Origin of the sequence: Roseivirga echinicomitans, from assembly GCF_001592935.1 — a bacterium.
GTDB lineage: Bacteria > Bacteroidota > Bacteroidia > Cytophagales > Cyclobacteriaceae > Roseivirga > Roseivirga echinicomitans.
Map to the genome: position 1 here is coordinate 1 of NZ_LRDB01000008.1, position 112893 is coordinate 112893.

105 protein-coding genes, 1 tRNA gene and 1 other RNA gene are annotated in these 112893 nt (G+C 39.3%); 51 read left to right on the forward strand and 56 right to left on the reverse strand.

The genetic code is table 11. The features are described from left to right. The 4 genes from AWN68_RS07865 to AWN68_RS07880 all read right to left on the reverse strand — a co-directional run. Nucleotides 1-1449: Ig-like domain-containing protein (locus AWN68_RS07865; protein WP_157716128.1), on the reverse strand; the 1449-nt coding region annotated here is incomplete at its 3' end. A 350-nt stretch (nucleotides 1450-1799) separates the two neighbouring features. Then, nucleotides 1800-2669 (reverse strand): hypothetical protein, encoded by an 870-nt coding sequence (locus tag AWN68_RS07870; protein WP_157716129.1) that lies wholly within the window; start codon nucleotides 2667-2669, stop codon nucleotides 1800-1802. Nucleotides 2670-2780: 111 nt separating this feature from the next. Then, the gene (locus AWN68_RS07875; protein WP_068413746.1) at nucleotides 2781-3509 is read right to left on the reverse strand and encodes a LytR/AlgR family response regulator transcription factor; all 729 of its coding nucleotides are present in this window, start codon (nucleotides 3507-3509) and stop codon (nucleotides 2781-2783) included. 128 nt (nucleotides 3510-3637) lie between these two features. After that, complete coding sequence (locus AWN68_RS07880; protein WP_068413750.1) at nucleotides 3638-5539, reverse strand: sensor histidine kinase; 1902 nt, start codon at nucleotides 5537-5539, stop codon at nucleotides 3638-3640. A gap of 262 nt (nucleotides 5540-5801) precedes the next feature. Here AWN68_RS07880 and AWN68_RS07885 point away from each other — a divergent pair, with 262 nt between their 5' ends. From AWN68_RS07885 to ppgK, 4 genes are all read left to right on the forward strand, one after another. Then, entirely contained in the window at nucleotides 5802-6380 is a 579-nt protein-coding gene (locus AWN68_RS07885; protein ID WP_068413752.1) for a MarC family protein, read from the forward strand. Beyond that, the gene (rnhA, locus tag AWN68_RS07890) at nucleotides 6377-6838 is read left to right on the forward strand and encodes a ribonuclease HI (RefSeq protein ID WP_068413755.1); all 462 of its coding nucleotides are present in this window, start codon (nucleotides 6377-6379) and stop codon (nucleotides 6836-6838) included. The genes AWN68_RS07885 and rnhA overlap by 4 nt, the downstream gene beginning before the upstream one ends. A gap of 83 nt (nucleotides 6839-6921) precedes the next feature. Continuing rightward, the gene (locus AWN68_RS07895; RefSeq protein WP_068413758.1) at nucleotides 6922-7641 is read left to right on the forward strand and encodes a tRNA1(Val) (adenine(37)-N6)-methyltransferase; all 720 of its coding nucleotides are present in this window, start codon (nucleotides 6922-6924) and stop codon (nucleotides 7639-7641) included. Nucleotides 7642-7722: 81 nt separating this feature from the next. Continuing rightward, nucleotides 7723-8466: a polyphosphate--glucose phosphotransferase gene (gene ppgK, locus AWN68_RS07900; protein ID WP_068413761.1), complete on the forward strand. Its 744-nt coding sequence runs from the start codon at nucleotides 7723-7725 to the stop codon at nucleotides 8464-8466. A gap of 88 nt (nucleotides 8467-8554) precedes the next feature. Here the strand turns inward: ppgK and rplI are convergent, their stop codons facing one another. From rplI to cdd, 5 genes are all read right to left on the reverse strand, one after another. Beyond that, nucleotides 8555-9001: a 50S ribosomal protein L9 gene (rplI, locus tag AWN68_RS07905; RefSeq protein WP_068413764.1), complete on the reverse strand. Its 447-nt coding sequence runs from the start codon at nucleotides 8999-9001 to the stop codon at nucleotides 8555-8557. Nucleotides 9002-9026: 25 nt separating this feature from the next. Next, complete coding sequence (rpsR, locus tag AWN68_RS07910; protein WP_053224657.1) at nucleotides 9027-9278, reverse strand: 30S ribosomal protein S18; 252 nt, start codon at nucleotides 9276-9278, stop codon at nucleotides 9027-9029. Then, nucleotides 9275-9634: a 30S ribosomal protein S6 gene (rpsF, locus tag AWN68_RS07915; protein WP_068413767.1), complete on the reverse strand. Its 360-nt coding sequence runs from the start codon at nucleotides 9632-9634 to the stop codon at nucleotides 9275-9277. The genes rpsR and rpsF overlap by 4 nt, the downstream gene beginning before the upstream one ends. 158 nt (nucleotides 9635-9792) lie before the next feature. After that, on the reverse strand, nucleotides 9793-10440 hold the full coding sequence (locus tag AWN68_RS07920; RefSeq protein WP_068413770.1) for an alpha/beta hydrolase: 648 nt from the start codon (nucleotides 10438-10440) through the stop codon (nucleotides 9793-9795). Then, a complete protein-coding gene (gene cdd, locus AWN68_RS07925; protein ID WP_084362803.1) occupies nucleotides 10441-10929 on the reverse strand; it encodes a cytidine deaminase in 489 nt (162 codons plus the stop codon). Nucleotides 10930-11072: 143 nt separating this feature from the next. Here cdd and AWN68_RS07930 point away from each other — a divergent pair, with 143 nt between their 5' ends. Further along, nucleotides 11073-12413 carry a saccharopine dehydrogenase family protein gene (locus AWN68_RS07930; protein WP_068413986.1) on the forward strand — a complete coding sequence of 447 codons (1341 nt, stop codon included), beginning with the start codon at nucleotides 11073-11075 and terminating at the stop codon, nucleotides 12411-12413. A 63-nt stretch (nucleotides 12414-12476) separates the two neighbouring features. Here AWN68_RS07930 and AWN68_RS07935 read toward each other — a convergent pair whose 3' ends face one another. Continuing rightward, nucleotides 12477-14819, reverse strand: coding sequence for a penicillin-binding protein 1A (locus AWN68_RS07935; RefSeq protein ID WP_068413773.1), 2343 nt, complete (start codon nucleotides 14817-14819; stop codon nucleotides 12477-12479). A 204-nt stretch (nucleotides 14820-15023) separates the two neighbouring features. Between AWN68_RS07935 and AWN68_RS07940 the strand changes: the two genes are divergently transcribed. From AWN68_RS07940 to AWN68_RS07955, 4 genes are all read left to right on the forward strand, one after another. Beyond that, on the forward strand, nucleotides 15024-15698 hold the full coding sequence (locus tag AWN68_RS07940) for a hypothetical protein (RefSeq protein ID WP_068413778.1): 675 nt from the start codon (nucleotides 15024-15026) through the stop codon (nucleotides 15696-15698). 114 nt (nucleotides 15699-15812) lie between these two features. Next, on the forward strand, nucleotides 15813-16151 hold the full coding sequence (locus AWN68_RS07945) for a PadR family transcriptional regulator (protein WP_068413780.1): 339 nt from the start codon (nucleotides 15813-15815) through the stop codon (nucleotides 16149-16151). Further along, on the forward strand, nucleotides 16148-18739 hold the full coding sequence (locus tag AWN68_RS07950; protein WP_068413781.1) for an ABC transporter permease: 2592 nt from the start codon (nucleotides 16148-16150) through the stop codon (nucleotides 18737-18739). Before AWN68_RS07945 ends, AWN68_RS07950 begins: the two co-directional genes overlap by 4 nt. 14 nt (nucleotides 18740-18753) lie before the next feature. Next, nucleotides 18754-19509: a DsbA family protein gene (locus AWN68_RS07955; protein ID WP_172796049.1), complete on the forward strand. Its 756-nt coding sequence runs from the start codon at nucleotides 18754-18756 to the stop codon at nucleotides 19507-19509. Between the two features lie 80 nt (nucleotides 19510-19589). On the opposite strand, the gene AWN68_RS07960 is transcribed toward AWN68_RS07955, so the two are convergent. From AWN68_RS07960 to AWN68_RS07985, 6 genes are all read right to left on the reverse strand, one after another. Next, nucleotides 19590-21077: a RagB/SusD family nutrient uptake outer membrane protein gene (locus AWN68_RS07960; protein ID WP_068413783.1), complete on the reverse strand. Its 1488-nt coding sequence runs from the start codon at nucleotides 21075-21077 to the stop codon at nucleotides 19590-19592. Nucleotides 21078-21089: 12 nt separating this feature from the next. Then, on the reverse strand, nucleotides 21090-24167 hold the full coding sequence (locus tag AWN68_RS07965) for a SusC/RagA family TonB-linked outer membrane protein (RefSeq protein WP_068413786.1): 3078 nt from the start codon (nucleotides 24165-24167) through the stop codon (nucleotides 21090-21092). Nucleotides 24168-24786: 619 nt separating this feature from the next. After that, nucleotides 24787-25350, reverse strand: coding sequence for a fibrobacter succinogenes major paralogous domain-containing protein (locus AWN68_RS07970; protein WP_068413788.1), 564 nt, complete (start codon nucleotides 25348-25350; stop codon nucleotides 24787-24789). Between the two features lie 108 nt (nucleotides 25351-25458). Further along, nucleotides 25459-25917, reverse strand: coding sequence for a hypothetical protein (locus tag AWN68_RS07975; RefSeq protein ID WP_068413790.1), 459 nt, complete (start codon nucleotides 25915-25917; stop codon nucleotides 25459-25461). Nucleotides 25918-26509: 592 nt separating this feature from the next. After that, nucleotides 26510-27133: a hypothetical protein gene (locus AWN68_RS07980; protein ID WP_068413795.1), complete on the reverse strand. Its 624-nt coding sequence runs from the start codon at nucleotides 27131-27133 to the stop codon at nucleotides 26510-26512. 310 nt (nucleotides 27134-27443) lie between these two features. Further along, nucleotides 27444-27896 (reverse strand): hypothetical protein, encoded by a 453-nt coding sequence (locus AWN68_RS07985; protein WP_068413796.1) that lies wholly within the window; start codon nucleotides 27894-27896, stop codon nucleotides 27444-27446. Nucleotides 27897-28223: 327 nt separating this feature from the next. Here AWN68_RS07985 and AWN68_RS07990 point away from each other — a divergent pair, with 327 nt between their 5' ends. After that, on the forward strand, nucleotides 28224-29195 hold the full coding sequence (locus tag AWN68_RS07990; RefSeq protein ID WP_068413799.1) for a vWA domain-containing protein: 972 nt from the start codon (nucleotides 28224-28226) through the stop codon (nucleotides 29193-29195). Beyond that, the gene (locus AWN68_RS07995) at nucleotides 29192-30139 is read left to right on the forward strand and encodes a hypothetical protein (RefSeq protein ID WP_068413801.1); all 948 of its coding nucleotides are present in this window, start codon (nucleotides 29192-29194) and stop codon (nucleotides 30137-30139) included. The genes AWN68_RS07990 and AWN68_RS07995 overlap by 4 nt, the downstream gene beginning before the upstream one ends. Nucleotides 30140-30235: 96 nt before the next feature. Here the strand turns inward: AWN68_RS07995 and AWN68_RS08000 are convergent, their stop codons facing one another. Together AWN68_RS08000 and AWN68_RS08005 are read right to left on the reverse strand one after the other, a co-directional pair. Then, a complete protein-coding gene (locus AWN68_RS08000) occupies nucleotides 30236-30898 on the reverse strand; it encodes a response regulator transcription factor (RefSeq protein WP_068413811.1) in 663 nt (220 codons plus the stop codon). Continuing rightward, nucleotides 30885-35054 (reverse strand): PAS domain-containing protein, encoded by a 4170-nt coding sequence (locus tag AWN68_RS08005; RefSeq protein ID WP_068413813.1) that lies wholly within the window; start codon nucleotides 35052-35054, stop codon nucleotides 30885-30887. The genes AWN68_RS08000 and AWN68_RS08005 overlap by 14 nt, the downstream gene beginning before the upstream one ends. Before the next feature lie 330 nt (nucleotides 35055-35384). Between AWN68_RS08005 and AWN68_RS08010 the strand changes: the two genes are divergently transcribed. From AWN68_RS08010 to AWN68_RS08035, 6 genes are read left to right on the forward strand one after another with little or no spacing between them, the layout of a single operon-like run. Further along, nucleotides 35385-36563, forward strand: coding sequence for an acetyl-CoA C-acyltransferase (locus tag AWN68_RS08010; RefSeq protein WP_068413815.1), 1179 nt, complete (start codon nucleotides 35385-35387; stop codon nucleotides 36561-36563). Nucleotides 36564-36617: 54 nt separating this feature from the next. Further along, entirely contained in the window at nucleotides 36618-37934 is a 1317-nt protein-coding gene (locus AWN68_RS08015) for a toxin-antitoxin system YwqK family antitoxin (RefSeq protein ID WP_068413817.1), read from the forward strand. Nucleotides 37935-37976: 42 nt separating this feature from the next. Continuing rightward, complete coding sequence (locus AWN68_RS08020) at nucleotides 37977-38921, forward strand: phosphoribosylaminoimidazolesuccinocarboxamide synthase (RefSeq protein ID WP_068413820.1); 945 nt, start codon at nucleotides 37977-37979, stop codon at nucleotides 38919-38921. 4 nt (nucleotides 38922-38925) lie between these two features. Then, entirely contained in the window at nucleotides 38926-39309 is a 384-nt protein-coding gene (locus AWN68_RS08025) for an STAS domain-containing protein (RefSeq protein ID WP_068413824.1), read from the forward strand. Nucleotides 39310-39318: 9 nt separating this feature from the next. Next, nucleotides 39319-40242: a ribonuclease Z gene (locus tag AWN68_RS08030; protein ID WP_068413827.1), complete on the forward strand. Its 924-nt coding sequence runs from the start codon at nucleotides 39319-39321 to the stop codon at nucleotides 40240-40242. 10 nt (nucleotides 40243-40252) lie between these two features. Beyond that, nucleotides 40253-41053, forward strand: a complete 801-nt coding sequence (locus tag AWN68_RS08035) for a queuosine precursor transporter (protein WP_068413830.1) — start codon at nucleotides 40253-40255, stop codon at nucleotides 41051-41053. Here the strand turns inward: AWN68_RS08035 and AWN68_RS08040 are convergent. Next, nucleotides 41050-41787: an RNA methyltransferase gene (locus tag AWN68_RS08040; protein WP_068413831.1), complete on the reverse strand. Its 738-nt coding sequence runs from the start codon at nucleotides 41785-41787 to the stop codon at nucleotides 41050-41052. The genes AWN68_RS08035 and AWN68_RS08040 overlap by 4 nt on opposite strands. Here AWN68_RS08040 and tamL point away from each other — a divergent pair. Then, nucleotides 41778-44261: a translocation and assembly module lipoprotein TamL gene (tamL, locus tag AWN68_RS08045; RefSeq protein WP_068413832.1), complete on the forward strand. Its 2484-nt coding sequence runs from the start codon at nucleotides 41778-41780 to the stop codon at nucleotides 44259-44261. The genes AWN68_RS08040 and tamL overlap by 10 nt on opposite strands. Before the next feature lie 65 nt (nucleotides 44262-44326). Here the strand turns inward: tamL and AWN68_RS08050 are convergent, their stop codons facing one another. Continuing rightward, nucleotides 44327-46426, reverse strand: a complete 2100-nt coding sequence (locus AWN68_RS08050) for an alpha-ketoacid dehydrogenase subunit alpha/beta (RefSeq protein WP_068413833.1) — start codon at nucleotides 46424-46426, stop codon at nucleotides 44327-44329. A 128-nt stretch (nucleotides 46427-46554) separates the two neighbouring features. Between AWN68_RS08050 and hemF the strand changes: the two genes are divergently transcribed. From hemF to AWN68_RS08070, 4 genes are read left to right on the forward strand one after another with little or no spacing between them, the layout of a single operon-like run. Continuing rightward, nucleotides 46555-47460, forward strand: a complete 906-nt coding sequence (gene hemF, locus AWN68_RS08055) for an oxygen-dependent coproporphyrinogen oxidase (protein ID WP_068413836.1) — start codon at nucleotides 46555-46557, stop codon at nucleotides 47458-47460. Then, nucleotides 47461-48021: a phosphatase PAP2 family protein gene (locus AWN68_RS08060; RefSeq protein WP_068413839.1), complete on the forward strand. Its 561-nt coding sequence runs from the start codon at nucleotides 47461-47463 to the stop codon at nucleotides 48019-48021. Next, nucleotides 48018-48530: a hypothetical protein gene (locus AWN68_RS08065; protein ID WP_068413841.1), complete on the forward strand. Its 513-nt coding sequence runs from the start codon at nucleotides 48018-48020 to the stop codon at nucleotides 48528-48530. Before AWN68_RS08060 ends, AWN68_RS08065 begins: the two co-directional genes overlap by 4 nt. Next, entirely contained in the window at nucleotides 48527-48781 is a 255-nt protein-coding gene (locus AWN68_RS08070) for a hypothetical protein (RefSeq protein ID WP_068413843.1), read from the forward strand. The genes AWN68_RS08065 and AWN68_RS08070 overlap by 4 nt, the downstream gene beginning before the upstream one ends. Here AWN68_RS08070 and AWN68_RS08075 read toward each other — a convergent pair. Genes AWN68_RS08075 through AWN68_RS18980 form a run of 3 tightly spaced genes read right to left on the reverse strand, consistent with a single transcriptional unit; the run spans nucleotide 48778 to nucleotide 51261 of the window. Further along, nucleotides 48778-49407 (reverse strand): response regulator, encoded by a 630-nt coding sequence (locus AWN68_RS08075; protein ID WP_068413848.1) that lies wholly within the window; start codon nucleotides 49405-49407, stop codon nucleotides 48778-48780. The genes AWN68_RS08070 and AWN68_RS08075 overlap by 4 nt on opposite strands. After that, on the reverse strand, nucleotides 49400-51082 hold the full coding sequence (locus tag AWN68_RS08080; RefSeq protein WP_068413851.1) for a sensor histidine kinase: 1683 nt from the start codon (nucleotides 51080-51082) through the stop codon (nucleotides 49400-49402). The genes AWN68_RS08075 and AWN68_RS08080 overlap by 8 nt, the downstream gene beginning before the upstream one ends. 2 nt (nucleotides 51083-51084) lie before the next feature. Then, nucleotides 51085-51261 (reverse strand): hypothetical protein, encoded by a 177-nt coding sequence (locus AWN68_RS18980; protein ID WP_157716131.1) that lies wholly within the window; start codon nucleotides 51259-51261, stop codon nucleotides 51085-51087. Between the two features lie 194 nt (nucleotides 51262-51455). Between AWN68_RS18980 and ffs the strand changes: the two genes are divergently transcribed. The 3 genes from ffs to AWN68_RS19225 all read left to right on the forward strand — a co-directional run bounded on the left by ffs (nucleotide 51456) and on the right by AWN68_RS19225 (nucleotide 52775). Next, an RNA gene (ffs, locus tag AWN68_RS08085) (signal recognition particle sRNA small type) lies at nucleotides 51456-51553 on the forward strand. Nucleotides 51554-51598: 45 nt separating this feature from the next. Then, nucleotides 51599-52393: an MIP/aquaporin family protein gene (locus tag AWN68_RS08090; RefSeq protein WP_068413854.1), complete on the forward strand. Its 795-nt coding sequence runs from the start codon at nucleotides 51599-51601 to the stop codon at nucleotides 52391-52393. 253 nt (nucleotides 52394-52646) lie between these two features. Next, complete coding sequence (locus AWN68_RS19225; protein WP_262501375.1) at nucleotides 52647-52775, forward strand: hypothetical protein; 129 nt, start codon at nucleotides 52647-52649, stop codon at nucleotides 52773-52775. A gap of 462 nt (nucleotides 52776-53237) precedes the next feature. Here AWN68_RS19225 and AWN68_RS08100 read toward each other — a convergent pair whose 3' ends face one another. Beyond that, on the reverse strand, nucleotides 53238-53576 hold the full coding sequence (locus AWN68_RS08100; protein ID WP_068413856.1) for a single-stranded DNA-binding protein: 339 nt from the start codon (nucleotides 53574-53576) through the stop codon (nucleotides 53238-53240). Nucleotides 53577-53797: 221 nt separating this feature from the next. Between AWN68_RS08100 and AWN68_RS08105 the strand changes: the two genes are divergently transcribed. From AWN68_RS08105 to AWN68_RS08120, 4 genes are all read left to right on the forward strand, one after another. Beyond that, nucleotides 53798-54160 (forward strand): hypothetical protein, encoded by a 363-nt coding sequence (locus tag AWN68_RS08105; RefSeq protein ID WP_068413858.1) that lies wholly within the window; start codon nucleotides 53798-53800, stop codon nucleotides 54158-54160. A 116-nt stretch (nucleotides 54161-54276) separates the two neighbouring features. Beyond that, nucleotides 54277-54933, forward strand: coding sequence for a fructose-6-phosphate aldolase (fsa, locus tag AWN68_RS08110; RefSeq protein WP_068413860.1), 657 nt, complete (start codon nucleotides 54277-54279; stop codon nucleotides 54931-54933). 52 nt (nucleotides 54934-54985) lie between these two features. Continuing rightward, nucleotides 54986-55189, forward strand: a complete 204-nt coding sequence (locus AWN68_RS08115) for a fructose-6-phosphate aldolase (protein ID WP_068413988.1) — start codon at nucleotides 54986-54988, stop codon at nucleotides 55187-55189. 3 nt (nucleotides 55190-55192) lie between these two features. Next, nucleotides 55193-55903: a cell division ATP-binding protein FtsE gene (locus AWN68_RS08120; RefSeq protein WP_068413863.1), complete on the forward strand. Its 711-nt coding sequence runs from the start codon at nucleotides 55193-55195 to the stop codon at nucleotides 55901-55903. On the opposite strand, the gene AWN68_RS08125 is transcribed toward AWN68_RS08120, so the two are convergent. The 9 genes from AWN68_RS08125 to AWN68_RS08165 form a co-directional block, all read right to left on the reverse strand. Beyond that, nucleotides 55890-56420, reverse strand: coding sequence for a hypothetical protein (locus AWN68_RS08125; protein WP_068413868.1), 531 nt, complete (start codon nucleotides 56418-56420; stop codon nucleotides 55890-55892). The two genes, AWN68_RS08120 and AWN68_RS08125, sit on opposite strands and share 14 nt — an antisense overlap. Continuing rightward, the gene (locus AWN68_RS08130; protein ID WP_089082110.1) at nucleotides 56410-56970 is read right to left on the reverse strand and encodes an RNA polymerase sigma factor; all 561 of its coding nucleotides are present in this window, start codon (nucleotides 56968-56970) and stop codon (nucleotides 56410-56412) included. The genes AWN68_RS08125 and AWN68_RS08130 overlap by 11 nt, the downstream gene beginning before the upstream one ends. A gap of 143 nt (nucleotides 56971-57113) precedes the next feature. Then, on the reverse strand, nucleotides 57114-58085 hold the full coding sequence (gene arsM, locus AWN68_RS08135) for an arsenosugar biosynthesis arsenite methyltransferase ArsM (RefSeq protein ID WP_068413991.1): 972 nt from the start codon (nucleotides 58083-58085) through the stop codon (nucleotides 57114-57116). Between the two features lie 7 nt (nucleotides 58086-58092). Beyond that, nucleotides 58093-59145: an arsenosugar biosynthesis radical SAM (seleno)protein ArsS gene (gene arsS / locus AWN68_RS08140; protein WP_068413874.1), complete on the reverse strand. Its 1053-nt coding sequence runs from the start codon at nucleotides 59143-59145 to the stop codon at nucleotides 58093-58095. A 3-nt stretch (nucleotides 59146-59148) separates the two neighbouring features. Beyond that, a complete protein-coding gene (locus AWN68_RS08145; protein WP_068413995.1) occupies nucleotides 59149-59484 on the reverse strand; it encodes an arsenosugar biosynthesis-associated peroxidase-like protein in 336 nt (111 codons plus the stop codon). Between the two features lie 165 nt (nucleotides 59485-59649). Continuing rightward, on the reverse strand, nucleotides 59650-60336 hold the full coding sequence (locus AWN68_RS08150) for a DUF2064 domain-containing protein (RefSeq protein WP_068413877.1): 687 nt from the start codon (nucleotides 60334-60336) through the stop codon (nucleotides 59650-59652). Nucleotides 60337-60468: 132 nt separating this feature from the next. Next, nucleotides 60469-61011, reverse strand: a complete 543-nt coding sequence (locus AWN68_RS08155; protein WP_068413880.1) for a GNAT family N-acetyltransferase — start codon at nucleotides 61009-61011, stop codon at nucleotides 60469-60471. 59 nt (nucleotides 61012-61070) lie between these two features. Then, nucleotides 61071-61487 (reverse strand): hypothetical protein, encoded by a 417-nt coding sequence (locus tag AWN68_RS08160; RefSeq protein WP_068413882.1) that lies wholly within the window; start codon nucleotides 61485-61487, stop codon nucleotides 61071-61073. A 142-nt stretch (nucleotides 61488-61629) separates the two neighbouring features. Continuing rightward, nucleotides 61630-61703: transfer RNA gene (locus AWN68_RS08165), tRNA-Arg, on the reverse strand. Between the two features lie 129 nt (nucleotides 61704-61832). Between AWN68_RS08165 and AWN68_RS08170 the strand changes: the two genes are divergently transcribed. Then, entirely contained in the window at nucleotides 61833-62540 is a 708-nt protein-coding gene (locus AWN68_RS08170; RefSeq protein WP_068413884.1) for an outer membrane beta-barrel protein, read from the forward strand. Between the two features lie 82 nt (nucleotides 62541-62622). Here AWN68_RS08170 and AWN68_RS08175 read toward each other — a convergent pair whose 3' ends face one another. Genes AWN68_RS08175 through rpoN form a run of 3 tightly spaced genes read right to left on the reverse strand, consistent with a single transcriptional unit; the run spans nucleotide 62623 to nucleotide 65486 of the window. Continuing rightward, complete coding sequence (locus AWN68_RS08175; protein WP_068413886.1) at nucleotides 62623-63402, reverse strand: enoyl-CoA hydratase-related protein; 780 nt, start codon at nucleotides 63400-63402, stop codon at nucleotides 62623-62625. A gap of 3 nt (nucleotides 63403-63405) precedes the next feature. Then, nucleotides 63406-64023 (reverse strand): phosphatase PAP2 family protein, encoded by a 618-nt coding sequence (locus AWN68_RS08180; RefSeq protein ID WP_157716132.1) that lies wholly within the window; start codon nucleotides 64021-64023, stop codon nucleotides 63406-63408. A 2-nt stretch (nucleotides 64024-64025) separates the two neighbouring features. After that, on the reverse strand, nucleotides 64026-65486 hold the full coding sequence (rpoN, locus tag AWN68_RS08185; protein ID WP_068413892.1) for an RNA polymerase factor sigma-54: 1461 nt from the start codon (nucleotides 65484-65486) through the stop codon (nucleotides 64026-64028). Between the two features lie 261 nt (nucleotides 65487-65747). On the opposite strand from rpoN, the gene asnS reads away from it, so the two are divergent. Then, nucleotides 65748-67193 (forward strand): asparagine--tRNA ligase, encoded by a 1446-nt coding sequence (gene asnS, locus AWN68_RS08190; protein WP_068413896.1) that lies wholly within the window; start codon nucleotides 65748-65750, stop codon nucleotides 67191-67193. A 93-nt stretch (nucleotides 67194-67286) separates the two neighbouring features. Here asnS and AWN68_RS08195 read toward each other — a convergent pair whose 3' ends face one another. The 3 genes from AWN68_RS08195 to AWN68_RS08205 all read right to left on the reverse strand — a co-directional run bounded on the left by AWN68_RS08195 (nucleotide 67287) and on the right by AWN68_RS08205 (nucleotide 70174). Beyond that, nucleotides 67287-67622 carry a T9SS type A sorting domain-containing protein gene (locus AWN68_RS08195; RefSeq protein WP_157716133.1) on the reverse strand — a complete coding sequence of 112 codons (336 nt, stop codon included), beginning with the start codon at nucleotides 67620-67622 and terminating at the stop codon, nucleotides 67287-67289. Between the two features lie 96 nt (nucleotides 67623-67718). Beyond that, on the reverse strand, nucleotides 67719-69227 hold the full coding sequence (locus AWN68_RS08200; RefSeq protein ID WP_068413901.1) for a bifunctional ADP-dependent NAD(P)H-hydrate dehydratase/NAD(P)H-hydrate epimerase: 1509 nt from the start codon (nucleotides 69225-69227) through the stop codon (nucleotides 67719-67721). Beyond that, nucleotides 69224-70174, reverse strand: coding sequence for a ComEA family DNA-binding protein (locus tag AWN68_RS08205; protein WP_068413904.1), 951 nt, complete (start codon nucleotides 70172-70174; stop codon nucleotides 69224-69226). Before AWN68_RS08205 ends, AWN68_RS08200 begins: the two co-directional genes overlap by 4 nt. A gap of 217 nt (nucleotides 70175-70391) precedes the next feature. Between AWN68_RS08205 and hemA the strand changes: the two genes are divergently transcribed. Together hemA and AWN68_RS08215 are read left to right on the forward strand one after the other, a co-directional pair. Then, nucleotides 70392-71651 carry a glutamyl-tRNA reductase gene (gene hemA, locus AWN68_RS08210; protein ID WP_068413906.1) on the forward strand — a complete coding sequence of 420 codons (1260 nt, stop codon included), beginning with the start codon at nucleotides 70392-70394 and terminating at the stop codon, nucleotides 71649-71651. 73 nt (nucleotides 71652-71724) lie between these two features. Continuing rightward, the gene (locus AWN68_RS08215; RefSeq protein WP_068413907.1) at nucleotides 71725-73935 is read left to right on the forward strand and encodes a WG repeat-containing protein; all 2211 of its coding nucleotides are present in this window, start codon (nucleotides 71725-71727) and stop codon (nucleotides 73933-73935) included. A gap of 236 nt (nucleotides 73936-74171) precedes the next feature. On the opposite strand, the gene paaN is transcribed toward AWN68_RS08215, so the two are convergent. After that, nucleotides 74172-75833, reverse strand: coding sequence for a phenylacetic acid degradation protein PaaN (paaN, locus tag AWN68_RS08220; RefSeq protein WP_068413909.1), 1662 nt, complete (start codon nucleotides 75831-75833; stop codon nucleotides 74172-74174). Nucleotides 75834-76067: 234 nt separating this feature from the next. Between paaN and AWN68_RS08225 the strand changes: the two genes are divergently transcribed. Next, entirely contained in the window at nucleotides 76068-76424 is a 357-nt protein-coding gene (locus AWN68_RS08225; protein ID WP_068413914.1) for a hypothetical protein, read from the forward strand. Between the two features lie 304 nt (nucleotides 76425-76728). Beyond that, the gene (mscL, locus tag AWN68_RS08230; protein WP_068413915.1) at nucleotides 76729-77148 is read left to right on the forward strand and encodes a large-conductance mechanosensitive channel protein MscL; all 420 of its coding nucleotides are present in this window, start codon (nucleotides 76729-76731) and stop codon (nucleotides 77146-77148) included. Between the two features lie 161 nt (nucleotides 77149-77309). Here mscL and AWN68_RS08235 read toward each other — a convergent pair whose 3' ends face one another. The 3 genes from AWN68_RS08235 to AWN68_RS08245 all read right to left on the reverse strand — a co-directional run bounded on the left by AWN68_RS08235 (nucleotide 77310) and on the right by AWN68_RS08245 (nucleotide 81452). Continuing rightward, nucleotides 77310-78017, reverse strand: coding sequence for a LytR/AlgR family response regulator transcription factor (locus AWN68_RS08235; protein WP_068413916.1), 708 nt, complete (start codon nucleotides 78015-78017; stop codon nucleotides 77310-77312). After that, on the reverse strand, nucleotides 78007-78795 hold the full coding sequence (locus AWN68_RS08240) for a sensor histidine kinase (protein ID WP_157716134.1): 789 nt from the start codon (nucleotides 78793-78795) through the stop codon (nucleotides 78007-78009). Before AWN68_RS08240 ends, AWN68_RS08235 begins: the two co-directional genes overlap by 11 nt. Nucleotides 78796-79028: 233 nt before the next feature. After that, entirely contained in the window at nucleotides 79029-81452 is a 2424-nt protein-coding gene (locus tag AWN68_RS08245) for an ABC transporter permease (protein WP_068413922.1), read from the reverse strand. 518 nt (nucleotides 81453-81970) lie between these two features. Here AWN68_RS08245 and rluF point away from each other — a divergent pair. From rluF to AWN68_RS08260, 3 genes are read left to right on the forward strand one after another with little or no spacing between them, the layout of a single operon-like run. Beyond that, entirely contained in the window at nucleotides 81971-82705 is a 735-nt protein-coding gene (gene rluF, locus AWN68_RS08250) for a 23S rRNA pseudouridine(2604) synthase RluF (RefSeq protein ID WP_068413923.1), read from the forward strand. A gap of 6 nt (nucleotides 82706-82711) precedes the next feature. After that, nucleotides 82712-83584 (forward strand): cation diffusion facilitator family transporter, encoded by an 873-nt coding sequence (locus tag AWN68_RS08255; RefSeq protein ID WP_068413924.1) that lies wholly within the window; start codon nucleotides 82712-82714, stop codon nucleotides 83582-83584. A gap of 40 nt (nucleotides 83585-83624) precedes the next feature. Continuing rightward, a complete protein-coding gene (locus AWN68_RS08260; protein ID WP_068413925.1) occupies nucleotides 83625-85082 on the forward strand; it encodes a M20 family peptidase in 1458 nt (485 codons plus the stop codon). 51 nt (nucleotides 85083-85133) lie between these two features. Here AWN68_RS08260 and AWN68_RS08265 read toward each other — a convergent pair whose 3' ends face one another. After that, complete coding sequence (locus tag AWN68_RS08265) at nucleotides 85134-85571, reverse strand: cytochrome B (protein WP_068413996.1); 438 nt, start codon at nucleotides 85569-85571, stop codon at nucleotides 85134-85136. Nucleotides 85572-85705: 134 nt separating this feature from the next. Here AWN68_RS08265 and AWN68_RS08270 point away from each other — a divergent pair, with 134 nt between their 5' ends. Then, nucleotides 85706-86743 carry a zinc-dependent alcohol dehydrogenase family protein gene (locus AWN68_RS08270; RefSeq protein ID WP_068413926.1) on the forward strand — a complete coding sequence of 346 codons (1038 nt, stop codon included), beginning with the start codon at nucleotides 85706-85708 and terminating at the stop codon, nucleotides 86741-86743. Nucleotides 86744-86747: 4 nt separating this feature from the next. On the opposite strand, the gene AWN68_RS08275 is transcribed toward AWN68_RS08270, so the two are convergent. Both AWN68_RS08275 and AWN68_RS08280 read right to left on the reverse strand, forming a co-directional pair. Beyond that, a complete protein-coding gene (locus AWN68_RS08275) occupies nucleotides 86748-89132 on the reverse strand; it encodes an ABC transporter permease (protein WP_068413928.1) in 2385 nt (794 codons plus the stop codon). A gap of 305 nt (nucleotides 89133-89437) precedes the next feature. Next, nucleotides 89438-89980 carry a DsrE family protein gene (locus AWN68_RS08280; RefSeq protein WP_089082111.1) on the reverse strand — a complete coding sequence of 181 codons (543 nt, stop codon included), beginning with the start codon at nucleotides 89978-89980 and terminating at the stop codon, nucleotides 89438-89440. Nucleotides 89981-90213: 233 nt separating this feature from the next. Between AWN68_RS08280 and AWN68_RS08285 the strand changes: the two genes are divergently transcribed. Together AWN68_RS08285 and AWN68_RS08290 are read left to right on the forward strand one after the other, a co-directional pair. Beyond that, nucleotides 90214-90903: a GDSL-type esterase/lipase family protein gene (locus AWN68_RS08285; protein WP_068413930.1), complete on the forward strand. Its 690-nt coding sequence runs from the start codon at nucleotides 90214-90216 to the stop codon at nucleotides 90901-90903. A 76-nt stretch (nucleotides 90904-90979) separates the two neighbouring features. After that, the gene (locus tag AWN68_RS08290) at nucleotides 90980-93370 is read left to right on the forward strand and encodes a penicillin acylase family protein (protein ID WP_068413934.1); all 2391 of its coding nucleotides are present in this window, start codon (nucleotides 90980-90982) and stop codon (nucleotides 93368-93370) included. Between the two features lie 36 nt (nucleotides 93371-93406). Here the strand turns inward: AWN68_RS08290 and AWN68_RS08295 are convergent, their stop codons facing one another. After that, nucleotides 93407-93955 carry a DsrE family protein gene (locus tag AWN68_RS08295; protein ID WP_068413937.1) on the reverse strand — a complete coding sequence of 183 codons (549 nt, stop codon included), beginning with the start codon at nucleotides 93953-93955 and terminating at the stop codon, nucleotides 93407-93409. A gap of 134 nt (nucleotides 93956-94089) precedes the next feature. On the opposite strand from AWN68_RS08295, the gene AWN68_RS08300 reads away from it, so the two are divergent. Then, the gene (locus tag AWN68_RS08300) at nucleotides 94090-94695 is read left to right on the forward strand and encodes a TetR/AcrR family transcriptional regulator (RefSeq protein WP_068413938.1); all 606 of its coding nucleotides are present in this window, start codon (nucleotides 94090-94092) and stop codon (nucleotides 94693-94695) included. Beyond that, on the forward strand, nucleotides 94692-95936 hold the full coding sequence (gene fabF / locus AWN68_RS08305; protein WP_068413940.1) for a beta-ketoacyl-ACP synthase II: 1245 nt from the start codon (nucleotides 94692-94694) through the stop codon (nucleotides 95934-95936). The genes AWN68_RS08300 and fabF overlap by 4 nt, the downstream gene beginning before the upstream one ends. Nucleotides 95937-96029: 93 nt before the next feature. Here the strand turns inward: fabF and AWN68_RS08310 are convergent, their stop codons facing one another. From AWN68_RS08310 to AWN68_RS08335, 5 genes are all read right to left on the reverse strand, one after another. After that, on the reverse strand, nucleotides 96030-98462 hold the full coding sequence (locus AWN68_RS08310; RefSeq protein ID WP_068413943.1) for a leucine-rich repeat domain-containing protein: 2433 nt from the start codon (nucleotides 98460-98462) through the stop codon (nucleotides 96030-96032). Further along, on the reverse strand, nucleotides 98449-99282 hold the full coding sequence (locus AWN68_RS08315; RefSeq protein WP_068413945.1) for a hypothetical protein: 834 nt from the start codon (nucleotides 99280-99282) through the stop codon (nucleotides 98449-98451). The genes AWN68_RS08310 and AWN68_RS08315 overlap by 14 nt, the downstream gene beginning before the upstream one ends. Then, nucleotides 99279-99818 carry a hypothetical protein gene (locus tag AWN68_RS08320; protein WP_245657986.1) on the reverse strand — a complete coding sequence of 180 codons (540 nt, stop codon included), beginning with the start codon at nucleotides 99816-99818 and terminating at the stop codon, nucleotides 99279-99281. The genes AWN68_RS08315 and AWN68_RS08320 overlap by 4 nt, the downstream gene beginning before the upstream one ends. Nucleotides 99819-99889: 71 nt before the next feature. After that, nucleotides 99890-100363 (reverse strand): hypothetical protein, encoded by a 474-nt coding sequence (locus AWN68_RS08325; RefSeq protein ID WP_084362806.1) that lies wholly within the window; start codon nucleotides 100361-100363, stop codon nucleotides 99890-99892. A gap of 309 nt (nucleotides 100364-100672) precedes the next feature. After that, nucleotides 100673-101452, reverse strand: coding sequence for a DUF6503 family protein (locus tag AWN68_RS08335; protein WP_157716135.1), 780 nt, complete (start codon nucleotides 101450-101452; stop codon nucleotides 100673-100675). A gap of 134 nt (nucleotides 101453-101586) precedes the next feature. Here AWN68_RS08335 and AWN68_RS08340 point away from each other — a divergent pair, with 134 nt between their 5' ends. From AWN68_RS08340 to AWN68_RS08365, 6 genes are all read left to right on the forward strand, one after another. After that, a complete protein-coding gene (locus tag AWN68_RS08340; protein ID WP_068413957.1) occupies nucleotides 101587-101904 on the forward strand; it encodes a hypothetical protein in 318 nt (105 codons plus the stop codon). A 136-nt stretch (nucleotides 101905-102040) separates the two neighbouring features. Then, nucleotides 102041-103222, forward strand: coding sequence for a trans-sulfuration enzyme family protein (locus AWN68_RS08345; protein WP_068413960.1), 1182 nt, complete (start codon nucleotides 102041-102043; stop codon nucleotides 103220-103222). An 8-nt stretch (nucleotides 103223-103230) separates the two neighbouring features. Further along, entirely contained in the window at nucleotides 103231-104478 is a 1248-nt protein-coding gene (locus tag AWN68_RS08350; RefSeq protein WP_068413963.1) for a competence/damage-inducible protein A, read from the forward strand. Nucleotides 104479-104555: 77 nt separating this feature from the next. Then, nucleotides 104556-105854 (forward strand): dihydrolipoamide acetyltransferase family protein, encoded by a 1299-nt coding sequence (locus AWN68_RS08355; protein ID WP_068413966.1) that lies wholly within the window; start codon nucleotides 104556-104558, stop codon nucleotides 105852-105854. A gap of 361 nt (nucleotides 105855-106215) precedes the next feature. Continuing rightward, on the forward strand, nucleotides 106216-106626 hold the full coding sequence (locus AWN68_RS08360) for a response regulator (protein ID WP_068413969.1): 411 nt from the start codon (nucleotides 106216-106218) through the stop codon (nucleotides 106624-106626). A gap of 80 nt (nucleotides 106627-106706) precedes the next feature. Further along, on the forward strand, nucleotides 106707-107024 hold the full coding sequence (locus AWN68_RS08365; protein WP_068413972.1) for a rhodanese-like domain-containing protein: 318 nt from the start codon (nucleotides 106707-106709) through the stop codon (nucleotides 107022-107024). 45 nt (nucleotides 107025-107069) lie between these two features. On the opposite strand, the gene gldG is transcribed toward AWN68_RS08365, so the two are convergent. Genes gldG through AWN68_RS08380 form a run of 3 tightly spaced genes read right to left on the reverse strand, consistent with a single transcriptional unit; the run spans nucleotide 107070 to nucleotide 111110 of the window. Further along, nucleotides 107070-109475 carry a gliding motility-associated ABC transporter substrate-binding protein GldG gene (gene gldG / locus AWN68_RS08370; protein ID WP_068413975.1) on the reverse strand — a complete coding sequence of 802 codons (2406 nt, stop codon included), beginning with the start codon at nucleotides 109473-109475 and terminating at the stop codon, nucleotides 107070-107072. Next, the gene (gldA, locus tag AWN68_RS08375; RefSeq protein ID WP_068413977.1) at nucleotides 109459-110385 is read right to left on the reverse strand and encodes a gliding motility-associated ABC transporter ATP-binding subunit GldA; all 927 of its coding nucleotides are present in this window, start codon (nucleotides 110383-110385) and stop codon (nucleotides 109459-109461) included. The genes gldG and gldA overlap by 17 nt, the downstream gene beginning before the upstream one ends. A 23-nt stretch (nucleotides 110386-110408) precedes the next feature. Further along, nucleotides 110409-111110, reverse strand: coding sequence for an SDR family oxidoreductase (locus AWN68_RS08380; RefSeq protein WP_068413979.1), 702 nt, complete (start codon nucleotides 111108-111110; stop codon nucleotides 110409-110411). 58 nt (nucleotides 111111-111168) lie between these two features. Here AWN68_RS08380 and AWN68_RS08385 point away from each other — a divergent pair, with 58 nt between their 5' ends. Continuing rightward, complete coding sequence (locus AWN68_RS08385) at nucleotides 111169-111516, forward strand: YbjQ family protein (RefSeq protein ID WP_245657985.1); 348 nt, start codon at nucleotides 111169-111171, stop codon at nucleotides 111514-111516. Between the two features lie 139 nt (nucleotides 111517-111655). Here AWN68_RS08385 and AWN68_RS08390 read toward each other — a convergent pair whose 3' ends face one another. Further along, nucleotides 111656-112477, reverse strand: coding sequence for a purine-nucleoside phosphorylase (locus AWN68_RS08390; protein ID WP_068413982.1), 822 nt, complete (start codon nucleotides 112475-112477; stop codon nucleotides 111656-111658). A 158-nt stretch (nucleotides 112478-112635) separates the two neighbouring features. On the opposite strand from AWN68_RS08390, the gene AWN68_RS08395 reads away from it, so the two are divergent. Further along, a partial coding sequence (locus AWN68_RS08395; protein ID WP_172796050.1) for an NADPH-dependent FMN reductase occupies nucleotides 112636-112893 on the forward strand: 258 nt, incomplete at its 3' end.

The window sequence follows — 112893 nt, forward strand, 5'->3', positions numbered from 1 at the left end:
AGTGTATGTTGTTCCACCATCTGCTGAACTTACCGCGGTCATCGTCCCGTTTGGAATGGTAATATCAGCATTGGCAAAGCCGGTCACTACTTCTGAGAAGGTGAAAGTCACCAATGTCGTTTCGCCTGCCTTCAAAGCTGCATCTGCGATTGTGATGGTTACGGTTGGCTTTACATTCTCCAATGTGAAGGTCTCATCTGTACTAGGGGCGGTTGTAGAAAGAGAACCAGATGGTTCACCATTATCAATTGTGGCTCTAAAAAGCAGATCGAAACTACTCAACTCACCTGGTTGATAAAGGACTCCGTTAGCCAAGGGATTACCACTCTTTATGGATAAAACGAGCTCTTGGTCGTGTGCAGGTGAAGCCGTAGTAAATCTCAGCGTATATTGCGAACCTGAAGTTACTGCAGCAGGTGTAGAAAATGTAAAGCTTTGGTCACCTGTCAAGCCAGACACATCAACGACTTCTGTAGCAAGAAGAGCTCCCCCTAAGCCCTCTCCTTGCCTAAGTTCCATCGTCATATTACCGTTATAGCCATATTCTATAAATAAGTCTGCCTTAGTAAGATTCCCTGACGTATTAGCCTGAAAAGATTGCCCCCATTCTGTTCGATCAATGGTATTAGTTGCCCCAGAACTAACGTTTTGGTCGATAACCTCAGGGTTACTTTCAATATCGTTAGTTCCCGATACTCCGCCATTGCCTTTAATGTCTAGGTTAACCGTGCCGTTTGAATTGGTCAATCCAGTGACCGTCACATCATAAATAGCACCACTCACGGCCGCTACAGATGCAACAGTACCATCCCCAGCTGCTGTTCCGCTTAACGTAAAATCGGTCACATCTACATTTTTTACATTCCCAACAAATGTCACTCTGAACACCACCTGGTCAGCATTAGTAATAGCGCCTGTAGGCGTTTTTCTCGTGATTGAGGTAATTGTTGGAGCAGATATGACATTCCCAATGGTCGCAAAATGCTCAGCTCCATCGTCTGTATAAGGTATTGAATTATGCTCGTCAAGCTTCGTCTCTATAGCCCATATCCCCTTTGATACAGCTACATTTTCTCGGCCCTTTACTGTGAAATCTACAATTGCTGATAATGAGCCAAAACCTGGTGTAGAATGTAATGTCAAATCTGAGGCGCTGGCATTTAAAGTCGCGGACATTCCCAATTCCAATTCCTCATCAACCTGAATAGTTGTAGATCCGCTGAGAAATGTGCCTGTGTTCACCTTATGATAAGTAAAGCTGTGATTTAACCAATAACTACTTACATCGACTGTTGATCTACCAATTTTCTTGATCTTGGCGGCTCTGTTAAGCACATCTACTTTGCTGAATCTGGTTTCAGTATGACCGGAGACAGGGTTCAATATTAGCAACAATACAAAAGCTTGCATTCTTACAAATGATCTGAGGCTTTTTGAATACACACGCATATGATTGAGTTTAAATCAATATAAAAGTCATTGATTTAAGCAGGCTGAAATGGGCAATGTGCGTGAACAGCCTTTTTTTGTGCGTGAATGTAGGGAATCACGTACGCTAACTATCTGCTTCAATCATCTACGTCAAGACTTCGATGAGCATTGAGACTTCGATGGTCAATGCAGCCTTGGATCGAAGTTATTTTAGTTAAAATGGGGATCACCTTCGCTAAAGCTTCGGTGATTGAGGAAGGAAATCAGGATATCGGTGATCAGGAAACAGTAATCCGTTTAATATAAGAATGCTTATGGATTCCTCCTGAGCACGAATAACTGGTTCCTGATTTCTGATATACTCTTTACTAAACATGGTGAAAATAGCCAATCAGCTCCACATCAGGCGATTCGGCCAATTGGCGTGGCGTAATTACTGTTTCTTTTACTTCTAGTGGCTGAATAGGTTTTTTGGTGGTAAAGGAGGGGTGAAAAAAATCTTCGCTAAGTTTTAGGTCTGGATGCACCTCAATTTTAGGATCAGCTTCCAGCTCCTTCACTTCTAGCTCATAACCAGCGTTTTTGTAAATCATCGCTACCAATGTTGAGCAAGCCACCATCTCTTTTTGGTGCTCGCTACTGTATTCGTTGATAAGTGATTGAATCATATCTACCATTTTATGAGCACCCCAAACTCCTAAATGCTTTTCGAGCATTTTATATAAGGCGCCATCAGTATAACGCATAGAGCAAATAACCGCCAACAACCAAGCTGTTTCATAAGAATAGGGTATAGAAACATCATCATAAAAAGCCCGTGTAGCGGCATTAATCTTCTGTTGGAAGTCAACAGGCAGTTCTCTTCTTCGGTACACATAAATATTTTTTACGCTCTCCTCTTTAAGCGTAGCTTCAAGTTCGGCTTGTACAATTCCGGCCCGGCCAGCCTGAACAATTCTATCTAAGTTATTGGCTTGCTTATGCTGACCTCGATTCACATCCACATTTCCCCAAATGGCGGCATGATATATATTTCTGTACTCCTTTCCTTCCTTTCCTGGGTCGAACCAAGGGATCATGTAGAGCAACAGGTAGAACGCAGCGTGCATTCGTTTTTTGGGATCTTCTTCAAAATAATCCTTCTTAAGTTCATCTAAAAATTTGACATAACTGAAGTCTTGATTTTCGAAAATGAGAACATCTCCGATTTGAAGGTCTGTTTGATGTAGTGGTTTCATTCTTAACTGCATTAAAATTCAATATACTGAATTCAGAAAACAGCCCATAGATTTGTGCGCCAAGGCATTGCCTAAGGACGTGAACGTATTCTTTTTGGGTGTAAAGGAAAACTAAAGCATCTGGAGGCGTTGGATCAATCCCTCTTTATATGATTTTCCCAAAGGGGTTTCAGTTTCATTGATTCGGATCACATAGAGTTGAAGGTCGATGTCTTGAATTTTAGACGCATTTACAATATATGATCGGTGCGTCTGTACAAATATTGTTGAATCAAGTTTTTCCGCCAAGTCTTTTAGAGATTGACGCAGCGTATATTTTCTGTTTTCTGTGAAGAGATTAATGTACTTGTCTTCAACTTCCACCCAAAGTATCTTATTGATTTCAACCTTCACCAGACGATTCCTTTCCTTTACAAAAAATGCGTTTTTTGCTAACGCTACACTTTCTGCTTTGTCAAATACTTTTGTGTCTTCTGAATGAGCACGCTGAAGGGCCAACTCCATGCTCCTTTCTAAAGTATCCGGATCGAATGGTTTGATCAAATACCCATAAGGCCCAGTAGTTTTTGCTCGCTCAAAAGTCTCTTTGTCATCTAAGGAAGTAATGAATATAATTGGGGTATGTTGAATAGATTGAATCTCTTTTGCTAAGTCAATACCCGTCATCTCTCCATTAAGGTTAATGTCCATAAGCACCATATCTGGCTTACTGGATTTAAATAGATTCAAGGCTATTTTTCCTTCTTGGGCTACTCCTACCACTTGATAGCCGAGTTCATCAATGAACATTTCAAGGGTGTCGGAGTAGTTTGGATCGTCTTCAACAATTAGAACATACATGCTTCTGATTAAGGATAATGAGTGCCCAAAATAGCAATAACACTTTACTATAAGAATCTTTTATTACAAGTCTGTAATAATTCTATTTTAAGTACAAAGCAACTCCGAACATATCTAATTTAAGTGCACTAGGCCTTAGGTAAAGCCACTGTAAATGTGGTGCCAATATTCAGTTTGCTCGTAACGCTAATTTGTCCTCTGTTCATCTGCGTAAACTCTTTACAGAGTTTTAAGCCTAAGCCAAAGCCCTTTTCGCCCCGCTGCCCAAGTTCTCCTTTTACACTCTCCCTAAATAATTGAGATAAAGTCTGCTCATCCATACCCATGCCTTGGTCTTCAATTTCAATTTCAACCATTCCTTCATTCTGTTGAGTTGAAATTCTTATTTCACCCTCATCTCCTGTAAACTTCAAAGCATTGCTCAACAGGTTACGGATGATGGTAGAAGTAGTATTTATATCTGCATAGGCATATTTCACAGATATTTCACAGACCACATTGATATCCTTAGATTCCGCTAAAGATCGATACAACTCAATATTTTCTTTCACTAGCACATCTAAATCTAGTTTAGAAGGATGGTGTGGTACTCCACCCGTTTGGGATGTAGCCCAGTTCAGCAGATTGTTCAACAAATGATTCAATTGGTCAATGGATTGATCAATCTTCGCCCCCATTTCCAACAATTTTTCTTGTTTATCCTTTCGAATAAAGTACTCTAACTTTTGACCGACACCTTGCAAGGCGATCATCGGGCTTCTGAGGTCATGTGCTATAATAGAGAAAAACTTGTCTTTGGTGGCATTTGCGTCTTGAAGCTCTTGAGTTCTTTCCTCCACCTTTTTTTCCAAAACTATTCGCTGTTCGCCTAAAAGTCTGGTTTTGAATTGCTCTTTTTCCAATTCTTTTTCTGCAATTTCTTTGCGCATCCCTTTAATTCTGGCCGCCAAAGCAAAGGATAAAAGTACTGCCTCTAATGAACCTCCCAATTCTATCCCATAAGTAGTAAACCAGTATTCAGGCATAAGTCCGGCTCCTCTCAAAGTAACCACTACTAAGCCAAGAATATATGGAAACCAAGCAATGATGTAGAACTGTGCCGTTTTATACCCTCTTAAGTAAGCTCGGGTGCCAATAGCGATATAAGAAGGAAAGGCTATCAAAACCAGAATGCGCCCATACATAAGGAGTTCGGTGGCATTGTAGAAAACACTCAATATAGACATGAGCAAACTAGCCCCAGCAACAACCCAGAGGTACTTGTCCAGCTTTGGGTCAAACTTTTTCAGATTCAGAAAAGTAGCCGCAAAGCGACTGGAACAGGCCATGCTCAAGCCAGCAAAAGTCAAATAGATATGAGAATCCATTTGAGGATTACTGGGCCAAAAATAGACATACCCATAACCATTAAGTACGATGGAAGTCGCCAGCCCAAAGACCGTGGTGCCTACATACAGCAAATATGCCCTATCTTTTAAAGAAAGGTAAAGCATAAAATTGTAAATAGCCATAACGAACATTAGTCCGAAAAACAGCCCTAGAAGTAGTACCCTAGCTGTTTTATAGTTTCCATATTCAGATAAAGGCTTTATCAGAATTGGGACGGCCATAGTGCCTGAAGTACTGATCTTTATATAGATAGAACTTTGAGCTAAATCTGGACTAATCGCTAAACTGAACTCCGCGCCTCCTACTGTCTTGCTGTATGGTGATAAGGCATGACCCGTCTTTTGTTCGATCCAATTGCCATTTATACCTTGAGTAAAAAAGCTAATGTAATCCAAAGAGGGTTGGCTTACTTCAAGCATCAAAGTTTCTTGGGAAGTCTGGGATATATCTACCCTAAACCAATAAGTACTCTTATCGAAACCAAAGTTTGGGGACTCTAGTTTATTAGCATCAAAAGTTTGCTGAACCTCGTCTTGCAGTATCTGGTCAATTGAAATGTCATTTGTGCTGTCTATAAAGTAGTGAATACTGTATTCGAGCTTAGAGGATTCTGAAGTTTGCGCAAACGCATGAAAGGACATTGCAAAACTTGTAAATAAAACTACAAGACCGATAACGAGCCTATATTTCACAATTGTCTAAAAATTCAGTTGAGTACTTAATAAGCAATCTAGGTTCAATTTATTAAGCTAACAACATGAATTGATAAACGGTGACATATTCTTAAATTGTCAATAAGGAAATACAATTGCCTCATCAAGAATTAACAATTCCTTGACAGTTATTACTCACCATTAACCTCTCAATTCAATTTTCAATTTCCTAGATTTGTAAAAAAAAGTGATGTTCAATTTTAAGGAAATACTTTCAGTCACCCTGATTCTCTTTTCGGTGATCGATATTCTGGGCTCTATTCCGATTGTTATCGACCTCAGAAAAAAAGTAGGTCATGTGCAATCTGGAAAAGCTACATTGGTTGCTGGTATCTTAATGATTCTCTTCCTTTTTGCCGGAGACAACCTGCTTGGTCTATTTGGTATTGATGTTGGCTCTTTTGCAATTGCTGGCGCCATCATCATGTTCATTATTGGTATGGAGATGATATTAGGGAGAAACTTCTTTAAAAACGAACCTATTGAAGGCGCGAAGAACAACTCTTCCATTGTGCCTATCGCTTTTCCATTGATTGCAGGAGCAGGAACTCTAACCACCCTTGTTTCGATCAAAGCCGAGTATAGTGAACTCAATATTTTGGTAGGCATTATTGTCAACTTAGGCTTTGTTTACCTGGTATTGAAATCTACTGATTGGTTAGAGAAGAAGATTGGTGCTGGCGGAATTGGCGTTTTACAAAAAGTATTCGGTATCATTCTATTGTCCATCGCCATCAAACTATTCAAAGACAACATCATTAATTTATGATCATTATCTATACTGACGGTTCTTCTCGCGGAAACCCTGGCCCCGGTGGCTATGGCACTGTGCTCAAATACATGGAACACCGAAAAGAACTCTCAGAAGGCTTTAGAAAAACCACAAACAACCGCATGGAGTTGCTGGCTGTAATCGCAGGTCTCGAAGCCATTACGAAGCCAAATGCTCCCGTCACCGTGTATTCCGATTCAAAGTATGTAATCGATTCCGTTGACAAGGGTTGGCTGTGGGGCTGGATGAAAAAGGGCTTTAGGGGAAAGAAGAACAAAGACCTCTGGCTGCGCTTTGCTGAAGTCTATAAAAAACACAGGGTTACTTTTCAGTGGGTAAAGGGCCATGCTGGAATTCCAGAAAATGAAAGATGCGATGAGTTAGCGGTAGAAGCAGCTTTGGGCAATGATCTGAAAATCGACACCGAGTTTGAAAACGGCATCAACGACTTTTAAATAAAAGAATTGAGCTTTACATGAGTATTCTGAATTGATGATTCCCAACTCGTAAATTGAAATCCTAAAATCTAAATTTCACAATGGCCAATTCCTTCTTCCAGTTTAAGCAGTTTAGAATAGAGCAGGGTAATTGCGGAATGAAAGTAACCACAGAAGGTTGTCTGTTTGGTGCCTTGGATTTAGTGCCAACATCTTTCCACCCTCAGCGAATTCTAGATATAGGAACGGGTACTGGCCTTTTAGCACTTATGAAAGCCCAGCAAACTGAAGCGAAAATAGACGGAATTGAAATTGATGAAACCGCTTTTCAGCAAGCGAAAGTAAACTTCGAGAACTCCCCTTGGCTCAATCGTTTATCCGCAATCCATGTTGACCTTCTTGAATTCAAAGCCAACGGTCTCTACGATCAAATCATCTGTAACCCACCCTTTTTTCAAGATAATCAACTGGGCAACAATCGCCAAAAGAACAAGGCCATTCATAACTCAAGCCTCTCCTTCGATGATTTAGCAACAAGTATCTCCAGATTGCTGAACCCAGAAACAGGAATTGCTTCTGCTCTTTATCCCGAATATGAAATGAGTGTCTTTAGTCAAAAAATGGAAGAGCGAGGGTTTTATACTGTAGCTGATGTCCAAATTCACAATCAGGTAGGCAAACCAATTTTCAGAAGGGTTAAATCCTTTTCAAGAATAAAACCTGAAGTGAATACAACAGAAACAATTATTATTAAAGAAAACAGTGGCGCCTATACCGAAGAGTTCATCCGTTTACTGAAAGACTATTACCTCCACCTTTGATCTGATTTTGAGGAGAAGACATTAATTGTTGCAGAGCCTAATTTATCTAAATATCTTCACTCCCCTTACCTCATAAAGAATATGGAAGTTTTAGGAATTGACATTGGTGGCACTGGAATAAAAGGCGCTATTGTAGATACGCTTACTGGAGAAATGATTTCGAAAAGGTATAGGCTTGACACCCCTCAACCCTCTACCCCAGAAGCCTTGGCCAAAACCGTCAAAAAGCTGAAAGACCATTTTGAATGGAATGGGTTAGTTGGATGCGCATTTCCAACGGTAGTGATTAATGGAAAAGCCATTTACAGTAGCAACTTAGACGATTCTTGGGTGGGAACTCAAATCGATGAAACGTTGAGCGAGTATTGTGATGGATTGAAGTTCACTGTCATCAATGATGCCGATGCCGCAGGGATAGCTGAAATGCGATTTGGCGTAGGGAAAGGCCTAGCAGGTTTAGTAATTACAATCACCATTGGCACTGGCTTGGGCAGCGGTGTTTTCTATAATGGTCAGCTCATTCCTAATTTCGAGCTGGGTCGAATTTACGGCCATGATGGGAATGTGATTGAGCACTACGCTGCTGGATCGGCCAAGACCAGAGATGAATTAAGCTTTAAGGAATATGGTAAACGATTTAATTTTTTCCTGAATCACGTTCAAAGGATTTGCTCACCGGATCACATTATTATTGGTGGTGGCTTGAGCAAAAAAATTCACAAGTTCAAAAAGCATATCAAAATCAACACGCCTTATTCTGTTTCAGCAAAACTTAATAATTCAGGAATTATCGGAGCTGCAATGTATGCGGCAGAAAAGGCATAACGGTTCACGAAGACATTTAGAAGCAAGGCATAAAAAAAGCGGCTGAATCAATGATTCAGCCGCTTTTCAATTATATATCCTTTGGGAATTACTCCGCTACAACGTTGAATTTAACGTCTTTCTTCACCGACTTATGCAAATCAATTTCAGCTTCGTACTCGCCAATATTTTTCACTTCACCTTTGAAAGAAATTTTCTTTCTGTCAACTTCCACACCTTTAGCAGCTTTCAAAGCATCAGAAATTTGTAGGGTAGTAACCGCTCCAAAAATCTTTCCGCTATCACCAGCTTTTGCTTTAATTTCAAGGACAGTATCTCCAATTGCATCAGCAATTGCTTGAGCGTCTCCCATGATCTTTTCAGCTTTGTGCGACATTTGCTTTACTGTCTCTTCAGTGTGTTTCTTGTTAGATACACTAGCGATAACAGCAAATCCTTGTGGAATAAGGTAATTTCTTCCGTATCCAGGCTTTACAGCAACAAGATCATTTTTATAACCTAAGCCCTTGATATCAGTCTTTAATATTACTTCCATTCTGCTTTACTTTAAAGGGTTCAAATTATTTCAAAGAATCAGTTACATAAGGTAAAAGTGCAATGTGTCTTGCTCTTTTAACTGCCTGAGCTACTTTCTTCTGATACTTTAAGCTTGTTCCAGTCAATCTTCTTGGAAGAAGTTTACCTTGTTCGTTTACAAACTTTAAAAGGAAATCAGGGTTTTTGTAATCAACGTACTTAATACCGCTTTTCTTGAATCGGCAATATTTTTTCTTCTGTTGATCTCTGTTTACGGGTTCGTTTACGAGTGTCATTTTGCTGCCTCCTCTTTTTTAGATTTGTTGAATGCGCCTTTTCTTCTTTTTTCGTTGTACTCTATTGCATGCTTATTCAAAGCGATGGTCAAGAATCTCATTACCTTTTCGTCTCTTTTGAACTCTACTTCTAGAGTTTTGATCAGGCTAGTGTCGGCTTTGAATTCAATCAAATTGTAGAAGCCAGTAGACTTGTGTTGAATTGGATAAGCCAATTTCTTCAAGCCCCACTTTTCTACGTTTATCACCTCTGCTCCATTATTCTTAAGCACAGCCTCAAAACTTCCGACAGCATCCTTCATCTGTTCATCAGACAAAACGGGATTTAAAATGAATACTGTTTCGTAATTGTTCATTGTTAATGATTTAATTATTTCGGGCTGCAAAGATATGCATTTCAAATAAAAAAACACACGAAAGTTTAAGATTGTATTTTAAGAAATTCACTAACCACATTGAGCTGGTCATCTTATTCAATACCAGCAGTTTAATTCAAGTCAAAAACACCGATGAATTAGGTAGATTCTTGAGCGATTTCAAGCAGCACTGCATTCGAAAGTTCGTGCTCACCTTTAAAGCTTTTTATGCTTGGTTCAACCTTCAACCTATTGGCCAAAGCTTCCTGTTCTTCCATTACACCAGTAGAAAGGTATTGATCTTCGGTGCCATACACCCAATACACCTTTTTACCTTTCAACTTCTCTGTACTTTCAAGTGGGGGTAAATCTGGAGGGAAAATACCAGCCCAAAGAATAAGTTTATCGAACTGAACATCGGTTTGAGTAGCAAAGCGAGAAATGGTAGCCGCTCCTTGTGAAAAGCCCAAAAGATTCACCTGAACATTTGGCTTCAGTTGGCTTTTAATGGAGTTAAAAACCCGATCCAGATAGGTTAAATAATTCTCAATATCTGCAAGTCGGTCTTCCTTGGTCATCCAAGTAGCCCCCACCCTTCCTGTAAAACCTTCTAAATAGTAACGAGAAAGGCCTTCGGGTGCTACCACTAAAGTCTTTCCATCGTTTAGTGCCTCAAACTTTCGAATAAAGTATTTTGCCAATTGACCATGGCCATGGCACACAAACCAGAGTTGCTCAATATCTTCTGAAACCTGTCCTAAAGTGTGAAACCTAGCGCTGTACTCAAAGCTTATCTTGTGCTCCATTTATGAATTGAGGTCTTTGTTCGAAAACTTAAAAGGAAGGAAGTTGTCAATGGAATCTGATTCGTAAACACTACCGTCAGCATCTGGCAAATATACTTTGATACTTTGTTCTTGATTGTTTTCGTATTCGCTCATTACTTGACGACAACTTCCGCAAGGAGTGGCCATTTTAAATTGCTCTTGATTAGCCGGTTTGGCTACTATAGCTACCTTCATGATCTGACAATCTGGGTATTGAGATTTCGCTGAAAAGAAGGCCACTCGTTCGGCACAAAGGCCAGCAGGGTAACAGGCATTCTCTTGATTATTTCCCGAAATGGTTTTCCCATTGTCCAACAGTAACGCTGCCCCCACTTGAAAATTAGAGTAAGGTGAATAGGCATTGAGTGCTGCTTTTTTTGCCGCTTCGATCAGTTCAAGCGTAACTTGATCTAGTTCATTCGCTTCGTATTGGGTAAGCGATACTTCCTTTACTATTCTTTTCGCCATTCAATTATGCCTTGTTATGAGTTTGGAAGATACGAATCTTTTTATTCGATGGTTTTATACATCAATATGATTCAGGATTTGTGAGAATATGTTTGGGCGGCACAGAAAAATTTGACAGCTTGGCAGCCAAACAAAAAAGATCTATGAATCGCATATTAATTCTTGGGGCTGGACGCTCTGCTACTTCATTAATCAACTACTTATTGTCTGCTGCCGAAGAGAATGATTGGCATGTAACTGTTGGAGATTACGCCCTTCAGTTGGCAGAAGAAAAAGTAAAAAATAGCAAAAGAGGCAGTGCAATTGCCTTCAATGTTAGAGAGGAACAAGAAAGAATTAAAGTAATATCAGAGGCGGATGTTGTGATTTCAATGTTGCCTGCTTCTTTCCACCCTATAGTAGCGGAAACCTGTTTGGAATTGGGTAAACACTTGCTTACCGCCTCTTACGTTTCTGATGATATGCGCGCTTTGAACGATCAGGCCAAAGCAAAAGGATTGCTCTTTTTGAATGAATGTGGCTTAGACCCAGGAATTGACCACATGTCGGCCATGAAGGTAATAGATAAAGTGCGGAGCAAAGGTTTGGAACTGCGTGCTTTTGAATCGTTTACAGGTGGGTTATTGATGCCAAACCCAAATGACGACAATCCTTGGGAGTACGGCTTTACTTGGAACCCTAGAAACGTGGTACTTGCCGGGCAAGGCACTGTGAAATTTATTCAGGAAGGAAAATTCAAGTTCATTCCATACCACAAGCTTTTCAGAAGAAATGAGATGATCCACATCCCTGGACATGGTTATTTTGAAGGCTACGCCAACCGTGATTCATTGATGTACATGGACGTTTATAACCTCCAAAATATTCAGACACTTTTTAGAGGAACGCTAAGAAGACCGGGTTACAGTAAAGGTTGGGATGTTTTTGTACAGTTGGGTGCAACGGACGATACCTATCAAATGGAAGGCGTGAATCAGATGACGCACCGTCAGTTCATTAACTCTTTCCTCTCTTATAACCCAAATGATTCTGTTGAATTAAAATTGGCTCATTATCTAGGCTTGGAACTCGATGGTCCAGAAATGCATAAACTAAAATGGCTCGATCTTTTTGAAGAAATCCCAGTAGGACTTCAAAAAGGAACTCCTGCTCAAATTTTAGAGCATATTCTGAAAAAGAAATGGACGATTGGTCCAGACAAGAAAGACCAAATCGTGATGTGGCATTTGTTTGATTACGTTGAGAACGGAAAGACCAAACGCATTCGCTCGGCTATGGTAGCCAATGGTGAAAACGCTAATGAAACCGCTATGGCCAAAACAGTAGGCTTCCCTTTAGGAGTTGCTACCAAATTACTTTTACAAGGTAAAATTGAAGCCCGTGGTGTGGTCATTCCAATCACTCCAGAATTCTACGAGCCTATTTTGAATGAGCTGCATGACCTAGGCTTCCAATTTATTGAGGAAGAAATAACCTTAGATTAAAAGCCTTTATCAGAAAAAAAGGCAAGTCGATTTAAGTATCAACTGGCCTTTTTTGTTTCGTCTTTAACCACCTCCACTTTTCTTCTTCTCCTTTTTATCTTTTCGCTTAAACAGGTTTCCTATTTTCGAAAAGACACCTTCCTTTTCTTCTTCTTTTTTGGTATCGAATTCCATGGGTTTCGGTTTTTCTTCATTGGTGAAAAGCCTTTTAAGAAAACCATCTTCTTCCACTGCCTGACAGCCCAATTGATTAAGCACCTCTATAGATGGAGGAGGAAATCTTGCCTTTGTGATCGAATTGAAGTTCTTATCGGCATTCATTTTCTGCATCATTAAACCATAAATCGGTAATGCAGAATTAGCCCCTTGCCCCATACTAGTGGTTCTAAAACCAATACGGTGATCGTCAACGCCTACCCAAGTGATCGTTAATAATTTTGGAGTAATGCCCACAAACCAACCATCTTTATTCGACTGAGTGGTACCTGTTTTTCCGGCAATGTCATTGTTCAGCCCATACTTCCAGCGCAAACGCGTAGCGGTTCCTTCATCTACCGTGGCTTTTAACATTTCAATAATGGACTGACGCGTAGTCTCCGAAAAAGATTGGTCTTCGTTCACTTCCGGCTTAAACTCCGCAATTAACTCACCTCGAGAGTCTTCTATGCTCGTTATGAAATAAGGCTTTACCGTTCTAGACGAATTGACATAACTAGAATAGGCTTCTATCATTTCTATTAGGCTGATTTCAGCCGTTCCCAAGGCAATAGAAGGTACTTGTGGCAGACTAGAAGTGATGCCCATTCTCTGCGCCTGATTAATCACACTTTGCAAGCCAGCAGCCTCCAGCACCTTTACAGCTACTGTATTGACTGAATTACTCAAAGCCCCTTTCATAGAGTAATTCAGGTCGTAATTCCCTTCGTCTCCCGAATTGGTGGGCGTCCAATTATCATAATTCGTATAGGTTACTTGTTGTGCTGAAAAATGCGTGCATGGATCTATTCCGACCTCTAATGCCGCTGTGTATACTATTGGCTTAAAAGTGGAGCCAACCTGCCTTTTGGCTTGACTCACATGGTCATATTGAAAGTGTTCAAAATCAATTCCTCCAATCCAGCTTTTGACAGCGCCAGATCTTGGATCAATAGACAGCATTCCGGTGTTCAGAAACTTTAAATAATGTATTGCACTATCGATCGGACTGGCTTTCACCACTTTCTTACCCGACCAATCAAAAAGTTCCATTTCATAAGCCACAGCCAATGAATCCATGATCTTCTTTTTGGTTCTTCCAGAGGCTTTTAGCGCTTTGTATTTGGGGAGTCTCTCTATCGTACTTTCTATCAAAGCCGCATTCTTTAACCAAGGCGCATTCTTTCCATAGCTTTCCTCAAAATCGGTTTGAAGCTGACTCATATGCTCAGTCATAGCCTCTTCAGCCATCCTCTGCATATCATAATCCAAAGTGGTATATATCTTCAGCCCACTGGTATACAGACTGTACTTCTCCCCTTCTTTGTCTTTATTATTCTTAGTCCAATCATCCAACTTCTTTCTGACCTGTTCTCTAAAATAAGGCGCAAGACCATCTTCATGGCTAAAGCCTCTGTATGAAAGTTGAAGCTTTTCACTTTTGGCAATTGAAACCTCTTCGGCAGTTAAATATCCATAACGTGACATTTGATTGAGCACCACATCCCTTCTAGTTTTACTTCTTTCAGGAAAAATTCTTGGGTTATAAAGGTGTGAAGCCTTCAGCATCCCAACCAAAACCGCAGACTCAGCAAGCGTTAAATCACGGGCCTTCTTGCTATAGAACTTAGTGGCTGCACTCTCTATACCAAAAGTATTATCACCAAACGGAACGGTATTTAAATAGAGTGTAATAATTTCTTCTTTGGTGTAGGCCTTTTCTAAGCGAGTGGCAATAATGGCTTCCCTCGTTTTATTCACTGGCATACTAAAAATGCCATGTTTCTTTCTAGGGAAAAGGTTTTTAGCCAATTGCTGGGAAATGGTGCTTCCACCACCTGATGACTCATCTTGCAACAGAAGACTCTTGAAAATAACCCTTAACAAACTGCGGTTATCAATACCTCCGTGATCATAAAACCTGGCATCTTCAGTAGCGATTAAGGCGTCCACTAAATGCTGAGGAATTTCATCATAGTTGATCGGTTGCCGATCAAAAATATAAAATTTACCAATGAGCTTTCCATTAGACGCGTATACTTCAGAGGCTTTACTCTGCCTAATTTCCGTAAGCTGATTCTGGTTTGGGATTGGGCCCCAGACTTGTAAATAAACACTTAAGTAAAAAAATAGAATTGAGGTAATGCCAAGAAAAATAATTCTTAAAGTCCATTTTAAGAATTTACGTTTTGGCTTGCGCGATCTAGTCATTTATGTTCATTGTGGTTCAGCAAAAGAATACACTTGGCGTGCCGAAATTGTCACCCATTTCAATATGCCATCCAACTTATTTTAAGCCTACATTATTGTATTTTGTCACCTCTTTTTGAATTCATCCATTTCTCATTTTGAAAAAATATTTCTCGAATTGAACGAAAGGTTTGACGATAGCATTTCCTTTTTTTAGTATTCGGAATGAAAAGCCTATTCTTTGATCGTGCCGAAGTCCCCTTGATTTTAGAACAGGTTGATCACCTAGGCTTTCAAACGCATTATGACTATGAAAAACACCGTATTGAACTGAGTTTGGAAGGGCAAGATCGTGAAGCCTATCTTCGTTTGCCATTGACTTTGAATTGTAATGAAAACATCGAGCTCAGCTTCGATAAAGAAGTGAAATACCTAATGCTCTTGGTACAGTCTGGTAGTGCGTCTGTTGGAGTGTTTAAAGGAGAAGAATGTTTAGCACACAAAGTGTATGGTGCTTACATGGTTCGTAAGAAGCAAGGGAAAAGCCAAATCAAGCATTTAAAAACTAAGGGGAAATCCAGAGCAGGTTCACGCGTGCGTTTGGCCAGTACTTTAGAGTTCTTCGAAAACATAAACCTCAGGCTTCAGGATCATTTCAAAGAATACGAATTTGACAGGATTGCCTTGAGCTGTTCAAAAATTCTAATCCCCTATTTATTCGGGGCGAAAGAAAGTACTCCCTTCGATAAAAAAGACGATCGTCTGTATAGAATCCCAAAACACTTGCATCAGCCCAATTTCGAGGTCATGCTCGGTATGCAGAAGTATTTGAATAAAGCTGAACTGGTATATGACGAAGCATTTTTCGGTCAGTTTGAGACATTAAAGAAGGAGGATTAGAACAGACTATTCAATACAATTTGAGCCCTAACTATCTTTAGCTCAAAGAAAAATATTCAGGTTTCCATTTGCTTTTCACTGTTGAAATTTATTTTATTTACATTATTGTATTTTATGAAAAAGACAGGAGTAGGTGAATTTGAAGAAATGGTGTTACTCACCATTTGCGTATTAGATAATAGTGCGTATGCTTTTAGCATTAAAACTGAAGTAGAAGCTCGTACCAATAGAAAGCTAAACATCAGCGCTATTCATACCACGCTATACAGAATGGAGGATAAGGGATTGCTCACTTCGGAAATGGGCGAAAGCAATAGTATTCGAGGAGGGAAACGAAAGCGAATGTTCTCTGTAACGCCATTTGGAATTAAATCACTCTCAGAAATCAAAGCTACCCGCTCCAAGCTTTGGGAAGATATACCAGCCATGATTCTTAAAGAGCTGAAGTCATGAGCCAGATGAATAATACTACCCCTCCAAAAGTCTTCAAACGACTTTTATCTTGGATGTTCCCTACCTCCTCCACGGAAGAAATTGAAGGTGATTTAAACGAAGATTTTTACTATAACACGCAGAATCAAGGACATTTTACGGCCAGACTAAAATATGCTTTTGATGTACTCATGCTTGTCCGTCTCTATTTCAGAATGAGAAGCAAAAACAGAAAGCCTACGGCCATGCAAAACCTTTTCTTCTTTCATTTCAAATTTGGATTACGAGCCATTTATCGTCAGCGCCTTCATCAATCCATCAACATTGCTACACTGACACTCGGCTTTAGCTGCTTTGCTCTCATTTTTCTCTTTGTTTACAACCAACAGCAGAAAGATAACTTTCTCACGGAGCCAGAACGAATCGTGCGTTTGGGCAGTATTGCGGAATGGGGAGAAGGAGCCGGATCCCACGTAGGAATTGGGCAAATGCTTGCCAATGAACTGCCTGGAATTGAGGCCTATTCGAATGTTTCTACATCTATAGTAGAGATCAAAACACTCAATGGCAATGAGTCTTTCACAGAAACCATCACCAATGGACTTCCAAGTCTAGTAGATATTTTTCAATTGGAAATCATTCGGGGCGAAAATATCAAGTCTGGCATAAAATCGATTCTTATTTCAGAGAAAATAAGCCAAAAGCTTTTCTCTTCCTTGGATGTCATAGGCAAAGAATTAACACTAATTAGCCGAGGTAATGAAACGAATTATACCATTGCAGGTGTCTTAAAAGACTTACCTGTCAACGCTAGTTTTTCTGTAGACATACTTAAACTGTTTGCAATGAATGAAAGCTACTATGACCTTAATTCGAACATTCAAGTCAGTTACCCAGCCTATTTTAAAGTGGCTACAAACATGGACATAGACCAGATGGCGCGAAAAATACCCGAATTACTTCAAGCACATACTTCAAGTGAGTCGTTACTATCGACACAATATGTGTTCCGAACACTGGATGAAATAAAGTCCAATATTGATGCTTCGGATAATTTTGTAGAAGCGATTGACGGACAAGTGCTATTCATTTTTTCTGTTGTTGGCATTGTCATTTTACTTCTTGCCCTTGCCAATTACATCAACCTCTCTGCAGCTCTTTCATTGCGAAGAGTACAAGAAATGTGTGTCAGAAAAGTGATGGGAGCCTCCAAAAAAACCATTATCATTCAGCAGGTAATTGAGTCCTTCATTGTTTGTTTCATTGCCCTCATTTTAACTTCTTTGGTTATTTTCTACTTTACCAACAGAATAGAAAACTACCTAGACATACCCCTTAGAATTCCTTCCAACATTATTGGATGGGTGATTTTAATAACGTTCCTCGGCTTAATTACACTTACGCTAATTGCCTCTTTATATCCAGCAGTCTTGGTTACAAGTATTAAATTCAGTGATTTCTTAAAAGGAAAAATCACTCAATCACCAAAAGGAAAATTGATACGAAACCTGCTGCTTGTTATCCAGTTCTCAATTTCGGCCTCACTGATTATTGGCACACTTACCTTTTTAAAACAATTGAGTTTTATTGATGAAATGCACCATACAGCTAAAGCCGGTGAAGTGCTTATTTTGAAAGGTAAAATTGGCAAGAACCCTGAAGTTATTAAACAGCAATTGAACACTATACCAAGCATCAATAAAATCTCTATTTCTTCAATGGTGCCAGGCCCTAATGACAATAGCAGAGGCGGGATGGGTACAAAGGACTTTGAAAGTGGCTTTGACTTTTATATCGTAGATGAGAATTTTATTGATGTCCTAGGCTTAGACATTATTCAAGGAAACAATTTCTACAATGACGAAAAGGGGTCAGAAACAGATTTCCTTATAAATGAGAGTTTAGCTACTATGATTAAAGAAAACCCTATCGGCAAAAGTTTCGACTTGGGAAGATCAACACCAAGTAGGGTTTTGGGAATAGTGCGCGATTTTCCCGTTCAAACGATCAAAGAAAAAATAAAACCTACAGCATACTTCCTCAGAAGAAGTAATGGTGATTCAGACAATTCATTAAACAAAGTGGCTATTCGCTTTGAACCAACTGACCTAAAAAAGACAATTGCACAAATCGAGGAGGTTTGGAGATCCGTCTATCCTGATCAACCTTTCGATTTAGAGTTTATGGATGATAGAATCAGACGCACCTATACTGCGGAGCTAAAAATGGGGAAGGTATTTGGCGCATTTACTGCGGTTGCTGTTCTGATTTCTTTCTTAGGCCTCTTTGGGCTTATCACTTACATCGTTCAAGTAAGAATGAAAGAAGTAAGTATAAGAAAGATTCTTGGCGCCAACTTTCTTTCGCTTGCTCAGCTACTCACCAGAAAAATTTGGTATATCCTTATATTAGCTTCAGTCATTTCTTTTCCGCTGGCCTACTACCTCTTGCAATTCTGGTTAGAATCCTTCGCTTACCGTACTGAAATAACGGCTGAAGTTTTCATTACAACACTCATCTTATTCATGGCAATAGTTTCAATGACCATTTTCTGGCAGGTAAAAAGAGTGACGATGCTTAACCCCGCAGAGGTGCTCAGAAACGAATAATCATAATTAACCTTTTGAACTCAAATACTCATTCAACTGTTGGCTTGAGCAATATGATAGAAGAAAGCCAACACTGCGACCCAGAAACAGGAGAATGTTCTCCAGCCGATTTAGGAGAACTTAGGTCTCAACCAGAAAAAGTAACTGATAAAGAAATTATTTATGTAGGTGACCCAATGTGCTCTTGGTGTTGGGGGATCTCAAGCCATTTAAAAAGGCTAAAAAAAGAGTACTCGCAATTCAAATTTTCTATAGTTGTTGGTGGCTTACGTCCAGGAGGCGGAGAAGATTGGGACGATCAAATGAAATCCTTTTTGAGACATCACTGGGAAGAAGTAACAAAAAGAAGTGGACAACCATTCGGTTATTCTCTATTTGAAAAAGATGATTTCAATTATGATACCGAGCCTCCATGCAGGGCCGTTGTAGTTTCTAGAAAATGGATGAAAGAGAACGATCTGGAGTTTTTTGAATCCGTTTCAAGAAAGTTCTATGTAGATAATGAAGATCCTTCCGAAGCAGAATTCTACCATTCTATTTGTGAAGAATTTAATATTCCGGTTAATGAGTTCGTCCAAGATTTCGAAAGTGAGGAAGCAAAATATAACACCCACCAAGAGTTCCAACTTAACCGTCAGTGGGGTGTAAAAGGTTACCCAACAGTGCTTTTCAAAAGTAAAGATCAACTTTATCAAATCAACCACGGTTATACCGAGTTTAAACAAATGCAATCAGTGATTGAGAAAATACTTAGCGAAGAGACCAAATAGCTGACCACTCAAGTCTATTGAGACATAAAAAAAGGCCGCTCAATGAGCGGCCTTTAAAATTTATATCAACGAGTTTTGAATTATCTCCAACCTCCGTTTGATGCATTAATACCATCCGCAGCGTCAGGTCCACCATAAGTGTAGAACGGACGAGCAACACCCATTGTCTCCAAAATCTGAGGAGCAACTGGTAAATGAAGGAAAGTTCCAGACTGCAATAAGTCTCTTTTTCTCATTTCATAAAACTGAATACCAATACTAGTTGCTGCCAATTCTACATGTCTTTCATGATGAATTGCATCCATAATAGCAGCCTTAGTAGGTGCAACTGGAGTCATTTCTCCTCTTGTTACACGAGTACCTGTGTTAATGATAAGTGCAGCACCTGGTAAATCACCAAGATTAGCTCTTGCTTCAGCTCTAATCAAATCATTTTCTGACACATAAAGCTCAGGCATATCACCAAACCATCCAGCAAGAAGGTAATCATACCTGCTAAGTCTATAGTTAGAGAAATGATAATAACCTCTTTCTACACGGAAAGGAACTGAAGATTTGTATTCAAAATCGGTAGTTAACCTTTTATCCTCAGGAGTAGTAGACTCTGGTGGGAAAGGGAAGTTTGGATCATCATCCCAATGCTCAGGCTGATCATTATCCATCATATGAATTACTCTCATATCAGTTTGTCCCCAACCTGGGTAAGCGTAATAAACCCAGTATTGATTTATCCATTGTACCCATCCGTCACCTTGAATAATAAAACTCTCAGTAATTCCATTATCAGCATAAGTCTTAGCTCTTGCCCAGTCAGCAGCAGCATCTTGTGCAGCATTTCTTGGAGCATAAGCTACTAAACGAGCAGCAAATGAGTTGATGAGTTTTTTGAAATCATCATTGCTCAATGGTTCAGCTGTGTTCATCCATTCTGCTGGAATTTCAAATGTGTTACCTGCTAATGCGATAGCTTCATCTAGTTTAGTTAAAGCAGCATCAAGAACATCTGTGTATGGGAAAAACTCGGCTGCAGCAATCTCCTCTACAGTAGTGTTTTCGTCTACAATAAACCCTTTGTCATAGTTCAAGCCAATATATCCTAAACTAATCCCTTGGATAAATTTAGACCAAGATCTAACAAGGTTATTGTCTGCACCGTTCACCCCAATATCTAGACCACCGTCCATTACTTGAAGTACTGTATTAGCAGTAGATGCCCCCTCATACATGTTTCTATACATGTAGTTAGAGTTTGATGCATAGCTATACGCTGGCTGGTTGTCCCAAGCTTTTCTAGGCTCCCATGATTGATCTCTCATACCAAAGTTACCCCAAGAACAAGTCAAGTTATCAGCAGCTGTCCCAAGCAAGTGAGATATACTACCTGTATAATGTGTACCTCCATACCAAGTAAGGAACATACCCGAAGCAAGTGTCTTCACATCTGAGTCAGATGCCAATACCTTTGCCGTATCTGGGTTATTCAAGTTTTCCACTTCCAATTCGTGACAAGCAACGCCACTGACCAAAAGGAAGGCCAATAAGAATCCTTTATATATTATTTTTTTCATATCAGTTTAGTTTTAGAAATTAAGTGATAGAGATAAAGCATAATTTCTGAAGTTAGGATAAGTACCTGTACCATCCACTGGGTTTCTAATAGACCCAACCTCAGGATCATATCCTGAATAGTCTGAGAAAGTAACCAAGTTACGTCCAATAGCTTTCAAAGAAGCTCCTTTAAAGGCATCAAAGCCAAAGAAACTTTGCAATTGAGTAGCTGAGAAAGTATAACCTAAAGCCACCTCTCTAAGTTTCACAAAGCTAGCGTCTTCAACCCAATAAGAGTTGTTAGAGTTTACATCGTAAAAACCTTTATAGTACTCTAGTGCTTTCTTCTCAGAATCAGCTTTACCAAATTGGTCCATGATGCCATTTCTGTCATCTCTAGTTAACCATTGTGATTTTCTGTTATAAACATCACCACCTTGTTTGATATCTAACAACACATAAGCTGTGAAGCCCTTATAACGAACAGTGTTAGAGAAACCAGCGTAGAAATCAGGATTACCATCACCAATTTTAACAAAAGCATCAAGTCCGTTCTCATCTTTCAATTTAACAGGAGCCTCATTAACTGTTCCTTGTGAACCAGCTGGAACTACGTAACCTTCGTTGTTCAATTCATAATCAGAAATGTTATCACCTTCTGGTAACTGCTGAGCCATTTGATCCAAAGATTTAACCCAAGTATTACCATAAATTGAACCATAAGTTTCACCTTCTTTTATATAGAATAATCCATCTGTTCCGAAAGTATATGGAGCAATAGGAAGCTCAGTTACAGTTTGTCTCGTTCTAGAGAAAACTATATTAGCATCCCAAGTTAGGTCCTGATTCTTAATCACATTTACACCTAAATTAAGTTCAAAACTATTTGATTCAATAGTACCAGCATTCTGGTATTGGCTACTAAACCCACCTGCAGTCGGCAATAACCTCACGCTTAAGAATTGATCAGAAGTTACAGAGCTAGCATAAATCGCTTCAAAAGTAAACCTATTCAAGAACTCAGCATTAATAGCTACTTCAGTTTCAGCAGTTCTAGATGGCTTAAGGTTTTTATTACCCAAAGATGAAGCAGAAGCAACACCATTACTTACACTGTAAGTTTCATATTGCCAATCAAAACCAGGTCTAATACCTGCAATACCATAGGCTCCTCTAATCTTCAATTCTTGAACATTAGGGATATCTAAGTCTTCTGTAATTCTATATCCAGCAGAAACTCTGTAATAGTTATTCCATCTTTCGTTCTCACCAAACAAAGAAGATCCATCTATACGGAACATTCCGTCAAACAAAATTTTGTCCTTGTAATCTAAAGAACCAATAAAGAAATAGTTAGAAGCAATTACTTCTTGTTGGTAGTTTGAGGCAGATATGTTAGCTCTAGGAATAGCCGACAATGTAGGCAGATCTCTGATACCAAAATCAAAACCACTAGCATTCACATCCTGTCTTTTACTATTCTCATACAGGTACGAGATTTTACCTTTTGCAGTAATATCACCAAATCTACCATTAAGGTTCATTGTGGTTTGTACTTGCTGAACATTTCTTTCAGAAGTGTTATCACTTATAGATCCTAATGAATAAGTAATTCCAAGTGGATCTGTTCCACCCAACGTCCAGCTATCATATGGTGAATATGAACCTGAGCTAATCTCTCTGAATTCAGTCGAATAACTCGCTTCAAAATTAACCCATGAAGCCAAATCCATATTCAATCGGTAGTTACCAATGATTCTTTTCTCTTCATATTTATTTTCAGTTTTGTATGTACTGTAAAGAGGGTTAGTCTCATTAGACCAGTGATTATGTCTGTAATAGTATGGTTGACCATCTGGGTTAGGTAAGAATAGGTCGTTATCAGGCTCTGCCAATACAATATTGAAGAAGATACCTCCACCACCACCTGGGCTATTCTGTTTAGAGTTTGCTACCAAGTTAGAAGCTGAAAATTTCAACCAATCATTAATTTGATGGTCAATATTCAATCTAATATTCTGACGAGTAAAGCCATCTGTGTTAGGGATAATACCTGTTTGCGCATTGTTCTCAAATGAAATAAATGCATTTGTTGTAGCATTACGAGTGGATACAGCTACATAGTTAGTGTGGTTGGATCCAGTTTTAAAGAATTCCGCTTGTTGATCAATGTTTCTTCCAAAAGGATTGTCCATATAATGATCTGCATCAAAACCTCTATTACCAACAACATCTGGGCTATAACCTCCAACATAACCAGCAGGGTATGTTACACCATCATATTTGGTAAACTTGTCGAAGCTTGCATAATCAGACGCCAAAGTAAATGCATGGTGCGTAGCAAGATCAAGAGTTCTTTCTAGCTGTTGCCACCCAATCTCATTTCTTACCGTAATATTAGTAGTTCCAATATTTTGGTTATTTCCACGCTTAGAGGTGATTACAATTACACCATTACCAGCCCTAGAACCGTATAATGACGCAGCAGAAGCACCTTTAATAACTTCGTAAGACTCAACATCATCTACGTTAATATCAGAAAGTCCACCTTCAATGATAACTCCATCAATCACCACCATTGGGCTAGAGCCAGCGTTCAAGTTGTTATCAGCTCTTAGCTGAAGACTTGCATCGTTACCAGGGCTACCGCCAGCAGAGGATATTCTAACCCCAGCTACTTTACCTGCTAATGCAGAACCGGCAGAAGTTGCAGGAGCTAGACTTAAACGCTCAGCGTCTATCTTAGCTACCGTAACTGTCAGTTTCTTTCTAGGAGTACCAGCGGCCACACCAGAAACCACAATTTCACCCAAATCCGTAGCATCTGGATTTAATTGAATGTCAATTGTAGTCTGTGTTCCGATTTGAACTTCTTGAGTAACATAGCCCAAGAATCTAAAGACAAGAACTCCACTTGCGGGAGCAGACAGCGTATATGTACCATCTGGTTGTGTCGCAGTACCCATAGTGGTACCCTTTATTATAATGTTAACACTAGGAAGCCCTAGGCCAGTTTCATCAGTTACTCTTCCCTTGATTTCGCGATCTTGTGCAGTCGCAAATAGGGAGACAAGCACTGACATCATGAAAGTCAGTAATACTCTCTTCATAGTTAGTAGTTTTAGTAAAAAATTATTTTAGTAAATAATTCGATTGAATTACCAAATGTAAAATAAAATATGGTCAAAGAAAACCTTGACCATATTTTTTAACTCATTAAAAGTATCTAAGAGTATTTTATTTCATCAACACCTTAATCAGATTCAGAATTTGATAGCTTTTAAATTGACACAAAAGGTACTGACTCGATACAGAATTGCATCATTAAAATACACTATTTGATTTTAAATATAAATTATTTATTTCTAGAAACAATACACCTTCTATTTTACCCTAAATTTTTATTATTTAAAGAAATCAACACCTAAATACCTAATAATCAGATAACTTAATAAAAAATGCGTAGCACAATGCCAACAACAACTTATCACCAAACAAAGACAGGAAAGGCACTAAAAGCCTGAATGAATGACTCTTATGACTTAACGGCTCGACATCAGATGGTTGGACAAAATTAAGGGCTGTGAATAACAAAAGATGGATACTACTATAGAAATGATTAAAAAAACAATAGTCTGGCTAAACGCCCCTCAGGGTAAAGGCGAGAGCAACAAAAAAGGGCTTCCCATCTGAAAGCCCTTTAACCAAAACATTTGTGTGTGTACTCAATTAATCTTTCACGTACCGAACAGCCATCTTAGCAGTAGTGGATATTTTACCGTGAGTATATCTTAATTCTCTGTTAGGTACAGAGATATAACTTGCAATTTCATTATCTGAGGATTGAGTCCAATAAAACCCAACTTGATTTCTACCTATCATCCCCATAAGCGGATCCTCATAACCATCTGATTCAAAATTAAATAAATAGTACTCTTCAGGTATTATCTGATTTGGATCAGACGAAAAGCCTGTCCTTTTAAGAAGTTTACTCCATTCCTCGCTTGTGGGTAATCTCCAACCGGTTGGCGCAGAAATTTCAGCTTCTTGATATGACATCTGCTTTGATATCCCTTTAAAGTTAGCGGTCATCCAAACTACATCATCAAACTCTACAGTCGAGTAAGCCATTCCGTTCCTCCAATCCACCCATGTGTCACCAGGTGTCCATTCATCATTAATATCTGGGCTCAGAGCCACAAACTCTTCAGGAGAATTAAGTAACCCATCTATTGGAAGCGCCAATAATGGCGTAATGAATGCTAATGCAAGGAGTGTTTGACGTATTTTCATAACCTTTGTTTACTTACAGTCAAATATGATTGATATGTAATCCTTATATATTGAGGTAATTCGCAATATGAATTTTAGGTAATTTCGTTAGTTCTGTAGGTTTTTTACCTAGTCAAGCTTTAGACTCCACTTAAGACCTAAGTCAAAACTCATAAAACCATCACTCCTACCTAAACCCAAATTAAAAGACAAGCCATCTCTGATAGCATATGCTCCTTCTATAGTAGGTTGAACCGCTAAAAATTTACCGTCAAAAAGCCCTATTTTCAAACTAGGCAATACAGTAAATTTAGCATTGGGGTTAATCGCATACTGAAAATATGTTCCAGCAAATGTCTTCTGCCCTTTCTCCGAGTTATCGAAGCTTTCCAATCTAGTATAACCCAGCTTCAATCGCGACTTGTAATCTACCCCCATCCTGATTCCGTACTTCCATCCGTAAACTGTTCTGTTTGCCGATGGCGATACTTCGAGATTATACTTAGGAGTAACTTCCTGCTTTTTAAGCGATTGAGAAGAAACTTCCAAGCATATGAAACTCAGAATAAAAATGATTATAATCTTCATGTCTTTGGTTGCTATAGGGTAAAGGTAACTAATAGCCAAAGGGATAATATATGACAAAAACGAATTGAGTTAATTAGGTTAAACCACTAACACACTAGGTATTTCTCTTACGCATTAAGAAACCTCCTTGAGTGTGGAGTGAAGTTTTCCATAGTTAACTTCATCCAATGATAATCAAAAAAAATGTAACATTGACAGCCGGTAGGAAGTCATCTGTTTATTTCCTATTCCATTTCTTTCATTTCCATAACTACGCACTCAATTGGGGTGAATGCAAACCTCAAGTAGAGGATGTTTTTTTTTTTTATCTTTTAAAAAAATCGTAAAGCGTTCTATTTAGCTCCTGATAGATCACCATAGACCTTCATCTAACATTAAGTGAAGTGGCCACTTTTTTAAGCTGTTATCTGCTAACTTTATTAGATTCTCTCTCTTCCATAGTTTCTATCGGCACTAAATTAGGAAGTAAGATTTGTCAAAAACCAAGACACACTACAAGGCTCGGTATATAAGTGAATTTAAAAAATAAAAAACCCGAGTTCATCTCAACAATCTGTTTAAAAACATGAGTTATAGATGCTCACCAATATTCCTATTGGGTAAATATCTCTTTGATATAAATCGATATATCATGTGGTGCAGGTTCATCCCCACCAAAGTAAGGGTAGAGTTTATAGTATAATCCAACCTCGCAGTTAGTCCCTCTTTCAACCTCCTGCTTCATTTCTCCGTTTAGCAGCAGATAAAATTTATCGCCTACAATTTGAATTTGATAATGCGCAGTTTCACGAATAGCAATATCTCCCATGTGGTGATACCCCACTACTCCATTTGTGTATGCATATGAAAAAATTTCCACCATATCCTTCACCAGACTATATCTCCAGCCAAACCGTACACTATTCTCATGGTGCAAGCTATTGCAGTCTGAAAAACCAAACAGCTTATTAATATCATCTTGGTTTCTATTACCTAGATCGTAACGTACCGATTCATCAAACCGAGCTGTAAAATCCAACACATCCGACTTTAAAGTCCCTGACTTATCGTTAGGAAAACCACCCAACCTCTTACTCATGTGCTGCCCTTTTGGTAACAGATACTCCACCTCCTTTTGCTCATAAATATCCGAACATGAGCCTATAAGGATTAGTATTCCAAATGCCAAGATGGTACCTACGCTACTATTCCTTTTGTTTCTTCTACCCGATAACATTATATAAAAAACTATTAATTCGACTTTTATTTATAAGGTTTTACGCAGACAGGGTTTCGAAATATTAACCCTTTTAACTTTATATTCAAGAATTCCACTCAGTGAAAATCATTTGTTCTAAAATTACCTGACTTTTTCACAACACCCATTCAAGATAGTAAATCAAACAACAACTTACAGTATTCCCTCTCGTGTGAGGTGTACAAAACTAATTACTTTCTTGAGCATTCTTATATATTAACCTAAAGCTTGGCGAGTTTAAGCCATCCAATTCAAAACATATTTCGTGCAATTGGCCCAACTGCTTCAATTAATTTAAGTTCCAAATGAATTTCAAACCAAATCCCCTTTTCTCTCCTACACCATATTCAAAGCCAAGTTTCCAGGATTCATTCAGGTCAACCCTAGCTTCCGCAGCAATAAATACTTTTTGCGCCTCTGAATTATATTTGGCTAACCTCACTGAAGGACCAATCTGCATATTATCTCCAATTGGCAACATTACACTACTTTGAATTCCAGCAAAGCGATCATCCATGTATCGTTCACCAAAATCATAATCCCTAGTATGAAAATAACTAATATTAAAAACTTCTTTGAAATTGATCCCTATTTGATACCCAAATAAATAACCTCCATAATTAAAGTAGGTAGGCGCCACCTGAAAGGTGAAAGAATTCCCTTCTTTTGCCTGATGGTAAGTTTGAGAAAAGACTGTGTTACTCACTAAGAGCAAAAATGTAATGGCCAATAACTTTTTCATGACTTTCAGATGTATGTTTTGTATTCCAAAGGTCATTAGAAGTCCGTTCGATTTTATGGGTCAGTCTCCTAATATGAAAAATGTCTATTTCGCTTATCTCTATTAGATATAAGAGTAGTGATAGCATGTAGGTGATTTACCTCCATTTGTACTAGATTAATACCTAACACCAATTCTAAATTCACTTAATCCCTCTCGCAGTTCGTCTAAAAATCTTTTCACCCCCCCATTTAACAATCTTTAACAGCCATTTTTTAGAAAGCCCTTGACAAACGGTTAACCTAGACGTCTAAGGATTGCTATATTTGTCGATTAGCTAGAAAACACATGACTTGGTTTAAATCTATAGGAACAACAGAAGCCATATTTATTGGGCTTTTTCTTGCTGCCTATCTCGCATACATTTTCCGTTTAGCAACAATTGCCAAAAGATTGCAAACCAGTTACAGGCCATTATTGCTTAAGGTATTGCTCCGAACTTTAGCCTTTGCTTTGATTATCTTTTCACTTATGGGACCATCATTTGGCGAAACAACTAAAGAAGTGAAGTCAGAAGGCAAAGACATTTACATTGCTGTAGATTTATCACAGTCAATGAATGCACAAGATGTTGAGCCATCTAGGCTTTCAAAAATAAAATTTGAACTTAATAATATTGTTCAAGCATTTAGCTCTGACCGAATAGGCTTGATCATATTTTCATCTGAGGCCTTTATTCAATGCCCTCTCACTTACGATCAAAGTGCTATCAATTTGTTTATCAGTACGCTCAAGACTGAGTTAGTACCCAATGCTGGAACGGACTTTAGTGCTCCTTTAAACATTGCAATGGAAAAGCTTGATTTAGCAGCAGAGGGGCCTATCACTCAACAGAAATCGAAAATTATTTTAATGATTAGCGATGGTGAGGATTTTGGAGATGAAACGGACAAAGCAGCTAAAAAAGTAGTGGACACTGGAGTAAAACTCTTTGCTCTTGGTGTTGGCACTGAAAAAGGTGCTAAAATCCCTGAGGGACGTTCATTTAAAAGAGACAGAAACGGGCAAGAAGTAATAACAAAGCTCAACTCTGAATCGTTAAGAAAGCTGGCAGCCGATACAGGAGGAAATTATTTTGAAATTAATCAAGATCAAAATGATGTAAAGAGACTGATAAGAGCTATCAATGAAGTAGAAGGCGAAGTACGTGATACCCGTCAAATTGATGCTTCTGCCAATAAATTCTATTACTTTCTAGGAGCCGCTATTCTTTTGCTAATCTTAGATGCACTGATAAGAAGAAAGACATTACGCCTATGAAATATTTTATTACGTTAATTCTAGTATTCACCAGTATTACCGACCCGGTAACGAGAATCGCTAAGTCTAATGCGTTAAAGAAAGAGGCTAAGGCATTTTACGATCAAGAAAGCTATGAACTAGCAGTCTCTTCCTATGCGAAGCTACTGGATTCAATGATGGTCATGGATGAAGACGCTCGTCTCAATATGGCTAATGCTGCCTATTTCTTGGCTTATGGGAATAATGAGCTCCTAGGGGTTTTAAATGAAGCAGCAGAAAATCCAGATAACCTTGATGAAAGTGCCGTAGGTATGGCTAGTGAAGGCCTTAAATTCGCCAGTATTGCGAGCAATAATTATGACGAACTATCTGGTAGTGCAAAGAACAATGTCATTGCTTCAAGTGCCTTTAACCAGAAAGGGATTATAGCCTATAAAAGAAGTGAAGCGGCCAAAACAGAAGAAAAGAAATCTCTTACCGATCAGGCTTTAAATGATTTTAAAAACTCCTTGAGAAAAAATCCAACCAACGAATCTGCTAGGTACAATTACGAATTGTTGAAAAAACTGATCAGAGAGCAAGAGGAACAAGATAAAAACAACGAAGATAACAAAGATCAGGAAGAGAAAAAGGACGAAGAGAAAAAAGATCAAGAGCAGAAAGATAAAAAAGACCAACAAGAAAAAAACGATCAGGAAAAGAAGGATCAAGAAAAACAAGAGAATAAAGACCAAGAGAAAAAGGATCAACAAGAGAATAACGAAGAGCAAGACCCCAATCAAGAAAAACCTCAGGAAAAAGACCCTCTTGAAAAGCTAAAAGAGAAGCTGGAAGAAATGAATATGAGCCCAGAAAAAGCTCAAATGATTTTAGAAGCCATGAAAAATAATGAGGTTCAATATGTTCAACAGAACAAAAGGAAGGCTACTAAGAAAAAAGACTCAAGTAAACCAGATTGGTAAAATTTGAGCTAGCTACAGATTCTCATCCCATTACCTCCCATAGATAACGGCATGTCAGTAGCTAAATTCATCTTGTTACCTGATTGTAAACGTCATTTAAACGTCATCAAAAAGTCTTTTCTCCAAAGCGTAGATGGCCAAACCAGCCATGTTTTTAGCACCAGTTTTCTCCAAGAGATTTCGTTTGTGAGCGTCAACCGTACGGACTGAAATAAATAACTCATCCGCAATTTCCTGATTTGAATACTCCTTGACTATAAGGTGGAGTACCTCTCTTTCTCTGTTTGTCAATGGAATATCCATGGCCAGTCTAGACCCTCTAGATTTACTCCCCCTTAGGTTATTCATAATTATAGTGGTCACTTCTTGAGAGTAATAAGTATTTCCCTCAGCCACTTCTGTTATTGCTCTCTTTATTTCTTCTTCCCCACTACTCTTTAAAATATAGCCCTGAATGCCATAATTAAGTATCTTCTTTATGTGTTGCGTTTCACTTAACATAGTAAGTGCCAAAATCTTGAACTCAACAGTCCCTCCTTGCGTCAAGTTCTTTACCAGTTCAATCCCATCCATGGAAGGCATCACAATATCTGTTACTAGTACATCAAAATTGCTGTCTTTATTTATCATAGAAAGCGCTTCTTGCCCATTATTGGCTTCGCCAACAATCTCAAACCTTTCATCCTCGTCAAGATAAAACTTAACACCATCGCGGATCATTTTATGGTCGTCAACAAGAAATATTCTAATCGTTTTCATAAGCTATTTTAGAGTTGTCCAAGGGGACATTTAAAATTAATGAGGTGCCTTTTCCCGGAAAAGAATCTAGGATAAATTCACCTGAAAGAGCGCTAGCTCTGTTCTTCATACTTGCCAATCCAAATCCTGAAGAATTAAAATTAACATTATCCAAATCAAAACCTTTCCCATCGTCTTCAATAATTAATTGAATACTTGTCGAAAGTTTTATCAACTGAATCGAAACACTTTGAGCTTGAGCATGCTTAATAATGTTGGTAATAGATTCCTGAATAATCTTATAAAAGCTAGTCTCTGTACTAACATTAAGCCGTTCTTCCTCTAAGTTAGTAATGAATTCGAAATTCACAGCAGAAGTAGCATTCAATTCGTCCACTAAATCTTTCACAACTTCAGTTAAGCCAAAATCTTCTATCGCTTTAGGCATTAGTCTATGGGCTATCTCTCGTGTTTGATCGAGAGATTTTCTGAGGTGCTCCCAGCCACGTTCGTATCGTTCTAATACCCTTTGACTCAACAGATGTTTCTCTTTTTTAACAAATTCCAAATTAAGCGATGCAATGGTCAAGGTTTGCTGCAAACTATCATGAATTTCACGAGATATCCTGCTACGCTCTTCATCCGCAGCATCTAATACTGCTGCTAAAACCTTTTCTTCAGACCTTATTCTATCCGTAATATCAAAAACGGAAGCTTCAACAGACAAAGGCTCTCCAGCCTCATTAAAAATGCCATGACCAAATTCTGAAAGCCATTTAATTTCTCCCTCTTTATCAAGAATTCGATAGTTTAATCGATAAGTCTGTCTATTACTTATGGCGGCATTGAAACCGGACTCAACAAACCTTTTGTCATCAGGATGAATTAGTTTTTGATATTGTAGACCATTCTCATTTGTCAATTCATCGACTGTATACCCCGTTAATTCATGACAAAATGCATTCACATAGGTAAACTCTTTAGTGGGATATTTTGCACTATAAACTAACCCTGGAATGTCTTCAACTAGAGATTGGTATTGAGTATATGATTTTTCTAAATCCAGAGTAAGATTTCTTTCCTTAGTAATGTCCATCATGGTGCAAACATGCCTTTTAGGCAAACCAGATTTATCAAACTCCACATTCTTACCAAGTACTCGCATCCATCTTATATCTCCAGCCTTAGTAACTAGCCTGATCATTATATCCATTTCGTTTATTACTCCAGACTTTAAGTTTGCAGCAAGTTCCGTAACCAAATCAACATCGTCTGTATATACACTTTTATTAATATGATCTGAGACACTGCTCTCAAAATCATATTTAGCTCTTCCTATAAGTTCATAGTAATTTTCGTTCCACTGGAGTTCGTCATCTTTAATGTTCCAGTCTAGAATTATTTGTTTTGTACCTGAAATCGCAAGATTCAAAACCCTCTGGCTTTCCATAAGTTGTTCTTGGGCAACCCTTGTTGCGGTTACATTCATTGTCAGACCAATTACTCTCACCCTCCCATTGGCATCTAAGAAAGTCTTCCCCTTAGACTTTAACCACCTAAGTTCATTGTTCTGGGTGAGCACTCTATATTCAAGTTCATAATGCCTAAGCTTGCCCACCTTCAGTTTTCCAAAAAGTTTACGCACTTTTTCGCTATCATCGGGATGAAGCACAGAATCCATAAATTGATCTTTTGTTGGGTCGTACTTCCCCTTTTCCTGGCCTATAATTTCTAGATAATTATCACTTACACTGACTGTATTCGTTTCTAAATCCCAATCCATTAAGGCCATATTGGCTCCATCAAATGCCAACTTCAATCTCTCCTCATTCTCAAATAGTTCTTGATCTTTCAGGTGTGAGTCTGTGACATCTAAATTCAGCCCAATCACTTTATCACCCTCTTCTTCACTGATTCTGAAAATTTTAGCCGTTGATCTTACATGCTTTATATCCCCAGATTCAGTCTTTATTTCATACTCAACATCAAACACTCCTTTATTACTTACCAAGGATGCTAAATTTCGAGTCAGTTCGTCTTTAGAGTCTGATTGAACATAACCGAGCCAATCAGAAATATTGATTTGATTATTCTCAGGTAGTTTCCTTTCGTGAATTGATGCCATTCCTTTATCCCATACAAGATTATCAGAAACCATATCCCATTCCCAAACACCTGTTTTGGCAGTAGTCGCGGCCAACTCATATTTAAGATTGGCGTTCAAAATAGCCATCTCTTTCTCTTTGTATTCAGTCAAGTCTATATGAGTTCCATAAATCAAGACGGGCTGTCCATCTTTATCTCTTTCTATTATTTTCCCTCGATCAAGAATCCAACGCCATTTATTATCTTTTCCTTTTATCCGAATTAGAAGTTCAAACCCACCGCTATCTTTAATTTTTTCATCATAAAGTGAGGTATTAATTTTTTCAAGATCGTCTGGGTGAACTCTTTCGTTAAAGAAAGACTGTTCATGGACTATTTCATCAAACTCATAGCCCAACATTTCGGCATAATATTCATTAAACCTAGTATTCCCAGTTTTCAAATTCAATTCCCATGTCCCTATTCTAGCTGACTCAATGGCAAGAGCCATTTTCTGCTTACCGTCCAATAATTCCTTTTCAGCCTTAATTCTTCCAGTAACATCCCTAAAAACCGCAAAGATGAAAACATCTCCATCAATCATTATCCTGCTTAAATTTACTTCGCAATAAATGATCTTTCCATCTACCTTCTGTACATCCCAGAAAAAATTGGCTTGACCATTTTTCAAAGTATTCTCAACTTGATCAGATAAAAATTCTTCTGAAAGCTGTCCTGTTGTTTGATATTCTGGTGTAAAATTCCAAATTTTTTCATTTTTCAGTTGCTCTTCTGCAACTCCAAAAATTGGCTTCACATTAACATTACAATCCAAACAAAATCCATCCTTAAGGATGGTCATCGCATCATTACTTTGCTCAAAAATTGTCCGAAACTTCTCTTCGTTTTCTTTTAAGTTGGCCTGTATTATGTATTGATCGTGAACATCAGTAGAAACACCAATCAGTGATGTTATATCACCAGACTCATCAATCATGGGCGATATAGAAACCATAAACCATCGATAAATCCCCGTAGAATTTTTGATTCTCACCTGAACAGAAAAAGAGGCTTTATCTTTATTGGCTAACTTCCATTTTTTATTCGTTAATGGAAGATCGTCTGGGTGCACAAAATTCAACCATTTTGAACCATGATATGCATCGTCATAAAGCCCTAAGTATGTCCGCCCTTTACTATTTAGATAGGTTAAGTCACCCTGTGCATCCAGCAACCAAAGCATATGCGGCAACGATTCCGATTGAAATCTATATTTTTCTTCACTTTCTTTCAGTGCCAAATTAGAGAGTACTTCACTGGTCACATCTCTTAGCATCCCCATTAAGTCTTCTCCAACTCGTTCTAATTCACAGTATAAAGACTTGATTTTCGTCTTTATATCTATTCTAAAATGGAAATGTGTTCTTTCACCCGGTTCTAAATCAAGTGTTCTCTGAATAACATGCCTGTCTTCTTTTACTATTCTATTGAAAAACCTTAAAGAAGGACCTGCCGAAGCGGGCATTCCTAAGAGGTTATATATATTATCGGACCAGATTATTTCATTCGTTTTGAGGTTCATTTCAAAAGAACCTATACCTCCAATTTTTTCCGTTCTGGACAAAAGTTCTTTGGTATTCAGTAAATCAAGTTTTGGCTGTGTATCTCTTTCTTCTGTAACATTTTTGAACTTCGATAATAGGTATTTGTCATCACCAATATTGATAATCCTTGGTGTTTCACTAATACTTAAAACCGAACCAAGCTTCGTTATGAATTGATACTCTTCATCTTCAACAGACTCTCCTTTAAATATTTTTTTATGATTCTTTTTAAATACCTCTTGAGAATCTGGCCCCACAAAATCAATCAACTTCGTACCTTCAGGCTCAACACTCGAACACTCTACTAGTAGATTAAACTCATTGTTAAACACGAGTACATAGCCCGCTTCGCTTGACAAGGTCATAGCGCAGTCGATATTGTTAAATAACACCTCAATCAAGGCTTTGTTACTTCCAATTAAGTCATGCAACTGTGCCCTATCGTGAAGCCACCCCTTGCCTTCCTTTACCTCTTTTTTATCTGCCATTCTCACAATTCCCTTATTGGCTTGGTTAATTATTGACGCAACTTATTATGGATAAAACTGAACCACATTATTCTGTAGAAAAAACACCTAAAAGTGTAGCTTAGGCGAAGGTGACAAATATGGTTGAATTCGATATCATAAAAATAAGCAATCTACCTAGTCATTAAATTAAGGCTTTAAATCAACGTTTCATTAAAATAGTCAAGCAAATAAAAAAATTAAACACCGCAAAACTCTATACTAGCCCCTTTCACTATGGGTTTCACTTCATATTTGACATAGTATTCATTACATTTGCTAACACTCGTTAGGTAAATTAAATAATTCAATATGAATGAAGTTTATATAGTATCAGCTGCCAGAACCCCTATTGGTAGTTTTGGAGGTAAATTAGCTGGATTCTCGGCTACTCAACTTGGATCAATGGCCATTAAAGGTGCTTTAGAAAAAGCCGGCTTGGACCCAAAACATGTCCAAGAAGTATTTATGGGCAATGTAATTTCTGCAGGTTTAGGTCAAGCCCCAGCAAGACAAGCAGCAATGGGTGCAGGCCTTAGCAATGAAGTACCTTGTACCACAATCAACAAAGTATGCGCTTCTGGAATGAAGGCTGCTATGTTTGCCGCTCAATCCATAATGATTGGTGCACAGGACGTAATTATAGCTGGTGGAATGGAAAGCATGAGTAATGTACCTTACTATATCCCTAAAGCCCGTTATGGCTATAAATATGGAAACGGTGAATTAATAGATGGCCTATTACATGATGGCCTTTGGGAGGTTTACAATCAATTCCCAATGGGGAACTGTGCAGACAACACCGCCAAAGAAATGGGAATTACCAGAGAGCAACAAGATGAATTTGCGATCAATTCTTACAAAAAGGTAGCCGCTTCAACGGCTGCTGGCCACTTCAAAAATGAAATCATCCCTGTCGAAATACCTCAAAGAAAGGGCGATCCAATAATCATGGATGAAGACGAAGAGTTTCATAACGTAATTTTCGAAAAAATACCGGCTTTGCGACCTGTATTTAGTAAAGAAGGTACTGTAACTGCTGCTAATGCGTCTACAATCAATGATGGTGCATCGGTAATGGTATTGATGAGTAAGAAAAAGGCAGACGAACTGGGCATCAAGCCAATCGCTAGAATTATAGGCTTTGCTGATGCTGCGCAAGACCCGTTGTGGTTCACTACAGCTCCGTCAAAGGCAATCCCTAAAGCAATGGCAATGGCTGGTGTAGATAAGTCGCAAGTAGACTATTACGAAATCAACGAGGCCTTCTCAGCAGTGGCGTTAGCCAATAATATTGAGCTTGGGCTAGATCCTGATAAGGTAAATGTATATGGTGGTGCCGTTGCTATGGGCCATCCACTAGGTGCTTCTGGCTGTAGAATTGTAACTACGCTTACCTCTGTATTACATCAAAAAGGTGGTAACATTGGTGTTGCCGGAATATGTAACGGTGGCGGTGGTGCTTCAGCCATGGTAATCGAAAAATTATAACATCAACTATACTAAACCAAAAAGCCTTTCGTAATTTTACGTAAGGCTTTTTTTATGAAACATCTATTTTCTTTCATTCTAATAATCAGCGGTTCCATCACTTTATTGGGCCAACAGAAGGTATTAAAATACTATCCTCCCGAAAATAAAATCGTCAAAGAAGAATATTATATTCTGGACAGTGACTCTACCAAAATACACGGTGATTACATCAAGTATTATGAAGAGGGTGGAATCGCCATGAAGGGTAAATTTGAAAATGGCAAACCCAATGGGGTATTTAATGAATTCTATGAAAACGGAAAGAAATTAAGCACCATTACCTTTGACCACGGAGAAAAAACAGGTCCTTTCCAAATTTTATCTCGTTCTGGAAAACCTATTCAAAATGGTGGATATAAAAATGGTGAGCTCAACGGTCTGGTCACCTCTTATTATGAAGACGGCACAAAAAAGACAGAAACTCAATTTAATGACAGCACCCCAATTGGATGGGCTAAAGAATACTTCCCCTCAGGCAGTCTAAAATCAGAGTTTCAGTACAATAACGGGACCCAAGATGGCCCAGCTAAAACCTATTACCAAACAGGAGAACTGTCTTCTGAATTCAATTACAAGCAAGGCGTTATTGAAGGAGAATACCTTACCTACTACAAAAACGGACAACTTGAATGGGAGTACAAATACGTTGCTGGATATAAAAATGGCCCTTTCAAAAGGTTTGATGGAGACGGAAGCCTTTTAGACGAAGGCCAATATGTGGACGGGATTTATGTGGGTGAAGTAAAAAGCTATTACTTGGATGGCTCCCTCAAAGAAAAATTCACTTTTGACAAAGGAGCAAAAGTGGGCAAAAACTACACCTACTTTGAAAGTGGTAAAGTGAAGAAAATTGAAGACTATACTCGGGTTACTCAAGACGTAAGTATTCAGGAGTTTTATGAAAATGGAAATCCGAAGAAAAACCAATTTTATATAAACGCTTTCCCTAACAAAACCTGGATTGAATTCTTTGAAAACGGACAAAAGAAGACAGAAACTCCGTATAGCAATGGAGTGATAAATGGTTTTTATAAGGAATACAGCAAAGAAGGACATTTAGAAAAGCAATTGCCTTATCAATACGGAAGGAACACAGGCACACAAACCATCTTCTTCCCAAGCGGAAAAGTGAAAAGTGAAACCAGTTATGTTAACGGGTCAAAATCCGGTCCTTTCACAGAGTATTTTGAAGGAAATAAATTAAAAATCAAAGGAAATCACCGTTACGACCTACGAGAAGGTACTTGGCAATACTACAACACAAGTGGAGATGTCACTAAAAAAGAAGTTTACTCAAGAGGCAAATTAATCAGTTCATCAGAAAACTAAACCAATCATTAAGCAAGACTATTTTTTGACTATTTTTGCCAAATGATCCAAGGTATTAAAGAAACCAATTTCAGCTTCCCTAATCAGTCCGATTTCTACAGAGGAAAGGTTAGAGACATCTATTTCTTTAGCGATTTCCTAGCCATGGTGGCTTCAGATAGAATATCCGCTTTTGATGTGGTACTCCCTAGGGCAATACCTTACAAGGGACAGGTATTAAACCAAATCGCTTCCAAGTTTTTAAAAGCCACAGAGGACATTGTTCCGAACTGGATTCAAACCACCCCAGATCCAAATGTCAGTATCGGCTTAAAGTGTAAAACTTACCCCGTGGAAATGGTCATTCGAGGATATTTAGCTGGTCATGCTTGGCGTGAATACCGTTTAGGGAAAAGAAAAATTTGTGGTGTGGAAATGCCCGATGGACTGAAAGAAAATGACAAACTCCCCCACCCTATCATTACACCAACAACCAAAGCTAAAGAAGGGCACGATGAAGATATTTCAAGAGAAGAAATCCTGAAACAAGGCCTTGTGTCGGAGCGAGAATACAAGCAACTTGAAAAGTACACTCAAGCCATTTTCAAAAGAGGAACCGAACTGGCTGCTGATCAAGGCTTAATTTTGGTTGATACCAAATACGAATTCGGTCATAAAGACGGAGAGATAATCCTTATTGATGAAATTCACACGCCCGATTCTTCAAGGTATTTTTACAAAGAAGGCTATGAAGAGAGACAACGAAACAACGAAAAGCAAAAACAACTCTCTAAGGAATTTGTAAGACAATGGCTTATTGAAAATGGTTTTCAAGGCAAAGATGGACAGCAAATCCCTGAGATGACCGATGAGGTTGTTAAATCAATCTCAGACCGGTATATTGAACTTTTCGAAAAAGTTACAGGGGATAAATTTGTAAAACACCCTACTCAAGAAATCGAAAAAAGAATAGAAAATAATATCCTCGGATACCTAAATAAAAAATAAGAAGATGAAATTTACAGTAGATAAACAAGAAAAATATACCCTTATAAAACTTGACGAAGACAAACTAGACGCAACCATTGCTCCAGGTTTAAAATCGGAATTTGTAAACCTAAGCACACAGGGTGTTAGTAATCTAGTGCTTGATCTTTCCGCTACTAAATATTGTGACTCCTCTGGCCTAAGTGCTATCCTTACGGGAAACAGGATCTGTACTGAAAACGAGGGTATTCTTGTATTGAGTGGCTTACAACCAATGGTTCAGAAGTTAATTGAGCTCTCTCAGTTGCATAAAATTCTAGACATTCTTCCTACCCAGCATGAAGCTATCGAATTTATTATGATGACCGAGTTTCAAAAAGAATTGGGAGCTGAAGAAGGTGAAGTTTAGCATAGCGGTTTGAGTATAAAAGTAAAGATATTAGGCTCGAATTCTGCCGCCCCAGCCCATAAGCGTAACCAAACTTCTCAGTTAATCACTATTGAGGGGCATCTTTATCTGATGGACTGTGGAGAGGGCACACAGCTTCAACTAAAAAGGTACAGAATACCCATTCAGCGAATCAATAATATCTTTGTTTCTCATTTACATGGAGATCATTATCTAGGAATTATGGGGCTTTTATCTACCATGCATTTGATGGGTAGAAAAAAGCCTCTTAATCTCTATGGGCCTCCTGGTTTAGCCGAAATCATTACCCTACAGCTCAAATACTCCGAAACAGTATTTAATTATAAGGTAAACTTCCACCCTGTCGATACAACAGCCAATAAGCTAATCCATGAAGATGACTTTATAAGGGTTTATACTATCCCTTTGAATCATAGAATTCCTTGCGCTGGTTATCTTTTCACGGAAAAACCCAAGAAAAGGAGGATTATTAAGGATAAATTACCAGAAGGCTTCTCTGTAAAGAATATCATTAAACTCAAGAATGGAGAAGATATTTATGATGACGATGGTAATATCATTTATCATCACACTCAAATGACACTGCCACCAAAGCGAGTTTATAAATACGCATTCTGCTCCGACACAAAGTATGACGAGTCCATTATCCCCATCATTCAAGATGCGGATATGCTCTACCATGAAACTACTTTTATGGAAGAACATGAAGATCGGGCATCGAAAACTTATCATACAACCACAAAGCAAGCCGCTACAATTGCAAAAAAAGCAAATGTGGGCATGCTTTTAATGGGACATTTCTCCATTAGATACAAAGAATTAGAGCCAATGAAATATGAGGCTCAATCTGTTTTCCCTAACGCTCACCTTGCCATTGAAGGAGAAGACTTTATCTTAGACGACATTTCTTAAACCATAGGTAATGGGCGAGTCGATTCTAAACAATAAAAAGACCAACCTCTTTCTAATCCTGGCTGGAATCTTTATTACAAACGCCCTAGTTGCGGAACTCATTGGTGGTAAAATTTTCTCCTTCGAAAAAACATTAGGATTTTCACCTTTGGACATCTCCTTGATGGGAGATTTTATGCTCCAATTCAACCTAACAGCGGGAGTATTGCTTTGGCCAGTAGTCTTTATTACTACGGATATTATTAATGAATATTTCGGAAAACAAGGAGTAAAAAGAATCACTTACATTACTGTCGGGCTAATTGCCTACGCTTTTTTGGTAATCTATTTAGCCATGAAGCTCATTCCTGCCGACTTTTGGCTAGGAGTATATGCCACAGACGCTAATGGTAATGCTTTTAATATTAATGACGCTTTTGAGAAAGTATTTTCACAAGGTCTCAATATCATTTTCGCTTCGTTGGTGGCCTTTCTGATTGGACAGTTCGTTGATGTTTACGTCTTTCATAAACTAAGAGAAATCACGGGACATAATAAAATCTGGCTTCGTGCTACAGGCTCAACCTTAATCTCTCAGCTTATCGATAGTTTCGTTGTGCTTTTTATAGCCTTCTATTTCCTAGGGTCTTGGCCAATTGAGCAGGTTTTAGCCGTTGGCCTAACCAATTACATTTACAAATTCCTGATCGCCATTCTTCTCACTCCCCTCCTTTACATTGCTCACTACTTTATAGATAGATATTTGGGGAAAGACATTTCCGAACAGCTTCAAGAGGAGGCAAGTAAGGAAAGTAGAGGCAAGCTTTTCTAACGGAAAAAATTATCTAAAATAACAGCAGTGGCAATTGCCACATTTAGTGACTCAGCCCCTCCTCTTCTTGGAATATGGAGCGAATGAGTAATATACTTTTCCAAATCAGAATTAATCCCTTGTGATTCATTCCCCATCAATAGAATTCCATTATTGGTCAATTTAGAGTTATATATATTTTCTCCGGAAAGTAACGCGCCATAAATAGCTAATTCGGTCGATGTAAATACCTCTTTCAAATCTTTATAATGAACATTCACTCTTGCAAACGACCCCATACTGGAATTAATCACTTTCGGATTATAAACATCAGCTGATTCCAAAGAGCATATAATGGTTTCAATCCCATACCAATCTGCAATTCGAATTATGGTCCCCAGATTTCCAGGGTCACGGACATCATCAAGTGCCAAAACCAACTTATTCTCTGGAAAGACTAAATTTATATCATCCTTCATCGAAACAATGGCCAAGGCTGCGCTGTTGCTCTGAAAAGTACCGACAGTTTTCAGTTCATTTTCCGTTACTTCGATTATCTCTTTTATCTTCGACAATTGATCTGTGGGCAACAATTCAGCATATGCCTTAGTCGTTAAAAGAAAGTCGATCATAAAATCAGACGCCAATACCTCAGAAACGCCTTTTGCGCCTTCAACAATAAACTTACGTTCTTGATGTCTATATTTTTTTAATTGAAGAGATTTAAAGTACTTTATCAATCGTTTTGAAAGCATATTGTAAGCTATTTGTGAAGTCGGGAAATCTATTATTCTTAATCCTTTTTTTAACCATCCTAATCAGTGGCTGTACAGGCGTCAGGCATCTGGAAGATGGTGAAAAACTTCTATACAAGCAAAGTATTGTGGGTGTTGAAGAAGCCAACAAAGATGCGCTTTCTGAACAAATAACCCTCACACCCAATACCAGAATTCCACTCATAGGCCCATTGGGTGCTTCGATTTATGAATCAGGCGAAAATAAGTATGATACAGCTGAAATCAACCAAGACAGGCGTGAGTACATTGAGAAAATGGATAAAAAGATTGCTTCACGCGAGGAAGATGGTAAATCTACCTCTAAGCTCGAAATGAACAAAAAAAGGAAACTCGACCGGCTTCAGAACAAACTAAGAAATGGAAACTTCCCTATGCGCACAGGCACTCCTTTGGCTGTATATGACAGTGTGTCCATAGAAAATTCAAAACAAAAGATGCTTACTTACCTAAATTTCAATGGGTTTTTGAAGGCTAAAGTTGATATTGAAACAAAGGAGAGGCAAAGAAAAGTCAATCAAAAATTCATTATATCAGAAGGTCCAAGAAGTTACATAGACAGCTTAACCCTGAGAACTGGTGACTCAACACTCAGTAACCTGATCAATGCCTCCAAAACAAAGTCATTCCTTAAATTAGGAGAAGCCTATAGCAAAGATAAAATCGACCAAGAGCGGCAACGAATAGAGTCATTAATGAAAGACAATGGCTATTTTAATTTCACCAAAGGCTTTATTGAATTCGATGTCTTTTTCAAACCAAATCAACTTGATTTATGGGTTTCTACTGTGATTAACAAACCATCTGATAAACCCCAGCATCAGATGTATCAAATGGATTCAATTATTTTCAATAGTAATGGTAGCGACATACCTAGTGACACCACCGAATATCAGAATGTGACCTATGTCTCTGGTTTGAATTACTATTCGCCCAAAGTGGTAGACACACGCCTTATCTTCAGAAAAGGGGATATCTACAACTACACCAATGTGATTAATACGCAGCGCCAACTATTGGCCATTGACATGTTCCGTTATGTCAATATCAACTTCGACACTACCTTGATCCCAGGTAAAATGGTAACGAATTTCTATACAGCCCCATTAAAAAAATATCAGATTACACAAGAGTTAGGGCTAAACGTAAACAATAATACCGACTCAAACTGGCCAGGGCCGTTCTATAACCTTTCACTAAAAGATAGAAATATTTTTGGAGGCTTAGAGATACTGGAACTCAATGGGTTTGCTGGGATAGAAGGAATTACTAAATCGAATTCAGCAGAATCATCAAATTCAAACCTTCAATATGGTGGAAATCTATCACTCAGTTTCCCAAGGTTTATAACCCCCTTCCCTTCCCGGAAATTAAACCTAGAAACGTTCAACCCGAGAACTACGGTATCCTTGGGTTATTCTTACACCGATAGGCGTGAATACAAGCGTGAAAACATCAATGGGAACTTAGCTTATAACTGGCAGAATCTAAAGGGTAACAAGAACTACACCTTGACTTTATCAGACATCAATTTGATTTATACGCCATTTAGAAGCGATGAGTTTAAAGCCTTGCTAGACCGACTTGAGGCACAAGGAAATACCTTGAACCTAGCCTTTGAACCTTCATTCGTAAGTAGTACTTCATTCAATGCAACGCTTAATAATGATTACTCAAATGCGAATTCTCCCTCATCTTTTTTCCGCTATTTTGTTGAGGCAGGGGGAAGCTTATTAAATGTTACAGGCAAAGGACTTTTGAACCACAATAAGTTAGAGAACTATCAATTTCTCAAATTTCAGGTAGACTATCGAAGGTATTATCCATTAAGTAGAGAACGAGCCCTAGTACTTAGAACTAATATTGGTATTGCAGACCCCTATAACGGCAGAGATTTACCATATGAGAAGCACTTCTTCTCTGGAGGAAGCAACAGCAACAGGGCATGGACACCTAGACGACTTGGACCAGGTTCTGCATTCCCGTATTTACTAGACGATAATGGTGATAATGTTAAAGACGCTGAAGGCAACCTAGTGGCCGACCGTTCGAAAGACAGTTATCGATTTGAACAGCCTGGAGAAATCCTTTTAGAACTTAATGCAGAATACAGGGCCAATATCGCTGGCTTTATTGATTGGGCATTTTTTGTGGATGCAGGAAATGTCTGGAAATTCAACGACACTGCCCCAGAGAAGCCAAATGACGCAATCCCATTGTCGCCCGGTGCCGATTTCAAGTTCAATCGGTTTTATAAAGAAATTGCCGTGGGGGCTGGAATGGGACTTCGTTTTGATTTCTCCTTTTTAGTATTTCGATTTGATGTTGGCCATAAAATTAAAGACCCGCGCTATGCCGAAGGTGAACGCTGGAGAAAGCCTTTCCAAAGTAAAAACCAAACAGTTTGGAATATTGCTGTTGGTTACGCATTCTAAAGTCAACACATAAAAAAGGTGACCGATGTATCATTAGTCGCCCAATTCTATATCATTTCTTACAATTAGTAATTCAATAACTCCGAAAGCACTACCTCCACCTTTTCGGCAGTTGGTAACATTTGCTTTTCTAATTCCACATTCAATGGGATTGCAGGTAAGTTAGCGGCTCCGTAAGTCATTACCGGAGCATCTAAAATCTGAAAACACTCTTTTGAAATACGCCCTGCCAAAGATTCAGCAAAGGAATTCATCAAAGGCTCTTCTGTAAGCACCAAAGCTTTATTGTGCCTTTTCACCGCAGCAATTACACCTTCCCAGTCCAAAGGGTTTAAAGTTCTTAAGTCAAGTATTTCTACCTGCCCTTTGAATGCCTTACTTGCCGCTCTCGTCCAATAAACCCCCATTCCATAAGTGATTACCACGCAACTTTCACCATTGGCAATGGCCTCCTCACTCGCCTCTTGGTCAATTCTAGATTTACCTAATGGAATGATATAATCACTATCTGGTTCAAATGTTTTTGCACCCTCAGTTCCTGGCACTTTAGACCAATACAATCCTTTGTGCTCCAACATCACCACCGGATTAGGATCATGGAAGGCCGCTTTCATCAAACCTTTCATATCGGCCGCATTGGATGGGTAAACTACTTTAATTCCTCTGATATTGAGCAAAGTAGACTCTATACTTCCGGAGTGATAGGGCCCCCCCCCACCATAAGCACCAATCGGTACTCTAATCAGAGATTGGATAGGGAACTGCCCTTGAGATAAGTAACAGCTTTTTGAAAGTTCTTCAACCAATTGATTGATGCCAGGCCAAATGTAATCGGCAAATTGAATCTCTACTATCGCTTTTGCCCCAATGGCCGACATACCTGCAGTAGATCCAACAATATAGGCTTCCTGAATCGGAGTATTAAAAATGCGATTATCTCCGTATTTCTGTGCTAATGTTGCTGCCTCTCTAAATACTCCACCCAACGCTCCACCTACGTCTTGTCCATAAAAAAGCGACTCCGGGTGGTTTTTTAAAATATCGTCAACCGCATGAAGGGCCGCATCTACCATCACTACCTTTTCTGCCCCTCTCGGTTTTCTATGCCCTTTTTCGGTGATGATGGGCGTTGGTGCAAACTCATGATCCATAAACGTGGTAATATCAGGATCATCAGCATTTATTGCTCTGGCGTACTCCGCTTGCACAAAGGTCAAAGCTTCATCTTCTATTTTTACAAGTTGAGCATCTTTCCAACCACGTTTTTTCAGTTCTTTTCTTAACCTTGGAATTGGGTCACTCTTCAGGTGCTCATCAAAATCTCCTCTGTACCATTCTTTTCTTACCCCAGAAGTGTGGTGACCAAGCAAAGGCACTTTGGCATGAACAAGAATTGGAGCTCTATTTTCTCTTACGTAGTTAAACGCTTTCTGTAAGCCCTCATAGGAATCAACAAAGTCACTACCATCCACACGCATACGCTCCATTCCAGTGAATCCAGAAACGAAGTCATAGGCATCCATCGCTCGCATTTCAGCACCAGTGGCCGAAATCCCCCAATCGTTATCTTGAATCAAATAAACAATGGGTAGCTTATGGAGCACTGCCATTTGAAAGGCCTCGGAAACTTCCCCCTCTGTTACAGATCCGTCACCAAGTGAGCAAAGCACTACCGGCTTTTTGTCTCCTTTTAGTAAATTCTGACTCTCCAAATAGTGAATACCATGCGCCATTCCTGTGGCTGGTATGGCCTGCATACCAGTTGCCGAACTCTGATGAGGTATGGTTGGGAAACCCTCTCTTTTCAAAGAGGGATGCCCATAATAGGTTCTTCCTCCAGAAAATGGGTCATCTTTTTTGGCCATGAGCTGAAGCATCAATTCATAAGGCTGCATGCCTATTCCCAATAAAATAGATTCATCTCTATAATAGGGTGCGGCAAAGTCGTGCGCCTCTAAAGAAAAAGCTGCAGCTAACTGAATGGCTTCATGCCCTCTTGATGTGCTATGAACGTATTTGCTGCAAATCGCTTTATTCTCTTCGTAGGTTACCGCCATATTCATGGCGGTATGCATCAGCCTATAGGCTTTCTCGAACAATGCTTTGGATATGGATATTTCTTTATTCTCGTCTTTTGATATCTTCTTCGTCTTGATAACTCCCATAGATGTGGTTATGTCAAATTCAAAAATAGCCAATATTTTTGAACGATGCGCTAAAAAACCTACCGATCGTTAGGCAATCTATTTGTGATACGGAATTGCCTTTCAACGGTTTGTTTTACTTTTGCAGTATGGCAATGACAGACAGAGATTCGATTACTCGGATTTTTAGAAATATTCAAGATCATATCTGCAAAGAAATTACCAAATGTGATGGCTCAGGCAGCTTTATCGAAGATCAATGGGAACGACCAGGCGGTGGGGGTGGCATTAGCCGCGTAATGCGCCATGGTACCATTATAGAAAAAGGTGGGGTTAATTTTTCCGCTGTACACGGCAAAACTCCTGAAAAAATATTGAGTTCATTTGGATTGACTGAAGGAGATTTCTTTGCTACGGGAGTATCTATTGTTCTACACCCGGAAAATCCGATGGTTCCTATTATTCATATGAACATCCGATATTTCGAAATGTCGGACGGAAACTATTGGTTTGGAGGAGGAATTGACTTAACGCCTCACTATTTAGATGAATCCGATGCTCAGTTTTTCCATGAAAAACTTAAGGCGGTTTGTGACAAGCATCATTCTACTTACTATAATGAATTCAAACCTTGGGCAGATGACTATTTCTATGTAAAGCATAGAAAGGAAACCCGAGGGATTGGAGGGATTTTCTTTGATCATTTAGGCGAAGACAAAACGTTTAGCAAATCTGACCGTCTGGAATTTGTCAAAGATGTTGGACTTGCCTTTGCCCCTATCTATACCTACTTAATGCGCAAAAACTCTAAACTCCCTTACGGGGAAAGAGAGAAGGAATGGCAGATGCTTAGACGCGGTCGTTATGTTGAATTTAACCTAGTGCATGACAGAGGAACGCGTTTTGGTTTAGAAACCGATGGACGTATTGAGTCAATTTTAATGAGCTTACCAGCACAAGCGGGATGGGAATATGACTTTCAGCCCCTGAAGGGAAGTAGAGAAGCCAAAACACAAGAAGCACTAAAAAAAGGAATCAACTGGCTAAAACCTTAAATGATCGATCAATTAGAAAAATGGGATAAAGCACTGTTTCGCATCATTAACGAGGCGAACAATGGATTTGGTGATTTTATAATGACCTGGGCCAGTAACAAATTCGTTTGGATTCCTCTTTATATATTCCTGCTTTATTGGTTGTTCAAATACAAAAAAAACTATGGCTGGATGGCCCTATCACTAGGCTTACTCATATTGATCAGCGACCAAACTGCTTCTGGCCTTTTAAAACCTTGGGTAGGCCGACTTCGACCTTGCCATGATCCTGAAATAATGGATTGGGTTCACACTCCCGATGGTTGTGGCGGACGCTATGGCTTCGCTTCATCCCATGCTTCAAACATGTTTGCACTGGCATTTTTCTGCTGGTTTTGCTTGAAAGATAAGCTGAAACACATTTGGCTTTTGCTACCTTGGGCTGCATTAATTGCTTATAGCCGTGTCTATTTAGGGGTTCATTTCCCCGGTGATGTAATGATCGGGGCGATCATTGGTTTTGTGGCTGCCCTTATCTCCTATCGTTTTTTCAAATTGGTCAGTAAGAACTCCAAGGCATGAGAATTATTTATACGGGGTTAATCCTTCTTTTCCTTCTATCTAATACTTATGCCCAACTTTCTGAAAATTGGGAAGGTGAATGGGCTGGAGAACTCAAAATTTACAATGAGAAGGGGTTGCAGCAGACTGTTGATATGGGGCTAAATATTATTTCCAAATCAGATTCATTGTGGAGTTGGCAAATCATTTATGGTTCAGGTGAACAGGAACAATTAAGGGATTATCTTCTTTACAAGAATAAAGCTGACCTAAATCAATATATTTTGGATGAACAAAACTCTATTCAACTTTACTTAAGCCATGTAAACCAAGGGCTTTATAGTTGGTTTACGGTAACACAAAACGAGCTTCTCGTCAGTTATGAACTAATTGATGAGGAAATTCACTTCAAAACCATCGTGACTACGGAATCTCAATCTTTAATCACTGGAGGAGAAAGTAACTCGCCAGAGGTAAAGTCGCAAAAAATCAGAACTATTCAGGAGGCTATATTAATTAGAAAGCAATGAAAAAGGACGCCATCGTTTTTAAATATTTCAAACGTGTTTTTGATGATTATCAAGTACTTGTGTCGGTCAACCCAATCGACTTTACCGGAACGGAATTAATCATTCATCCTGATGGAAAAGTAGAGAAGACAGACATGAATTTTGATGAGGAAATTTATGATGATTTAACAGAAGATGAATTCAAAGAAAGCAGCCCTTTAGAGTTTCAACTTTATATGAAAAAGGACTTCTTCGAAAGAAAAGAAGGCTAAACCAATTGGTTTTCGTAAGCAAACTTAACCAGCCCTGCCAAATTCTTTACCCCCAACTTACTTAAGATATTCTTTCTGTGTGTATCCACCGTATGAGAGCTTATAAATAGCTTCTCCGCTATTTCGTTGGTGTTGAGTTCAGACGCAATAAGCTTAATGATCTCCACCTCCCGTTTTGTCAGTTGCACTTGATCTACAGCCTTCTGAGTCTTTTCTAAGCTATCAAAAAGTGATTCTGTTACATCGTCCCCATAAATCCTTCTGCCTTGTGACACTTCGTTAATAGCGAAAACCAATTCCTTCTTACCAGAATTTTTAAGAATACAACCTTGGACCCCAAGCTCGATCAGTTGCTTAGTAAACTGAGCATTGTTGTGCATGGTCAAAATAAGCACATTCACTTCAATCCCTTTCTTACGCAACTGTCTCACAACCTCAATTCCATCCATTTCAGGCATATTGATATCGAGCAATATAACGTCAACTGCACAGAACTCAAGTTTACGAAGCGCATCTGCTCCAGTTAAAGCACTATCAACGACTTTTATAGAAGAATCATCTTCAAGGATTGAAGATATCCCATCAATTACCACTTGGTGATCGTCAACTAAGAGAACTCTAATCATGATTTATTGGTATATCAATTGAAATTGTTGTGCCTGCCCCTCTTCCCGAATCAATATGGAAATTACCGTTGAGTTTGGCGACTCGTGCTTTTAAGTTACTTAAGCCTATTCCAGATTTTTTATTCACTTCCTTCAAGTCGAAACCCATACCATCATCCTCTACTATGAGGTTAACACTATCTTCTCCTTTAGTAAGTTGAATATTGGCTTCTTTGGCCTGTGAATGTTTTAATATATTACTAATCAACTCTTGAACAATACGGTACAATTGTAACTCTTGTTCGGCAGTCAAAACATTATTTAAGTCGTTTGAATAAAGACTTACCTTGAGTTTACCAGTCTGAGAAATCTTGTCTTTCAAGTCTTCCAAAGCTGGTACGAGCCCAAATTTTGTAAGCACCCCCGACATTAAATTGTGTGAAATACTTCTTACCTCACCCGTAGCCTGATCCAGTAGATCAGATGCTTTCATAAACTTAGTATGGGTTTGATCATCCTTACTCAGGCTTTCGGTAACTACACTAAAGTGCAATTTCACCATCGAGAGAATACCTCCTAGTCTGTCATGAAGGTCAATAGCGATTCTTCTTCTTTCTGTTTCTTGTCCTTCTAAAACCCCTTGCAGCGAAGCAATTTCTTGCTTCTGCAAGAGTTCATCGATTTGGCGTTTATTAATCTCTTCGTTCTTAACCGCCAGCGCCTTGATGTTTTTTCTACGTTGGTCTATCACATAAATGGTAATGAAAGCAGCCACTACAAGTGTAATGGAAACGACTAATATAATAGTCTTATATTTTCGCTGCTGAAGTGCTAAATTCTTCTGCCTTTCAGATTCGAGCGCTAAAGAGGCAGTCATAACCTTCGCCTTAAGCTCTAGAATTTCATTATTTTTACCATCTACATAAATTACTTTTGCCAAGGAGTCTGATGAGTCTGTATGCCTAGCCGCAACTTCAAACTTACCCTCACTTCTTGCTATTTGAGATAAGAGCGTCAATACCTCTCTAGCATCATCTAAGTATTTCAAAGAATCAGCTATTTCATATGCTAGGTTTGCATAGATTTTCGCACTGTCAAGGTTGTCAAGCTTGAAGAAAGACATTCCCATCCTTCTATAATCGAGCCCAACAACTCTGAAATTCTTTAGTTCTTTGTTTTGTTTTGAAGACTCATAACTTTTAGCAATCGCTAGATCATATTCCTCTTTTAAATAATGAAGGGACCCGATATTTGAGAGGAGGGACGCAACCATTACCTTATTCTTTTCCTCATTGAACAACACCTCGGTTTTATTATAGTAATACAAGGCCGAGTCAATATTTTCATCTATTTGGTGTGTCACTCCAATTCCATACCATGCGTTATTCTCTAGACGCTTATTATTAATGCTTTGAGAAAGTTTTATTGCTTTAAGGTAGGATGATCGAGCCAAATCCGACACTCCTAATTCAATGAATACGGCAGCGCCCCCTATTGCCGCGCGAACTTGAAATTCAATATTATCCATCCCTTCTGCCAAATCCGAAACTTGACCAAAAGCAATTAGAGCTGAGTCATACTTTGCCTCAGCCCTATATTTCTCACCCTGCTTCCTTAATTCTTCCAGACGGTTTAAATCCTGACTAAACAGAGGATTGAAGCAAAAAATAAAAATTATTAAAACTAACTCCTTCATTACTAATTACCAGAGACAGGAGGTACTGGAGGTGGTGGGTTATTAGCTCCTCCTTCATCTCCTTCCTCTCCTTCTCCTTCTTCCGGCTCTGGATCAAATTTATTAATCATAAAGGCTTTGGATTGAAACATCAACCCAAAGCTCTTATCAATTGAACTTCTTCTTTCTGATTTTAACATATACACTCTTTTTGATTGAAAAAAAATTACAAACACAATGAATCTCTCACTTTTAAACTAAGGAAGCAAGCCTGATTCATGCCTAAAATAAGCATAATGAGCTTAGGAAGTAAATACCCAGAAATAGTGAGAATAATAATTTAATATTTCTGCCCTCAAGTTTTCCAATTAACAATTTCTTGATACCTTTGCGCCCGGCAGAGGGGTGCGACCAGCTCCCGCTGAACTCCCCCAGGCTGGGAACAGAGCAAGGGTAAGCGGTTGTAGCGGTGCGACATCCTGATGCCTTTTTTTATCCCTTCCTTTATCGTATTATTACTTCCTAGACTTTTTGATTATGTCCGTTTATCTCGCAGAATTTGTGGGCACGGCCATTCTTATCTTTTTCGGGAATGGAACTAACGCTGCCACTACACTTAATTTTTCATACGCTAAAAATTCCGGTTGGATTGTAACTACAATTGGCTGGGGATTGGCTGTTACTTTTGGCATCTACGCTGTCGGCCAAATTAGTGGTGCGCACATTAATCCTGCGGTAACGCTTTCATTAGCCATGACCGGTGATTTTGAATGGACCTTAGTACCAGGCTATATTATCGCCCAAGTACTTGGCGCTATGGTGGGCGCTTCATTTACATGGCTACAGTATTTACCTCATTGGGGTAAAACCGAAGATCAAGGCGCCAAACTCGGGATTTTCTGCACAGGCGGAGCGGTAGATCAGAAAAGCGCAAACCTACTAAGCGAGGTTTTAGGCACCATGGTGTTGGTTTTCGGCCTACTTATGATTGGTGCCAACCAATTTGTAGAAGGTTTGAACCCCTTGGTTGTTGGTGGCTTGATCGTTGTTATTGGCATGGCACAAGGAGGTACAACAGGTTATGCAATCAATCCTGCTAGAGATTTTGGGCCAAGACTCGCTCATTTTCTATTGCCCATAAAAGGAAAAGGAAGTTCGAAATGGAATTATGCTTGGATTCCCATCATAGGACCAATCATCGGAGGTGGACTTGGGGCAGGGCTCTATCAATTGGCTTTTAATGGTGAAACAGGAATACTTACATGGGCATGTATTGCAAGTAGTACTTTGATCATTGCTTACGCCATTGCCGAAGAGGCCAAGAAAAAGTAGTACAACGGCTTCCCCTCTAATATGTGATGCATGCCCAGATTTCAATGGATTCCTTTTTATAAGAAGAGCCGTACTCTTCTCTCCTTCCCTTCAGTTTTCAGTAGATATACCTCCATATCATTCTGCTAGAATTCCCAAGCCCTAGCCTTATTCCCAATTCGGGACTAGCGCAACAATAAAAAGTGGGTTTAAACCTATTGAGGGCACTGGCACTCTATTTGGATACTTACTATTACAAGTAAATACCAACATTATGAAAACTGCAACAACACAAACCACCACTGCTAAAAAATCTAATTCTTTAACAAAATTAGTAGTTGTTGTTTTCGTAACATTCATTGCCTACCAAACGCTTATTTCAGCTACTGGAATTATTGGGTAAGAAAAGAAACTTAAAAGTAGAGTAATCAAAAATGCATAGACAATCACTTGTTCTATGCATTTTTATTTTAAGAAAGGTCGAATCACATTCTCCTCTCCTTCAGTGAACCAAACAAGCCTCCATCTCCTTCAATGATTCCCAAGAGTCATCCTCATTCCCAATTCGGGACTGACGCAGCGATTAAAAGTAGGTTTAAACCCATTCAGGGCACTGGCACTCTATTTGAATACTTACTATTACACTTAAACACGAATATTATGAAAGCTGCAACGACACAAACTTCTACTTCTAAAAAAACTAATTCTTTAACAAAATTAGTAGTTGTTGTTTTCGTAATATTCATCGCATACCAAACACTTATTTCTGTAACTGGAATTATTGGATAAGCCAAAAAGTAGAGTAATTAAAAATGCATAGACAACCCAAGCCGTCTATGCATTTCTGTTTTAAAAGAGTACGGTTTCATTTTTTACCGCCCATCATCAACAATTCGTTTAAGTTAATTTCTGTCACGAATCGTTTTTCACCAGCCGAATTTTCATACGACCTGTGCACCAATTTACCTTCAACACAAACTTCCGCACCTTTCTTTAAATACTCAGCGGCTATCTCGCCTACCTTTCCCCAGGCAATAATATTATGCCATTGCGTATCTTCAATTTTATCCCCGTCTGCATTTTTGTAAGCGTCTGTAGTGGCCAATGAAAACGTAGTGAGCTTTTTGCCCGATGTTAAGTTTTTTACTTCTGGATCTTGACCTAATCTTCCGATCAACTGTACACTGTTTCTTAAATTTCTCATGATATAAATTGTTTAATTTTAACGTTTGCTGTCCGTTCGTTTTGTTTTCCGAATTGACAATGGCAAAGTAACAGTAGCTGGAAAAGCAAAGTCGGTTGGTAAGCATTTGTAGTCGGGTAACATTCGTTTGTAATCGTTTACAATTGGATATATCACTCTTTTACAATAACTTAACATCCATCACGAAATAAAGTGAGTTTTCATTTTTTAGTTTTTTCAGCATGGAAGAAAGGCAATGTTTAGAATGTGGAGATGCGATGTATGGCAGGATCGATAAAAAATTCTGCTCAGACCAATGCCGTAACACCTTCAATAACCGTCAGAATAGTGACTCAAATAACTACGTGCGAAACGTACACAACCTATTACGAAGAAACAGACGCATTTTGGAAGAACTCAACCCCGATGGTAAATCGAAAACTACCAGAAACAAACTTGTAGAAAAGGGTTTCGACTTTAATTATCATACCTCCACTTACACTACAAAAGCAGGTGCTACTTACTATTTCTGTTACGAATATGGTTACCTGCCGCTGGAGAGTGATGCTTTTGCCTTAGTGAAAAAGCTAGAGAACCTAAACTAGGGTATTTGATAGAAAAATTCATACCTCTAATAAAAAGTTGTGTTCTGAAAGCCCTCCTAAGCAAACAAAAAGATTAGCTTTGTAATGCATTGCAAATCAATCTAAAATAGATCAAAATGAAGTTCTTTATCGACACCGCGAATCTTGATGAAATAAGAGAAGCCTACGACTTAGGTGTGTTAGATGGTGTAACCACCAACCCTTCTTTAATGGCTAAAGAAGGCATTTCTGGCCACGATAACGTAATAGCCCATTACAAGGCGATTTGTGATATTGTAGACGACAACGTAAGTGCCGAGGTAATCGCTACCGATTACGAAGGTATGTTGAAAGAAGGTCGTGAATTGGCTCAAATCGATGATAAAATCGTTGTAAAAGTGCCAATGACAAAGGATGGCATTAAGGCCATTAAAACCTTTACCGCTGAAGACATCAGAACCAACTGTACTTTAGTATTCTCTGCTGGCCAAGCTTTATTGGCTGCCAAAGCGGGTGCATCGTACGTTTCTCCATTTATTGGAAGACTTGATGACATTGGTTTTGACGGCTTAGAGTTAATCGGACAAATTTGCCAGATTTATGACAACTACGGGTATACTACCGAAGTACTTGCTGCTTCTGTACGTCATACAATGCACTTATTACAGTGTGCCGAAATTGGCGCAGATGTTGCCACTTGCCCGCTGAAAGTAATCACGAGCTTGTTAAACCATCCGCTAACAGACAAAGGTTTGGCACAATTTCTTGCCGACCACGCTAAAGCAAATGGATAAAACTTTAGTTCCAACTTCGGGTTATGCAAATGACCCGAAGTTATTAAGGAATATGTACATCATTAAAGTAAAGGGGAAAGCGAAAATCCCAGATTACATTCAGTTAAGAGACGAAAATTTCGTACTCATAGCATACTTCCGTGCCGACCGACCGTTAAAGAAGTTAGAAAAGTACGACTTGGAAGGAAAGGAAGAAGAACTGCAAGAAGTAATCAATAGCTTACCTTTCGGTAAACTTCAAAAACTGGATATTTAAATTATGCCTTTTTCAGGAGAACCCATTGTTCGCATCGAAGATGCCACCATTTTTCAGGACGATAAAACCGTATTGAATAACATCAATCTTTCTATTAACAAAGGTGAATTAGTGTATTTGGTAGGTAGAACGGGAAGTGGAAAAAGTTCTCTGCTAAAGACCCTCTATGCTGATTTGCCGCTTCGCTTAGGCAAAATCAGAATTGCGACCCACGACATCCAAAACATAAAGCGTAAGGACATTCCGCTTTTAAGAAGAAAATTAGGCGTTGTATTTCAAGATTTTCAACTCTTTCCTGACCGTTCGGTTGCTGAAAACATTTTTTTTGTAATGAAGGCCACAGGCTGGAAAAACAAAGCCAAGATGAAGAGTAAATTGGCCGAAGTACTAATGCGTGTTGGCTTAGGAGTTGTATCGAGTAAAATGCCTCACCAACTTTCTGGCGGAGAACAACAAAGAGTAGTAATTGCTAGGGCCCTAATTAATGATCCTTTGCTTTTAATTGCCGATGAACCTACTGGAAACCTCGATCCTGAAGTTTCTGATGGTATTTTTCAGACTTTTATGGAAATCAATAAAGGTGGAACTTCAATTCTGATGGCCACCCACGATTACAACCTCATTAAGAACTATCCTAAGCGTGTTTTAAAATGCGAAAAGGGAAGCATCCTCGATTCCAACGAAGTGGAATTAAGCCTCTTTAAAGTGAGCTAACCCCCTCAGACGTTTCACTTTTAGTTTCTTCCAGAATCTCCAATTGCTTTTCGATCAAATAAAGTTTTTGTTTGAGTAAATGGACCAATGCACTTTTAAGCTGAGGCGTTTCTTGTCCACTTTCAAATGTGATTTTCAACTCTTCATAATTCTGATCTAACGATTGAATATCGGCTTCAAGAAAGCTAAAATACTCACCTGTCTCTACCTCTTCCGATAGCTTCGTTTTCTTATCAGAAATCATTTGGGTATAGAAAGTCTCCAATTCTTTAAACTCCTGCATGGCAGTACTTTCCTTATTCACATCAGCCCCGAAATACTTTTCGGAACCCAAATAGGCTACCGCAATAAGCAATACAGCAACAGCTACTTTCCAAAACCAATGTGTTGAATTCCCTGTAGCCTTGTCATTCTTATCAAGCCCTTTTTGGATTTTATTCCACACCTCAGCTCTTGGCGTTTCAGTATCGAATTGCTCCTTATTATTTTTTATGAAATCTTCTAGCTTATCCTGCATGTTGAAATTCCTCTTTTAATATTTCCCTCAATTTCTTTTTCGATCTATTAAACTGCGACTTAGAAGTCGACTCTGTAATGCTCAATATTTCTGCAATCTCTTTATGGTCATAACCTTCAATCAAGTAAAGTGTTAACACCAATCTATATCCATCAGGTAAACGCTCAATTGCCTTCTTTACCTGATCAACCTCAAAGTCTCGATCGTCCTTTTTTTCTTGATCAAAACGCTCATCATAGGCACCATAATCTTCTACGGACTCAAAATTTAAGCGTCTTTTTTTCACCAAATTGATAGCGTTATTCAGGGTGATTCGCTTCAGCCAACTGCCAAAAGCTGCCGTTCCTTTATAGCTATGAATATTCTTGAAAGCGCTCAAAAAAGACTCCTGAAGCACATCTTCAGCCTCTTGTTCGTTTTGGGTTACCCGAAAAGACACATTGTACATCGCTTTCGAATAAAGCTTGTACAACTGATACTGCGCTTGTCGGTCACCCAACATACACAGATCAATTACCTCTTGATGAAGATTTTGATATTTCGGTTCCAAATTTCTAATCCTTGCGCTAAAGACAGCCCAATTGTATGAGGGTTGCTTAGGAAAGGTAAAAAAATTAAAGAAGAGTTGAGGAAAGAGGCGGCCAAATCTTTAGCCCCCTCTCAGTCTTACTCTTCAGATAAAAACCTCAGACACTAACAGCACCCGCCTCCATCGTAGAAATAGGTAGAAGGCGAAACCCAAATATTTGAGTCATTCAATGCTTCTAAATTTCCAGCTGTCTTATCACAAACCGATAGTGGTTGGTTCTGCAATAAAATATGACCCCCGTGATCATCGAAATGAGTTTCCGTCCCATAATAAATAGCGGTTCTTCCCGTAAACACACATGGCCCATCGACTGGCATTGGGTCTTTAATAGCGCAAACCTCTATACTCTCTATATATATTGCTTCAGTAGTATCATATTGATTGGGGTGTAAAATTCTATAAGGCCTTTTGGCTCTTATTTCTATTGTACCAAAACCGACATCTGTAATCATTTTGATGTAGTCTTTTAAAGGCAACGAACCGCTCAAGCAAAGTCCGCGCAGACGATCATCATTCTTGAGGTTTTCAGGCATGGCTTGCTCCGCTATTGGGTCAGATAATACCAGTCGACCATGAGGTTTTAATACCCTGTACATTTCTTGAAGTGCCTCTTTTAGGTCTTCTTCATGAAAAATATTGAACAAACAGTTTTGTGCCGCCACATCAATCGAAGCATCTTCAATGGGTAAATTAAGCGCATCGCCTTGTCGGACATCTATAAATGATGCATCTAACCAGTCATTGGTCAATTCTGCTTCCTTGATGTTTTTCTTACAAGCATCAAGCATCTCATCCACCACATCTACACCAATAACACCTGCCTTCTGACGACTAAAATAGGAGAACTGAAGTAGCTCCATTCCTCCGCCCACACCTACATAAAGTATTCTGGGTGAATTGACCAAATCCCTAGGATGGACAGTACTGCCACAACCATAATTCATTTCGAGCATGATTTTAGGGATTTCCAAACCTGGAAATGACCAAACTGGAGTAGTGGTGCAACAGAGTCCAACGTCTGGTATTTCGGCTGCGGCTTTATATATGTCTTTCGTAGTGTCTAAGTAGTTACTCATTCTATAATTAATTTGTTGTTGTTCCACCACAGCTCGATCCTGCTCCTGCAGTACAACCGAAGCAGTGTTGGTTAATTGAGATTTCTCTTGCCATTAATTTATCTAGGTCGAAGTCCTTGATATGGTCTGGCGCCCCATCTCTCAACTTCATTTCAAGCATTTGATTGAAATCACAATCATATAAATAGCCATCCCAACCAATTGAAATCATAGAACGGCACATTACACCCTCCACTGTAGTTGGATTAAATGCATTGACCAGCTCATTCATATATTCCTCATAATTGTTGCTGTTCACCAGGTAGTCTAAGAATCGACTTACGGGAAGGTTAGTAATCGCATACAAGTCATTAAAAACGATATTGAAATTCTCCTTGAGTTTTCTTTCAAACTCATTTTTCAGCGTATCTTGATCGTCTGGTAAAAATGCTCCTGATGGATTATAGACCAGGTCTAACTTTAAGCCTGTCCCCTCCTTTGCATAGCCAATCTCATTCAGCATTTGAAGTGCCTTAATGGACTTTTCAAACACACCATCACCGCGTTGAGCATCAGTTCTTCTGGCCGTGAATGATGGCAGTGAAGACACCACATTCACCTTGTGCTTTTTGAAAAACTCAGGCAAATCATGGTATTTAGGATTGGCTAAAATTATAGTCAAGTTGCAGCGAACAATGATGCTCTTACCCAACTTAGAAATCTCCTCCACGAACCAACGGAAGTCAGGGTTCATCTCTGGGGCACCGCCTGTTAAATCGACTGTAGTAGCCTTAGAAAGCTTAAGCGCATCCAAACATTGTTGCATGGTTTCTCGCGTCATAATCTCCTTACGGTCAGGACCAGCGTCTACATGGCAGTGCTTACAAACCTGATTACACATCTTTCCCACGTTGACCTGAAATATATCAACCGAGATAGGCTTTAAAGGCATCATACCAATGGGGTCGATTTTCTGTTCGAAAGAATCAATCCCAATGGCTTCATGATCATCCAAGATTCTAATCTGCCTTTCAGCTATAGAAAGTGAGTGCTGCTGTCTTTTTAATGTCTGTAAAGTCATAGGCTACATTAATTTTTCTTTCACTTGGTTCATCATCTGAACTCCGTGAACCAAAACAGAACCTCCTTTGATTGCTGCGGCTACATGCACCGCCTCCATCATTTGCTCTTCATCGGCTCCCTTTTTCAAGCAAGTGTCCGTATAGGCATCGATGCAATAAGGACACTGAACCGCATGCGCTACTGCTAACGCAATCAAAGATTTCTCTCGGGCGGTTAATGCACCTTCCTCAAAAACGCTGCCGTACCAATCGAAAAACTTGTTTCCAATTTCAGGTTGGAATTCCGTTATGTTTCCGAACTTCTTCAAGTCGCTCGGGTCGTAATATTTTTTAGGCATAGTATTATTTCTTAAGTAGAAAGCCCTTTTCAATTTCAAAATAGAAGTCATTTCAAGTCATCCGACATGAAAAACATCTCTCATTGAGATTGGGCACTTTTAAATAAATTGATTGAAAATGATCCCTCTTGGACAAATACTAATTGTAAAGAGAAATTAGAGTGACTAAAAAACTAATGAGGGTGGCCCTCTGACCTCTGTGTGTTGAAACCAAATAGACTTTGGAAGGGTGAAATTGAAATTAGTGCGTATCGTATAAGTTCCGAAAATTGCTTTCAGTATTTGTTTGAAAGCTTTCGATAATTGTAACCCTCTCTTTATAATACTTTCAAAATCTGACCGCTTATTTAAGTCAATAAGACGATTATCTAGTTCTTCAGAAGAAAGGAGTGTGTTCAGTTGATCGAAAACAAAAGAAGTATTCCAGCTTACTTTTAGAAATTCATCAGCACAGAAGTCCTTCTTGGATACACCTATAAGATAGGCTCCACCATGGCTATCTCTTCCTAAAACATTTTTTCCGCTTTTGAGCCTTTTTTCAACCCAAAGTAAATCTTCAGAAGAGAGTTCTGGGGCGTCATTACCAACAACGATTACGTTGTCAAAGCCTTCAGAGAATAAGTTCGATATGCCGTTTGTGAGTCGCTCCCCAAATGAACTTCCAATTTGCTCATTGGAAAAAAGCGGTTTTACTGGAATCTTTGTTTGATCAATCGTTCTCCGAGTTTTCTGTACAAGGAGATTAAACAAATTAGAAAACTGGTGAATGTTCAGCCCTACATTCTTAGCCAAGAATTCCTCTTTGAGGTTTCTTGAAAAAAATAGAATAGCAGTGTTATTGACTTGGGGCATTCAGTTTCCTTTGAACTTATCAACTCGATTTAAACGAAAAAGATTTACCTAACTTAGAAAAGTATCAGGACAATGTCGTACAAAATACTTTTAAAGGTGCTGGCTGGTAAAAAGCGCGTTCAACAAAAGAAATTAAAATCTCGGGTCTGAATTCAATATTGCATATTCGAAATTATCGGACCAGCCTGTTTTTAGCGGAAGCACTTTCCTTTTTCTGCCCTCTTTGGTCATCCCTGCTTTTTCAAGCACTCGGCCAGAACCAACGTTATCTACAGCACATCCAGCTTCAATCCTATGAAGCTTTAATTCATCGAAGCCAAAAGCTAAAACTAACTTTAAGGCTTCGGTACAATACCCTTTCCCCCACATGTTAGGGTTGAGTTTAAACCAAACCTCTCCATTCTGAAATTTGATACTCCCCAATTTCAGGACAATCAAACCTACAAAATCATCCGTCCCTTTTGTCCGAATGGTGAAAGTATACTGTTTGGCGTCCAATTTTTGATGTTCTGAAACCCAAGGTTCAATAATTGATTGTGTATGCGCCATGTTTTGAGGAATGCCAAGGGTGTTGAATTCGTCCACGGCCGGAAAACTGTGCAGCTTATGTACTTCGTCCAAGTCAGTTAATGATAGCAAGTGAAGATCAAGTCTGGTGCTCTGAAGGTTAATCATACTGGAAAAGTATGAAATACTGCAACCATAGCATATCGTCAATTGCCTTTTCTACTAAACTACTTTTGTCGATCACCAAAACGATAACGTATTCCCCATGTACCTCTTAAGATCGCATCGTCTCCAATTATTGGAGCAATTTCCATATGAAAGCCGAAATTTTTCTTTTCGAATGGGTAAATATTAAGTCCAATTGGTACAACTAAGCCTTCATAGATATTCATCCTAGCACCCAAGCCTCCGTAGAAATTAAAATCAGTATCCTTTTTAATAAACCTTGTGAAAACGAGCTCTGGTGAAATATTATCAAAAAAACTATCCGTAGAAAAACGAAGTTCGCCCATATACTTATCCTTCAACTCATAATTAAATCCCACAAAAGGGATATTAGTCTGATGGATACTTACACCAAACTGAGCAAAAGACTTGAATGACACAAAAACCAAGAACACTATAACCAGAGCAACATTCTTCATATTATTATAATACATTATTCAAAAATATAAGCGATATAATTATACAATAATAAACAATTGGCTTGAGAAATTAACTAGATATGATGGCGAATAGAAGTAAAAAAGTAAAGCCCTTTCCACTTACATGGAAAGGGCTTTTGAGTGACCTCGGCAGGATTCAAACCTGCAACCTCTTGAGCCGTAATCAAGTGCACTATTCAGTTATGCTACGAGGCCAAAACAAAGATTCGTTAAATCCCGTTAAATTTGGTCTGCAAAGGTAATTAATTCTTCTACTTTGCAAAAGCAAGTTATTAATACTTTCAAAAAATACTATCTTTGCCCAGCTCAAAAAAGCGAATAAACATGAGGAAATTAGGAATACTACTTATAGGAGTTTTAACACTAGGATCAATTGCCCGAGCACAAAGACCAGACCTCCCAGGAAGTCTTGTTGTAGACTGGGGTTTGAATACCTTATTAAACGCTCCAACAGATGTAAAACTTAGTGGTTTCAATTCGAAAACAGTAAACGTTATATATTATTACGACTTACCGATTGGTGATAATGGATTCACTTTCACTCCTGGTATTGGTTTAGGTATGGAAAGATTCACGCTTGAAGATGGAAAAACCCTTAGAACCAGCGTTAACAATTCAAACGTAAGGAGTGTTGCGGTTGCAGATTTAGCCACCGTTTACCCTCAAGCCAACACTTTCGGTAAATCTAAAGTAGGCTTAAACTATCTAGACATTCCTTTAGAGTTTAGGTATTACACGAGCAAAAACAACATGAGCCGTGGCTTTAGAGTGGCTTTAGGCGCTAAAGTGGGCGTCCTTTATTCTTCTTTTACCAAAGTGAAGTTTGAGGATAACGCAGCAGACCAAAGAATGATCAAAGACCGTCAGGACCTAGGGTTCGAGAAATTCAGATACGGAGTACAAGCTAGGGTAGGCTTCGGAGGTTTTAGCCTTTTCGGTTATTATGAGCTTTCTAACAAATTTGACATTGCTCCCGCTGGAGGAGCTGACACACAAGGCTTATCATTTGGCATCTCGCTTACTGGTTTCTAATTAAAGACTCAAGACATATAATAGACAAAAAAGGGGAAGATTAATCTTCCCCTTTTTTTATGCCCTTTAGCGCTCTCTAGTTTTATTCGCCTTTGAAGGCTGCTTTTCTCTTTTCTAAGAAAGCGGTAGTTCCTTCTTTATAATCGTAGGTAGCGCCTGCAATATCTTGGCAGTACGCCTCATATTCAAGCATTTCTTTCAGACTTGAATTCTGCGATTTATTCAGCATTTTCTTCATTAGGCCAATCGCCTTTGTTGGTGCCGAAGCATAATAATCAGTGTAAGTCTTTACTGCACTGTCCAACTCTTCATCCGCCACACACTTAGATACTAATCCCATCTTTTCAGCATCAGCAGCAGAAACCCTTGTACCCATAGTAGCCAGCTCAAATGCTTTTGAACTCCCCACCAATCGAGGTAAAAAATAAGATGAACCAGAATCCAACACCAAACCAATATTCACAAAAACTTCAATCAATTTTGCGCTTTGCCCTGCAACAATGATATCACAAGCCAAGGCAAAAGAGCAACCTGCTCCAGCTGCCACACCATTCAGTCTACAAATCACAGGTTTGGGCATATCCGTAATCGCCTTGATAATTGGATTGTATCTTTTGTGCAATGAATCTGAAAAAGAACGGTCTGGATGTTTAGCAGATGCCTTTAGGTCTTGCCCTGAACAAAAAGCTTTTCCCTCCCCTGTCAGCACCAGTACTCTAACTTCGACATCTCTTTTCGCATCTTTTAAAGCTGCTTGGATTTCAAAAGTTATTTCATCGTTGAGTGCATTATACACATCAGGTCTATTTAAGGTAAGCGTAGCTACGCCATTCTCTTTTTCAAACTTTATAAATTCGTACATACGCTAAACAAACAATAATACAGAACTGAAACAAACTAAAAACCCTAAAACAAAGCCCGCCAGCGACTCGGAGGGTTTATGTGCATTCAAATATAATCGAGCCCAAATCACCACTCCGGTAAGAATAACCGCCACAATTAAAGGCAAAAACAATGTATTCCCACTGGCGTAGACCCTTGAGAAAATCAGGATGAAACCTAACCAACCAGCTACACCAGCGGCATGTGCACTTATTTTCCAGAAATAGGTAATTAGGTTAGTAGTAATCACCACAGTAGTCATTGAGATCATGATCACTGCCATAGTCGGGTTAAACCAAACTTGACGACTCATTAAATAAGTGACTAGAATATAGAAAACCGAGATAAACGCAAAGGGAAGGTAACGATCTCGTCTTTCCTTCATGTGTAAATCTTTAATCACTTTAGTAAACCTAAAGAGCAACACGATAAAAACAGGAATAACACAAGTGGTTAGAAAAATCAATAGCAGTACTGTAGTTCTACCTTTTTCAGTAAGGTTTGAACTGTTATCTACGTGAAAAAGATAGGTGTAAAAAACCAGCGCTGGCATCAGCAACGGCTGGAAAACAGCAGATACAATTTGGGCAAATAACTTCAATCTTATAGTTCTTTTCTTAGTCTCGCTACCGGAATATTCAATTGTTCTCGGTACTTCGCCACTGTTCTTCTAGCGATGTTATAGCCTTTTGCTTTCAGCGACTTCTCTAATTTATCATCAGACAAAGGCTTACTCTTATCCTCATTATCAATGAGTTGATTAAGGATATTTTTCACTTCACGGCTGCTCACATCCTCTCCAGAAACTGTCGAAATCCCTTCCGAGAAGAAGTACTTCAATGGGAAAATACCAAAGTCAGTTTGAACAGACTTTGAATTGGCAACACGCGACACCGTAGAAATATCCATATGGATTTCATTCGCAATATCCTTCAATATCATTGGGCGCAGCTTGGTTTCATCGCCCTCTAAAAAAAACTCATATTGAAACCTTACCATTGCGTCCATGGTACGCAAAAGTGTGTTTTGGCGTTGCTTTATGGCATCAATAAACCATTTAGCCGCATCCAATTTTTGCTTTACAAAAGAGACTGTTTCCTTCAGTTTTTTATCCTTCTTATCGCTCTTATCATAAGCGGAAAACATGTCTGAATAAGACTGACTAACCCTTAGCTCAGGTGCGTTCCTAGAGTTCAAGGTCAAATCAAATTCACCATTATTATTGGTAAGGATAAAGTCAGGAATCAAATATTGAGTTTTGGCCATTCCACCAGAAACACCTCCCGGTTTTGGGTTCAGTTTAGTAATGAGATGTATGGCGTCTTTCATGAGCACCTCATCTTCAATATTGAGTTTCTTTATAATTTTATCGTAGTGCTTCTTGGTAAACTCTTCAAAACAAATCGACAAAATAGCTTTAGCCATTTCTACCGCTGGGTCAGGATCATCCTCTTCCCACCTTCTATCCAATTGAATTAACAGGCATTCTTTTAAATTTCTTGCGCCAATCCCCGGTGGGTCAAACTGCTGGATCTCATGAAGTAAGTCTTCCAATTCATCAACATCCGTTTCCACATTTTGGGCAAAGGCCAAATCATTTACGATCGCGTCTAACTCTCTTCTGATGTATCCATCACCTTCGATACTTCCAATAAGTTGTTTAGCGACTAAACTCTGACGGTCATCAAGACCTAGAAAACCCAATTGCATATCCAATTGATCATTCAAAGAACTTTGCATGGCCACAGGCATCTCTCGGTCATCGTCCTCAGAGTAATTACCATCCCCCTGCATTTTATAACCTGCATATTCATCATCACCCAAATAGTCCTCAACATTCAAATCTTCTGTTGAGGAAACATCATCAGATGGCTCATCAAAATCTTCTTCCGTAGTTGGGGCTTCGGGCTCTTCTCTTCCTTCTTCTAATGCAGGGTTTATTTCTAACTCCTCCTCAACCCTAGTATCCAGCTCGGCAGTAGGCACCTGCAACAGCTTAATAAACTGTATTTGCTGTGGCGACAGCTTTTGGCTAAGAGATTGATTCAGACTAAGTTTTTGCATTGATAGAAAAATCCTATTGGTTATAAGCAAATTTAGAAGAAAGAATTGAGGAACAAATCAGAACAGCAGACTTTTTAACAAAAATCATGCAAATTTAACAAACGGGTCAAAAAACTTACTCAAGTAGGTTTTACGCATAGTTAACGACATTGTTCTGAATAAATTCTAACCGCTTATTTTTAGTGTTCACGTTGTGAATCACTTTAAAAAAGACTTGTTTTGCATTCGTTTTTCTTACTAAAGACCAACTCAGGGTTTGTTATGACAAAAAGAATTAAAATTGAAGCGTTATTAAAGAGCAGTCAGGCCAATATTGACGTGACTGTTAAAGGATGGGTAAGAACCAAAAGAGGCAACAAGAATGTGAATTTCATTGCCCTTAATGATGGCTCCACCATTAATAATCTTCAAATCGTAGCCGACCCAAATTTGATTCCTGAAGACATCCTTAAACTGGTTTCTACAGGAGCATGTATTTCCGTGAATGGAACGCTTGTAGAATCTCAGGGTGCTGGCCAGAAATTTGAAATCAATGCACAAAGCATTGAAATTCTTGGTGCTGCCGATCCAGAAAAATACCCTCTACAACCAAAAAAGCATTCCATGGAATTCTTGAGGGAAATTGCTCACTTAAGGCCACGCACAAACACTTTCGGTGCCGTATTCCGTATTCGTCATGCCATGGCCTTTGCTGTGCATAACTTCTTTAATGATAAGAAATTCTTCTATCTGCAAACCCCAATCATTACAGGATCTGATGCGGAAGGTGCTGGCGAAATGTTTCGCGTAACCACTTTAGATGCTAAGAACCCTCCATTAAAAGAAGATGGTTCGGTTGATTATAAAGAGGACTTTTTTGAAAAGGAAACCAACCTCACTGTTTCAGGTCAGCTTGAAGGTGAGTTGGGTGCATTGGCGCTTTCAGACATTTATACTTTTGGCCCAACTTTTAGAGCTGAAAACTCTAACACCACCAGACACCTTGCTGAGTTTTGGATGATTGAGCCGGAAATGGCTTTCTATGATCTTCAAGACAACATGGATTTAGCTGAAGAATTTCTAAAGTACTTAATCAATTATGCCTTAGAGAACTGTGCAGACGATCTAGCCTTTCTTGAGCAACGCTTAATTGATGAAGAAAAAAACAAGCCCGCCAACGAGAAAAGTGAAATGACTTTGACTGAAAAGTTAAGGTTTGTGGCAGGGAATGACTTTGAAAGAGTAACCTATACCGAGGCAATCGACATTCTTAGAAATTGCAATCCAAACAAGAAAAAGAAATTTCAATACTTGATTGAAGGCTGGGGCACAGATTTACAGTCGGAGCACGAGCGCTATTTGGTAGAAAAGCACTTCAAAAAGCCAGTGATCCTGACTAACTATCCAAAAGATATTAAATCATTCTATATGAGAATGAATGAAGATGGAAAAACTGTGGGCGCAATGGATATTCTATTCCCTGGGATTGGAGAAATTGTAGGCGGCTCGCAACGTGAAGAAAGGCTGGACATGCTCTTAAGCAGAATGAATGAAATGGGAGTTCCTACGAACGAAATGGAATGGTATTTAGATACCCGAAGATACGGTTCCGCACCTCATAGCGGCTTCGGACTAGGTTTTGAAAGACTAATCATATTCGTGACAGGTATGGCTAATATTAGAGACGTAATCCCTTTTCCAAGAACTCCAGGAAACGCAGAATTTTAATTGAACCAAGACTATAAATGAAAAAGGTTTGAACTTAATAAGCTCAAACCTTTTTCATGCCTCGTTACTTTTGGCAAATATCTTTTTTAAAACCTATTTCTTAGAAAAACGGATCGTCTGCTGGAACTTGGATTGATCGTCTTTTACCAAAACCAGATAATAACCTCTTGGATATGACGTAACATCTACGCGATGTTTCTTATCACCAAGGTCTTCTGAGGTCATCTCCATTTTACTACCAATAATATTTCTGATTTCAATTTTAGGCTTCTTCAAATCTAACTTAGACAAGTCAATTGTCAGAAAATCAGATGTTGGATTGGGGAAAACTTCCACTTTAACCTTTGGATCACTGTTCATCTTCAATCTGGCCATGGTCTCATTTTGAGCATTTGCCATCACCGAAAACAACATTAACGACAGAATCATTAATGTTTTTGAGATTGATATGTTTCGGTTTAAAAGATTCATCATCTAGGTAGACCCCAAAGTTACGCTTAAGGTTTAGTTAAAGTTACAGTTTTTTCAAATAAAATCACTATCCTTTACGTTGCAAAAAGCTTGCGGTAATGCACAGAGCAAATCTGATGCCATCAATGCCGTTTTTCCTACTGTATTTTCAGCGATATCGCCAGCCCACCCATGAATACAAACCCCGACTCTTGCAGAAGTCGAAGAATCAATCCCTCTTGCTATGAATGCGCTGATGATTCCTGTTAACACATCTCCACACCCAGCTGTTGCCATCCCTGAATTCCCCGTGGAATTGAAATGAATTTCACCATCTGGTGTAGCCACTACAGTATGTGCGCCTTTCAACACTATTACCAATTGCTTCTCAACGGCTATTAATTTAACTTTCTCAATTCGCTCCAATCCGTCATCACACTTTCCGAATAACCGATTAAACTCCCCAACATGGGGTGTAAGTACAGATCCTCTGGGTATTAAATTGAGCAACTCTTTATCTAATGCAATTAAATTTAAAGCATCCGCATCTATTACTAAGGGCCTGTTAAAAGATGTGAACAACTGCTTTAAAACTTCTCCAGTTTTCGGATTCATACCCAAACCAGGCCCAATTCCAACCACATCGAACTCATCAACTTTATCTATTTTAGAAACAAAGTCATGCTCTGGGTCTAAAGAAACCATGGCTTCTGGTAACGAAGTTTGCATTGGGACATATCCCACTCTTGGTATATGTACGGTAAGAAGGCCGGCTCCAGATTTAAGGGCAGCCTTAGCGCTTAAGTAAGCGGCTCCCATTTTACCCAAACTACCAGCCACAATTAGCACTCTCCCATTCTTACCCTTATGGTCGAACTTATTTCGGTCAAAAAGTGAGCAATCGATATCACTCTTTTCAAATAAAAAATAATTCGCGCTTTCTTCCTCCAAAAAACCAGCATGTAACCCAATATCTACAGCAGACCATTCCCCTACATAAAAACCAGACTCTGGAATAAGAAATGAAAGCTTTGGCGCTTGGAAAGTGATGGTCCAATCGGCCTCAATTATCTTCCCCGATAAATTCACTTTGTCGGCAAAAAGCCCTGATGGCATATCCACTGCAATGGTTTTTGACTTACTTTGATTAACCAATTGAATAACTTCCCTGGCAAGACCAGTGGCAGGCCTATTCAGACCCGAACCAAACATTGCGTCAATGATTATATCTCCATTAAGGATTAAACCGTTAGCCTGTTTGACAATATTCACCTGACTAATATCTAAGAATCTTCGATAGCTTTTGCGGCAATCTTCTGACAGTTTCAGGCCAAAATCGATCAAATTGCAGTTCACTTTCAACCCATTTTCAATCAGTAACCGCGCAATAGCAAAACCATCGCCACCATTATTCCCTGGGCCGCAGATAATATCGACCTTAGGCTTACCTTTAGTATTGGCCAAAAAAAGTTTTACAAAAGCTTCTGAGGCACGCTCCATCAAATCAATAGAGGAAATCGGCTCATTTTTAATCGTAAACAAATCCCACTTATTAATTTGTTCGGCACTTAGAACTTTGATCATTGAAATTGAAGATATGGAGTCAATTTAACAATTTGAATTGAATCAAATGAACTTACCCGATTCAAATCAGCTGGCGATTTGAATTTGCCATACTTACTTTTTGCATTCATGATCTCCTTGGTCTGCTCGTAGCTGATGTACGGATGTGCATTGATCTCTTTGAATGTGGCCAAATTGATATTGATTTGAACTGGCCTAAAAACCTCATTCACCCTAAGCTGCGAGGCAATACTTTCATAGAGTGAATCAGAAACACCAAACACCTCTCTGATTTGAGCAATACTATTAAAGCCTCCCAACAATTGTCTGAACTTCACAATTCTACTCGAATAAGTCGGGCCAATTCCTCTCAGTTTTTGAAAAGCGGTAGAATCTGCCTCATTAATATCTAAAATAAAAAACTCAGGTAGCGAAGCACTCACTTCTACTTCCTCATATAGATTCTCTTTATTTGAAGGCATCTCAAAAGACGCTCTACCTCTATTGTTCCGCTGAGGCAATTCATTTGGCAATTGAATATATTGCTCTAGTACCTGATAAAGACTATCAGGGAATCCGTAGATGCGCTTTAAATCAGACTTCACCTTAAAACTCCCACCAGCATTTATATAGTTACCAACCCGGCTAGCCAAACGTTCATCTAACCCCACTCCCATCAACTCTTTGGTGGAAGCTATATTAGGGTCAAAAGAAGTAAGCCGAATATTGATTTCTGGGATTACCTCCTTTTCAAGCTTAGGTTTCACACTATTATTCCAAAGCGCGACCAAACTATCTAATTGACTTTTGTCAGAATCGAACTCATTGTATTCAACTTCGGTTAGCCTACGGTATATACTAGGAGTAAAAAGAAGTGCAAAAATGAGTGGCGACAGAATCATAAAGCCGTTGGTTTGAGTTTTGGAGAACCCAAAGTAATTTCTAACCAAGCGTTTTAGGTTCAGCATTTAAGGGGGTTTAATTTTAATTACTTATTAATATAATAAATTCTTTCTTTCAGATTAATAAAATTAATTTTGAATAAAAAAATTAAGTAGACAGTAAGAGCAAACAACCTTGTTTAAACTCATTCTAAATAATGAAACATGATTTTGATCACTTTTTTTAGACACTCCTAGAGGCTATTTTTGCACACTAGAATTTAGAGGAAAGGCGAAAGCAATAATGCAGGGTAAATTCAGAGCCATAAGTTTGTCTTACAAAAAGGCACCAGTTGAAATCAGGGAAATCATTTCCATTGACGAGCTCACAATAAAATCTATTCTTGGTGAAATATCAGAGGTTCTGTTAGTAACAGAGGTTTTAATCCTTTCCACCTGCAACAGAACAGAAATTTATTATTCTGCCGAACAAAACATAGACCTTGAAATCATCAAATTGATCGCGATCAAAAAGGGGATTTTAAACGCAGACCTTTATATCAATTATTTCAATTCTTTCGAAAATGAAGAAGCGGTAAATCACCTTTTCAGAGTATCATTAGGACTTGAAGCCCAAGTGGTAGGTGATCTTCAGATTTCCAACCAAGTAAAAAGAGCCTATCAGTGGGCAGCAGATGCACATTTGGCTGGCCCATTTTTACACCGCTTAATGCACACCATCTTCTTTAGCAGTAAAAGGGTTGTACAAGAAACTTCATTTAGAGATGGAGCAGCAAGTGTTTCTTATGCCACTGCTGAACTTGTTCAGAATTTAGCTTCAACCATAATAGACCCTAAGGTGCTCATTTTAGGCATTGGAGAAATTGGTGCTGACGTTTGTCGCCACCTTTCTGAAACCGACCTAACCGTAGCCATTTGTAATCGCACTAAAGAAAAGGCAGAGCTGCTTGCAAAAGAGTGTAATCAAACTGTCGTTCCTTTTTCAGAACTAAAAGAAGCCATTCTGGAATATGATTTAATTATCTCTTCGGTGGCTCACAATACTCCAATCATTGATAAAGAGCTGGTTGGAGAAAAGGATAACGGTTTTAAATTCTTTGTAGACCTTTCTATTCCAAGAAGTATTAGCCCTGAAATTGGAAAACTGAGTGGTGTCACCTTATTCAATATTGATGAAATCACCGATAAAGCTTCAGCTGCTGTTGAAAAACGAAAAGCCTCTATCCCTTTAGTAGAAACCATCATTGAAGAAGCCATTGCAGAATTCAATGACTGGTCTAAGGAAATGGAAGTTTCGCCCACCATCCACAAATTAAAAAATGCTTTAGAGCAGATTCGTCAAGAAGAAATAACAAAGCACATCAAGAATGCTTCACCCGAAGTGCAAGAGTTTGCCGAACGTTTTTCCAAGAGTATCACTCAGAAGATTATCAAATTGCCAGTGATGCAACTGAAAGCTGCCTGCAAACGTGGTGATGCAGAATCCTTAATTGATGTACTCAATGACCTTTTCGATCTAGAAAATACTCCGAAAGAAAAATAATCAAGGCGAAAGTCATTCACCCTCCTTCTAATTCGCATCAAATTTTATTAAGCTTGCGTTTTGATCATTAGTATTGCGCACTTTATTCGGCTTCATCTTATCCCTTCTTCTCATTCATCCCATTTTGGGTAATGATACCTATGAGAAATTCTCAGAAAATGGGAAAACTGGACTACGCAACAGCACAACGAACCAAGTAGTCATTGAAGCCATTTATGACGATGTAGGTTGGTCCAAAGGAAGCCTTAAAACAACAAGCGGACTCATTGGTCTCAAACAAAATGAACGCTGGGCTCTGGCCAATATTGACGGCTCAAAAATAACACGCCACCTATTTTCAGAGCTTTACCCTTTTACAGACAATACTTTCATAGTTGGTGAACGAAGCCGCTTCTCCATTCTGAATGACTATGGTGCTATCAATTCAAAGGGCAATGAGGTCATTCCAACAGAATATCAATGGATTGAGCCCATTGATAATGTCCTAATTGTATCTAAGAAAACGGGAAATGAGAACCAGTTTGGTTTATTAAATAAAAACGGGAACACACTCCTTCCGCTCGAATTCAACCACATCGAAAAGGTAGACAATCAAACACTTTCCGTTCAGAACAACCAAGGGCTCTATGCGCTTTACACCCTGCAAGGCAAGGCGCTGTCGGGTTTTCGCTATGAGCTAATCCTTCGATACGATGAAAGCAGCTTCAGAGTAAAATACTATAATAAAGAAGGACTGATTGACAGAAAGGGTACATTGATAATTCCACCGGAATACAAATCCTTAAACCTCCGCAATGGCAAGGCTGAAGTTCTTCCCTTCAACAAATGGACGGTATTTGCATTAGAGTCAAGTCCTAAAACACTTGCTCATGATGACATATGGTTAATTAACAAGGATTTAATGGCCATTCAAACGAACGGAAATATGGGGATAGTTAATATTTCTAATGAAAACACTTTTGAGCATTATGTGCAAAAAATGCAGATCATACATGCTCAGTCAGAATTATTGGCAGTCAAAAAGAATGGTTTTGAAGGTGTGATCAATGCAGAAGGGAAATCGATACTCTCCTATCAATTTGACTCCATTCAATTCTTTAAATCGGTAATCTTTGCAAAATCGCGGAGAAAAGACAATCAAAATTGGATCCCTTACGACCTTACAGGGAAGCGGATTGGTATTCAGTTTTATGAAAAAGTCACAAAGAAAGAAGACGGTTCTTTCCTGGCTCTCAAAAACGAAAAAGTCGGTTTGCTAGATACTGAAGGCTATGAGCAAACCCCATTCATTTTCGATAAAATTTATGATTTTGATAATGGGCTGGCTATCGCTGAATACTTGGGAAATCAAGGCATCATTAAATCCAACGGCAACTGGTTGATTACACCATACAAAGACAGCATTCAAATGATAGATAGGCGAATTTTCTATCAGCAAGGAACAGAATATGGCGTTTATGATTTATTCGAGCAGCAAATGTTCAGAAGCATTGATCCGATAACCCCATATCAAAATGCTTTTTCAGAGCGAACAGATGACGGTTATAAAATCTATGATTTCGATGCTAATCAGCTCAGCCCAAACACTTATGACTCGGCATATCAAATAGCACCTGATTTTTTAGTGTTGAAATCCAAAAACAAATTTGAACTCCTAAGAATTTCTACCACTCAAACCTTCAAACTCGATTCAAAAACACAACAGGTTCGGGGGTACAGCGAAGGTCTAATTTCGGTAATGATGGAGAACGAATGGGGCTTTGTATCTGAACAGGGCTTATTGACCATCGCCAACCGATACCAACAAGCCAAGGAGTTTTCACAAGGACTTTTGGCCATCAGAATCAATGGAAATTGGGGTTTTATTAATACAGACGATCAAATTACAATTCAACCTACTTTTCAATCCGTTGAGTCTTTCAGGAATGGACTTTCAACAGTGAAAACCAATAATTTGTACGGTCTCATTGATCTAAATGGGATTTTTGTATTGAATGCGGTTTACAATCAGCTCACAAGAAAGCAAGGCTTTATTCTTCTTGAAAAAGACAAACAATTCGGTTTGGCAAACCATGAAGGCGTTTTAGTACGCACTCCTCAATTTGACTCAATGACGACTACGGACAACATTAACTTTATCGTCAGCCGAAATGGGAAGTATGGAGTAGTCGATATTGAAGGCCGAGATCGCGTGCCGGTTTCATTCGATGTAATCAAACAATCCGGTAATACTTTTCTGGCCATGGAAAAGCAAGCATGGATTGAAATCAAGATCAATAAGTAAAACCATTTCAACATAAAAAAACCACCCGAAGGTGGTTTCAATCAATATCTATAATAAGTCGACACTCCCCTAGCCCCTCTTAATAGAGGGGAACAGCACCGCATCAAGTTTACTCCTTAGTCTAACTCTATTATTTCACTAGAGTATTCCCTCCTTGAGGAGGGCAGGGAGGTGATTAAGACTAAAATTGGCAACTTCAGTCATTTACGATTGAAATTCAAAAAGAGTTATGACTTTTAAGCCAACTCTCTCATTCCAACCCAAGTAAATCTACCATTTACGTAACCAGGGTTCGTAAATGAAGCATTACCCGCAGGGTTTCCGCCCGTTACATGGTAATCAGAGAATGCAGCGTTTTGATTCACGAAAATACCTCCAGTCAAATTGAAAGAAACTGGCGTTGCAGCCAATGACATTTGATCAGCAATATGCTCCTTCATGGCCTCATCAGTAGTGTAAGCACCACAAGAAATAGCACCATGCTCTTCTGCCAATTCTCTGGCCAAGGCCACAGACTCTTCAGTATTTTTTGTTTTTATCAGCAATGCAATGGGTCCGAAAAGCTCCATAGCAAACTTATCCTTGTCCGCAGAACTTAGTTCGATCACCACTGGAGTTTGCGTTCTCGTAGTTGCGAAAATTGGATTTTCAATGGTTCTGGTTTCTAACCAAACTTTTCCACCCAACTCTTTGGCTGCATTTCTAGCTCTCTCACCCGTATTTGGGTTTTGAATAGCACCTAGCACAAATGGCCCAGCTTTAGGGTTATCGATCAAACCATTGGTGAAGTCAGCAAATTTTTGAGCTACCTCATCGAATGAAAATATACCATCTGGTGTTTTCACTCCGCCTTCAGGAATAAAAAAGTTTTGAGGTGCGGTACACATTTGACCAGAATACAAACATACCGAGAAGGTAATATTCTGAATCACTTTATCAATATCAACCACAGAGTCTAAAATGATTGAGTTCACACCCGTTTTCTCAGTAAACACTGCTTTTGGAAGTTTTTCCAAATAGCTGCCGAACTCAGAGTTCCCAGTAAAATCAACCAATTTCACTTTAGCATGCTCAGCCAATTCCTTTGTGATGGGCGCGCTCGGCACATCAACCGCCAGCTGACAAGCATCGGCATCAAAACCAGCATCTCTCAATGCATTTCTAATTTCAGCGACAACAATGGCCATTGGCAAAATTGCACCTGGATGTGGCTTCACCAATACCGAGTTGCCTGTAATCAAGTCGGCAAAAACACCAGGTACCGAATTCCAAGTAGGAAAGGTTGAGCAACCAATCACCAAGCCAATCCCCTTAGGCACTGCCCTCCACTCTTTATTGACCACCATGTTGTATTTACCCATTGGCTTGTCCCAAGTGGCCTTAGAAGGGAAACGACTCAATTCGTCATAACCCGCGGCAACCGCTTCTAATGCGCGGTCGGCAGCGTGTGGGCCAGAAGCCTGAAAAGCCATCATATAGCCTTGTCCTGTCGTGTGCATAGTCGCATAAGCATTCTCGAAGAAGCGCTTAGAGAAACGATCTAAAGCATCAATCAATACAGCTGCTCTATCGTCTAAGCTTACTTTTCTCCAAGAATGGAAAGCCTTTTCGGCACGATTAATTAATTCTTCAGCACTGAAGGCTGGGTATTTTGTTCCAACAGCAGCATCAAAATAAGGAGAATGCTCCTCACCTATCCATGAAGTAGCTCCTTCTTGCTGTAGTTCTTCAAAATTCTTTCTTCTTAAAGCTTTGAAAGCCTCTTTCCCATCGGCATCGGCCGTTTCGCCATAAATGGCTGGTGCTGGATGCTCAGGGTATTGTGAGTGAAACCCACGAGTGTGCAAGGCTTCTACCGCCTTATCTAGTATGTCTTTTTGTGCAGTGGTCAATCCCATAACGAACGTTTGTTTGGTCGAATTTAATGGAATGAGATGAGAAATGATAATTACCAATTATGAATGCTCGATTTCCATACATAAATTGTTTTCGTCTCGATTGCCTGTTCAATTATCTGGGTCAAAAGCAACTCACATATGAAAGCCAAACTCACCATATTATCCTTTTTAATTTGTTTACTGCAAACGGGCTGTAAAAGATATGACCTTAGCTAAATAGAAGGCAAATGGCAGGTGATTATTGATGAGGGAATCTATTACGAAAGATGGATTAGTGGAAACTCAATGATTTGGTACAACTCCGAATTTGGAATACAATTATGGAAGTTTGAGCTTGACGGAAAGAAACTATCATACTCTGAATATGATAAAGAGGAAGGCTTATTATTAGAGTCTAATTTGGAAGAAACTATTACTAGTTTAACAGATAAAAATATTACGATTGATGTCAGCACAAACCCGAGTGGTATTTCATATTCTTTGAAGAGAATAAGCACGGACAAATTCAATCCAGATTTCTCAAAGCTTGATCTACAAGAAGTTTACGAAGAAATAAAACTCAGACAATATGAATTATACAATATAAAATAAAACTTACCACTCACATCTCCATAAATCATATGAATTGATCGGATAATTAAGAAAAAACTCACTACCTTGTACCATTGGGAAGTCAATTCCCAAACTTCCTCATTCCAAATTTTATTTAGCCCGCAACAAGTAACTCTTGTAGATGTCGTGATTTTCCGACCATTTATTGACGCGACTAGATTGTATTATTTTAAAAATCGTTATCTTATTCCACGTCATTTCTACGATTACCTTTTTCAACCTTAGGTAAACAAAAGAGGAGCGTGAATAATCAATCTTAATTACTAAACAAAAAAAGCTAAACATGAAAGAATTTAAGAAGTTCCTGATCCGTGGAAACGTACTAGAAATAGCCGTGGGTTTAATTATGGCCACTTATTTTGGTGCCATCGTAAAGTCATTTGTAAATGACATATTAATGCCACCAATCGGCATCCTACTTGGTGGAGTTGACTTTTCAGAAATGAAGTTGGTCTTACAAGATGCCGTTGCAGAAACTGCGTCTAGTGCTGCCACTGCTGAAGTAGCTATTGCATACGGACTATTCATCAATACCATTATTACTTTCATAATTGTGGCTTTCGCCATTTTCATGGTAGTAAAATCGTACAACCATTTGAAAGAGAAAATGGAAAAGAAAGAAGCCGCAGCTCCTGCCGCTCCAGCTGCACCTTCTAAAGAAGAAGTGCTTTTGACTGAAATCAGAGATCTATTAAAAAAATAAAACAACCACTATTCATTCTAAAATGCCGCTTTTTGCTTTTGCAGAGGCGGCATTTTTTATGCGTCTCTGCTGACTGAATTATACGTTTCCCTAAAAATACTTGAAGGTTGAATTTCGGTCAGACATATCGGCATGCAATAAATACTTAATGAAAATTAACCCTAGCCTCTCTTCCAGAACTTATTGCCCAAAATTTTACTCAACACTTTAGACCTTAGATTTGGAGCAATGGTTATTCGGGTCTCCCCTATTTTTATCAGGTTTCCATCTATTGCATTCACCTTATTTTTAGCAATTATAAATGACCTTTGTACCCTTACAAACAGATGTGATGGAAGTAAGTTTTCAATTTGCTTTAAAGAGATAAGTGTGACCAAACTGGACTGGTCTTTCAAATGAATTTTGATGTAATCTTTCATCCCTTCAATGTAAAGCACATCTTCCATCAACACTTTGGTAATTACTCTGTCGACTTTGACATAAAAAGCTTCCTCTGATGCGTTGTTTAAGTTCTGAAGCTGTTTGTACGCCTTGTCAACGGCCTTATAAAACCTTTCAAAGGAAACTGGTTTGACTAAATAGTCAACTGCATCCAACTCATAACTTTCCGAAGCAAACTCTCTATAAGCTGTAATGAAAATTATCAACGGCTTAGGTTTCAAAGACTCCACTAATTCCAAACCCGAAACCTTAGGCATGTTAATATCAATGAACATCAGGTCAACAGCTTGATCTTTTAAAAAAACTTCAGCCTCAGAGGCATTCTTAAATTCTCCCTGCCAATCGAGCCAGCCAACTCTATCTATATAGTCTTTAATCCCCTCTCTCGCCAAAGGTTCGTCATCAACAACAATGCAATTAAACTTCATCTAGCTTGAGAATTAAGTGGACACTAAAAAGATTTTCAGTTTGACCAATTGTCAATTCATGTCTTTCTGGGTAGATCAGTTCCAGTCTTCTTTTCACATTAGCAATTCCAACCCCAAGGACATTACCTTGCTTTTTTCCAGCAACGATAGAGTTGGAGCAGGTAAAATCCATTCTACGCTCCATCACACTCATTCTAATTTCGATCATTACTCTTCCATTTTCTACATTATCGCCATGCTTAAAAGCATTTTCGACAAAATTCAAAAATAACATGGGAGATATAACCAAGTCACTCAATTTACCATTCACCTTCCATTTTACCTCCATTTGATTTTCAAATCTCATTTTCTGAAGATGTATGTAATTACTCAGGTTGTCAATTTCGTTCTTAAGCGGAATTACTTCATTATTGACCTCATAGATTTGGTGGCTCAACAAATCAGAAAATCTTTCTAGGGTTTGCCGCGCCAAATCTTGATCTTTTTTAATCAACACATGTACTGTGTTTAGGGCATTGAAAAGAAAGTGAGGATTGATTTGTCCTTTCAATAGATCTAACTCGGCCTGTAATTTTTGTGTTTCTAATTCTCTTAACTTCCTCTCTTTAATATACCATTCATTGATGAAAAACAGACATGTAGAGAGGCCATATACGACTAAAAAATCAGACGCAGTATTGGCCACTCCCCCAGCGGAATAAAAAAAAACACTTGTTCCAACATCCACAGAAAGGTAGTACGAGGCATAGGTCTGGGCTGTGCCATATGAGATAGCCATAACCAAGACTATTATTGACAACACATAAATCAACTTTAGCTTCTTTAATAAAAGTCTCGGTAACAACAAAAACAGATTTAGATAAACTCCTATGGAGTACCAAGCAGTGCCAATTAAATTACCATCAAGTGTATCCCAAAAAGTTGGGGCATAGGCCATGTCCCTAACCCCCCAAATGATAATATAAAGAAGCCAAAACAAAAGGTTCAGGCCTATAAGTTTCCAATTAATAGTCATTCGTATCGTAAGGCTTCTACTGGATTACCGTGAGCCGCCTTAAATGATTTAAAACTCATAGTAATAAATGCAATGAGCGCTAGAACTATTCCTGCCAACAAAAAATACCACACTTCCATTTGTATTTGGTAGGCAAAATTCTCTAGCCATTTCTTCATAACAATATATGTGATACCGCAAGCGATTACAAACGAGATCAAAATGAGTTGCATATATCCTCTGGACATTAGGAGCACAATATTACTAACACTAGCGCCAAGGACTTTTCGAATACCTATTTCTTTTCTCATCTGAGTAGCCAGGAGCGTTGTCATAGCAAACAAGCCAAGACATGCGAGCAAAATGCTAATGGTGCTAAACGTTAAAAACACTTCCCCTAGCTGTTTTTCTGCCCTGTACATTTTGTCAACAGTATCGTCAAGGAAAAAATAATCAAAGTCCGCAGTCGGAGCATAATCAGACCATTCCTTCTCAATCAAACGCATTGCTTGCATAAGGTTCCCAGCCTCTAGTTTTACAGACAACAAGCCTTGCATATAGGGTTCTGATTTAGGTATTATCGAAATGACTACTGGATCGACCTCATTATGAAGTGAAACAAAATTGAAATCTTTTACCACTCCTATTACGGTACCCTGATGGATAACCCCAAAGGAACCATCAGGATTAAGGCTTCCTAGATTCAGCTTTTTATTCAGTGCGTCACCCGTCCAGCCAAGTTTTGCCGCAGCCGTTTCGTTCAGTAAATATGCTATTGAATCGGTTGTAAGTTTATTATTGAACACGCGTCCATCTACAATTTCAAAACCATAAAGTTGAGCAAAATCCAGATCGGTCTCCAGTCTCATAAAAACCATGTTGTTTTCAACTGACTGACCGTCTGCCAAAACATTATAATCGTAGAAGCCTTGATAGCCAGGAACTCTGGCCGAAACAGCTGTACCAACCACCTGCGGTAACTGATTAAGCCTATCTTTGAATGTCTTGATTGCGTTTTGCTCTCGTGTCTCTCGCACTTGCAAAACGACCATCTGTTCTTTGTCAAAACCCAAAGACTTGTTTCTGAGATAATCGAGCTGGAAATAAATAATAAAGGTAGATATGATTAAGGCTGAAGAAATAACGAACTGAAATGTGATGAGGACCTTCTTAACCCCTGCTGTAAACTTACTTTGCTTTGCCACTTTACCCTTGAGTATGGCTGAAGGGGAAAAGCCCGAAAGGAATAATGCTGGATAAAGCCCTGAAATAACACCTACCACAACAGCAATAATCAATAATGCACCAAAAACCACAGGTATATCTGCGGTTTGTATTTGTAATGCCTTTTCAGATAAATTATTAAACCCCGGTATGGCGAGCATAAATAGACCAAAAGCAATGATTGCCGACACAATAGTAATCAAGATAGACTCACTCAAGTATTGAACTATCAGTTGCTCTCTCATAGCTCCAAACACCTTTCTAACCCCAACTTCACCCGAACGGTTGATTGACCTAGCAAGAGATAAGTTCATGAAATTGACACAAGCTATTGCCAAAATTAGAAAGGCCGTTGTGGTCATTACAAAGAGGTAAGTGACATTGGTCGTTTTACCAAGTTCATTAGAGTAGTTATTGCTCGTATGTATATCTTCCAAAGGTTGAAGTTTGTACCCCCGCTGTTCGGCCACGGCTTCACCAAGGTATTTTTTCATCATACCTGGAAACTTACTCTCAATACTTTCAATATCGGTATTCGATGAAGTTTTGGCATAGGTATACATTGGTGGCCAATACCAGTTGTTAAACATCCACCCTCCGTCAATCTGCTTTAGACTTATAAAAGACCCTAAAAAATCAAATTGAAGATGCGAGTTATGAGGTACATCTTGAACAATTCCTGTCACCTTAAAAGGATAGGCTTCATTAATCATTAAAATCTTACCTATAGCATCCTCTTCTCCAAAATACTTAGTGGCCATTGATTCAGTCAGCACAAGTGAAAAAGGTTCAGCTAGAGCAGTATTCGGATCACCTTGTAGTAGTTTAAAATCAAATACTTGCCAGAAAGTAGAGTCGGCAAAAGCAAAATCATTTTCCTGAAATTTCATTTGAGGTCCATTACTTATTTTCAACGGCTCAATGTGCACCCTGACAAATGGCCCAATTTCTGGTATATCTGTTTGTAGAGCAGGGCCAATGGCACTAAAAGCATTGGCCAGTAATGTTTCTCCATCGTCTGAATAATTAACCTCTGTTACTCGGTAAATACTTTTGTAGTCTTTGTGAAACTTATCGTAAGAAGATTCATCCTTGACATAAAACAGGATAAGTAAAAAGCAGGCCATACCCACCGACAGTCCGACAATATTAATGACCGAATACCCTCTACTTTTCAGAAGGCTTCGCCATGCTGTTTTGAAATAGTTTTTAAACATAACTTTGACACTTTGAATTTTGAAAACACCCTTTTTACATAAAAAAACTGAATCACTCAACCTTAAATCTTCACTGGAGAAGAAGGTCGTTGAAACATTTTTCGTTGCGATAAATAAGTAAGAAAAAGAAAAGATAATTACGAAATCAAATAGAAGTACTAGTCCACATGATAGACCAAAAGGTGCAATTGATGGATGGGAAAGCTAAAAAACTTACTCACTTTATGATTTGTGGATGGTTATATTCTGGTGAAAAATGGACTTTCATAATACTCCACACAAATTGAGATTCGACCCAATTTAATTGGTTTTAATGGAAAAAGGAGAAGGACTAAAGTTCACATTCTTAGCTCTTTTGTAATCAATAAGTCAATTACTACAACTCTTAAAGTTTCACCTTTTGCTTTTGCAGAGGCGTCATTTTTTATGCGTCTCTGCCAATAGAATTCTGTAATTTGCGTCAAAATATTCCAAGGTTGTATTTCAGCCCAGACACATCAGCACTCAATAAATAACGAATGACTACTGACCAGCCTGTTAGGATCAATAAATACTTAAGCGAAATTGGCTACTGTTCGCGCAGGGCTGCCGATAAACTGATTGAAGAAGGACGGGTAACCATCAATGGTGCAGTACCTGAAATGGGCACAAAAGTAACGAAAGAAGATATTGTTGCCATAGATGGACAGCCAGTAGTAGAGCCAAAGGACGAGCCTGTTTACATTGCCTTCAATAAACCTGTGGGCATTGTTTGCACTACCGATGTCGGTGTAGAAAAAGACAATATCATTGATTTCATCAACTACCCTAAACGAATCTTCCCCATTGGTCGACTAGACAAACCAAGTGAAGGCTTGATATTCCTCACTAATGATGGAGACATTGTAAACAAAATCTTACGCGCAAGAAACAACCACGAAAAAGAGTACATCGTTACGGTGAACAAACCCGTGACGCGAGATTTCATTGCAAAAATGGGTAATGGCGTTCCTATTTTAGAAACTGTTACGAAAAAATGCGAAGTGGAGCAAATTGGTAAACTCAAGTTCCGAATCGTACTGACACAAGGCCTTAATCGCCAAATCCGAAGAATGTGCGAACATCTAGATTATGAAGTGCGACAGCTGAAAAGGGTGCGCATCATGAACGTGATCTTAGACATACCCGTAGGCACATGGCGCGACATTACCCCAAAAGAAATGAAGGAAATCAACCGATTGATATCTACTTCTGCAAAAACACATGATGATTAATGGCTAATGGAATCGAATAGACGAACTGCCATTAACACCGCTATTTTCAGCGCCATAGCCAATGCTCTTTTAGCCGTTGTAAAAGGAATTGCGGGTGTATTTGGTAATTCCTATGCGCTTATTGCCGATGCCATTGAGTCCACTACCGATGTGTTTGCTTCGCTTTTAGTGCTTTTCGGATTAAAATATTCTACCCGCCCAGCAGACGAGAACCACCCTTATGGACATGGCAAAGCTGAACCTCTCATCACTTTTATTGTGGTCGGAATTTTGGTGATTTCGGCTACGGTAATTGCCTATGAGAGCATCCAGCATATCCTCACGCCACACAAAGTTCCAGAAAAGTTCACGCTGATTGTTTTGGCGGTAATCGTAATTCTGAAAGAGATTTTCTATCGCTTTGTATCCAAGAAAAGCGACAAAACTAAAAGCACTTCTTTAAAAGCCGATGCTTGGCACCACAGAAGCGATGCCATCACTTCCCTACTGGCCTTTATCGGAATTTCCATCGCCATTTATATGGGTGAAGGTTATGAAACTGCAGACGACTGGGCCGCCCTGCTCGCTTCTGGCTTTATTGTTTATAATGCCTTTTTAATCTTCCGCCCCGCCCTTGGCGAAATCATGGATGAGCATGTTTATGATGACATGATTGTCGAAATTCGAAAAGTAGCAGAATCTGTTCAGGGAGTTCAAGGCACAGAAAAGTGCTTTGTTCGAAAAGCAGGCATGTCATTTCTTGTGGATTTACACCTCACTGTTAAAGGTGAAATTTCTGTTAAAAAAGGACATGAAATAGCGCATGAGGTCAAAAACTCAATTCAAAACGAAATGCCCGAAATAGCCGATGTACTTATTCACATTGAACCCGAAGAATAAAGCCGACATTTTTTATATTTAAGCTCAATCTCCTTTAAACATGAAGAAATTCCTCAAAGCAATTTTAGTTCTCCTCCTCATTTTTGTGGCTTACATCCTTTTCAAAACATTTACTTTCAGCTCTAAACAGTTGGAGGTACAGCCCGTAGCAAAAGTTAGTATTCCAGAAACTTCGATACTTAGACTTACTGAGGCATTGAAGATCAAAACCATTTCACACGAAGACCCAGCTAATTTTGATTCTACTGCTTTCGAAGCTTTCAATGAATTTCTTAAAAACAGTTACCCGCTAATTGATTCCGTGTTGGAACACAAAACCTTTAACAAGTACAGCCATTTGTTTAGCTGGAGGGGGAAAGACCTAACGCTTAAACCTATTGTATTGATGGGCCACATTGATGTGGTTCCTATTGCTTCTCCAGAAAAATGGTCTGTTGATCCTTTTGGGGGCATAGTAAAGGATGGCGTGATTTTGGGCCGTGGCACCATTGACGACAAATTTTCAGTAATCGGAATTTTAGAAGCTGTCGAAATGCTTATTTCGGAAGGCGCTCAACCTGAAAGAACTATTTATTTGGCCTTTGGTCATGATGAAGAGGTAGGTGGAGAAAAAGGCGCAGTAGCCATTGCCAAATTCCTTGAGCATGAAGGCATTCAAGCCGAATATGTTTTGGATGAAGGTTATGCCATTACCCAAAAACTTGTGCCAGGCGTAGATCCTGATGTGGCCTTTATTGGCGTGGCTGAAAAGGGCTCTACCACCATTGAACTGACGGTTGATATGGAAGGTGGTCATTCTTCTCGTCCCGACCCAGAAACTGCCATTGATGTGTTAGCCAAAGCAGTGGTTAAGGTGAAAAGCAATCCATCCAAAGGAACGGTTTCGGAACCGATGCAGGGTTTCATCAATCAAATCGGGCCTGAAATGGGCTTCGTTAACAAAATGGCTTTCGCTAATCTCTCCATCTTCAAACCGCTTGTTTTGAGTACTTATGAAAGCGCAGGTGGAGCAGGAAATGCCTTGATCAGAACAACGACCGCGCCTACGATCTTTAATGCAGGGATTAAAGAGAACATCATTCCAACCCAAGCCAGGGCTTTGATCAACTTCAGAATTATTCCGGGAGAAACTTCTGAAGATGTGCTGAACCATGTCAATCAAACCGTTGATGATTCACGCGTTAAAACTAGGTTCTTCGGTTTCAATTCAGAGCCATCCCCAGTTTCTCCAGTGGAAACCTCTGGTTACAACACTATTAATAAGTCTATTAAAGAAATTTTCGATGGCGTTTTAACCGCGCCAAACTTGGTAATAGCAGCCACGGACTCCAGACATTTTGGCGCCATCAGCACAAACATCTATCGCTTTGTTCCATATCATATTAATAGTGAGAACATCAGCACTTTCCATGGTATTGATGAACGCATTTCTGTAGAAGATTATGAGAACGCCATTCGTTTTTACAGACAGCTGATCCTAAACAGTAAAGGGCAATAAAGAAGCAGAAGGGTTACTTCTGCTTCTTTTACATATTTTTGATGGGTATGCTTAGAACCAACCTGAGCCTAAATCTCTGAATGGCCAAGGAATAGACGCCAAAATCAGAACAAGCCCGATAAGGTAAAACTTAGCGATAGCACTAAACCTCCCAGCGTCAGTCGCAGCCTTTTTAGACTTGCTATGACCAACGGTGATAAAGACGATTGCTACTACCATTAACAACACATGTTCAACAGCAAAAAAGCGAAGTACATCATCCTTCATAAAGCCTTCCACAAAATTCACTTTGGGGCTCACAAAGTATAAGACCAAACCAATTAAGAATTGAACATGGGTAAAGATCATTGCGAAAAGAGAGATTTTCTTGTCTTTAGCTGTCCATACTCCTGATTTCTTTTTAGAAAAAGCATTAAAAATAGCGGCCAATAATAAGATCAGAACGATCCATCTTAAACCTGAATGTGCATGTAGTAATCCGTTGTACATATTGCTTCCTTTAGTGTTCAACAAAGTAAGCATAAAAGAGCCATAAAATAAAAAGACCAGTCACGGATTATCGACTAAGGAGATTCCCATGATTTATCTAATTTAGGAAGGCAAAACCAGCCCCATACCCCTCTATGAAAGCAGCACTCTATACTAAATTCCAAGGCCCAATTACAATAGAAACCGTAACCGACCCAAAGCCAGTTACCGGTGGAGTGGTGCTAAAAGTGGGCGCCACAGGCTTGTGCCGAAGTGATTGGCATGGTTGGGTAGGACACGATATCGATATTGAATTACCACATGTGCCAGGGCATGAATTGGCTGGAACAATAGTGGAGTTAGGCGCAGGCATGAACAAATTCAAAATTGGCGATCGGGTGACCGTTCCCTTTGTGAGCGGCTGTGGAAGCTGCGAGCAATGCAATTCGGGCAACCAGCAAGTCTGTGATCATCAGTTTCAACCTGGTTTTACCCATTGGGGAAGTTTTGCTGAATATGTAGGCATTCATTATGCCGGCACCAATTTGGTGCACCTGCCCGATGAAATCAGTTTTGAAACCGCGGCAAGCTTGGGCTGCAGGTTTATCACTTCCTTTAGAGCGGTAGCGCACCAAGCCAAAACAACCGGTGGAAATTGGGTAGCAGTGCATGGTTGCGGGGGCGTTGGCCTTTCTGCCATTATGATTGCCGAAGCTTTGGGTGCTCAAGTAATTGCCATAGATATTGACGACAGCAAATTGGCTTTTTCCAAAACGATTGGTGCGCACTACACTGTAAATGGCGCAAAAGAAAATGTAATTGACGCTGTCAGAGAAATCTCAAAAGGTGGTGTACATGTTTCTGTTGATGCACTTGGAAGCAAAACCACCTGTTTCAACTCCATTGCCAACCTCAGAAAAAGAGGCAAGCATATTCAGGTGGGCTTAATGGCTGGCAACGACTATCTCCCTGAAATCCCAATGCATTTGGTGGTGGCCAATGAGTTAGAAGTGATGGGTAGCCACGGCATGCAAGCCCATGCCTATCCTGAAATGATGGAGATGATTAAATCAGGAAAACTTCAACCCGAAAAACTGATTGGTGAGCTGATTCCTTTAGAAGAAGCCGCAAACCTACTTCCTAAAATGAATGAATTTCAGGGAGTAGGTGTGAAAGTGATTAATCGGTTTTAGTTATTTATTCATAGCGAAGTGCCTCCACAGGATTGCGCTTGGCCGCTACATAAGATTGTCCAATTACGGTACATATGGCTAACACAATGGCTGATACTCCTGCCAAAGCAAAAATCCACCAACTCAGTTCTGTTTGGTTGGCAAAGTTGGCGAGCCATTCGTTCATAAAATACCAGCCCAGTGGACAAGCAATAACAAAAGCCAGTAATACCCATTTTAAGAAACGACTCGTAAGCAAGCCTATTACCTGAGTTTCGCTTGCTCCTACTACCTTTCGAATGCCGATTTCCTTGATTCTTTTTCTGGTTTCATATAATGCGAAAGTGAATAGACCTATGGAAGAAATCATCAAACCGACTAGAGTGAACATCATAAAAATCTCGGAAAGTTTCCTTTCACGCTCATATTGGACCTGAAGCTTGTCTTCCAAAATAGTGTAGTTAAAAGGCTGACTAGGGTTAACCAACTCATACAGTGCCCCTAATTGCTCCAAAGTGGCCTTATATTGCTCAGGAGCTATTCGTACTGAAAACTCTTTATCAACATCTCTAAAGAACACCATGATGGCGGGTTCTATCTTCTTAGATAGATGAGCATAATGGAAATCATCCACTACCCCGATAACCTTCCACGGATCATCTTCACCATCCCATGAGCTGCTCGCCACTTTTACATCGCTCAAATCTGTAATACCCCAATAATCCATCGCTGCTTTATTGATAACTACTTTGTGTTGTCTTGAAACATCTAGCGAATCTGAAAAAAATCTTCCTGCCACCATTTCCAGTCCGAGCATATTAGCATAATCTGGGTCAATGGTCATTAAGCTTGTTTCCGTATATTCAAAATCACTACCCGAAAGCTTCCATGACATAGTACTCGCTGACCCGTCAAAAGGCATTAGCCCTTGTGAATAAGAAATTATACCTGGCATTTTAAGCAGTTCATTTCTTACCAATTCATAACTACTCTCTTGAGCCTTCAAGTCCTTTTTGTATGTCTCTTCGTCTTCAAAATTATAAGGCAGCCTATCAAAAAACTTAATTGCCACCAGACCATTCGGGTCATAGCCCAAATCCTTATTCTGCATGTATTTGAATTGTTTATAAACCACTGAGGTGGCAATGATCAAAGCGATGGCAAATACATATTGAACGGTGGTCAGTATACGTCCTGTCGAACCTTTTTTATCGTTCAGTTGCCCCATTAATGCTTGTGAGGTTACCAATTTTGAGGATTGAATGATGGAGAATAGGGTAGAGATAATGGTGAACAGAAAAACTCCAATGGCAATTATAAGGAGTACCTCAAGTAAAAGTTTATCGAAAGTGATACCCAAAAACCCCAAATAAGCATCTTTAACCAACATAAACAGCCCAAACACAATTACTATACTCAGCAGTGCATAGAGTAATCGTGAGGCCAATAGCTCTAGTAAGAAATCAAACTTAGTAGCGCCATTTACCTGTTTGATACCTTTTGTCTTCAGCTGAGAAAGCATTAAGGTGGATTGCATATTGGTGAAATTCAGAATACTCACCAATAGGATAACAAAAGCCACCAAGAACAAAGTGTTCACCTCATCTATATTACCATGCTTAGCAAGGATGGAATTTGAGAAATTATGATGAAAGTACACATCACTAAAAGCAACAGTCGATAAAGTACTTTCCTTAAATTGAGGGTGGCTTCTTCCGGCCTCTTTAACTTCTGCATTAAAGGTTGACTGATCGAAAGAGTCATTGGTAAGAATGAACTCCATTCCTGAATTGCTCCACCATTCTTGCGACTGACTCGGTACTAAGAAATCGAAGGATAGCGTACTGTTTGAAGGAATATCCTCCAAAATTCCAGCTACTTGATAATAGCCCTTCCGATCACACTCTAAATAAATAGTTTCGCCCAATGGATCCTTGTCACCAAAAATCTTCTCGGAGAAAGATTTGGTCAATACGATATGGGAAGGATCGTCTAAAATTTCATCTGGTTCACCCACCAAAAGCCTGAAATCAAAAAAATCGAAAAAGGTGCTATCAGCTATTAAACCGCCACCTCTATATTCATTATTATCAAATTTTAATTTGATTCGCTCTGGCGTATAAAAGGCCGTATAGAGCTTACTCTTTACACTCGGGTACTTTTTATAGTCCAATCTAAAAAAAAGACCAGCACTGATTGGGTTAATATTATCCACCGCACTTTGCTGAATTACAGGAATATAAATTCGGTCCACTTCCGAATGAAATCGATCCGTTTGCAACTCAGAATCTACCCATATATAAATCAAAAAGGCACTTAACACCCCTACAACCATACTGATAAGACTACCCGTAGTAATCAGTCGGTTTTTCAATATATCTCTGCTGGCAAATTTGAAATGGTAGTTCATTGGGGTGGTTTATAGATTAAAAAACAATGTTTCAAAAAAGTGTCGTCAACACATGGATGAATTGAGTACCATTAAAGTTCTATAAAATATCCGTGTTTAAAAATGAATTAACATATAATAACCTTTGATAAGAATTTGATATCCAACGCGTCAACCGTTCAATTCCCTGAACTACTTATCAGAAGAAAACAGAACGCACAAAAAAAGCCAGCGCCAACAGAAGGTTTATGTTCTTTATTGGGCTGACTATTCTCGTTATTATTGCCATAGTGCTTTGAGAAACACCAAGACAATTTCCTTGAATTTTAAAACTTCAAAGCCGCATAACCCTTCAGTTGATAAGTGGTTAGCGTACTTAACATTGAAGTAGCGATCTTGATGCCAGGTGCAAGTTTTGTGTGATCAATGCTACGTCCTAAAATGGATTGTGAACAAGCAAACAACTTCACTCCTGCTGCTTCCAATTCTTTGAAAAGCGGGATATGTGGATTATCCACCCCGAATTTCGCTCTGTAAGTAGCATTATCCAGTGTAGACCAAACTGCTTGTCCGTGAATAGCCAAAACCACCTTCAAGTTTTTAGCGGGCACTCCTCCCATCGCATGCAGGTTTAGAAGTCGGGCTACATTCTCTAGGGAATACATTACGGCTTTAGGGTCCTCATCGCCAGTCGCTATATCGATAACTATTTTGTACTCCAGTTTGGGATCAGGCTTTTCAACAGCAAAAGGGGCGTCAAAAATCCCTCCGTACCCTTTAATGATTGGGTTAATTTTTTCTTGTGAAAAACCGATGTTAACGATTAACAAAGCGGCAAAAACAAAGAGGTATTTATTCAATTTCGTCATGCTATTCAGGGTTATTTACAATAGAACCCAATAGACGCATTTTCGAAGAATAAATCAATCAATCTTTTGGCAAAGGGTCAATCCCGTTACAAAATCATGCCTTTAAGTGGATAGGTGCTTATGGTGGTGAGTGCATAAGGGCAATAGGCGGGCTTTCAAAACAGAGTAGGTCGCTCCAGCATGAATAAGCACCTCAGTGACTGAATTACACATATATTTCAGAAATTAGGGGAATGAGATCACTAAGAATTACCTTGACCTTGATTTTTGTCTGCTGCATTGCTCAATTTGCTTCGGCACAAGACTGGGCAAACCTAGAAAGATTCAGACAGGCCAATAGTGAATTAAGTATGCCAAAAAGTAACGAGCACAGAATAGTATTCATGGGTAATTCCATCACCGAAGCTTGGATCAAGATTAGGCCTGAATTTTTCAAAGACAAACCTTATGTAAATAGGGGGATTAGTGGACAAACCACCCCTCAAATGCTAATCCGTTTCAAACAAGATGTGATTGACCTCGATGCCTCCGTAGTTGTTCTTCTGGCTGGAATCAACGACATCGCAGGGAATACAGGCCCTTCTACCATTAAAATGATTACCGACAATATCTTCTCCATGGCCCAGTTGGCGAAAGTAAATGGCATCGAAGTAATTATTTGCTCCGTGCTTCCTGCTGCAGATTTCCCTTGGCGACCGGGAATGAACCCTGGCCCAAAAGTGATTGAATTGAACGGTCATTTGAAAGCCTATGCGCAAGAGAATGATTTGGTTTATGTCGATTATTTTTTCGCAATGGTGGACAGCACCAATGGATTGAGGCAAGAACTTGGTACCGATGGAGTGCATCCAAATGCCGCGGGCTACCTCATTATGGAGCCACTTTTAGAACAAGGAATTGTCAAAGCACTAAAAAAAGACTAAAACAGCCCACAAAAGAATCCATTTTTATTAAATCTCTTTTTTGTACATTCATTGGATTCTCCTTAAACCATACTGTATGAAAAATCCCCTCACCCTTTTGCTCGTTTTTTTTCTAATCTCTTGTACTTCAGACCCCAAGAATGAAGTAGCCATTGATGGACTTAAAGCACCCGTAGAAATTATTCGCGATGAATGGGGGCTCAACCACATCTATGCTGAAAACCAACATGACCTATTTTTTGCCCAAGGTTATGCGGCTGCCCAAGACCGCCTTTTTCAGTTCGAAATTTGGAGAAGACAGGCCACAGGAACTGTTGCCGAAATTCTTGGCGAAAAAGAATTAAAACGAGACATCGGAACTCGCCTTTTCAAATTCAGAGGCGATATGAAGGAAGAGATGAACCATTATCACGATGATGGGGAAGAAATTATCACTGCCTACACCGCAGGTGTGAATGCCTACATTGAAGAAGCGCTCAAAAATAAAGAGCAGTTACCAATTGAATTCAAAGTGCTTGGTATCCTTCCTCAAAAATGGACTCCAGATGTTGTTATTTCTCGTCATCAAGGACTTTTGGGGAATATTGGTAAAGAACTGCAAGTAGGCAGAGCCGTTGCAAAAGTAGGTGATGCAAAAGTAAAAGAGCTCTTCTGGTTCCATCCCCAAGACCCAGACTTAACAATCGATGCCAAAATCAACAAAGAATTACTCTCTGATGACAATATCCTCGAACTATACAACGCTTACCGCACGACTGTGAAATTCGAAAAAGAGGACATTGTTGAAGCCTACCGAAATAGCGATGAAGAAAAGGCTTTGACCTCCATATTCGATGGGAAAAATGATTCTCTTTCTATTGGCAGCAATAACTGGGTAGTAAGTGGTGCAAAAACAGCAGACGGCAACACCTATATGGCCAACGATCCGCACAGGACTATTGCTGTTCCGTCATTGCGCTATATGGTGCATTTGGTGGCTCCGGGTTGGAATGTAATTGGTGGCGGTGAGCCAGAAATTCCAGGAATATCGATCGGTCATAACGAATACGGTGCTTGGGGATTGACCGTTTTCGAAACCGATGGAGAAGACCTTTATGTGTATGAACTCAACCCTGATAACGCCAACCAATACAAATACAATGGAGAATGGGTGGACATGAACACCATTTCAGAAACCATCCAAGTAAAAGGAATGGCGGACCAAACTGTTGATCTGAAATATACCCAGCATGGCCCTGTGACCTATGTGGATGAGAAAAACAATGTGGCATACGCCATCCGTTCTGCTTGGTTAGAGCCAGGTGGCTCGCCTTATTTAGCCTCATTAAGAATGGACCAAGCCAAAACTTGGGAGGAATTTAGAGAGGCCTGCAACTTCAGTCATATTCCGGGCGAAAACATGATTTGGGCTGATAAAAAAGGAAATATCGGATTACAAGCCGTGGGCATTGCACCCATCCGAAATAACTTTAGTGGCATGGTGCCCGTGCCGGGCGATGGCCGTTATGAATGGGACGGCTATTTACCCATTATCGAAAAACCAAATGACTTGAATCCAGCAAAAGGCTTTATTGCTACCGCCAACGAAAATGTGACACCAGATGATTACACACATTGGAATGCCGTTGGCTACACATGGGCCGACCCATTTCGTGGTGACCGTGTCGCTGAGGTGCTAAAAAGTAGGGAAGACTTTGACATGGAATCCTTAAAAGCCTTGCAGGTAGATTACCTTTCGGTTCCAGCCAGAACTTTAACGCCAATGCTGATGAACTTAAGGCTTGAAGGTAAAGCTGATGACATCAGAAATAGACTGAAAAATTGGGATTATAGATTAGAAGCCAATTCCATCGAAGCAGCCATTTATGTGGCCTTCGAGAATCAGCTCTCACGATTGGCTAGTCAAAAATTTATTCCAAGTGAATTGAAAGGAATCGTATACAGTCTACAGCTGACCCGAATCATTCAATGGCTAGAAAACCCTGACCAACGTTTCGGTACGAACCCAGCAAAAGGTAGAGATCAGTTTTTAGCTGAAGCCTTTAGCAATGGCATTATCTACCTGGAAAAAACCCTTGGTGATGATATTGAAAAATGGCAATATGGCCAGGAGAAACTCAAGCACACTGCCATGCAACATGCACTTGGTGATTTGGTGAACCCCGATCTGCAGGCTAAAATAAACTTGGGTCCGCTGCCAAGAGGCGGCAACTCCTACACCGTTGGTTCAACAGGAGGAAATAACCGACAGAGTAGTGGCGCCTCGTTCAGAATAATTATAAATACGGGTGATTGGGATGCTGCAATAGCCACCAATGGCCCTGGTCAATCAGGTAATCCGGAAAGTCCATTTTATAGCAACCTATTTGAACCATGGGCGAATGACCAATATTACCCTGTCTATTATTCCAAAGAGAAAATCAATGAGGTAGCAGTCGAAAAACGAATGTTAAAGCCAATTAAATAGACCAATTTCATCAAGCCCTGTCTAACAAATGAAGGGCTAATCCCACTTAAAAAAAGCGTAGCCTTTAAGTTGATAGGTGCTTATCGTGGTGAGTGCCGAAGTACCAACTTTCACATTGTCCATTAGATCGTCAACACTGTTGCCGTAACTTGCGTAGGATTGACCGCAAACAATCACCTCTACCCCAGCCTCCATTAATTCTTTATATAAAGGCACGTAAGGACTATCCATTTCGTACCTCTTTTTGTAAGCTTCATCGTTTAAAACCGAATTAGTAGCTCCTCCGTGAATAACCACTGTCACTTTCAGATTTTCTTGTTTTACACCACCCACTCCATGCAAGTTCATCAATCGAGCGACATTTAAAGCGGGAAAAGCTGCGCGTTCTTGTGTTTTATCAATTTTATGAACTAACTCAATCAGTATTTTATATTCCATATCAGGATCTGGAGCAACATCTACCCGATCTAATTCTAGAATTCCACCGTAGTTCTTAATAATAGGATTGACCCATTTTTTCTCTTGAGCCTGACTTAAATGAGTAAAAAACAGCACTGCCACGGCAATTAGTATACATTGTTTCATAAGAGCTTTTTTTTGACCAGTTCAATTACAATAATCCAACCAGTAAATTCAAACCATAGAAGTAAAAAACAGTTGCAGCTAAAACTTAATACGTTAATGTTTGTAAAAATATACCGATTGGTATATTTTTACAAATGCCTTTTGCTAAATCTGAAAGAACGAAGAAAAGAATCATTGAAACGGTAGCGCCCATTTTTAACAAAAAGGGCTATCAGAGCACCGCTTTGTCGGACATTACCAGCGCCACTGGTTTGACCAAGGGCGCCATTTATGGTAACTTCGGAAATAAGGAAAACTTGGCCGAAGCCTGCTTCAATCATAATGTGAAATTCTTACAGAAAGGATTACAAATGACTTGGGCTGCGCACCCTTCAAGTATAGCCAAACTCATCGGTTTACTTAACTTCTATCATCAGAATTATAAAACCGTGGCCAACAATGGCGGCTGTCCTTTAATGAATGTGGCGGTAGAAGCAGATGACTTTTATCCTTTTTTTAAGGAAAAGGCGAAAACCATCCTTTTGACTTGGCAATCTGAAATTGCCAGCGTCATCAAAGAGGGACAGAATTCAGGCGAAATCAAGCCTGAAATTGATCCCTTAGGTTTCGCAAACTTCTATATCGCCTCGATTGAAGGCGGTATTCTGATTGCGAAAACCACAAACGATCCGGAATCGTTTTTTAGCATTATCGAAAACTTGAAATCATTGGTCAATCACCAATTAAAAATAACAACATGAAAAGAGTAGTCATAACTGGAATGGGGGCACTAACCCCAATTGGAAATAATTTAGAAACGTATTGGGCCAACTTAAAAGCTGGAAAAAGCGGTGGCGGACCAATTACGAGGTTCGATACTACTAAATTCAAAAGCCACTTTGCCTGCGAACTGAAGGACTTTAATGTAGAAGATTACATTCCGCGAAATGAGGCGAGACGAATGGATCCGTTTACGCAGTACGCGCTAATTGCTACGGAAGAAGCCATCAAAAACGCTAAAATCGATTTTGATGTACTCAACAGAAATAGAATTGGAGTGATTTGGGGTTCGGGCAATGGCGGCATTCAGACCTTTACCGAAGAGATGATTGCCTACGCCAAAAATGATGAGACACCTCGCTTCTCCCCTTTCTTCATTCCCAAAATCATAGCCGATATTGCTTCGGGCCTTATCTCTATCAAATACGGACTCAGGGGCGTGAACTTCACTACCATTTCAGCTTGCGCCTCTTCTACCACCGCTATTATAGACGCCTTTAACTACATTAAATGGGGCAAGGCCGACATGATCATTACGGGTGGATCGGAGGCCCCAATTACAGCAGCTGCCTTGGGTGGTTTTACTGCTTCTCGTGCCCTTTCTACCAATAACGAAAATCCTGAAACCGCTTGTCGACCATTTGATGTAAGTCGTGACGGGTTTGTAATGGGCGAAGGCGCTGGTACTTTAATTTTGGAGTCTTACGAACACGCCATTGCCAGAGGTGCTACCATTATAGCCGAAGTAGCAGGTGGCGGAATGGCCGCAGACGCCTATCACTTAACTGGAACTCACCCCGAAGGAGAAGGCGCTTTCTTAGGAATGAACGAAGCGCTGAACGATGCGGGTATTGAGCCAAAAGACATTGATTATATCAACATGCACGCCACCTCCACCTCAGTGGGTGACACAAGTGAGTTGGTCGCGATTGAAAGGGTTTTTGGAACGAATCCTGACCTGAATATATCAGCCACTAAATCTATGACAGGCCACTTGCTCGGTGCGGCAGGCGCAATAGAGGCCATTGCCAGTGTGATGGCGATTGTAGAAGGCATTATTCCCCCAACGATTAACACGAAAAACGTTGATCCAGAATTTGACGGTAAGTTTGAGCTCACCCTTGGTTCGGCACAAAAGCGAGAAGTGAAATATGCGCTGAGCAATACTTTTGGCTTTGGTGGACATATGGCCAGTGCGGTGTTTAAGAGGTTTAGTGTTTAGTGTTTAGTGGAGCGAAACCCGATGCAAAGTGGTGGGTTCCGTTTTTTTTTAGCAGAAACCCATTCCCAATGGGTCTTAGCAAGATGATTAACCCTAATAAAACACCACCTCCACATTCGGGAGAGCACTTTTCAACTTTTCGATATCGTTGCTGCGCAAAGAGGTATTGAAACAGATGACCGTTTCCAATTTCTTGAGCTCCGTCAGTCGGTCGAACTTGAAGACTTTGGTGTTTGAACAGTCTATCCATTTTAAGTTAGACAGTCCTTCGAGCCCCGTGAAACGCTTGACGTTTGTTCCTGAGCAATTGATTCGCTCCAGTTTGGTCATCGTTGTAAGCGGGCGTAAATCATCAATGGCCGTATTGCTAAAGTTCAGTGACTTGAGGTTATTGAATTTAAGTACAGACAATAAGTCCGCTACTGGCATTTCCGTAAAGCTTAGCGCTTCTAAAGCTTTTAAGTCTGGTAATGAATTCAAATCTTTCATTCCCAAACGGTTTAGACTAAGTTCTTTCAATCGATAAAACTCAGACAGTTCCGCCAAACTGGTGATGGATGAGCCTTGAATATTCAGCTTTTCTAGAGAAACCAACTGGTGTAATTGTTTGGCAGTTGGCTGGGCAGCCATCACCACATTTTCTTTAAAAGCTCGTTTTATTGGCTCGCTCAAAATTCCCCACCAAGCATTTAAGGCTTTGGTTTGGAAAATCACGGTCAAGTCTTCCTTCTTATCGAGTAGCAACGAAACGGCAGTTTTATCAACATTACTCCCCTCTAAACTCAAGTATTTCAACATGGTCAATCGCCCCAAGTCAGTGATATTTTTGACCTTGGTGTTCTCAGCCTCAATATGTCTTAAGTTAGATAAGTTCGCCAAAGGCGAAAGATCCGCTACGGCCGTATTGTTTAGCGTAAGTGTTTCTAGACGTTCCAATGACTCAAGCCCTTGAAGGTTCTTTAGTGGATTGGAGTTCAGATTCAAATGCGCGATTTTCTTCAGCTGCGCTAATGGCGCTAAAGTTATAATTCCGGCTCCTTCTAAGTTCAAAGAATCGATTCTTAACAGCTGAATTAAATCTTCATTATCAGGATTTGGCATATCCATATACTTGGTCAAAACGCCTTTCCACATGTCTGACATACCACCCCACCACTGTTCTAATTGTTTGGTGTTCCTTACCACCAAAACTCGTGGATTAGCCTCCACATAAGCCTCTGTACTGGCTTCATCTAATGGTGCATTATCACAGTATATCTTTGTCAAGGATTTCACTTGAGCTAGAGGCTGAAGTGACTCTACCTTTGTATTGGTAATATTCACCGTTTTCAATTGCGCCAAGGCTGAAAGCGGAGTCAGGTCACTTACATTTGTCAACTCAAGGTTTAATTCTTGTAAGGCAGAAGCTGATTGAAAACCATTCAGGCCTATGATATCGCTTGCCGATAAGTCCAGCTTTTTAAGCTTACTCAACTTAGAAAAATCGATTGTTACCGTTTGCGCGGCTTCTGATAAGTTTAGTTCTTCCAGAGAAGTAAGGTTACTTATAAAAGACAAGTCGATTTGCTTGATTCTAGACAGATTCAGTTTCTTTAATTTCTCAAACGACTTCAACAATGAGAAATCCTCTACATGACAATTCGTGAGATTAAGCGACTCTATTTCGTTATGATATTTTAGGTATTGAAGGTCGAAAACGGAGCTATTTGAAACATCCAGTGACTTTAATGTATTGATGGATCGCAAAGGTTTTAGATCATTGATCCATGTATTGCTTATTTTCAGATACTTCAGGTTAGTAAGCTGATAAATTGGATCAAGATTGAGTACTAGGTCATTTCCTGATAAATCAAGGGAATCGATTGAGGCCAAACGCACCAAGTCCTGACTGGACATACTATCTCCTTGAAAATTGATTTTATCCTTAAAAACCTGCTTCCAGCCAAATGTAAGCAGCGACCACCACTCTCTAAGCTGTTTATCTTTACTCAGTTTATTGGTATAGATACTGGCGATCTTTAATTCACTCTTTCTAGGGTCTAAATTCAATTCAATGAATCTCTTTTGACTACTATTCACAGGTTCTCCACTCAGAGAAGTGCCTTGCAAGTTTCTTATGATTTCGGCCTTATAGAATGGCGTTCCATCTTCTTTGGTTTGCACCAGTATTTCTGTGATTTCGAAATCGAAAACCACATTCTTAAAGAAGAAGTCAATGTCCTTTAAGTAAGCTTGGATGTCTTTAAAAATCGGAGTTGATCTCTTTTCTTCCAGATCATCTTCTACTTGAACTTTAGGGTCGACAAAGAGTTTTGCATAGCTATTGCTAATGATCACCTCTTTCTCGCTTACCGCAGTACGCTCTGCCCCTATTACATTCAGGTAATATTCTAGCGCACTGATAATTTCTTTTACTCCCTCCTTCTTTTTTTCCAACACAGAGTCAGGCAAAACAGGAGATTGCGCCCATAATGAGGCACCTGCGCTGAAAAAGAGCAGCAATAAAATGAGTCTATTTCTTCTCATAAATCATTTTCAATAAATCTTCTTTCTGAGAAGCATTGACTTGGAGCAAGTCTGAAATTAACCAACCCGAGTTGTCGTTGGCACGATTAAAGTTGTTGAGAGAGAAATACCAGCCATCAACCCCGAAGAAATGATAATTCATTCGGTTTACAGTTTGAAATTGAAGGATCCCCATTTTTACTTCGTAGAGAAAAATTGTCAAAAAATCTGGCTTATAATCTGCCAAAGTGTAAGACTCAGGAACGCCTCCTTTCAATAGGGCTTTTCTTAAGTTCATGAAGTCAAGCTCATGGCTCATTGGATGTAGAAACACCTTAGTTTCGCCTCGCTGCTTATCAAACATGGTTTTATAAGGTTCGAAAGCGACATCGGCTATGACCCATTCGTAACCAAGTGCCTCCTTCTGGATTTTCATATAAAGCAGCAAAGGGAGCTCTTTTCCTTTATAAAGAAAGGTAGTATTCACCACGGCAAACCAATCTTTTGAATGCAAATTCAAAAACGCTGGATTATCAGCCTGTGTTACCCTTTCAATAAAGTCATTCTTGGCTTGAGAAGAAATATCAGTATCCTCTTCATCGAAGAGGATACTGAGGTACCTTTTACGCAATCTTTCATTGCGATATTGCCTGTCATCAGGCTCAAACGTTCTTCCTTTTACGTCTTCCTCTCCGTTAAAGCGCTTAAAAAACTGATTGAGTTGCTTCGTGCTTGCCAACAGTTGCTGCTCGATTTCATAATTCTCTCCCACAATTTGAGCGGAGGAATACGAAGTAAAAACGAAAAAGAAAGAAAGTGAAAGAAGAATTAGTCTTTTCATACTGAAGTTTCAGATACTCTGATATCGCCCAAAATTACGTCCCAAAATTCGATAGTTCTACCTGCAATTTGAGTCTTTTTCTTTTCTACGTAAATGGTAATATCCTTTTTAGTCGTGTCTTTGTAGTTCAATTTGTCCGCAGTAGTTCCTTCAAACTTCTGGTAAACAGTCACTACACCAACATATCGGCCATCAGGTTGTCTTTCCAAATCAGATATATACTGAACATCATACCATTCAATATTTACCTTATCATAGTTAAGCGCCATCAATCTTTGAAAATACTCACGCACTTTGTAGTACTTGATCTCTTCTGAAGCTAGCGATGACACGCCCATTTCACTACCTGGAGCAAATAGCTCTTCGGCCCTGTCCATAACACGGTTGGCTTCAGAAAAAGGAGTGTCCTTGTTTCCAATAATAGCGATGTACTTACCTAGGTCTTTAACTTTTTCCAATGCAAGTGAATCAATTGCTTTTTCACGATTGGGATCTACTGGACTTTGAGCTTGGGTTGAAACAGCAAAAAACGCCATTAAAGCAACCACATAAGAAAGTCTTTTAAATATTTGATTGTTCATAATTTTCTTGTGTTAGGGTGTTTTGACTATTTCTTTACTAATACTAACTCTTTGATTCTGCCTTGAGAATCCATCACCATTTCCTTTACCTTGTGTGGAGCCTTCTTAAGGTCCTTTAAATAGTTAAGGTACTTAGTAATCGTAGTTGGTTCGTCAAAATCTTCAGTTCCATTGGCTGCGTAAAAAATGATCAATACTGGAGCTTCTCCATTACTAAACATTCCAACGGCTTCTCTGATGTTATTATTTGCTGCGTTAATAGAAGAAGCATTCGCGATTTGTCCAAAGTAGTTAGACAACCTAGCGTCAAGCGCTCTATTGGCGGCCTCTGGGTCTACTTTTGGCTCTTCCTTTACAGGAGGAGTTGGCTCTGGAGTAGTTTCTTCAATAACTTCTTCTGGTTCTTGGTTGGCATCAACCACCGCTTTTTGACTCTTACAAGAGGACAGTACAAATAGCAGTACACAGAAGACTGGCACTAATTTAAAAATGCTTTTCATGTTGTGTGAATTTGGTTTCATATATATGGCTTCGTTAAACGATTACTCTTCAAGCAAGTTCTGTTCCAAGTAACTATTATTTTCTTTAAACAGCTCTTTCCACAACTTTATATAGAGTTTTCTTTTCGAATAGAGAAAATTGCTGTCAAAATGGAAACAATAATCTTGTAAGCGGGCAAATATGGGGAAAGAATGACTCATTCGTTTGCCTTTTCTTACCAAGCCCGTGGTGAAAACCCCCAGTGCAAAAAAAATATCGCAACAGGACTGGGCCCATTGCGACATTAAATAAAAAGTTAAATATTTTTTTTACCCTTTTGGAGCTACTTGCGCACCCTCGGGCATTTTGAAATTATCCATGCTTGGAACTTCTTTTGAAAGCTTTACATTTTCGAAAAGCACTTCGTTTCTCATCCCACCAACTTCTCCATCAGTATACTGGTACCATTGCAAAGATTTTGGAATGGTAATTCCGTTGATGGTTTGCCATTGATCATACTTAATCAAGCTCCATCTGTCACTGGCCTCTTCTCCACCAAAGGTAGCGGTATACATTAGCCAAGCCATTTTGTTAGTTTCTGGGTCAGAATAAATAATATAATTGTCTTTTGATGACTCACCCACACCACTTTCATATGACACTTTAACTCCATTGTAAATTGTGCCCAAAATGTTCATTGGTTCTACATCTTCATATATGACGCCTTGATCACCTACAACAAAAGGGAATGCATAAAAATAGAAATAGAGGTTATAGGTCATTCGAGCTCGAGAAGCGTTGGCCGTTGCTGGCATCATCCACACCTCATTGCCATCAAAACCAGTAGTATCATTCTCCGATTCAATTCTTGTATATCTACTTTGAAGCTCAATCAGATGATGTTGCCCATTCGACATATCATAAGAAAGCTGCTTCATCTCAGACCAGTTACCAAAACCACCATGGGCTTCAAAAACTTTAGTAATGCTGGCAGAGTGATGTTCCGTTTTAGGAGGACCCATTTTCACTTCTTCAATTTTATTATCAGTTTTTGTCCCTCCACACCCCATTAGGATCGTCATAAGGAAAACTATTAGATACTTTTTCATTTCGGATTGATTAAATTCAGCTGTAAAGTTCACGAATTTACAGATTTTCAACGTCAGATGGCTTACTCAAAGTCATACTTGGGCAAGAATGATCAGAATTTATATTGAGCATCAATCAATTAGACAGTTTTATTATGGAAGAAGAACTATTCAACCAAGTAAGAGACACTATCATTTCGAAGCACCCTGAGGTGACAGAAGGGACAATGATGTCATCCCCAGGGATACAACTGAAGGGTAAAAACTTTGCCTTTTTCTATAAAAGGTCACTTACCGTTCGTTTAGGTAGAGATTTCGAACCAGAATCAGAAGGCATTCATAAATATGAATTGCTTAATCCCTTCAAAACTAAACCTCCATTAAAAGACTGGTTTGTGATAAGCTATGAAGAGGCAGAAAAATGGCCAATGTTGGCCGAGATTGCTTTGAACCAGATGAGAAGTAGTAAATAACCTTTCCTCATTCTTGACCATTTTCTATAGCCCAGCAAACTCAATAGCTCTAAGCAAGCGGCTATCTAAATAAACAAATACTCAATTCTTTTCAGTAGCTGTTTGGAACTGTATATTTGGGCAAGAAATGATTTGAATGAAAGAGGATAAAAAACAATTCGAAACCGAGGCAATCCGCACACAAATCGAAAGTACGCATGCGCAGGAACATTCTACTCCTATGTACCTTACTTCTAGCTTTACCTATGAGGATGCAGAAGAAATGCGTGCTGCATTTGCGGGAGAGAATGACAAGAATATTTATAGCCGTTTTAGCAATCCAAACCTTCAGGAGTTTGTAGACAAAGTCTGCACAATGGAAAAGGCCGAAGCAGGTTATGCCTTTGCTTCCGGAATGGCGGCAATTTTCTCAACTTTCGCGGCCCTACTTTCCTCTGGAGACCATATCATTTCTTGCCGATCCATTTTTGGTTCAACGCATACCGTTTTCGGTAAAATACTTCCCAAATGGAAAATCGATACTACTTATGTGGACATTGACAACACAGGTGATTGGGACAAAGCTATTCAGCCCAACACCAAAATTCTATATGTAGAAACTCCTACAAACCCAGCAGTGGATATTATTGATTTAGAATGGCTGGGCCGTTTCTCAAAAAAACACAATCTCATTTTAGTAGTCGACAACTGCTTTGCCACTCCTTACCTGCAACAACCAATTCAGTATGGTGCTGATTTGGTAATCCATTCGGCCACCAAATTCATGGATGGACAAGGGCGTGTAATGGGCGGAGTCACGGTGGGTAAAAAAGAGTTGATTGATGAAATCTATGCCTTCAGCAGAAGTACTGGTCCTGCGCTATCCGCCTTTAATGCTTGGGTAATTTCTAAAAGCTTAGAAACCTTAGCCGTACGCATGGATCGTCATGCTGAGAATGCACTCAAACTGGCTAAATTTCTTGAAAAATCGGAATTCGTGGAATGGGTCAAATACCCTTTCTTAAAGTCGCATCCGATGTATGAGGTAGCCAAAAAGCAAATGAAGTCGGGCGGAGCTGTAGTGGCTTTTGGCATCAAAGGAGGCTTAGAAAGCGGAAGAACATTTTTGAACAATATTAAGATATGTTCGCTTACCGCCAATTTGGGCGATAGCCGAACTATTGTAACCCACCCCTCTTCTACCACACACGCAAAGCTTTCTGAAGAAGAAAGAATAAAAGTTGGAATTACTCCGGAACTGATTCGTGTTTCAGTAGGTTTAGAGCACATCACAGACATTATAACCGATATTGAGCAAGCCTTAAAAGCCGCCCAATAAATCTCCATATGAAAAACATAACTGCCGAAATTCTAACCATTGGAGATGAAATCCTTTATGGTCAAATTTTAGACACCAATGCCCAATGGATGAGTGCTCAACTCGATCTACTGGGAATTAGAGTAGTCAGAAAAACTACGGTTGGAGACAATGAACCTGACATTCTGCATGCATTTACCGAAGCAGAGAGTCATGCAGATTTGGTTTTAATTACGGGCGGATTAGGCCCCACCAACGATGATCTTACTATGCCCACTTTGGCCAAGTATTTTGGTTGCAAGGTTATTGAAAACGCTAGTGTTTTAGCCCATGTAAAGGACTTCTTCGAAAAACGTGGAAGAGAGTTTACGGAAATGAACAAAAGGCAGGCCTTGGTGCCAGAAATTGCTGAAGTAATTCATAATTCGTTGGGCACTGCTCCTTGCACTTGGTATGAAAGAAATAGAAAAATATTTATATCCATGCCGGGGGTACCCCATGAGATGAAGAATGTGATGAAGGAGTTTGTAATCCCTAAAGTCCGTAACTTCTTTCAAACCCCAGTAATTTACCATAAGGTGATTAAGACAGTGGGGATAGGTGAATCCTTCCTAGCTGAAAAAATTAAGGATTGGGAGGAGACTCTTCCCCCACACATTCACTTGGCATATTTGCCTAGCATAGGCCATGTGAAATTAAGGCTTACTGCCATTGGTGAAAACCGGAGCCAGCTTGAAAAAGACGTTCAGCAACTGATCAAAGAGTTTATTCCCTTGGCAGGTAAATACATCTATGGGTATGATGAAACAAGTTTGGAAGAAGCGATAGGCCTCTTGCTTATTGCTCAAAAGAAGACAATTGCTCTAGCAGAAAGTTGTTCGGGTGGATTTATTCAACATAAAATCACTCAAATTCCCGGATCATCTGCTTACTTTCAGGGCGGAATTGTACCTTACCACAACCAATTTAAAATTGACGTGTTAGGAGTTAAGGCTTCTACCCTTGAAAAACATGGCGCGGTAAGCGAAGAATGTGTTAAGGAAATGGCCGAACGAATCCGAGAGAAATTCAACTCCGATATCGGTGTAGCCAGTAGCGGAGTTGCTGGGCCAAGTGGTGGTTCTGAAGAAAAACCAGTCGGAACGGTGTGGATTGCCTTTGCTGACGGCAAACAAACCATAACCAAAAGACTTCAATTAACGCAGAATAGAATATTAAATATTGAATTAACAGAAATAGCCGTACTAAATTTGGTAAGAAAAAGTTTGAACCAATAGAACATTGATAATATTTGGTTTAATGCTATTTTTGTCTTTTTAATGCGAACGTTTTTAATCTCTAAGAACATAAGAATATGGCACTTGTAGAAATGGTGATGCCTAAAATGGGCGAGAGTATAATGGAGGGCACAGTGTTGACTTGGCTAAAGCAAGAAGGCGACACAATCGAAGCCGATGAGTCTGTATTGGAAGTAGCCACAGACAAAGTTGACACCGAAGTTCCTGCCATTCATGCGGGTGTTTTGAAAGAAATATTAGTAAAGGAAGGCGATGTAGTTCCTGTAGGCGCTCCCATTGCACGAATTGAAACAGAAGCTTCTGCTGGTGGCGACTCAGCACCTGTTGCAGCAGCACCTAAAACGACTACAGCAAACGAAAAACCTGCAACAGCGGCCTCAAATGGACAAGCAGCAGTTTTAGATAAACCAGCTGGTGACCGATTCTATTCTCCATTGGTGATGAACATTGCTCGTGAGGAAGGGATTCCTATGAGTGAATTGGAAAGAGTTCCAGGGACTGGTAGAGAAGATAGAGTAACCAAGAAAGATATTTTGGCCTATGTGAAAAACAGGCCGCAAGGAGGTGTTGCACCAGTTCAATCCCAAGTTGCAGCTTCTGCTCCAGCGCAGTCAGCACCTAAGCAAATGCCAATTTCGATTTCTGGTGAAGATGAGATCATCGAAATGGACAGAATGCGTAAGATGATTGCCGAACGTATGGTGGATTCTAAGCGTATTTCTCCACATGTCACCTCATTTGTTGAAGCTGATGTATCAAATGTAGTTGCATGGAGAAACAAGGTGAAAAATAGCTTCATGGAAAGAGAAGGCGAGCCAATCACCTTCACTCCAATCTTTATTGAAGCCATTGTAAAGGCGATAAAAGACTACCCAATGATTAACATTCAGGTAGACGGAACTAGAATCATTAAGAAAAAAGACATTAATATTGGTTTGGCCGTAGCCCTTCCAAGTGGTAATCTTATCGTACCTGTAATACACAGGGCTGATCAGTACAACTTGACTGGACTTACTAAGAAGGTGAATGCTTTGGCTAAAAAAGCACGAGAAAACAAACTAACCCCAGACGATTTGCAAGGCGGTACTTTCACTGTTTCAAATGTAGGTTCTTTTGGGAACGTAATGGGAACACCAATCATCATGCAGCCTCAAGTGGCTATTATGGCTTTAGGAGCGGTAGTTAAAAAACCAGCGGTAATCGAAACACCTTCTGGTGATGCAATTGCTATCCGTCATAAAATGTTCCTTTCCCATTCTTACGACCATAGGGTGGTAGATGGATCTTTAGGAGGCATGCTCGTAAGAAGAGTAGCTGATTATTTAGAGAAATTTGACCCTAAGCAAACTTTATAAATTTAGATATAACAAGCTTCTCTAAGGCCTCAATCAGAAATGGTTGAGGCTTTTTTCATCTTTATATTTCAACGTAAACGGGAACTGAAATACCTCCTCATCCATTAGTCAAACTAATCACTATTTCTGTTAACCAAAAAACACAAATATGTGCGTTAATATATATTTCATTACCTTATCTGGAGAATTAACAACCGCATTCTAACTAATGCACCGATACTACGTGCCCAAAATAATTTTAATAACTTAGACTTCTAACGAATCATTTTTTTAACAATAAAGGAAAATAGGCTTTGTAATGAAGAAAGCGACATTCATAATATATTTGTAATTTTCAATCGACTTCATATCAAGAATAAGTATGAAACAAAAACTAAAGAGCATTCTATTGGTTGACGACAATGAGGCTGATAATTTTTATCACGAAATTATCATTGATAAGTCTGAACTTGCAGATGGTGTTGTAGCCATAACGGGGGGGCATGAGGCTTTAGAGTATCTTCAATTAAGTCTACAAGGGGAAAAACCTTCTCCGGATTTAATTTTCCTAGATATTAATATGCCCAGAATGGATGGCTGGGAGTTTTTACAAGAATACGCCAAATTAGATAAAGCTAAAAACGAACTTATAATCGTTGTAATGCTCTCTACCTCTAAAAATCCAGAATACATGGAAAAGACTAATGAACTAGCTGATGTCAGCGAGTTTACCAGCAAACCTCTTACCACGGAATACCTAGAAGAATTACGTTTGAAATACTTCAATAAATAACAATCTTTAGCAAATCGAATAAGTCAATCTTAATTCACTAATTTTCAAGTCCAGTTACAACCATTGGTCGATATAGTATTATGAAAGAAACAACCGTAAAAGAACTAGCAGAACTAAAAGCATCAGGAGCTGATTTTCAGTTGATTGATGTAAGAGAAGAAAACGAATTTGAAATCGCTGAAATTGGTGGAGAATTGATTCCCATGAACACCATTCCTGGCAACATAGATAATATCAGCCGCGATAAAAAAGTGGTGATTCACTGCCGCAGTGGGAAACGTAGCGGAGATGTAATCAACTGGTTAGAGCAGAATCATGGTTTCGAAAACCTCTATAACCTTAAAGGTGGAATCCTGGCTTATGCCGATGAAATTGATAATAGCCTAACTAAGTACTAGGCTATTCCTCCAGAAGGTTGAATAAACTTCGACCTTCTGAAAAACTTAAAACCGACTGTATTTTCTAACCCGAATAAAGTTACGAATCACACCGAAGAGCACCAGTAAAACAATTGGCCCAACAAGGTTAATCAACTGCCACTTCAACTTCTCTTTTTGCGCCCTAATTCTATCCAGCGGCCTCAGTTTAATTTCTTTGTTCCTCGCCTGAATTAGCCCATCATCATCCATCAAATAGGTTAAGGCGTTCATCATGAAATCTTTATTAGCGAATATTCTTTTCTCATCCCCTTCTGTATAAGGGTTAAAACCCATATCCAAAGGTGTCCCTCGTTGCATCTCATTTCTGATAATATCGCCATCTCCAATCACGATGATTTTTGTATCGGGGCTATCGGCTTTAAAATCATTAGTATTTACTCCCTCTTTTGGCAAAACTCTATTTTTGAAAAGGCTCTCAAATTCCCCTTCTAACAAATAAGCAATAGGATATTGACCTCCTTGATAAAGACTCGGGTCGTTCTCCACTGCGATCTCCTCAAACGAAATGGGCGCTGGTGCATTGAGTATTCTAGTGTATTGTGAGGTGAATATTAATGGAGTTTTCTTAATCCCTTCAGCAGCTACTGTGTCGATCGTACTGGTGAATCGTGTATAAACGGCATCTAAATTCCGAGTGATCGGATGTTCACTAAACCACGAAGCGCCAAAGAAAAATGGCCATTTTAAATTGGTGATGGTTTCAGAATCGTCCATCAATACTGGGTATCGACCAAAGTTCTGAGCATCTAAAATAAAGTCCTTTTTCAGCCTAATTCCATAACGGAAAAACAGATCATCCAGATCAAGTGTGTAAGGCAATCCAAAAGTACCTACTCCCCCAGCTTGGTGCATATCCACCCCTAGGGCATCCACCATAAAAACAGCCTTCCCTCCATGCATCAGGTGCTGGTCAATCTTGAACTTATCTTCTCTAGAAAAAGCCTTGGTGGGCTTTGCCATAATAATGACATCAAAGTTTTTTAACTCCTTTGTCTCACTCAAATTGACAGGTACAATATCAAATGCTTCTGAGAAATCGCGAGCAAACCAATAGATGTTCAACGAATCAAGTTCTCCGTGCCCCTGAAGCAAGCCAATACGCTTCCTATCTATATTAGCAATACGCTGAATTCCAGTGGCCAATTCATATTCAATTCCTTCAAGCGATTGATTGAGCTTCATTTCAAATGATGCTCCTTGATTGCCTTTCAATAATAAAACACTGGAAGTTCGGTCTCCATAGCGAAGCACCACATAAGGGAAAATAAGCTTCTGGACATCCGTTCCATTATCGTTATCAAATATTCTAGTGGGTGAAAGTCCCGAATCCATCCAAGCCTGATAGTTTTTATTTCTCTCAGTTTCCGTAGAAGCGGCTCCAGGGTCGTTAATTGAATAGTAAATGGGCTGACTACTATAAACCCCAAGCTCTTCCACGGTTTCTACAATGGATTTTTGAAAACGCTGAAACTCGGTAGGTAAATCCGTTCCCAATAAAATCTCAACATGTAAAGGCTGATTCAGTTTCCCCAATAATTCCTTAGTAGGATCTTGAAGTGTATAACGTTTTTCTTCTGTTAAATCGAACCTCCAAAAGAAGTTGGCGGCAACTACATTAACCGCAAAAACGATGAACAAACCCAATCCAAATATCCTGATGGCCTTTACCCTGTACGGTTTGAATGACATTCTCCGCGTAGCAAATTTGAGCGAAGTAAGCAGCAAAACAACAGTGATGGTACTTAAGAAATACACAAGGTTTCTTGAGTCAATCAGACCGCGGCTCATGGCATCATAGTGAAATGAAAGGCTCATTTCATCAATATATAGTGCAGTTTGACCGGTAAATATATCGGCCAATGAGCTTATGCCTGTGAACATGAAGAAGCAGAAGAATACGGCTAGAATGAAAGCGACTATTTGGTTTTCGCTGAGTGCCGATGCAAATAATCCAATGGATGTAAATACACCACCAAGCAAAATAAGCCCCATATAGGAGCCAATAATTCCTGGGGTATCTAAATTACCAACTGGGCTTCCCAGCTGATAAACCGAGTAATAATAGACAACTGTAGGGATTACGGAGAAAATCACCAAATTGAAAGCCGACAAGTATTTCCCAAAAATGATCTGAAAATCGCTTAATGGCCGAGTAAGCAGCAACTCTAATGTTCCGGATTTTCGTTCTTCAGCCAACATACGCATGGTAATGGCCGGAATAAGAAACATATAGACAAATGGGCCTAATGAGAATAGCGTATCGAGCTGGGCATAACCGTAATCTATTACGCTGGTCTCAGGAAAAACCCACATCAGCAAACCAATACCAGTAAGAAAAACACCAATCACCACATAAGCAATAAGCGAATTAAGAAACTGCTGGACTTCCTTTCTATAAATCGCCCACATTGCCCTGTTGGTTAGTTAAGTCGTAGAAAATCTGCTCCAGGTCTTGCTCAATCAGTTGCATTCCTAAAATCACCCAATTCCTTTCAGAAGCCAGTTTAAAAAATCGTTCTCGAATGTCTTTGTTACCCTTCGAAGTCACCTGATATTTCCCAGTGCCCAAATCCTTAAACTTGAAATCTCTAATTTCAGAAATAGCTTTAAGTTCAATTGGTTTAGACAATTCAACATGTAAAACCTGCTTTGCCCCTGAAGTTAAATGTGCCACGGAGTCATTGGCCACAATTTTACCCTGATTTATAATCACCACTCTATTACACAAAGCTTTTACTTCTTGCATAATATGAGTTGAAAGAATCACGGTCTTATCTTTACTTATTTGCTTAATTAAACCTCTGATTTCAGCAAGTTGGTTAGGGTCTAAGCCTGTGGTGGGTTCATCTAGAATAAGTACTTCTGGATCATGCAGTAACGCTTGAGCCAATCCCACTCTTTGTCTATAGCCTTTAGAAAGCGAACCTATTTTCTTATTCTGCTCACGTGTCAAGCCACAAAGCCCTATCATTTCAGCGATTCTCAACTTTCTCTTCTCCCCTTTGATCTGATGAAGTGAAGCAATAAAAGCCAAATACTCGTGAACGAACATATCTAAGTACAGCGGATTATGCTCTGGTAAATAGCCAATGATCGCCCGCGCCTTTTTAGAGTCCTTCACAATATCAAAACCGTTCACAATCACTTCACCTTGTGAAGGAGGTAAATAACCTGTCGCAATTTTCATTGTGGTTGATTTACCCGCACCATTTGGTCCCAGAAAGCCAAGAATATCTCCTTTGTTAACTTTAAAAGAGATTCCATCAACAGCTTTCTGTTGTCCATAAACTTTGGTGAGTTGCTTTACCTGTATCGACATTGAATCCTTAACGGGGCGTAATATTATTTATTGGGATTTCCTTTTGGCCATAATGGCCGAACTTCTAGATCAACCACATGGTAATTAGGAAAAGTTTGAACAGACTGAACAATGGAATTCGCTACATCTTGTGGACGCATCATATTGTCATTGGCATTTGCTAATTCAATACTATCGAAGAAATTGGTATTCGTTGAACCAGGGTAAATTGTTGTCACCTTAATTCCATGCTCTCTTAATTCTTGGAAAATGGAGTGTGAAATACCACGAACCGCGTGTTTTGTTCCCACATACCCAGACATTGTTTTAATTCCGCTCGTTCCAGCGATAGAAGAAATATTAATGATATGCCCTTCCCCTAATTCAATCATACTGGGTACCGCTACTTTAATACAGTAAAACAATCCGTGGACATTGATGTCATACATTTCCTTCCATTCGGCCACATCCATTTCATGAATCAATCCCTGATAGCCCATTCCAGCATTATTCACCAAAACACTGGCTTTCCCAAGTTTGTCAGAAGTGGCTTTATAGGAAGACTGAACGTTTTCCCAATCAGAAACATCAGTCTTAAAGAAATGGAAATTAGTATCTTCTAACTTAGGTGAAGTCCTCCCCCATCCCGCCACAATAGCTCCTTCAGCCAATAATTGCTTAACGGTTTCTAATCCAATCCCTTTACTCACGCCAGTTACAATGGCCACTTTCCCTTGAATATCCATAGTGTGAAATTAACAAGCTAAAATTGATTATGGAAGATTGCGCAATGTTAATCTTAAAATGAATTTTATTAACTTCTCGAAAAAATTCAATATGATACTATCCACCACAGATTTTGTCCCGAATAAAGAGATAATAGAGATCGTAGGTATTGCCAGAGGAAGTACTGTAAGGGCTCGAAATGTAGGGAGAGATATCTTCGCAGGTTTTAAAAACTTAGTTGGGGGCGAAATAAATGAATACACTCAACTACAAGCTGAGTCAAGAGAAGAGGCGATCTTTCGAATGAAAAAAGATGCTGAAAATCTCGGTGCAGACGCCATCATCAACGTCCGGTTCTCCACCGCAATGATTATGCAGGGAACTGCTGAAATTTTAGCTTATGGAACAGCAGTCAAATTGAAATAATTCATTCAAAATGACCACCCTTATTATTTGGGCAGTGATTGCGCTTTGGGTCGTAATCGCTGTCAGAATAGCTTTTGGTATAAAATATCGAATCAATCAACGCAATAACGAAGAATTCGAGAAACGAAGCAATTAACAATTACTGCAGCGCAATCAACTTCTGTAATAGAATAGTCATTCCTTTTTCGGCCTTTGCAGCTGCTGCTAGTATTTTAGAAAGTTCAGCGACTTCCAAATGATCTGGGTCACACAAATCTGTTATAGCAGAGACCGCAAACACGGGAAGGTTCATATGTCGAGCCACAATTACTTCTGGCACAGTAGACATCCCTACAGCATCAGCCCCAATAATCTTAAGGAAACGGTATTCAGCCCTAGTTTCTAAATTAGGGCCGCTTACACCAGCGTATACACCTTCATGACATCTTATACCTTCATTCTTGGTAATCTCCATTGCCTCATTAATCATTTTTCGCTCATATGGTTCACTCATGTCAGGAAAACGCCCTCCAAATTCATCAAGGTTAGCACCGGTTAAAGGGTTCTCTTTGGTCAAATCGATGTGATCTTCAATGATCATTAAATCAGCCACCTGAAAATTCAAATTTACACCACCCGCAGCATTTGAAACAAAGAGTTTCTTAATCCCTAAAAGGTTCAATACCCTTACAGGAAAAGTAACCTGTTTCATATCATAACCCTCATAGTAATGAAAGCGACCTTGCATAGCGACTATCTTCTTCCCAGAAAGTTCACCGAAAATCAGTCTACCGCTATGACTCTCAACCGTAGATATTGGAAAATGAGGTATTTCTTTATATTCAATCGTATGTTCAATGTTAATCTTATCAACCAAGGCTCCTAAACCAGTACCCAATATGATACCGAATTCGGGTTTGAAATTATGTGCAGATTGAATATAGTTCAGTGCTTCAAATACTTGTTTGGTGTAGTCCATCATGTCAATTCTTCTTTCAATTTCAAAGATGCAAAAGAATTCATTTGGAGAGGAACTTTAAAGTTCAAAACTTATCCTCATAAATATGCATCCATTAACTTACCGATTACTATGTGCTTTAAAACAAAGACATTAATTTTGAATTGAAATCAAATCCGCATATGATCACAATAGTAGTAGGTACCAATCGCAAAAATTCAGTGAGTAGGCAAGTAGCCAATTATTACCGATCTATTCTTATTGATAAAGGTGTGGATACAGACATTGTTGACCTCGTTGATCTTCCACACGACTTTACGGGCACTGCTCTATATGAAAACAACGGCAGTAATGAAAATTTCAATGTTATGAGAAACAAAGTTCATGCTGCAAACAAACTCCTTTTTATTGTGCCTGAGTATAATGGTTCATTCCCAGGG

What these genes read in the sequence shown, in the direction of transcription:
- AWN68_RS07870 (WP_157716129.1), bottom strand. Translation starts at nt 2,669, where the DNA reads ATGAAACCACTACATCAAACAGACCTTCAAATCGGAGATGTTCTCATT.
- AWN68_RS07875 (WP_068413746.1), bottom strand. Translation starts at nt 3,509, where the DNA reads ATGTATGTTCTAATTGTTGAAGACGATCCAAACTACTCCGACACCCTT.
- AWN68_RS07880 (WP_068413750.1), bottom strand. Translation starts at nt 5,539, where the DNA reads ATGTCCTTTCATGCGTTTGCGCAAACTTCAGAATCCTCTAAGCTCGAA.
- AWN68_RS07885 (WP_068413752.1), top strand. Translation starts at nt 5,802, where the DNA reads ATGTTCAATTTTAAGGAAATACTTTCAGTCACCCTGATTCTCTTTTCG.
- rnhA (WP_068413755.1), top strand. Translation starts at nt 6,377, where the DNA reads ATGATCATTATCTATACTGACGGTTCTTCTCGCGGAAACCCTGGCCCC.
- AWN68_RS07895 (WP_068413758.1), top strand. Translation starts at nt 6,922, where the DNA reads ATGGCCAATTCCTTCTTCCAGTTTAAGCAGTTTAGAATAGAGCAGGGT.
- ppgK (WP_068413761.1), top strand. Translation starts at nt 7,723, where the DNA reads ATGGAAGTTTTAGGAATTGACATTGGTGGCACTGGAATAAAAGGCGCT.
- rplI (WP_068413764.1), bottom strand. Translation starts at nt 9,001, where the DNA reads ATGGAAGTAATATTAAAGACTGATATCAAGGGCTTAGGTTATAAAAAT.
- rpsR (WP_053224657.1), bottom strand. Translation starts at nt 9,278, where the DNA reads ATGACACTCGTAAACGAACCCGTAAACAGAGATCAACAGAAGAAAAAA.
- rpsF (WP_068413767.1), bottom strand. Translation starts at nt 9,634, where the DNA reads ATGAACAATTACGAAACAGTATTCATTTTAAATCCCGTTTTGTCTGAT.
- AWN68_RS07920 (WP_068413770.1), bottom strand. Translation starts at nt 10,440, where the DNA reads ATGGAGCACAAGATAAGCTTTGAGTACAGCGCTAGGTTTCACACTTTA.
- cdd (WP_084362803.1), bottom strand. Translation starts at nt 10,929, where the DNA reads ATGGCGAAAAGAATAGTAAAGGAAGTATCGCTTACCCAATACGAAGCG.
- AWN68_RS07930 (WP_068413986.1), top strand. Translation starts at nt 11,073, where the DNA reads ATGAATCGCATATTAATTCTTGGGGCTGGACGCTCTGCTACTTCATTA.
- AWN68_RS07935 (WP_068413773.1), bottom strand. Translation starts at nt 14,819, where the DNA reads ATGACTAGATCGCGCAAGCCAAAACGTAAATTCTTAAAATGGACTTTA.
- AWN68_RS07940 (WP_068413778.1), top strand. Translation starts at nt 15,024, where the DNA reads ATGAAAAGCCTATTCTTTGATCGTGCCGAAGTCCCCTTGATTTTAGAA.
- AWN68_RS07945 (WP_068413780.1), top strand. Translation starts at nt 15,813, where the DNA reads ATGAAAAAGACAGGAGTAGGTGAATTTGAAGAAATGGTGTTACTCACC.
- AWN68_RS07950 (WP_068413781.1), top strand. Translation starts at nt 16,148, where the DNA reads ATGAGCCAGATGAATAATACTACCCCTCCAAAAGTCTTCAAACGACTT.
- AWN68_RS07960 (WP_068413783.1), bottom strand. Translation starts at nt 21,077, where the DNA reads ATGAAAAAAATAATATATAAAGGATTCTTATTGGCCTTCCTTTTGGTC.
- AWN68_RS07965 (WP_068413786.1), bottom strand. Translation starts at nt 24,167, where the DNA reads ATGAAGAGAGTATTACTGACTTTCATGATGTCAGTGCTTGTCTCCCTA.
- AWN68_RS07970 (WP_068413788.1), bottom strand. Translation starts at nt 25,350, where the DNA reads ATGAAAATACGTCAAACACTCCTTGCATTAGCATTCATTACGCCATTA.
- AWN68_RS07975 (WP_068413790.1), bottom strand. Translation starts at nt 25,917, where the DNA reads ATGAAGATTATAATCATTTTTATTCTGAGTTTCATATGCTTGGAAGTT.
- AWN68_RS07980 (WP_068413795.1), bottom strand. Translation starts at nt 27,133, where the DNA reads ATGTTATCGGGTAGAAGAAACAAAAGGAATAGTAGCGTAGGTACCATC.
- AWN68_RS07985 (WP_068413796.1), bottom strand. Translation starts at nt 27,896, where the DNA reads ATGAAAAAGTTATTGGCCATTACATTTTTGCTCTTAGTGAGTAACACA.
- AWN68_RS07990 (WP_068413799.1), top strand. Translation starts at nt 28,224, where the DNA reads ATGACTTGGTTTAAATCTATAGGAACAACAGAAGCCATATTTATTGGG.
- AWN68_RS07995 (WP_068413801.1), top strand. Translation starts at nt 29,192, where the DNA reads ATGAAATATTTTATTACGTTAATTCTAGTATTCACCAGTATTACCGAC.
- AWN68_RS08000 (WP_068413811.1), bottom strand. Translation starts at nt 30,898, where the DNA reads ATGAAAACGATTAGAATATTTCTTGTTGACGACCATAAAATGATCCGC.
- AWN68_RS08005 (WP_068413813.1), bottom strand. Translation starts at nt 35,054, where the DNA reads ATGGCAGATAAAAAAGAGGTAAAGGAAGGCAAGGGGTGGCTTCACGAT.
- AWN68_RS08010 (WP_068413815.1), top strand. Translation starts at nt 35,385, where the DNA reads ATGAATGAAGTTTATATAGTATCAGCTGCCAGAACCCCTATTGGTAGT.
- AWN68_RS08015 (WP_068413817.1), top strand. Translation starts at nt 36,618, where the DNA reads ATGAAACATCTATTTTCTTTCATTCTAATAATCAGCGGTTCCATCACT.
- AWN68_RS08020 (WP_068413820.1), top strand. Translation starts at nt 37,977, where the DNA reads ATGATCCAAGGTATTAAAGAAACCAATTTCAGCTTCCCTAATCAGTCC.
- AWN68_RS08025 (WP_068413824.1), top strand. Translation starts at nt 38,926, where the DNA reads ATGAAATTTACAGTAGATAAACAAGAAAAATATACCCTTATAAAACTT.
- AWN68_RS08035 (WP_068413830.1), top strand. Translation starts at nt 40,253, where the DNA reads ATGGGCGAGTCGATTCTAAACAATAAAAAGACCAACCTCTTTCTAATC.
- AWN68_RS08040 (WP_068413831.1), bottom strand. Translation starts at nt 41,787, where the DNA reads ATGCTTTCAAAACGATTGATAAAGTACTTTAAATCTCTTCAATTAAAA.
- AWN68_RS08050 (WP_068413833.1), bottom strand. Translation starts at nt 46,426, where the DNA reads ATGGGAGTTATCAAGACGAAGAAGATATCAAAAGACGAGAATAAAGAA.
- hemF (WP_068413836.1), top strand. Translation starts at nt 46,555, where the DNA reads ATGGCAATGACAGACAGAGATTCGATTACTCGGATTTTTAGAAATATT.
- AWN68_RS08060 (WP_068413839.1), top strand. Translation starts at nt 47,461, where the DNA reads ATGATCGATCAATTAGAAAAATGGGATAAAGCACTGTTTCGCATCATT.
- AWN68_RS08065 (WP_068413841.1), top strand. Translation starts at nt 48,018, where the DNA reads ATGAGAATTATTTATACGGGGTTAATCCTTCTTTTCCTTCTATCTAAT.
- AWN68_RS08070 (WP_068413843.1), top strand. Translation starts at nt 48,527, where the DNA reads ATGAAAAAGGACGCCATCGTTTTTAAATATTTCAAACGTGTTTTTGAT.
- AWN68_RS08075 (WP_068413848.1), bottom strand. Translation starts at nt 49,407, where the DNA reads ATGATTAGAGTTCTCTTAGTTGACGATCACCAAGTGGTAATTGATGGG.
- AWN68_RS08080 (WP_068413851.1), bottom strand. Translation starts at nt 51,082, where the DNA reads ATGAAGGAGTTAGTTTTAATAATTTTTATTTTTTGCTTCAATCCTCTG.
- AWN68_RS18980 (WP_157716131.1), bottom strand. Translation starts at nt 51,261, where the DNA reads ATGTTAAAATCAGAAAGAAGAAGTTCAATTGATAAGAGCTTTGGGTTG.
- AWN68_RS08090 (WP_068413854.1), top strand. Translation starts at nt 51,599, where the DNA reads ATGTCCGTTTATCTCGCAGAATTTGTGGGCACGGCCATTCTTATCTTT.
- AWN68_RS19225 (WP_262501375.1), top strand. Translation starts at nt 52,647, where the DNA reads ATGAAAACTGCAACAACACAAACCACCACTGCTAAAAAATCTAATTCT.
- AWN68_RS08100 (WP_068413856.1), bottom strand. Translation starts at nt 53,576, where the DNA reads ATGAGAAATTTAAGAAACAGTGTACAGTTGATCGGAAGATTAGGTCAA.
- AWN68_RS08105 (WP_068413858.1), top strand. Translation starts at nt 53,798, where the DNA reads ATGGAAGAAAGGCAATGTTTAGAATGTGGAGATGCGATGTATGGCAGG.
- fsa (WP_068413860.1), top strand. Translation starts at nt 54,277, where the DNA reads ATGAAGTTCTTTATCGACACCGCGAATCTTGATGAAATAAGAGAAGCC.
- AWN68_RS08115 (WP_068413988.1), top strand. Translation starts at nt 54,986, where the DNA reads ATGTACATCATTAAAGTAAAGGGGAAAGCGAAAATCCCAGATTACATT.
- AWN68_RS08120 (WP_068413863.1), top strand. Translation starts at nt 55,193, where the DNA reads ATGCCTTTTTCAGGAGAACCCATTGTTCGCATCGAAGATGCCACCATT.
- AWN68_RS08125 (WP_068413868.1), bottom strand. Translation starts at nt 56,420, where the DNA reads ATGCAGGATAAGCTAGAAGATTTCATAAAAAATAATAAGGAGCAATTC.
- arsM (WP_068413991.1), bottom strand. Translation starts at nt 58,085, where the DNA reads ATGAGTAACTACTTAGACACTACGAAAGACATATATAAAGCCGCAGCC.
- arsS (WP_068413874.1), bottom strand. Translation starts at nt 59,145, where the DNA reads ATGACTTTACAGACATTAAAAAGACAGCAGCACTCACTTTCTATAGCT.
- AWN68_RS08145 (WP_068413995.1), bottom strand. Translation starts at nt 59,484, where the DNA reads ATGCCTAAAAAATATTACGACCCGAGCGACTTGAAGAAGTTCGGAAAC.
- AWN68_RS08150 (WP_068413877.1), bottom strand. Translation starts at nt 60,336, where the DNA reads ATGCCCCAAGTCAATAACACTGCTATTCTATTTTTTTCAAGAAACCTC.
- AWN68_RS08155 (WP_068413880.1), bottom strand. Translation starts at nt 61,011, where the DNA reads ATGATTAACCTTCAGAGCACCAGACTTGATCTTCACTTGCTATCATTA.
- AWN68_RS08160 (WP_068413882.1), bottom strand. Translation starts at nt 61,487, where the DNA reads ATGAAGAATGTTGCTCTGGTTATAGTGTTCTTGGTTTTTGTGTCATTC.
- AWN68_RS08170 (WP_068413884.1), top strand. Translation starts at nt 61,833, where the DNA reads ATGAGGAAATTAGGAATACTACTTATAGGAGTTTTAACACTAGGATCA.
- AWN68_RS08175 (WP_068413886.1), bottom strand. Translation starts at nt 63,402, where the DNA reads ATGTACGAATTTATAAAGTTTGAAAAAGAGAATGGCGTAGCTACGCTT.
- rpoN (WP_068413892.1), bottom strand. Translation starts at nt 65,486, where the DNA reads ATGCAAAAACTTAGTCTGAATCAATCTCTTAGCCAAAAGCTGTCGCCA.
- asnS (WP_068413896.1), top strand. Translation starts at nt 65,748, where the DNA reads ATGACAAAAAGAATTAAAATTGAAGCGTTATTAAAGAGCAGTCAGGCC.
- AWN68_RS08195 (WP_157716133.1), bottom strand. Translation starts at nt 67,622, where the DNA reads ATGATTCTGTCGTTAATGTTGTTTTCGGTGATGGCAAATGCTCAAAAT.
- AWN68_RS08200 (WP_068413901.1), bottom strand. Translation starts at nt 69,227, where the DNA reads ATGATCAAAGTTCTAAGTGCCGAACAAATTAATAAGTGGGATTTGTTT.
- AWN68_RS08205 (WP_068413904.1), bottom strand. Translation starts at nt 70,174, where the DNA reads ATGCTGAACCTAAAACGCTTGGTTAGAAATTACTTTGGGTTCTCCAAA.
- hemA (WP_068413906.1), top strand. Translation starts at nt 70,392, where the DNA reads ATGCAGGGTAAATTCAGAGCCATAAGTTTGTCTTACAAAAAGGCACCA.
- paaN (WP_068413909.1), bottom strand. Translation starts at nt 75,833, where the DNA reads ATGGGATTGACCACTGCACAAAAAGACATACTAGATAAGGCGGTAGAA.
- mscL (WP_068413915.1), top strand. Translation starts at nt 76,729, where the DNA reads ATGAAAGAATTTAAGAAGTTCCTGATCCGTGGAAACGTACTAGAAATA.
- AWN68_RS08235 (WP_068413916.1), bottom strand. Translation starts at nt 78,017, where the DNA reads ATGAAGTTTAATTGCATTGTTGTTGATGACGAACCTTTGGCGAGAGAG.
- AWN68_RS08240 (WP_157716134.1), bottom strand. Translation starts at nt 78,795, where the DNA reads ATGGCTATCTCATATGGCACAGCCCAGACCTATGCCTCGTACTACCTT.
- AWN68_RS08245 (WP_068413922.1), bottom strand. Translation starts at nt 81,452, where the DNA reads ATGTTTAAAAACTATTTCAAAACAGCATGGCGAAGCCTTCTGAAAAGT.
- rluF (WP_068413923.1), top strand. Translation starts at nt 81,971, where the DNA reads ATGACTACTGACCAGCCTGTTAGGATCAATAAATACTTAAGCGAAATT.
- AWN68_RS08255 (WP_068413924.1), top strand. Translation starts at nt 82,712, where the DNA reads ATGGAATCGAATAGACGAACTGCCATTAACACCGCTATTTTCAGCGCC.
- AWN68_RS08260 (WP_068413925.1), top strand. Translation starts at nt 83,625, where the DNA reads ATGAAGAAATTCCTCAAAGCAATTTTAGTTCTCCTCCTCATTTTTGTG.
- AWN68_RS08265 (WP_068413996.1), bottom strand. Translation starts at nt 85,571, where the DNA reads ATGTACAACGGATTACTACATGCACATTCAGGTTTAAGATGGATCGTT.
- AWN68_RS08270 (WP_068413926.1), top strand. Translation starts at nt 85,706, where the DNA reads ATGAAAGCAGCACTCTATACTAAATTCCAAGGCCCAATTACAATAGAA.
- AWN68_RS08275 (WP_068413928.1), bottom strand. Translation starts at nt 89,132, where the DNA reads ATGAACTACCATTTCAAATTTGCCAGCAGAGATATATTGAAAAACCGA.
- AWN68_RS08280 (WP_089082111.1), bottom strand. Translation starts at nt 89,980, where the DNA reads ATGACGAAATTGAATAAATACCTCTTTGTTTTTGCCGCTTTGTTAATC.
- AWN68_RS08285 (WP_068413930.1), top strand. Translation starts at nt 90,214, where the DNA reads ATGAGATCACTAAGAATTACCTTGACCTTGATTTTTGTCTGCTGCATT.
- AWN68_RS08290 (WP_068413934.1), top strand. Translation starts at nt 90,980, where the DNA reads ATGAAAAATCCCCTCACCCTTTTGCTCGTTTTTTTTCTAATCTCTTGT.
- AWN68_RS08295 (WP_068413937.1), bottom strand. Translation starts at nt 93,955, where the DNA reads ATGAAACAATGTATACTAATTGCCGTGGCAGTGCTGTTTTTTACTCAT.
- AWN68_RS08300 (WP_068413938.1), top strand. Translation starts at nt 94,090, where the DNA reads ATGCCTTTTGCTAAATCTGAAAGAACGAAGAAAAGAATCATTGAAACG.
- fabF (WP_068413940.1), top strand. Translation starts at nt 94,692, where the DNA reads ATGAAAAGAGTAGTCATAACTGGAATGGGGGCACTAACCCCAATTGGA.
- AWN68_RS08310 (WP_068413943.1), bottom strand. Translation starts at nt 98,462, where the DNA reads ATGAGAAGAAATAGACTCATTTTATTGCTGCTCTTTTTCAGCGCAGGT.
- AWN68_RS08315 (WP_068413945.1), bottom strand. Translation starts at nt 99,282, where the DNA reads ATGAAAAGACTAATTCTTCTTTCACTTTCTTTCTTTTTCGTTTTTACT.
- AWN68_RS08320 (WP_245657986.1), bottom strand. Translation starts at nt 99,818, where the DNA reads ATGGCGTTTTTTGCTGTTTCAACCCAAGCTCAAAGTCCAGTAGATCCC.
- AWN68_RS08325 (WP_084362806.1), bottom strand. Translation starts at nt 100,363, where the DNA reads ATGAAAAGCATTTTTAAATTAGTGCCAGTCTTCTGTGTACTGCTATTT.
- AWN68_RS08335 (WP_157716135.1), bottom strand. Translation starts at nt 101,452, where the DNA reads ATGAAAAAGTATCTAATAGTTTTCCTTATGACGATCCTAATGGGGTGT.
- AWN68_RS08340 (WP_068413957.1), top strand. Translation starts at nt 101,587, where the DNA reads ATGGAAGAAGAACTATTCAACCAAGTAAGAGACACTATCATTTCGAAG.
- AWN68_RS08345 (WP_068413960.1), top strand. Translation starts at nt 102,041, where the DNA reads ATGAAAGAGGATAAAAAACAATTCGAAACCGAGGCAATCCGCACACAA.
- AWN68_RS08350 (WP_068413963.1), top strand. Translation starts at nt 103,231, where the DNA reads ATGAAAAACATAACTGCCGAAATTCTAACCATTGGAGATGAAATCCTT.
- AWN68_RS08355 (WP_068413966.1), top strand. Translation starts at nt 104,556, where the DNA reads ATGGCACTTGTAGAAATGGTGATGCCTAAAATGGGCGAGAGTATAATG.
- AWN68_RS08360 (WP_068413969.1), top strand. Translation starts at nt 106,216, where the DNA reads ATGAAACAAAAACTAAAGAGCATTCTATTGGTTGACGACAATGAGGCT.
- AWN68_RS08365 (WP_068413972.1), top strand. Translation starts at nt 106,707, where the DNA reads ATGAAAGAAACAACCGTAAAAGAACTAGCAGAACTAAAAGCATCAGGA.
- gldG (WP_068413975.1), bottom strand. Translation starts at nt 109,475, where the DNA reads ATGTGGGCGATTTATAGAAAGGAAGTCCAGCAGTTTCTTAATTCGCTT.
- gldA (WP_068413977.1), bottom strand. Translation starts at nt 110,385, where the DNA reads ATGTCGATACAGGTAAAGCAACTCACCAAAGTTTATGGACAACAGAAA.
- AWN68_RS08380 (WP_068413979.1), bottom strand. Translation starts at nt 111,110, where the DNA reads ATGGATATTCAAGGGAAAGTGGCCATTGTAACTGGCGTGAGTAAAGGG.
- AWN68_RS08385 (WP_245657985.1), top strand. Translation starts at nt 111,169, where the DNA reads ATGAATTTTATTAACTTCTCGAAAAAATTCAATATGATACTATCCACC.
- AWN68_RS08390 (WP_068413982.1), bottom strand. Translation starts at nt 112,477, where the DNA reads ATGATGGACTACACCAAACAAGTATTTGAAGCACTGAACTATATTCAA.